Below are 112,317 nucleotides of genomic sequence, written 5' to 3'. Positions count from 1 at the left end.
GGCCAGGTAATCCCCAAACCCCTCGCGGGCGCGGCTATCGCGCCGGCTGCTGGTGGCCACACTATGCCTGGCGGTCCAGATGATCTGGGCACCGCTGGCCTGCAGGTCGCTGACCAGTTGCACATCTTCATGCGCCGCCAGGGGCTGGAAGCCACCCACACGCTCATAAGCATCGGCACATACCCCCAGGTTCGCGCCGTGCACATGCCGATGCCCTTCGCACGCCTGGTAGCGGCTCTGGTACAGCTTGCGCAGCGCGGCGGTCTGCCAGGGTTGCCAGTACTCGACATGCACGGTGCCGCAAACCACCTCGGCGCTACAGGCCAGCTGCGACAGCAGCCAGTGCGCCGGGACCCGGCTGTCCGCATCGGTGCATGCCAGCCACGTGGCGCCACGCTCGACCATGTGCGCCGCCCCCACACGACGTGCCATGCCGACATTACCGGCATCCACCTCCAGCATGTGTACAGCGAAACGCCGCGCCACGGCAGCGCTGCCGTCGCTGCAGCGGTCCAGTACCACCAGCACTTCCACGTGCAGCCCCGTTTGGCGCGCCTGCTGGGCAGCCACCAGCACCGCCCGCAGGCATCGCCCAAGGCGGCGGGCTTCGTTATGCGCAGGGATGACAACGGCGATCATGGGCACGTCTCATCGAGATCGACGACGCTTGGCTGGCATGACCAGCACTCCAGCAAAAAGTCCGCCTCCTCATGCCGGAACTGCTGATGCAACGGCAAATGCCGGGTCAATAGGCGGTGCACTTCGCGACCGTCCTGAGGGCAACCCGGGATAGGGTGCTTCCAGTGGCAGGCCAGTAGCGTGCCGTCGTAGCCAAGGCTGGCCACCGATTGTTCGATCACTTGCAGCCAGTCAGTGGGATCAAGGTAATAGCCCACCTCGCTGAGCACGATCAGGTCAAAGCGCCCGCCCGGCCAGTCCCCCGGTAGCCGGGCCCGCTCGACCGTAGCATTGTGCACGTGAGCCAGGCGTTCGCGGGCCAGGCCTACGGCTGTCGGGTCCAGGTCTTGGCACAGCAGTTCGGCGCAACGCTCGGCCAGCAGCGCACTGAGCTCACCATTCGCGCAGGCAGGCTCGAACACACGCTGATAGCACTGCCGTGGCAGGCTGGCCATCACCAGCTCGCGTTTGCGCTTCTCATACCAGCGGGTGCGGAAGGCCCAAGGGTCTTCATTGGTGGCGTATAGCTCGGCAAAATACTGTGGATCAAGGCTCATGACAGCTCCATTCAAAGGAACACCAGTTCGAAAGGTTGCAGAAGGCAATCCAGCAGGTGTGGCGGTAGCACCGGCGGCTGCTCGCCGTCCGGCTGCAACTGGCTGACGTGGGCGGCCAAAGCCTTGCGCTTGCGTGCCAGACGGCTTTCATCGAGCTGCATGCGGTGCGCACGGGGCCATGGCAGGCGCGGGTCGTCAGGCTCAGCCCAGTGCCAGGCCCAGACTGGTACCTCAGCCAATTGCACCCCACGGCTTGCCGCCGCATGCGCAGCGGCGCGGCCAACGGCCTCGTGATCGCAATGGCCGTCACTGCGCCAGGTGGCCATCAGCAGGTCATCGGGGCGCAGTAACTGCGTGAGGTGACTGACCAGAAACGCTTCTTCGCGCGGCAACTGGCCGTCCTTCAGATGGAGCCTGCGCCAGTCCAGGCGCTCAAGGTCCAGGTCGAGCTGTTGCAGGGCCTGTCTGCTTTCCTGGGGGCGCTGGCGGCGCAAGCGATGTTCGGTCCAATGGCTGGAGCCGGGGTGGCTGCCTTCGCCGTCGGTGGCGGAGATCAGCACCAGCTCATCCTCGCGCCCCTTGAAACCTGCCAGCAGGCCGCCGGCCATGAGAATTTCGTCATCCGGATGCGGCGCAATCAATACCAGCCGGCGCCCCGGCGGGCACAGTTGGCGTGAGTCGAGCCAGGTCGCACGCGCCAGGTGCGCGCTTTGCTGCCAGGCGGCCCACGGCGTGCCATCCGCGGACTGGATGAGGTTCTGGCTCATAGCTGCCACACCCCGGCTGGCAAACGGGCCAACTGCTGGCCGAGCATCGCCAGATCGCGCTCGGCATGGCTTTGGCGCAGGAACACCGGCAGGTCGGCGCTCAGCCGGGCAAAATGACTGCAGCGACAGAACGGCGAGGCCCCCAAGGCACGCCCGACGTGGCTGATGACCTGCTCTACGGCCTGTTCTACCTGGGCGCGGGTGCGGCGAACTTCGAAACTGGCATCCACGCCGGGCTGTTGATCGATCCAGGCAGCACATTCACGCAGTGATGCACGGGCGCCATGCAACGCAGCGTCCACAGCCCCCAGATGCGCATCGGCATGCGGGTCTGGGCGGGGTTTGCGGCAATGTTCACGCAGGTAATCCGCCAGCGCCTCGGCCGCGCCGTACCAGCAGGCGGCAATACCCGCACCGCCTTGCCAGAAACCAGGGCGCGAGAGGTATTGGCCTGGCGTGCCAATGAGCGTGCCTGGGGTATCGTTGAAAGCCACCTCGACACTGGCGGTGGTGGCCATGCCAACGGCCTGCCAGTGCTCGATGTTCAGGCCCTGGCTTGGCTGTGACAGCTCGATTGCCACCAATTGCGGCTGCTCGGCCTCCTCCCAGGCGGTAATCAGCGCGCGATCGATCTGCAAGGCACCGGAACACCAGGCTTTGGTGCCGTTCAGGCGCACCTGGTCGCCTTCACGCGCAGTGATGAGGACCCGTGCATCGGGCGGCTCTGCCGCCCACACGCCCCAGATGCCGTCGTTGGCGTGGTGCGCTGCGCCGCATTCCGCCAGGATCGCCAACGCATCGGTATGGCCCTCATAGAGCTTGGCCAACGCCAGGTCGCAACCGGCCACCCGTGCCAAGGTCTGCCAGCGCAGCAAAGTGTTGCCTTGCCCCGGCAGCGGTAGCAGGTCGAGGTGATCAGCTTGCAGCGCCTGGATCAGTTGCGGCAATTGGCTGTCGAGGTTGAGCGGTAACTGGCGTTCGCCAAAGGTGCGTAACAGGCGGTCAAGGGTGGTCAGGTTGAAGTCCTGAACGATGCTCATGGGCGGGCCTCCCGGTTCGTGTCCAATCGCTGTGGCGTCATCATTCGAGCCCTAGCTGCTTGCGCATGCGCGCGGTGATCGACTGGCGTACCTTGCCCATGTCGGCCCAAGGGTCGTCGACCTCCGCCAGGCGCTCGCGCAGGTTGGTGATGTTCCATTGATTGGCGCTTTTTATTTGCGCCAGTTCCTCACGCCAGACAGGTACCGATACAGGCAGCCCGTCACGGGCACGCAGTGAATAGGCGCACGCCGTGGTGGCGCCCTTGCCATTGCGCAGGTAGTCGATGAAGATGCGTCCCACGCGATTTTTCGGCCCCGACACCGCGCTCAGGCGCTCCGGGAACAGCTTGGCCAGGTAATTGACGATGGCGTGGCTGAAGTCCTTGACCTCGTCCCACCCGGTTCGCCGGGTCAAGGGCACGACCACGTGAATACCCTTGCCACCACTGGTTTTCAGAAACACCTTCAGGCCCAGCTCGTCCAGCAGGGTGAGGGTCAGTTGGGTCGCCTCCACCATTGCCTTCCAGGGCAGCGCGGGGTCAGGGTCCAGGTCGAGCACGAAACGGTCCGGTTTGTCGAAGTCCTTGTCCGTGGCGTTCCAGGTGTGCAGCTCCAGCATGTTCATCTGCACCGCGCCCAGCAGCGTGTCCGGGCGATTGATGACCATCGCCGCCTGGCCTGCCTCGGCCTTTTCATGGCTGATTAGGTTGGGTATGTGCAGCTGGCCCGCGTTTTTCTGGAAGAACAGCTCGCCGCCCAGGCCGTCCGGGGCGCGCACCAATGCCACCGGGCGGTGCTTGAGCTGGGGCAGGATCCACTGGCTGATGCCGGCGTAATACTCGGCGACCTCGCGCTTGGTCACCCCAGTGGTGGGATCAATGACCCGGTCGGGGTGGGTCAGGCGAAGTTCACCCAGGTTTTCAGACGCCTTGGCCTGCTTGTTGTGGTTGGATACAGTCGTTGCGGGCATGGCGCGCTCCAGGTCAATGGCGGTTGCCGCCTTGTCATCGCGCAGTCCGTGGAACACCGAGTGGCGCACGATGCCGTCACGGGTCATTTGGGCATAGGCGACTTCGGCCAACAGCTGGGGCCGCAGCCAGTGCACACCACGCGCCTGGGCACCGGCAGGCGGCGAGGGCAGGGCTGGCCTGGCGATTTCCAGGGGCTTGAGCCGCGCGTGGATGCTGGCCAGTGTCGTGGTATTGAAGCCGGTACCTACCTTCCCGGCATAGCGCAGCTCGCCACTTTCGTTGTCGTGCAGGGCCAGCAGCAGGGCACCAAAGCCGCTGCGGCTGCCTTTGGGGTCGGTGTAGCCGACGATCACGAATTCCTGGCGTTGCTTGCACTTGAGCTTGATCCAGTCTGGGCTGCGGCGGCCGCTGTAAACACTGTCAGCTCGCTTGCCGATCAGGCCTTCCAGCTTCAGCCGGCAGGCACTGTCGAGCAGTGACCCGACAGGTTGGTCGAAGTCGGCGGAATACTTGATGACGTCGGAATGGTTGTGTTCAAGCAGTTGGCGCAATGTATCGCGGCGGTTCTGCAGCGGTAGCTGTCGCAGGTCCTGACCGCCCAGAAATGGCAGGTCGAACAGGTAATAAGTGATGTGTTCGTCGTGCTCGGTATCGAAGGCGTTCTGCAACGCCTGGAAGTCAGCCATGCCATTCTCATCAGCCACCACCATTTCGCCGTCGAGCCAGGCCGAGTCGATACTGAGTGCGCGCAGGGCAGCAACCTGCCGGGGCATCTTGCTGCTCCAGTCATGGCCGTTGCGGGTGAACAGGCGGATGTCCTGGCCCTCGATACGGGCGAGGATACGGTAGCCATCGAACTTGACTTCGTAGCGCCAGTCGCCGCTGGGTGGAGAATCCACTAGCGTGGCCAGCTGCGGCGGCAGCTGCGCTGGCAACGGTGCAGTCTGAGCTTTGCCAGGGCGTTTACGGCTGCTGCGCGGTGTAGCGGCTTTTTTCGCAGCGGGTTTGCGTGGCACCAGCGTGCGCTCGCTGAGCACACTGTCGGGCAGGGCCTCGACAATGCTGTACTCCGCTTCGCTGCGCGCCTGGGCGTCGTGCGACTTGACCAGCATCCATTGCTCTTTCTTGCCGGCCAGGTGGGTGCGGAACAGGTTCCACACGCCGCCAAGCTTCTCACCTTGCAGGCGGAAACGCAGCTTGCCTTTGGCGTAGCCTTCATGGGCATCGCCTTCAGGCTCCCAAGTGCCACGGTCCCAGACGATCACGTCCCCTGCACCATAGTGGCCTTCCGGGATATGGCCCTCGAAATTGGCGTAGTCCAGCGGATGGTCCTCCACATGCACTGCCAGGCGGCGCACCTTGGGGTCCAGCGAAGGGCCTTTGGGGATTGCCCAGCTTTTCAAGGTGCCATCGAGTTCCAGGCGGAAGTCGTAGTGCAAGTGACTGGCGTCGTGTTTCTGGATGCAGAACTGCAGCGCATGAGCCCGCTTGCCACGGATGCGTTTGCCGGCGGGCTCGGGTGTGGCGTTGAAGTTGCGCTTGCGCGCGTATTCCTGCAGGGGCTTGGCCATGGCGGGCTCCGGGCAGATCACAGTCTCTAAGGTGGGAGGCGTCGGCCGAGGCGGTAGTTCAAAAAACTCTGAATCTTCCCTGAGCTGGCGCAGTCGACCGAATGAAGCCAACTGATGGAGAACGCACATGACCCGACCCGATGAACCTCAGCCGTACACCCCCAGCGAAATCGATGACACCGAAGACCGCATGGGCAGCGTGCATGAGCTGGATTTCGATGAACGCCTGGATGAGCGTGAAGGGCGTGTGGGCGACGAACGACCGGCCGCCGAGGTCGCCCGTGAGTTTCCCCCCCGACGCGTGGCGCAGAGTGGCATGACCGGCGGCGAGGCGCTGAGTGACAGCCTGCATGAGGACAATGTCACCTATGACGATTTGAGCCCGGACACGCTGCTTGACGAAACCGGTGCACGCGATCCCCACGAGCCGGGCGGCAGAGGCGGTCCGGCAGACCAACGCCTGCGGCAGGTGGATGCCGATGAGATTGGTGGCGGCATTGGCCTGGACGAGGCCGAACTGGCCCGCTCCGCGCCGCTGGATGGGGTGCCCTGGACCGATGATGTAATTGACGACGAGGAGAGCAAGCCATGAACGAACAACGCTGCGCGTGCACGCATTGTTCCTGCACGGTGGATGCCAATGCCCTGCAGCGCGACGGTAAGGCATATTGCTGCGAGGCCTGCGCCAGCGGCCACCGCAAGGGTGAGCCATGCCGGATGCAGGACTGCCATTGTGGTGAAAAGCCGGGCGAGAATGCGGTGGACAATGCGCTGGATGAAACCTATCCGGCGAGTGACCCCATTTCGCCCTGAGGCCGATAGGCGGGCTGCCCTTTCACCCGGGCGCCAGTCATTGGGGCCTCGGGTGTTGCGTTGCCTGCTTCGCGGGTAAACCCGCTCCTACATTTACGCCGCATGGCTTGCGCGGGGTTGGTTTCTTGGCGCGCGCCCCCGTAGGAGCGGGTTCACCCGCGAACACCGGCGCAGCCGGTGCCACGCAACGCGTCGCATTTGTCACCTCCAGCGCACATGGCCCCTTTCAGGTCTGGGCAGGCTTGTCGCGCCGGCGCATGGCCTTGGCGCGCTTTTCCAGGATCAGGTAGGTCACCACCGCCAACAGCAGCGGAATCAGGTAGTACAGCGTGCGGTAGCCGAGCAGGGCAGCCACCAGCGTGCCTTGGGCCATCTGCCCGTGCAGCAGGGCCAGAAACACCGCCTCCAGCACGCCCAGCCCCGCAGGGATGTGCGCAACCACCCCAGCCACACAACTGATCAGCAGGATGCCGAGAATCGACGGGTAGAAGGCTTCGCCCGGTAGCAACCAGAAGATCAGCAGCGCCATCAGCGCCCAGTTGCTGGCACCCAGCACCACCTGGCAAAGCGCCAGACGCAGCGAGGGCAGCGTCACTTCGTGGTCGCGCCAGCACCAGGTGCGCTTCTTGGCAAAACCACAGGCCAGCAGGTAGCCTCCAGCAATCGCCAGCAGCAGCAAGCCGATCAGGCGCAGGCCTGTAGTGCCTACCGCCCAGTTGCCGGGCATCTCGACCAGGCCCAGGGCGAAGACGGTGCCGGCCAGCAGCATGTAACCCATCCAGTTGGTCAACAGGCCCAAGGTGAGGATTCGCGTAATGGTCGCGGTATCCAGGCCCAGTCGGCCATAGAGCCGGTAGCGCAAGGCAACCCCGCCTACCCAGGTAGTGAAGTTGAGGTTGAAGGCATAACACACGAACGCGACTGGCAATACCTGACGGGCAGGTAGTGTATGGCCGGTGTAAGCCCGGGCGAGCAGGTCGTAACTGGCAAACGCGAAATAGCTGCACAACGCGATCGCCAAGCCGATGACAAGGGTGCCAGGTTTGTAGGCCAGCAAAGACTGGCGCACTTCATTCCAGTCCAGATTGCGCGCCAGCAGGTACAACAGCACAGGGATCAGGATCAGGAACGCAAGCGTAAACAAGCGTTTGCCCCAGGTTTGCCAGTTTTTGCCCGCCATCAGGAATTGCCCTCGTGCAGTTTGCCCTGGGGTTCGGCGTCCGGCTGCAGCGAGCGTAATCGCTGCCGGTGCGCAGGGAACCAACCCGCAATGCGCGGGAAGTGACGGATCACGTGGAAACACACGAAGATCAACGGTGCTCGCCACCAGTAGCCGCGAATCATCCGCTCCAAGGTAACCGGTTTGCATTGCTCGCTGGCCAGTGCTTGCAAATGCTGGTGCAGTTGCTGGTTGAAGGCTCGATCACGAATGAACAGGTTGGCCTCCAGGTTGAACGACAGGCTCAGAGGATCGAGGTTGCTGGAGCCAACGGTGGCCCACTGGTCGTCTACCAGTGCCACCTTGCCGTGCAACGGCCGCTGGCAGTACTCATGAATCATCACGCCGTCGCGCAGCAGGTAGTTGTATAGCAGGCGCGACAGCGCACGTACCCAGCGCATGTCAGGCTGGCCCTGCAAAATCAAGTGAACCTCCACGCCACGCCGGGCCGCGTTACGCAACTCTCGCATCAACCGATAGCCTGGAAAGAAGTACGCATTGGCGACCACGATGCGTTGCCTGGCCTTGCGAAAAGCCTGAAGGTAGTACGCTTCTATATCGTTACTGCGCATCCCGTTGTCGCGCTCGATCAACACCGCGTCGCTCCCCCCGGCAGGCTCGGTAACCGGGCGCACCGCACTGGGGGGCTGCAACACGGGGGACATCAGGCGCTTGCTGGAGGCATGTACCTGCGCCACCACCGGGCCGGTGACCTCCACGGCATAGTCCTGCTTGGCCATGGCACCAAAGTCACCCAAATGGTCGGCGCTGTAGTTGATACCGCCGATGAAGGCCCGCTCGCCATCGACCACCACGATCTTGCGGTGCAAACGGCGGAACAGGTTAGTGCGCATGCCTAACAACCGGGGTTGTGGATCGAACGCGTGAAAGCTTACGCCCGCATCGGTCATCGCTGAAATGAATGCAGCCGGCAGGTCGGCTGTGCCGTAGCCGTCCGCAGCCACTTCCACGCGCACACCACGCCGGGCAGCGTCGATCAACACCTGCTGCAATTGCTGGCCCACCTTGTCGTCGAAGATGATGAAGGTTTCCAGCAGTATTTCTTCCCGCGCCTTGGCCATGGCCTCGAACACGCGGGGGTAGTACTGCTCGCCATTGATCAGCAACTGCACGCTGTTGCCCTCTACCCAAGGTCGGTTCACAGGTTGATCTCCGCAGCCAGTGGTACGTGGTCGGACAGATGCGACCACGGGTATTTCGACAGCACCTGGGCAGCGCCCGGCATGGCGTTACGCACGTAGATGCGGTCCAGACGCAACAACGGCAGGCGCGCCGGGAAACTGCGCGCCGGGGTGCCGAAGGCCTCCGTCAGGTGTTCGCTCAGCACCGCGTCCGCCTTCAGCCGCCAGTCGTTGAAATCGCCGGCGATGATGACCGGCGCTGTGGGCGGCAGGCTGGCCAGCAGGTCCAGCATCAGCTTCACCTGGCTCTGCCGGTGGGCTTCCCGCAGGCCCAGGTGTACGCATACCGCATGCACCTCGTCATGGCCCGGCACCTCCAGCTGGCAATGCAGCAGGCCACGCTGTTCATTGCCCTGCACCGAGACATCCAGGTTGTCGAAGCGGCTGATGGGGAATTTCGACAGCAGTGCGTTGCCGTGATCGCCATGTGGATATACGGCATTGCGACCGTAGGCGAACTGCGGCCACATGCTGTCGGCCAGAAACTCGTACTGCGGCGTTTCTGGCCAGGCAGGGTGACGCAAGGCGTGCTGCTGATGACTGCCGTGCACCTCTTGCAGAAACACCAGGTCGGCGCCGGTGGCGCGCACCGCCTCGCGCAACTCGGGCAAGATGAAGCGCCGGTTGAAGAAGGTGAAGCCTTTGTGCACGTTCAGCGTCAACACATTGAGCCGGCGTACAGCGGTCACCTTGTCGATGATGCAGCGTGGGGTGGGCAGGGTCTTGTTCACAAGGCCACCTCCGGCACCATGCCAGGCTCAGTCATCAGCTCATGGTCCAACGACAGCTTTTGCAGCAAGCGCCTGGCGTCGTATGGCGCGTGAACCTTCTGGTCGTTGTCGAAGTAGCAGTATACATCCCGTGTCGCACGCCGAGGCGGCGGCCCCGGCACGATCAGACGGGCATCGTCCGCCTGGTTACCTTCACTCCATTGCTGGATACGTTGTTTCCAGCGCCGTAGCGCGCGTGCGGTATATCCGCTGCTGTGCAGCTCCACATCCCCGTGCAGGCGCATGTAGACGAAGTCGGCGGTCACATCTTCGACACAGGGCCACTTGCCGGCGCTGCCGGCAACCACCAGCGCCACGCGATGCTTGCGTAACAGCTTGATGAAGGCTTCGCAGAGAAAGCTCTCGTGGCGGATTTCCACGGCGTGACGCAAGCGTGCATTGCCCTTGATGGCAAGGCTGCCATTGCCCTTGAGGCGTTCAGCGCAGCCCTGGGCGCGTTCGCGGGCCGCTTTGCGGGTGTGTGGCAGCAGCTCGAAAAACCGGGCGAAACGGTCTTCATCGAACTTCATGTTAGGAGGGAACTGCCACAGGAACGGCCCGAGCTTTTCGCCCAACAGCAGCGGCCCGGAGGCAAAAAAGTTGGCCACTGGCTCTTCGATGTCCTTCAGCCGCCGCACATGGGTGATATAGCGAGGCCCCTTGACCGCGAACACGAAGCCGTCCGGTGTTTGTTCACGCCAGCCCAGATAACGCTCGGGCGTTTGCAGGCTGTAGAACGAGCCATTGATCTCGATGCTGTTCACCGCCCGTGAAGCGAATGCCAGTTCATCGTCCTGCTTCAGGCCTTTGGGGTAGAAATCCTTGCGCCAGGGGCCATAGCGCCACCCGGAGATACCGATGCGAATATCGCTCACGCTGCCGTCCTCACTGCCGGTTCCTTGTTCGGTCGCTCTGAAGGTGCGACCGGCAAAGGCCGGCGAGGGTTCACAACGCTTGACCAACGGAAATGCTGACGCCGAGTTGAACTTTGCAGCGGCTGGCGTCTCCACCGCATACCCGCCTCATGGCAGGGTGCCAGGATGAAATTCGACCGCCTCGCCCTCTGGCAGATTGCCGGGCAGGGTGACGATGTGCTGTAGAACAAGCAATGACCTGCCACCCGTGGAGGCAAGCATGGCCAGACATATCATCCACTTCACCGGACCGATCAATTCGTCTACCTGCGGCAACCTGATCAGTACCTGCTCGCGGGCATTGCAACAGGGTGCCGAAACGCTGCAACTGAACATCGCCACCATGGGCGGCGAGTGCAGCTATGGGTTTACCCTTTACAACTTTCTGCGGGCGTTACCCGTAGAGGTGCATACCCACAACCTGGGCACGGTGGAATCCATGGGCAATATCCTCTCCCTGGCCGGGGAGCGACGTACGGCTTGCAGTTTCAGCAAGTTTCTTTTCCACCCGTTTCATTGGACCTTGCATGGCTCGGTAGACCATTCGCGGATGTCCGAGTATGCAATGAGTCTGGATTACGACTTGCGTCTGTATGCGCAGATCGTGGCCGAGCGCACGAAAGGCGCGGCCGAGGTTCTGGATGTACCGCGCTATCTAATGGCCTATCCAAGGATACTGGCGCCGCGGGAGGCGCTGGAAAACGGAATGATCCATGCAATCGACGAGATGCCGATCGCGTCAGACGCCGTTCAGTGGAGTGTGCACGCCTAGCTTACCGAACGGACGCCGCAGTGCCGGGGGCACAAGCCAGCAAGGAGCGGATCAGGGACTTGATCTCGCCCTTTACCGTAGCCACCTGGTGAGGTGAGCAAAGTGGCAATCGGAAATTTCGTGCCACAGCGATAAAACAGGCTCTCGAAACCGAGGCAGGGGCACACATTCGGCCACTGGCACCAAAGGTTCGACAAAATTTTGAATCTTCCGGTCACGGCCAGATCAATCAAAATGTCATCCATGGAGAAGAGGAGGCCCCCTGCGATGCCTAGCCCACAGCTGTACATAATTGATTACAAACTGCATGACCAGCCGCGCAGCTTCATCATTCGCCTGGAACGTCTGGATAATGCCGAGGCCTGGCATTGGGCAAGTTGTGATGCGGGCATCGGCATCATTCCCAAGTTCGGTCGCGAGAAGATCAGGAAGGTCAGTCGGCCGATGGCCGAGCGTTACGGCATTACCGCCGTGAGCTGGCGGATTTCGGGGAGCAAGCCCAACCAGTCGGTGGGCGATCCGGCGGCGATGGTTTAATAGCTCGCTTGCAACCGGTAGAAGAAACTGCAGGAGCGGACGTGCCCGCTCCTGCAGGGTACGCTGATACTCATAGTGTCAGGCGCCAGACTCAGGGTCGCTGGCCGGGACGCCGGGCCGGTTTTCCTCATCATCAGTCAAATTGGGGTCGGTATCCGGGTCGTCTGCCCGATCATTGCGTCGATCCGGCTCCAGCTCCGGCCAGTCATCTTCAACATTGCCGCCACCCATTCGCAGTAGGGAATCCATGGTGCAGTCCTCGTTCATGATCCTCATAAACTAAGAGCGACAGATGCACGCCAGAGGTCCACTGAGCATTGGCAGTCGCTGACCAACGGTTTCAAATGCCTGAATACTTCACGACAGCCACGTAGGTGCATTGATCCCAAGTACCTTGAGCTGCTACCGGCCTCTTCGCGGGTGAACCCGCTCCTACAAGGGCGCTGTGCAGTACCGGGCAAAGGCGGCTTGCCCGGGAAGAGGCCAGTAGATTCAACCCATCATGCTGGCTTTTTCAGCACCAAGGTCAGAATGTCATAGCTGGCCACCAGTTCACCCAGCTGATTGGTCACCTCCACATCCCATGCCACCACCCCCTGCGGCTGCCCCAGCGGGCTGGTCTTGCCCTGGTCGATCTTGCGCTTGCAGGTCAGGCGCGCCTGGATGGTATCGCCAATGCCAACCGGGTTGATGAAGCGCAGGGTGTCCAGCCCATAGTTGGCCAGCACCGGGCCGGCACCGGGCGACACGAACAGCCCGGCCGCTGCCGACAGTACGAAGTAACCGTGGGCAATGCGTTTACCGAACTGCGACGCCTTGGCGGCGATTTCGTCGAAGTGCATATAGAAATGGTCGCCGGAGAGGCAGCCGAAATTGACCAGGTCAGCTTCCGTCACGGTGCGGCGATGGGTGAGCAGCGACTCGCCGATACGCAACTGCTCGAAGTAGCGACGGAACGGGTGCACTTCGGTTTCGATCACTTCGCCGCCGCGCACGTACTCGCCGGTGACCGCCGTGAGCATGCTCGGCGAGCCTTGTACTGCCGCGCGCTGCAGGTAGTGCTTGACCGCACGCAGGCCACCCAGTTCTTCACCACCACCGGCGCGGCCCGGGCCACCGTGCTTGAGCTGCGGCAGTGGCGAGCCGTGACCGGTGGACTCTTTGGCAGCCTGGCTATCGAGCACCAGCAATCGCCCATGCCAGGCAGCAGCCACCGGGATAGCCTTGGCGGCCACGCTGCGGTCGGCGGTGACCAGGGTCGCCACCAGGCTGCCTTTGCCACGGGCAGCCAGTGCCAAGGCTTCGTCGAGGTCGTCATAGGCCATCAGCGTACTGACCGGGCCGAACGCTTCGATGTCGTGGGCGCCGCCCTCGGCATGTGGGTCGCGGGCCTGCAACAAGGTCGGGGCAAAGAACGCGCCTTCAGCCACGCCTTCGCCACGCGGGGCAAAGCCATCGCTGGCGCCGAACAACTGATCACAACTCTGCAGCAGGCTGCGCACCCGCTCGCCAACGTCGCGCTGCTGGTCATGGGAGGCCAGGGCCCCCATGCGCACGCCTTCCAGCGACGGGTCGCCAACCACGACCTTGCTCAGGCGCTCGCGCAGGCGGGTGGCAACGGCATCCAGGTGCCTGGCCGGGACGATCGCGCGGCGGATGGCGGTGCATTTCTGCCCGGCTTTAGTGGTCATTTCACGCACCACTTCCTTGATGTACAGGTCGAACTCTTCGCTGTCCGGTGTCACGTCCGGGCCGAGGATGGCGCAGTTGAGCGAGTCGGCCTCGGCAGTGAACGGCACCGAGTTGCGAATCAGGTTGGGCGTCACGCGCAATTTGGCAGCGGTATCGGCAGAACCGGTGAAGGTCACCACGTCCTGGCCTTGCAGGCGGTCAAGCAGATCGCCGGTGCGGCCTATCACAAGCTGCAGGCTGCCTTCGGGCAGCAGGCCTGAGGCATTCATCAGGCGCACCACGGCCTCGGTCAAATAGCTGGTCGAGGTCGCCGGCTTGACGATGCAGGGCATACCGGCCAGGAACGTCGGGGCAAACTTTTCCAGCATGCCCCAGATGGGGAAGTTGAACGCGTTGATGTGCACCGCAACGCCTGCCCGTGGCACCAGGATGTGACTGCCGGCGAAATGGCCTTGTTTGCCCAACGGTATGGCTGGGCCTTCGTGCACCAGGTTACCCGACGGCAGCTCGCGGCTGCCGATGCCGGCATAGGAGAACAGCGTGGCGTTGCCGCCTTCGATGTCGATCCAGCTGTCAGCCCGGGTGGCGCCGCTGTGGTGCGACAGGGCGTAGAGCTGCTCCTTGCGTTCGGCCAGGTACAGGGCCAGGGCTTTGAGGCGTTGGGCACGCTGTTGGAAATCCATGCCCATCAGCGAGGCAAGGCCACGTGCACGCGCGTAGTCCACAGCTTCGGCGAAGTCTGGGCGCTCTTCATGGCTGTAGGCCAACACGTGGCCGTCGAGGGCGCTGCGCAGGGCCTGGGCGCCGTGCTGGCCGAGCCAACGGCCGGCGATGAAACTTTGCAGAGTAGGGGCGGCAGACATGCTGTTCTCCGTGCTGTTCAAAAAGAGGGGGCGCTGTTACCACAGCGCCAGGGTGTAGCCGATGATCAGGCGGTTTTCGTCCACGGCGTTGGTCAGGCCGTTGCCGGAGCGGAAGGTGACATTGCGCCAGCGCAGGCTGACGTCTTTAAGCGGGCCGCTCTGAATGACATAAGCGATGTCGGTGTCGCGCTCGCGCTCGCGGCCATTGGTCACGGTGGCAGTTTCGGCGTGGCGACCGTCGGTGTAGCGGGTCATGAAACTCAGGCCGGGGATACCCATGGCAACGAAGTCGTAGTCGTAGCGTACTTGCCAAGAGTCCAGCCCGGCGCGGGTGAAGGTGTTGTAGGTGACCAGGTTGACGGTGAACGGGTCGCCGCCGTTGACGAACGGGAAGGCGCTGTCACCGGACATCTGCTGCCAGGTGGCGGTGAACTTGTGCGCCCGCACGCCCAGGGTAAACATGGCGTTGAAGTTACGATTGTCGATGTTGCCGGCACGCTCGGCACCGTCGTTGCGGCTGTCGAAGTAGCGCAGGTCGCTGCGCAGGCTCACACCTTCTGCCAGTGGGCGGGTGTCGATCAGACCGACGAATTGCTGACGGTAGATGTCCTGGAGCTTGGCGTAGTAATAGCTGACCGTGGTTTGCGGCGTGATGGCGTAGCTGCCACCACCAAAGTCCAGGTGGTCACTGCTGGCTGCGCCATAGCCGATATCATCGCGGCCAGAGGAATCGCGTAGATTGGCCTTGGTCAGGCGCCCGGCATTGAAGGTGAGGCCATCGAGGTCCTGACTGGTGAGCAGCCCCCCCTGGAAGGTGGATGCCAGCAGGCGGGTGTCGTTGTACACCACCACCGGCAGGATCGGCTGCAAGGTGCCCAGGCGCAAGGTGCTCTTGGACACACGAACCTTGCCGGTCAGGCCCAGCTCACTGTAGTCGTCGACCGGTTCGTGGCTGTTCGGGCCAAACGGCAGCAGGCCGGTGTTGCGACGGTCGCGGCTGGAGTCGAGCTTGATGCCCAACTGCCCCAGCGCGTCCACGCCAAAGCCGACCGGGCCCTCGGTAAAACCCGATTCCAGCTTGGCGGTAAAGCCCTGGCCCCATTCCTCGGCCTTGGCCTGTGGGGCGTTGCTTTGGCGGAAATCGCGGTTGAGGTAGTGGTTGCGCAGCTCCAGGCGAGCATGGCTGTCGCCGATGAAGTCGGCCAGCGCGGGCATGGGCAGGGCGAGGGTGGCCAGCCAGGCGGCTGACAGGAAGTGTGTGCGGTTCATTGTTGTTGTTTTACCCGACATGTCTGTTCGTCCTTGAAGTCAGTGTTTGCTGGCGCCAGCCGCACCGATACCGGTCATGGAGCGGATGAACTGGCCCAGGTAGCGGCCACGCTCTTCAACGGCACGTTCGGAGCTGTCGGTAACCGAGAACACCCAGGCACTGAGGAAGGCCAGGCTCATGGAGAACAGTGCCGGGTTGCTGTAGGGGAACAGCGCCGTTTCGTTGTGCAGCACGTTGACCCACACTGCCGGGCCCAGCACCACCAACAGCACCGCCGAGACCAGCCCGGCCATGCTGCCGCACACCGCGCCGCGGGTGGTCAGGCCTTTCCAGAACATCGAAAGGAGCAGCACCGGGAAGTTGACCGAAGCGGCCACCGCCAGCACCAGGCCGGACAGGAAGGCAATGTTCTGCGACTCGAACATCAGGCCCAGGATCACTGCCAGCAGGCCTATGACCAGCGTGGCGATGCGCGACACGCGCATTTCCTCTTGCTCGGTGGCCTTGCCTTTGCGCATCACGCAGGCATACAGGTCGTGGGACACTGCCGAAGCCCCGGACAGCGCCAGGCCGGCAACCACCGCCAGAATGGTGGCGAAGGCCACGGCAGAGATGAAGCCGAGGAACAGGTTGCCACCCACGGCCTGGGCCAGGTGCACGGCGACCATGTTGCCACCACCGATGATTGCGCCGGAGGCGTCGCGGTAGGACGGCTCGGTGCCGACCATGACGATGGCGCCAAAGCCGACAATGATCAGCAGCAGGTAGAAGTAACCAATGAAACCGGTGGCATAGAACACGCTCTTGCGTGCTTCCTTGGCATCACTGACAGTGAAGAAGCGCATCAGGATATGCGGCAGGCCAGCGGTGCCGAACATCATGCCCAAACCGAGGGAAATGGCGTCCACCGGGTTGGACAACAAGCCGCCTGGGGCCATGATCGCCTGGCCCTTGGCATGCACGGCCACGGCGCTGGCAAACATGGCCTCGGTGCTGAAGCCGAAGTGCTTGAGCACCATGAAAGCCATGAAACTGGTGCCCGACAGCAGCAATACCGCCTTGATGATCTGCACCCAGGTGGTGGCGAGCATGCCGCCGAAGGTGACATAGGCAACCATCAGCACGCCGACCAGCATCACGGCGTACAGGTAGCTGATGCCGAACAGCAACTCGATCAGCTTGCCGGCACCGACCATTTGCGCCACCAGGTACATCAGCGCCACCACCAGGGTGCCGAAAGCCGAGGTCAAGCGCACCGGGGTTTGCGCCAGCCGGTAGCTGACCACGTCGGCGAAGGTGTACTTGCCCAGGTTGCGCAGCCGCTCGGCAATCAGGAACAGGATGATCGGCCAGCCTGCCAGGACACCGAGGGCATACAACAGGCCGTCATAGCCGTTCATGAACATCATCGCGGAAATGCCCAGGAACGAAGCGGCACTGATCATGTCCCCAGCGATCGCCAGGCCGTTCTGCATGCCGGTCAGGCCCCCGCCGGCGGTGTAGAAGTCGCTGGCCGAGCGGGTCCGCAGGGCAGCCCAGCGGGTGACCAGCAGGGTGAAGCAGACAAACACCATGAACATCGAAATGGCTGTCCAGTTCATTGTGCGCACTCCTGCTTGACCTTGTCGTTGAGCGGGTCGAGCACGTTGTTGGCGCGGTGCACGTAGATGCCGGTCAGGGCAAAGGACAGCAGCACCATCAGCACGCCTACCAGCATGCCGACAGTGGTTACGCCGCCGCTGAGGGACTGGCCGAGGGTGCTGGGCGAGAACGCGACCAGCAGGACGAAGCCGTAGTAGACCACCAGCATGGCCAGGGTCAGGCTGCCGTTCAGGCGGCGTTTGCGCCGCACCAGGTGCTGGAAGTCGGGGTGGTTGGCGATGCTTTCTATGCGTTCGGGTGTCATGGCAAGCGATCTCTTGGTTTTGTAATTGTTTTGTTGAGGTCACGCGGGGTATTGCGTTGTTGCGTAGGCCCTCTTCGCAGGTAGGATGACGCCCCAAGGCCTTGCGCAGGCCCCGTAGGAGCGGGTTTACCCGCGAAGCAGTCGACTCGGTCTACAGCTGGTCGAAGTCAAGCACCACCTTGTCGCTCACCGGGTAGGTCTGGCACGACAGCACATACCCGGCCGCCACTTCGTAATCTTCGAGGGCATGGTTGCTGTCCATTTCCACTTCGCCCTCGATCACCCGGCACTTGCAGGTGGAGCACACGCCGGCCTTGCACGAGTACGGCAGTTCGGCGCCAATGGCGTTGCCGGCGTCCAGCACGTTCTGGGTGTTGCGCGGCAGGTCGAAGCTCAGTGCCCGGCCGTCGCTGATTACGGTGATATGGCTAAGCGCCGAATCCGCCTGGCGTGCCGCCTCACGGGCTTCGCGGCGGGCCTCGCTGCCGGCGGCGGCGAACAGCTCGAAGTGAATGCGTTCCTTGGCCATGCCGTTGGCCTGCAGGCTGTCACGCACGGTTTCGGTCATCGCCTGCGGGCCGCAGATGAATGCCGCGTCCAGGCCGGCAACGTCCAGCCAGCGCGAAAACAGTTGGCCGCATTTGTCAGTGTCGATGCGGCCGTTGTACAGGTCGACGTCCTGCTGTTCGCGGCTGAACACGAAAATCAGGTTCAAACGGTCGAGGTAACGGTTTTTCAGGTCTTCGAGCTTGTCGCGGAACAGCGCCCCCGAACTGGAGCGGTTGCCGTACAGCAAGGTGAAACGGCTGTGCGGCTCGCTGGCCAGCGTAGTGGCGATGATCGACAGTATCGGGGTGATGCCGCTGCCGGCGGCCACCCCCAGATAGTTGCCCTGGCGAGCCGGGTCCAGAGGCACGAAGAAGCTCCCCGATGGCGGCATCACTTCCAGCTGCTGGCCGGCCTTGAGCACTTCATTGGCAAATGCCGAGAAGCGCCCGCCCGGCACGCGCTTGACGGCCACGCGCAGCTCGCCGTCCTGCACGGCGCTGCAGATGGAGTAGGAGCGGCGGACTTCTTCGTTGTCCAGCTGGGTACGCATGACCAGGTACTGGCCCTGAGTGAAGCGGAACTGGTCCTGCAGGTGCTCGGGCACATCGAAGGCAATCGATACCGCATCACGGGTCTCATTGCGCACTTGCTTGATGGTCAGGCTGTGAAACTGGCTCATGGTGGTCTCCACGGCTCAAATGCATTTGAAATAGTCGAATGGCTCCATGCACTCACGGCAGCGGTACAGCGCCTTGCAGGCCGTGGAGCCGAACTGGCTGAGCAATTCGGTAAGGGCGCTGCCGCATTGCGGGCAGCACACCTGGGGCGCTTCGCCGAGCAGGCTGCGCTTGCTGGCGCTGCCTTGCGGCGGCGCAATGCCATAAGCGCGCAGGCGCTCGCGGCCCAGTTCGCTGATCCAGTCGGTGCTCCAGGCCGGGGTGAGCCGGCGCTCCAGGTCTGGCGCGGTGAAACCGGCCTGTTCCAGCGCCTGACGGATATCCCCTTCGATGACTTCGGTGGCCGGGCAGCCAGAGTAGGTCGGGGTAACCACCAGGTGCAGGTGGCCGGCGCGCCAATCGACATCGCGCACGATCCCCAGGTCGACCACGCTGACTACCGGCACTTCAGGGTCCATGACCTGGCCCAATACCGCCCAGGCCCGGGCCAGGTCGTCACCTTGCTGTGCCCGCGCGCCGCGGTCACCGGCAATCAGTTCACCAGGTTGCATCGGGGTAGGCCCTTGGCAGGAACTGCATTTCGGCCAGCAGCAGGCCCAGATGCTCGGTGTGCAGGCCTTTGCGGCCGTCCAGGTAGAAGTGGCTCGCGGCCTTGGGCAGCGGCAGTTCGACCGAAGCAAAGGTCTCAGTGACCTGCTTCAGCCAGGTGGCCCCGACGGTCGCTGGGTCGGCGGCAATACCGCATTCGGCCAAACGCACTTCGTTGTCGCTGCCAGCGGCGAGTTCGACGGTGAAGCGCCACAGTGCCGGGATAGCGGCCAGCATGCGCTGGCGGCTGGCATCGGTACCACCACCCAGACGTTGTACCCACTCGCTGGACCGGCGCAGGTGGTAGGTGACTTCCTTCAGGGCCTTGGCGGCAATACCGGCGATTCGCGCGTCGCTGGACTCGACCAGCCCCCGCAGCACGGCGAAGTGCCAGGCGTCGTAGAGGAACTGTTTGGTCATGGTCACGGCAAAATCACCGTTGGGCTGCTCGACCAGCAACAGGTTGCGGTAGGCGCGTTCGTCACGGCGGAACGCCAGGGCATCGGCATCCCGGCCATCGTCGAGCAGCTCGGCGGCATACTCCAGCCAGTTGCGGGCCTGGCCGACCAGATCGAGGCCGACGTTCATCAGGGCCAGCTCTTCCTCGATGGCCGGGGCGCGGCCACACCATTCACAGAGGCGCTGGCCCTGGACCAGGGCGCTGTCACCGAGCAACAGCAGGTAGGGGATAAGGGCTTCTTTATGCATGGCCCACCTCACATGTGTCCGACTTCGTCGGGCAGCTCGTAGAAGCTGGCATGGCGATAGACCTTGTCGTCCGAAGGGGCGAACAACGGGTCTTTCTCGTCGGGAGAGGAGGCGGTGATCAGCGCCGAAGGCACCACCCACAGGCTCACACCTTCGCTACGGCGGGTGTAGAGCTCGCGGGCATTCTCGATGGCCATGGCGGCATCGGCGGCGTGCACGCTGCCGACATGCTTGTGGTTAAGGCCGTGCTTGCTGCGCACGAACACTTCGTAGAGGGTCCAGACAGACATATTCGATCTCCGCATCAATCGCCGCTCAGGCGGCGTTCTTGTTCTGTTGCTTGCGCGCATAGGCCACGGCAGCCTCGCGTACCCAGGCGCCGTCCTCGATGGCCTTGCGCCGGGTGGCGACACGTTCCAGGTTGCACGGGCCATTGCCCTTGATCACTTCGTAGAACTCGTCCCACTGGATTTCGCCGAAGTCGTAGTGGCCGCGCTCGGCGTTCCACTTCAGCTCAGGGTCAGGCGCAGTGCAGCCAAGCAGTTCCAGCTGCGGCACGGTCTGGTCGATGAAGCGCTGGCGCAGTTCGTCGTTGGTCTGGCGCTTGATCTTCCAGGCCATCGACTGGGCGCTGTTGGGCGAGTGTTCATCGCTCGGGCCGAACATCATCAGCGCCGGCCACCACAGGCGGTTGATGGCGTCCTGAACCATGTCGCGCTGGGCTTGGGTGCCCTGGCGCATCATGGTCAGGAGCATTTCGTAGCCCTGGCGCTGGTGGAAGCTCTCTTCCTTGCAGATCCGGATCATCGCGCGGGAGTAGGGGCCGTAAGAGGTGCGCTGCAGTACCACCTGGTTGACGATGGCGGCGCCGTCCACCAGCCAGCCCACAGCGCCCATGTCGGCCCAGCTGAGGGTGGGGTAGTTGAAGATGCTCGAGTACTTGGCCTTGCCGCTGTGCAGTTTGGCGATCTCTTCGTCGCGGTCCGCCCCCAGGGTTTCCATGGCGCTGTACAGGTACAGGCCATGGCCGGCTTCGTCCTGGATCTTGGCCATCAGCTGCAGTTTGCGCTTGAGGCTGGGGGCACGGGTGACCCAGTTGCCTTCGGGCAGCATGCCGACGATTTCAGAGTGGGCGTGCTGGGAGATCTGCCGGATCAGGGTCTGGCGGTAGGCCTCGGGCATCCAGTTCTTGGCTTCGATCTTGATTTCGGCGTCGATCTTTTCCTGGAAGTTGCGTTCTTCGGGGGACATCTCTTCCAGCGACTTGATGCGCTTGACTCCGGTTTCCACTAGCTGTGCGTACATGTGCTGCGACTCCTGCTAAGGCATGAGTCATTTGTAAGCGATACAAAACATAACGTCAAACACATTTATGTGTATCAAGTGAGATTTGTGTATCACGTTGACAGGCAAGAGGGCTGTCGGGCAGCAGCGTGTGCCCGGCAGCACGCAGGCAAAAAAAGGCCCCGGACAATGCCGGGGCCGAAATGGCAGCCGAATGGGTCAGCTGGCCAACCGTTTGTCGAACACGTGGCACGCCTTGCCTTCGGAGCGCTTGAGCGTGCCGCAGGGCTGCAGGTGCACGTGGGTGCTGATACCGATGTAAGTCTTGATCTGTTTGCTCAACTCCCCGACAACCAGCTTGCGCTGGCCTTCGTCAAGGTGCTGGCACTCTGCACGCAGCTCCACGTGCACCTGGACACTGTCCAGATTTCCATTGCGATACAGATGAATCTCATAAAGCTCAGAAAGCTGTTTTATTTTTAGCACCTGTTCCTCGATCTGAGTCGGGAACACATTGACCCCGCGAATGATCAGCATGTCGTCACTGCGACCGGTGATCTTGCCGATCCGCCGCATCGGCCGAGCGGTGCCGGGCAGCAGCCGGGTGAGGTCGCGGGTGCGATAACGCACCATCGGCAATGCCTCCTTGCTCAGCGAGGTGAATACCAGCTCGCCCAGTTGGCCATCCGGCAGCACCTCGCCGGTGGCAGGGTCGATGATCTCGGGATAGAAGTGGTCTTCCCAGATGGTCGGGCCGTCCTTGGTCTCTATGCACTCCATTGCCACCCCGGGCCCCATGATTTCCGAAAGGCCGTAGATATCGAGGGCATTGATGCCCAGACGCTGCTCGATCGAGCGGCGCAGCTCGTCGGTCCACGGCTCGGCACCAAAAATGCCCAGGCGCAGCTTGAGGTCGTGCGGGTCGATGCCCTGACGCTCGATTTCATCAGCCAGGTTGAGCATGTAGGACGGGGTGACCATGATGATGTCGGGCTGGAAGTCGCGAATCAGTTGCACCTGCTTTTCGGTCTGTCCACCGGACATGGGGATCACGGTGCAGCCCAGGCGTTCGGCACCGTAGTGCGCGCCGAGCCCACCGGTGAACAGCCCGTAGCCGTAGGACACATGCACCTTGTCACCTTTGCGCCCGCCGGCCGCACGAATCGAACGGGCAACCACATTGGCCCAGGTGTCGATATCGTTCTGGGTGTAGCCGACCACCGTCGGCTTGCCGGTGGTGCCACTGGAGGCATGCAGGCGCACCACTTCTTCCTGGGGCACGGCAAACATGCCGTAGGGGTAGTTGTCGCGCAGGTCGTTCTTGCCGGTGAAGGGGAACTTCGCCAGGTCCTCCAGGCACTTGAGGTCATCAGGGTGGATGCCGTACTCGGCAAAGCGCTGGCGGTACAACGGCACATTGTCGTAGGCGTGCTTCAGGCTCCAGCGCAGACGCTCCAGCTGGTGCTGGCGCAGGGCATCGACGCTGGCGGTTTCCATCGGGTCCAGCAGGGCACGATCGGCATCATGGTACATGTTCATGGCTTCACTCGAATTGTTCTTGTACGCCGCGCGGCAGCGGTTGCAGGCCACGCGGTGAGTGTCATGGAGGCAGCATATACGGCTGCGTTCAGTTCGGTAACAAGCGCAGGGTCTGAGCCGCTCAGAGGCGCTCGATGATCATGGCAATGCCTTGGCCTACGCCGATGCACATGGTGCACAGGGCGTAGCGGCCGGCCGTTTCTTCAAGCTCGTGCAAGGCAGTGGTCACCAATCGAGCACCGCTCATGCCCAGTGGATGGCCCAAGGCGATGGCGCCGCCGTTGCGGTTGACTCGTGGGTCGTCGTCGGCCAGGCCCAGCTCGCGCAACACGGCCAGCCCTTGGGCGGCAAAGGCCTCATTGAGTTCGATGACATCCATGTCAGCCAGTGCCAGGCCGCTGAGCGCCAGCACCTTGCGGGTCGCAGGCACCGGACCGATGCCCATCAGCCTGGGTTCGACCCCGGCCACAGCCATGCCGACGATGCGCCCGCGCGCTTTCAGGCCATGGCGGCGGGCCGCGGCGCTGCTGGCCAGCAGCAGGGCGCACGCGCCGTCATTCACGCCGGAGGCATTACCCGCCGTTACGCTGCCGCCTTCACGAAACGGCGTGCCGAGCCGAGCCAACTGCTCCAGGGTCGTGTCGCCGCGCGGGTGCTCGTCATGCTCGACCACTTTGGCAGGGCCTTTGCGTTGCGGGATTTCGACCGGCACGATTTCCCTCGCCAGGCGGCCGCGGGCCTGAGCTGCTGCGGCCTTGTGCTGGCTGCGCAGGGCAAAGGCATCCTGGTCGGCGCGCGAGATGCCGAACTGCTCAGCCACGTTTTCTGCGGTTTCCGGCATCGAATCGATGCCGTAGGCAGTCTTCATCAGTGGGTTGACGAAACGCCAGCCGATCGTGGTGTCGAACAGCTCGGCCGCACGCCCGAATGCCTGTTCCGACTTACCCATCACAAACGGCGCACGCGACATGGATTCCACACCGCCGGCCAGCATGAGCCCTGCTTCACCACAGCGCAGGGCACGTGCCGCATTGCCGATGGCATCCAGGCCGGAACCGCACAGGCGGTTGATCGTGGTCCCTGGTACTTCGACTGGCAGCCCGGCCAGCAGGCTCGCCATGTGAGCCACGTTGCGGTTGTCTTCGCCGGCCTGGTTGGCACAGCCGAAGATGACGTCATCAATGGCTTTCCAGTCCAGTTCGGGGTGGCGCTGGATCAAGGCTTTGAGCGGGATGGCCGCCAGGTCGTCGGCGCGCACGCTGCTCAGGGCCCCGGCATAGCGGCCAATGGGGGTGCGCACGGCGTCGATGATCAAGGCATCGGCGTGGGTCGGTTCATTCATCTTGCGTCTCCTGCGCCAGCACGGTGCCGCGCACTTTGTAGGATTTGCCATGGAACATCGCCACCAATTCACCGCGCTGGTTGTCGATGCGCACGTCATACAGGCCGGTGCGGCCTTTGCGGCTGACTTCACTGGCGTGGGCGGTGAGCACGTCATCGCGCAGCGCCGGGGCCAGGTAGTCGATGCTGCAGCCCAGCGCCACCGTGGCCTGGTCGTAGCTGTTGCAGGCGAAGGCAAACGCCGAATCGGCCAACGCGAACAGGAAACCGCCATGGCAGGTGCCATGCCCCTGGATCATGTCGGCACGCACCGGCATGCGCAGGCTGGCCCGACCTGGGCCGGCATCCAGCAGGGTAATGCCCAGGCCCTGAGTGGCCGGGTCACGGGCGTACAGGGCGTCGGCACAGGCTTGTGCCAGTTGCACTTCAGTCATGCAGGGTGCCTCCTTTGGCTTCGCAGCGGCGTAACAACAGGGAAGGGCGGTAGCGGCTCTCGCCGTAGCTGCGCTGCAGGTTGTCGAGCACGCGCAGGGTATGGGCAATACCTATGTTTGCCGCCCAGGCCAGCGGGCCGCAGGGGTAATTGACGCCGGCGCGCATGGCCAGGTCGATGTCGGCGGCGCTGCCGACGCCCTGCAGCACGGCATCGGCGGCCTCGTTGGCGAGCATTGCCACGGTACGCAGTACCACCAGGCCGGGCAGGTCGGCGATGCCGGTCACTTTCAAGCCTGCGCGCTGCAGCAGGGCTACAGCCTGGTCACGGGCGCTGTCAGTGGTATCGGCGGACCAGCTGATGGCAAGGCGGGTGGCGCTGCTGTAGTCCAGCGCAAGGTCGAGCAGCACCAGGTTGCGCAGCCCGTCCTCACGGGCACGTTGGCTGGCCAGCCGGCCGTCGGACAGGGCCAGGGTGGCGTCGCCCACCTGGATCAGGCCACTACCGGCGCGCTGGGTCACGGCAATGCCGCTTTGGCGCAGGCGCTCGACCAGCGGCTGCATCACCCCCAGGTTGCCCTCGACAACGCAGGCCTCTGCACCGGCGGAGCTGTGCAGTTCGGTCGGCTGCGGGCGCTCGACGCCTTCGGCATAGTGATAGAAGCCTTGGCCGGTCTTGCGACCCAGGCGACCGGCGTCCACCAGTTCCTTCTGCACCAGCGAAGGCTGGAAACGGAAATCGCCATAGAAAGCATCGAATACGGAACAGGTGACCGCGTAATTGACGTCATGGCCAATCAGGTCGGTCAGCTCGAACGCCCCCATGCGGAAGCCACCCGCGTCACGCATCAGCGCATCCAGGCTGGCGCAATCGGCGGCACCTTCCTGCATCAGGCGCAGGCTTTCGGCATAGAACGGCCGCGCTACCCGGTTGACGATGAAACCGGGTGTAGAGCGCGCATGGACCGGCTGCTTGCCCCAGGCCTGGGCAGTGGCGTAGATGCGTGCGGCCACTGTCGGGTCGGTTGCCAGGCCCGACACCACCTCGACCAGCGCCATCAGCGGTGCCGGGTTGAAGAAATGCATACCGACCACGTGCTGCGGGCGTTCAAGGCCCGCCGCAAGGCTGGTGATGGACAGTGACGAAGTATTGCTGGCAAGGATACAGTCGACTGCGCAAAGGGTTTCGAGCTGACTGAACAGCGCCTGCTTCACCTGCAAATTTTCGACGATGGCTTCAATCACCAGGCCGGCATCAGCCAAGGCCTCGAGTGTCTCGACCGGGCACAGGCGGGCATTGATCGCTTCGCGTTCAGCGGCCAGCAACTTTCCTTTCTCAACCAGCCGGGCCAGTTGGCGATCGATACCCTCCACTGCCTGGGCGGCAGCACCCGGGCGGTTATCGTAGAGCTTGACGGGGTGGCCGGCCTGGGCCGCGACCTGGGCAATACCGGCGCCCATGGCGCCGGCACCGATCACCGCCACCTGCGCATTGCTTGCGAGTGCGCCCATGTTCAGCGCCCCTTGAAGGCTGGCGAGCGTTTGTTCATGAAGGCGCTCACGCCTTCGCGGTAGTCCTCGCTGCGCCCGGCCAGGCGCTGCAGGTCGCGCTCCAGCTCCAGCTGCTCCTCAAAACCGTTGTCGAAACTGGCATTGAGGCTGCGCTTGATCAGTGCCAGGCCGTAGGTAGGCTGGGCAGCGAGCTGGCGGGCGAGGGTGAGGGCTTCGTCACGCAGCGCGGCATCATCCACCACGCGATGGATCAGCCCCCATTGCTCGGCCTGTTCGGCGCCAAGGCGCTCGCCCAGCATGGCCAGCGCCTTGGCCCGGGCCATGCCGACCAAGCGCGGCAGCAGCCAGGTACCGCCGGAATCCGGCACCAGGCCGATCTTGCAGAAGGCCTGGATGAAGCTGGCCGAGCGTGCGGCCAGCACCAGGTCGCAGGCCAAGGGAATGTTGGCACCGGCTCCGGCAGCCACGCCGTTGACCGCGCAGATCACCGGCAATGGCAGGTCGCGCAGGGTGCGCACCAGCGGGTTGTAGAACTTGTCGATCGATTGGCCCAGGTCTGGCATCTCGGCGCCTGGGGCAACGTTGCGGTCGGACAGGTCCTGGCCGGCGCAGAAGCCTCGGCCTTCAGCCGTCAGCAGCAGCACCCGTGCTTCACTGCTCTGGCGCACTTGCTTGAGCGCTTCGCGCACCTCCAGGTGCATGGCCGTATTGAAGCTGTTCAGCTGCTCGGGGCGGTTCAATGAAAGGAAGGCGACGCCGTCCTCGATGGAAAACAGGATGTGCTGGAAAGGCATGACAGGCTCGCTCCGTCAGTCGAGAGAATGAAGTTCAGCGCCCCTGGAAACGGGCCTGGCGCTTTTCCTGGAAGGCGCGGATGCCTTCATCGCGGTCGGCGGTGCCAGCCAGCAGAGTGAACGCATGACGCTCGAAGCGCAGACCGCTGGCCAGGTCGGTATCACCGGCCTTCAGTAGCGCCTCCTTGGCCAGGCGCACGGCCAGCGGCGCTTTGGCGGCGATGCTGCGGGCAACCTGCATGGCGCGTTCTACGGTGAGTTCGGGCTGGGTAATTTCGCTGACCAGGCCGGCCTGCTGGGCGCGATGGGCAGTGATGGGCTCCCCCGTCAGCACCATCTGCATGGCCAACGGCTTACCGACGGCGCGCAACAGGCGCTGGGTGCCGCCAGCACCGGGGATGATGCCCAGGTTGATTTCCGGCTGGCCGAAACGGGCGTCGGTACTGGCGATGAGGATGTCGGCGCACATTGCCAGTTCGCAGCCGCCACCCAGGGCATAGCCGTTGACTGCGGCAATCAGCGGCTTGGCGAATGCAGCGATGCTTTGCCAATGCGCTACGCGGGGGTCATTAAGGATGCCGACCAGGTCGCGATCGGCCATCTCGCCAATGTCGGCGCCTGCGGCGAAAGCCCTGGCACTGCCCGTAATCACTACAGTTCGGACACGCTCGTCGTCCCCGGCAGCCTGCAACGCAGCAGCCAGTTGTGCCAGTAACTCGGTGCTCAGGGCGTTCAAGGCCTCGGGCCGTTGCAGGGTAATGAGCTGAACGCCGTGTTCGGGCGCCTGCACATCGATATATCGCGGCATCTCGGGTTCCTCTGGCTGCACGCACGGCACATCGCGGGGCCGGCATTTCTTGGAATTGTTTGCAGGGGCGTAATGCGGGATCACGACCAGGTGAGGCCAGTATATGCTCTATATGATACATATATGCAACATCAAAAATACGTTTCCGTATCTTATTGCGTGTTCTCCAGCGATCACCGCTCCACCGCAATATCTGCAGATGAATCGTTTGTCCTGTGTATTTACGGGTATTTTCAGCTGATTTTTGTCTGACAGCATTAGATCAACACAAGCGATACACGATTGACGATCAAACAGCTTCTGATACAAGATCGACTGACATTTCAAATCATTTCAGGAGTGATGCGATGCCTTGCTATCGACTGGACGGCCTGACGCCCGTGGTTCACCCGACAGCCTACGTACACCCCAGCGCAGTCCTGATCGGCGACGTCATCGTCGGCCCCCGCTGCTACATTGGCCCACTGGCATCGCTCAGGGGCGATTTCGGCCGCATCGTGCTGGAGGAGGGCGCCAACTTGCAGGACACCTGCGTGATGCATGGTTTCCCGGGGGGCGATACCGTAGTGGAGCGTAACGGGCACGTCGGCCATGGCGCGGTGCTGCACGGCTGTCGCGTGGGCGAAGATTCATTGATCGGCATGAACGCCGTGGTGATGGATGGCGCCCATGTCGCACCACGCTGCATCGTCGCGGCCACCGCCTTCGTCAAAGCTGGCTTCGAATGCGCGGCGCAGAGCCTGGTGATGGGGTCACCAGCCCAGGTCAAACGCCCACTGAGCGAGCAGGAACTGGCCTGGAAACAGCGCGGGACGGCGGAGTACCAGCACCTGGCGCGGCGCTGCATGAACAGCATGGTCGAATGCCCGCCGCTGGCCGAGGCAGAGCCGGGGCGCCCGCGCATGGAAGACACTGGGGTCAGGCCCAAGGGCCAGGCGAGCGCATGAGCCTGGCAGTGACACGCAATGGCCAGGCGGCCCGCCGCACAGGTATAGTCGGTGCTTTATCCGCGCACAGTTCGCCCATGAGCAATCTCGCCCCACTGAACCACTTGATAACCCGCTTTCAGGAGCAGACGCCAATCCGCGCCAGTTCCCTGATCATCACGTTGTACGGCGATGCCATCGAGCCGCACGGCGGTACAGTCTGGCTCGGTAGCCTGATCAACCTGCTGGAGCCGATCGGCATCAATGAACGGTTGATCCGCACGTCGATCTTTCGCCTGACCAAAGAAGGTTGGCTCACTGCAGAAAAGGTGGGGCGACGCAGTTATTACAGCCTGACCGGCACTGGCCGTCGGCGTTTCGAAAAAGCCTTCAAGCGCGTCTACAGCCCGAGCCAGCCGGCCTGGGACGGGGCCTGGACGCTGGTGTTGCTGTCGCAACTCGAGACGGGTAAACGCAAGGCGGTGCGTGAAGAACTGGAGTGGCAGGGGTTTGGCGTCATGGCACCGAACCTGCTGGGCTGCCCACGGGCAGATCGTGCCGACCTGGCGGCCACGTTGCGTGATCTTGAAGCCAGCGACGACAGCATCGTCTTCGAAACCCACACCCAAGAGGTACTCGCGTCCAAGGCCATGCGCGCCCAGGTGCGGGAAAGCTGGCGTATCGACGAACTGGGGCAGCAATACAGCGAGTTCATCCAGCTGTTCAGGCCGCTGTGGCAAGGTTTGAAAGAGCAGCCGTTGCTCGATGCTCAAGATTGCTTCCTGGCACGCACGCTGCTGATTCACGAGTACCGCCGCCTGCTGCTGCGCGACCCGCAACTACCCGACGAGCTACTGCCAGGGGACTGGGAGGGAAGGGCCGCGCGACAGTTGTGCCGCAACCTCTATCGACTGGTGTTTGCCAAGGCCGAAGAATGGTTGAATGCAGCGCTGGAGACAGCAGATGGCCCATTGCCGGACGTGAGCGAGGGTTTCTACAAGCGTTTTGGCGGGTTGGTTTGAAAGGAATGCTCGCGTCACAGCGTCGTGGCCAACATCTACGGCGTCCGAGCAGGGTGCCTTCAGGGGCCCTTGACCTCACATTCACCGCCGCCCTGTTCCAGTGCCATGAGTGCAGGCATATCGAGAATTTCTACCAACCTGCCATGCAGGTCGACGAGACCCAGCGCCCGCAGGTGGGCGATGGATCGGCATACGGTTTCCAGGCGTAATCCCAGGTACGACGCCATGTCTTCTCGGGACATCCGCAGCATGAAGCCATGGGCAGAATAACCACGGCTGACGAAGCGCCTGGAGAGCCCTACCAGGAAGCTGGCCAGCCGCTGTTCTGCGGTGAGGTTGCACAGCATCAGCACACGCCCGTGCTCACGCACGATCTCCCGGCTCATCAAGCGATTGAGGCTTTGCTGCAGGACCGGAAAGTCACGCGCCAGGGTTTGCAAGCGGCGATAGGGGACGGGACAGACTTCGCTGTCTTCCAGAGCAATGGCGTCGCAGACATGGTGCTCTGTGGCAATGGCATCGAGGCCCAGTACATCGCCCGGCATCCAGAAGTTGATCACCACGCCTTGCCCCTCGGCGGTGTTCAGGCTGGTCTTGAAACTGCCGCAGCGGACGGCATAGAGCATGGTCAGCGGATCGTTGGCATTGAACAGCGCGGCGCCCTTGCGAATGCGAAGGCGTGGGCCTATCAACGCGCCCAGGCAGCTGTCGTCGTCAACCGGCAGGCCGGTGGGGAGGCACAGGCCGCTGACCCGGCAATCCCGGCAGTGGTTCGCCAGCGGTTTGAGGTGAATAGGGTTTGCCTTGGACGACTCGTTGGGCGAGTCGAGCCGTGTGACCTTCAGTTGGCCTGGCATCTTCAGGCCTCCTCAGCACTTCGGAGGCCGCTTTGAGCCTTCAAGCCAATGCGCGCACTGTGCGCATCGGCAATCCCAGCGTGGCGCGACCAATCGGCCAGCATGTCAAACGAGTGGGGCGCATTGAGGCGGGTTGTCAACCGTTCGACAAAATGCTCGGCTTCAGCTGCCGTACTGAAACTCACCCGCCAGTGATCCATGCGAACCCAACAGCGTCCCTGCACAGTGTTCTTCTCGACGTAAACGTTCATCAGAGCCTCCAAAGCATGTATCGGTAGACAATGCAGAATGAAGGCGTCCCTGCCGGCAGCGGAGGTGAAGCTCAGGGCGTTATCACCATGGCACGCCTGCGGCGCCTGAAGTGAATGTTGGTATGGGTACAGGGTGCGCCTGCGAAGTGTCGAGACATTGATCCGCGTCAAGTTGTTGCGCCATGGGCAATGCCGTTTGTCAGAAGGTGCCTCCAGTTGATAAACATCAAATTCGCAAGACCTGGGTGGCAGATGCTTGAGCTACGTATCGCAACCTCAGAGGTGTGCCATGGAAACTCCGCAAAGACTGCTGCTGATCGCCTCCCCCCTGATGCGCCGAACCCCGGTCTATGACCGGGCTGCTGCGTTGGCCAAGGCCAAGGGGATGGCGCTGCACATCGTGGCTTTCGACTACGTGGAAGGGCTTGCCACGGCGGGCCTGGTGAATGACCAGGCGCTGGCAGTCATGCGCGAGGGTTACGTGCAGCAGCACCGTGAATGGCTGGAAACCCAGGCGACATCGATGCGGCGCAGTGGTGTCATCGTCACAACCGAGGTGGTGTGGGTACAGCAACCCTTGAACGAGATCCTGGTGCACTTGCGTGAGCAGCCGTTCGCCATGCTGATCAAGGCGTTCGAGCATGAGCCCTGGTGGATGCGCGCAATGTTCACCTCGCTGGATATCCAGTTGCTGCGTGAAACGCGAACCCCCTTGCACTTGGTACACAAGGCCAGCCATGCGTTGCCACGCAGGATTCTTGCGGCGGTGGACCTGTCCAGGCCTGAGGATCAGTTCGAAGGTTTCAACGACCAGATCATCAGCGAAGCGCTGAAACTGACATTGCAGTGTAATGCACAGATCGAGTTGCTGTATGCCTACGACTTGGGTTCCATGTACCAGGATGCAGGCGGCAGCCGGGAACATTCGTTCCTGTTCGATTCGAACCACGCCCGGACCTTGCATGACGCTCAGAGTGCTGCCTTCCAGGAGCTTGCCGAACGCAACGGGATCGCCGTCGAACACCGCCACATGCGCATAGGCGACCCGGCAAAGGCCTTGGCGATATTCATGGATAACAATGATATCGACGTGCTGGTCATGGGCAGTTATCACCACCATGGCATCGGCTGGTTCATCGGCAGTACTGCCGAGCGGGTTTTGCATCGGTTGTCCAGCAGCGTGCTGGTGATTTCTCCAGAGCGCTCCCAAGGCTGAAGCACAAGGCCCGCAAGGGCCTTGTCTTTTCAAGGCTGCAGGTCAAGTTCGTGCAGGATCTCGCTCACATCCCCGCCAGGGTAGCGTGAGGTGAAGCCTAGTGCCTTGACCAGCCGGTGCATGCCATAGTTGCTGGCCAGATCCCGGGAAACCATGCACTGAAAGCCATTGCGTCGTGCGGCTGCAATCAGGTGCTGCATCAGGCGCTTGCCCAACCCTTTGCGCTGCCAGTCTTCGCTGACCGCCACTGCGCATTCGCAACATTGGCTGCCAGGTAGGCCTGCATAACGGCTGACGCCGATCTGTTGCAGTTTACCGTCCACATGAGCCAAGGCGACGTAGGCCATGCGCTGCTGATAGTCCACGGGCATGCATTGCGTGTCCAAGCTGGGCAAGCCGCCGCTGAGTCCGGCAATGAAACGAAAACGCCGTGATTCATAAGTGATTGTGCTCAGAAAACGCTTGTCCCGTTCGTGGTCCTCCTCGCGTAAGGGGCGGATCAGCACCGCCGAACCGTCCTCGAGGTTTTCGACCCAGTGTTCGCAGGTCTGTGGCTGTGCTGTTTGCTGCCCGTTCATGACGCCTCCCGTTACCCGATCATTGCCTGGTGCAGCCGTTTTAACGTGACGGGCCGGTTAGGTTCTGACAATCATCAAGTTCAGGCTGGGTAGCAGTTTTCTGATCTGCATCAAGCAACATCGATCCTGCGCGCGGAACATCGTCAGCATCACATCCACTGACGCAAGCGCGGAGGTTCACCATGGGGCAATATCGACAATTGCTGGTGCTGCTGAGCGAGGTCGATCCGCATTCCGCCGCTTTGCGCCGAGCCCTTGCCTTGGCGCAAGTCAGCGGCGCCAGCGTGCATGTGCTGGGCCTGTTCGAGCCGAGCGAGGAGCACCTTCTGCGCGAAGAGCGGCTGAACGAGGCCGATATCAAGCGCCAGTACCAGCATTATCGCGTTCAGTTGACGGGATTGGTCGAACGGCATCGGGGCAGCGGTACGACGCTGACGGTCGACAGCCTGAATGCGGAGGATATCCGCAGCCAGGCGATCGATTACATCAGTGAACTGCAGCCGGATATGGTCATCAAGGACAGCGAAGCCGCGTCGGCCCTGATGCGCATGTTCGGCACCCCACTGGATTGTGCGCTGATGCGAGGTTTCAAAGGCGTCAGCCATTTCGTGCCGGCGGCGGCCGTTTCATTGCCGCGGCGTGTGCTGGTCGCCGTGGATACTGCGTTCAGCGAGACGCCTGCCGTCCAGGCGTGCTTCAATCATGGACTGATTCGTGCTGGCCAGGCGCTGGCGTTGCAGTGTGACGCGCCCCTGCATCTGCTGTCGGCCTACAACCTGGCAGGGGTATTCGCCTCGGACATGAATGTCACCCAGGCGTGGATCGACGAGATGCGTGAGGCACTGCAGGAGCCTTTCGAGGCGCTGGCCGATGCCGAAGGCGTCGCGCCGGACCGCCGACATTTCATGGAAGGAGGCCCGGTACAGGTGATCCGGGAACAGGTCGCGGCCCTGGACATCGACGCGGTGGTGATGGGCGTGGTGCAGCCCAAAGGCCTGGACAAACTATTGGGAGACACCACCGAGCGTATCGTCAGCCGCCCACCGTGCAGCGTGCTCGCCGTTCATCCCCAAATAGCCGAAAGTTGGGAGCCTTGGCCATGCAACTGACATTTCTTGGCGGCACTGGCACCGTGACCGGCAGCAAGTTCTTGTTGACCCGTGACAGCACGCGGGTATTGGTCGACTGCGGACTCTTCCAGGGTTTCAAGCAACTGCGCCTGCGCAACTGGCAGCCACTGCCCCCGGCGCTGCGGGCGCTCGATGCGGTGGTGCTGACCCATGCCCACCTTGACCACAGTGGTTATCTACCGGTGCTGGTTCGGGAAGGCTACCGCGGGCCGATCTACGCCACGCCGGCGACTTGCGCCCTGGCGGAAATCCTCTTGCTCGACAGTGCGCGGCTGCAGGAAGAGCAGGCCGACCATGCCAATCGCCACGGTTACTCCAAGCATGCACCGGCGCAACCGCTCTATACCGAGCAGGATGCCAAAAGGGTCCTGGCACTGTTTCATCCCGTAGAGTTGCACCAGGTGACCCTGATTGCCGAGGGCATGGAGCTGCTATTGCGTACCGCCGGACATATTCTGGGGGCAGCCACGGTCCAGATCAGCGCCGAAGGGCAGACCGTGCTGTTTTCGGGTGACCTCGGCCGCCCTCAGGATCCGATCATGCGTGCGCCTGAACTGGTCAGGACGACGGACGTGCTGTTGATCGAGTCTACCTATGGGGATCGCCAGCATCCGGCCGAATCGACCGAACAGTACCTGGCCAAGGTCATCAACGAAACGCTCCTGCGCCACGGCATTACCCTCGTGCCCTCGTTCGCTGTCGGCCGTGCCCAACTGCTCATGTACTACCTGTACACGCTCAAGCGCGACCGGCTGATCCCTGATATCCCGGTCTACCTGAACAGCCCGATGGCCACCGATGCCACTGGCCTGTACCAGCAGTACCGCAGTGAACACCGGCTGACAGCAGCCGAGTGCGCCGCCATGTGCAGGGGCACGCACATCGTCCGCACGGTCGACGAGTCCAGGCACCTGGACCAGCTGCGCGAGCCCGCAGTGATCATCGCCGCCAGTGGTATGGCGACCGGTGGACGGGTGCTTCACCACCTCAAGGCGCTGGCCCCCAACCCACGCAACAGCATTCTGTTCTCGGGCTTTCAAGCCGGAGGGACGCGGGGTGCCGATATCGTCGCGGGCGCCCACAGCGTGCGGTTGCACGGCGAGGACGTGCCCATCCGTGCACAGGTGCATGCGATGGAGAATCTTTCTGCGCACGCCGATGCTGATGAAATCATGGAATGGTTACGCGGGTTCACCCGGCCACCGCGTCAGACCTATGTCATTCATGGCGAGCCACACGCAGCCGACACCTTGCGGCGGCGGATCAGCCTCGAACTCGGCTGGCAGGTGTGCGTGCCTGAGTATCAGGAAACGGTTGCCATCGACCCTGTGCGCTAGGGGCTGTTTCCAACGCAGCATCAACGAGTATCAAGGCTTTTCATACAGAGCCTGGGGTGGCGCGGGAGGTATTCATGAACACACAAGCAAGGGCAAGACTCAGAGCCTGGATGCATCGCCCCAAGGGCAGCCTGGGTTGGATCGTGGCGATTCTGGTCTTGCTACTCGCCGCATCGGCCTACCACGGGCTGAGCCCGACCTGGCGCCTGCCCCTGCACGGTCCGGCCGTGATACTGGCCTTGCTGGCCCTGAGTGTGGCGCTAGGCTGGGCGGTGCAGCGAGGCGTGAAGCGCACTGTCGGCAGGGCCATTTTCAACGGCCAGGAGACAGGCTGGCAGGCCAGGTTGGCGTTTCTTCGCTCAGTGGCCCGGGAATCGAACATCCTGCTGATGGTGCTGTTGTGCCTGGGGCTACTCGGCACAGGCGCCTTGTGGTTGGCAGGACGCTCGGTGACGCAGATCGTGGCGAACTGCGAGGCCAACCTGCAGGCTCAAGTGGACGTACCCGAAGATGAAAAACTCACCGCACTGGTCGGCAAACCGGTGTGCACGTGCCTGGCGCAGACCTTCATGGAGCGCAACGGGGTGCTGCGCATGGCTTTGCTCGAAACGCCCATGCAGGAGGTGAGCGGCTTGAAGGTACTCACACCCGATGATGAGCAGCGCTGCCTCAAACAGTTCGACCTGCTGCCCGAGGAGCCTCAGGCAACCATGCCTTGAATAAGATGCTGGCCGCCGCGTCAGGACCGGTCATGGCGCGGCGGCTTCGGTTCAGCTCAGTACAAGCCGATGGATTACCTGGCTCGGATCATCAGGGTCGGTGGTCGTGGTAAATCCTGCTGCCTTGGCCATGTCACGCATTGCCTGGTTGGCGGCGAAATCGATCGAATACATCTGCCGAAAACCTTTTGCCCGCGCATGATCAGTCAGGTGCTTGAGCAGCAAACGGCCGAGACCATGGTGTTGCCAGCTGTCGAGAACCGTGACCGCGCATTCGCATTCATCCTTGGCATCACAAGCGGCGTAACGGGAAATGCCCACTTCTTGCAGTTCGCCGTCGACATGCGCGAGGGCGACGAAGGCGGCTTGTCGGTCCTGATCGACCGCCATCAACTGGTCGAGCATGGCTTCACCGGGCTCCCTGATCTGACACAGGAAGCGAAAGTGCCGTGATTCAGGTGACAACCGTTCGATGAAGGCCCTTTCGCGCTGCCTGTCCTTGGCTTGCAACGGCCTGATCAGTACATGGGTGCCATTGTCCAGAGCATCGATCCAATGCTCGCCGGATGGCACCGGAAACGCGGTGGGGGCAGGTTGAGGGGAGGGGTTGACTGGAGCCATGGCGGTATCCTCACACGTCTGGAATGAACAGTGGAGATACAGTGTCGTCGCATGGCCTTGCACCGACTTGATAGTTGTCAATTGCACGGCTACCAGCCCATTAGGCGGCAGTCTCACCGGCCGTTGATCAGGAGCAAAAGGGGCAGGCAAAGGTTGCCGCATGCAGGTTGATAAAGGTCAAGCGTGGGGTTAGCTGCAGGCTCAAGATCAAGGCGTCTCCCAGCGAGGCATAACTCATTCGAGGAGGTCGCCATGTCCGAAGCAGCCAAGAAAGTACCTGATACTCCCACTGCCGCCCAGCCTGCCAAGGCTTCGCCGCCCAGCGCCGAAACATCGGATCAGTGGCGGCCATTCCAGCAGTTACGGCGCCAGATCGACAGCCTGTTCGAGGATTTCGGGCGCCGGCCTTTACGCACACCGTTCAGCCACACGCCGTTTGACGTAGAGCCGTTCTGGCGTCGCGACCTTTTCAGCCATGGCATGCCGGCGATGGATATCAGCGAACTGGCCGATGAATTTCGCATCAGTGCCGAATTGCCAGGCGTGGACGACAAGGACATCGAAATCAAGCTGGTCAATGGGAATGTGGTGATTCGCGGAGAGAAGCAGGAAGAACGCGACGAAAAGCGCAAGGAGTATCACCTGTCAGAACGGCACTACGGCAGCTTCGAGCGGGTTTTCCAATTGCCCCGCGAAGTCGATGCTGAAAAAATCAATGCAGAGTTCGCCAACGGTGTACTGCGGGTACATCTGCCAAAGCGTGCCGAAGCCATTCACCCGGAAAAAGTGATTCCGATCAAGAGTAGCGAGTGAACGACGTTCGGGAACGCTTCAGGAGCAAGGACGCTCCGGCTTCTATTTGGCTTTCCAGTACTTCTGCATTTCCAGGAAGAGAAACGAAGCGGTCCAGGTGATCAGCACCAGGCCAGTCAATGCCTGCAGGCCAGTAAGGTATTTGAGGTGCCCGTCAGGGGTGATGTCGCCGAAACCAATGGTGGTATAGGTGGTGAAGGAAAAGTACACGCAGTCCAGGAAACTCCCGTCGAAATTGCCGCTGAGCGTGCCCCAGCCGTCGGCATGGGCCATCAGGTAATACACCAGGGCAAAGCACCAGACCTCAAGCGCATGGGCCAGCAGTGCGCCGAACACGCCCGCTACGATGCGAAACCGGCTCCAGAGCTTGAGGCGGGGTAGCCAGTCATTCAGGCGCAGCAGGCATTCGTAGTGAATGATCACCACCAGTATCACGACCAGCATGTTGATCAGCGTGACAGTGAGCATCGCGAAGGTACTCTTGCCCTGTGTGGCGGTTCATTTCAAGTTGTCGACCAACGCATGGATGGTAGCTCATTGGCCTGCGGCAGTAACGGCGGGAACGCTTCGAGCCAGATCGCGCGCATCAATCCTTGGCAAACTTGAGCCACGATGCGCGCCTGGAGTCGGTAGAGGACAGTGATGGCCGCCCCGATGACGGCGCATCGGTTCAGCCGTAAAGTGGCGCTATGGCGCCTGGGGGCCTTGATATTTATCAAGAACGAACCAGCGCCGGCTTCGATAATGACAATCGCATACACCCCAAACGCCGCGCTGGGAGGTGCCCATGACGCCGTATCGCCGGATCCTGCTCATCATGACCGAGGCCCAAGCCAATACAGCGCTGTCCTGGGCCATGGCATTGTCTGCGGCGTCGGGTGCAAGTTTACAAGTACTGGGCATCCATGAGTCGGGTGAACTGCGCCTGCGTCATGAATTGCAGGAGGACCCGGTACCTTCGGTCTCATTCGTGCACTTCAGCACCGAACTCAAAGCGCTGCTCGATGAGCAGCAGTTCGTGGGGGCTCGGCCAGGTTTCGAGGCCGTAGAAGCCTCCAATCCGCGTGATCAACTGCCAGCCTGCATTGCCCGCTACGCACCTGACCTGGTGATCAAGGACTGCCCGGGCCACTCCCTGCTCGAGCAGATCGCCCGGACCTCGCTAGACCAAGCGTTGCTGCATGGGTGCGAGACGCCGTTGTTGTTCGTGCCGGCGAATGCCCCAGCCACCCCCCGCAACATTCTGGTCGCAGTGGATGTCGCCAACCCGTCGCCACACAAGGATGCCCTCAACCATGCCCTGATCGCGGCAGGTCAGCAACTGGCTGCTCAATGCAAGGGCCAGTTGCACCTGCTCTCGGCTTACGACCTGCCCATCGCCATGCTGGCCAACCGTGACCTTGCCGGCCCCTGGGCGAACCAGTTACGTGAGTCACTGCAGTTGCCTTTCGATGCGTTGGCCGATGCACATGGCGTTGCCCACACGCACCGGTATTTCAGCGAAGGCGCGCCCCTGCGGGTGATCAAGACCTACATCGCCACGCTGAAGATCGATGCAGTGGTTGTCGGCGTCGTGCAGGCCAGGCATTGGGCCAAGGTGATCGGCGATACCACCGAGCGGCTTCTCAGCCATGCGCCGTGCAGCATCCTGACGATCAGGTCTGCGCCGGTCAGCTGACTTTATTGTTTCGCTTCTATCGTTTCTGCAGCAGGCTTGGACGCGGGCACCGCATGCTGGGAAGTGTCATGAGGTCGCTCTCTAGCGTTAAGATGGAATCTGTTTTTGTCTCTAATACGACAATGGAGCGCTGAGATGTTTGTTGATATGGCTGCCTTCACGCCGTGGTCGGCGTTGGCAGGCGGGGCACTGATCGGTTTGGCCGCTGGGCTGTTCGCCGTTGCGAACGGGCGCATCGCGGGCATCAGCGGTTTGCTCGGTTCTCTGCTGCAAAGTGGCGGGGAAGGGCGGGGCGAAAAAGTGTGCTTCTTGTTGGGACTCATTGCCGCGCCACTTTTATGGCAACTGTTCTCGGCAATGCCTCCGGTTCATTTCGGTATGGCGCCTTGGCTGCTTATGGTCGCGGGAGTTCTGGTAGGCCTCGGTACTCGCTATGGCGGTGGCTGCACCAGTGGCCATGGCGTTTGTGGCCTGTCACGCCTGTCGCCCCGTTCGGCAGTGGCGACACTGTGCTTCATGGCCGCCGGCTTTGCCACGGTCTTCGTGGTCAGGCATCTTTTTTCAGGAGCGTGAAATGAAGCGGATCAGTGGCTTCATTGCAGGGTTGCTATTCGGCATGGGGATATTGCTATCCGGCATGGCAAACCCCGCCAAGGTGTTAGGGTTTCTCGACATTGCCGGGCAGTGGGACCCGTCGCTGGCACTGGTCATGGTGGGTGCGATAGGTGCCGCACTGTTGCCTATGACCTGGGCGCGGCGTCACACCACGGCTGCGCTGGGAGGTAAGATACAGCTGCCTGCCAGGCGTGACATCGACCGTCGACTTGTCGGTGGGAGCCTGGTCTTTGGCATAGGCTGGGGGTTGGCCGGCGTTTGTCCGGGGCCGGCGTTGGTGTTGCTCGCCGGGGGGTACTGGCAAGCCTGGCTGTTCGTGATCGCGATGCTCGTCGGTATGGGATTGTTCAATGTTGCGGAAAACTTTCGCAGTCGTCAGGGCAGGGTTTGACGATACACAACGAAGTTTTGATCGAACTGATCACCCGGCACTTACTGAGTGTAACTCTACTAAATGAATATTTAGCATAGTTATAATTGAACACCATCATTTAAAGGGCAGGGTACTTTATCTTTTCCAAGGTTTGAAGCCTCTTACGTATGCCTCATTTCAGGAGAAATCACAGAGTGCCGCCCCCTCAGAGAGCCCGTAATGCTCGTACGACGCTGCGACACAGTGCAGAAAGGCGTGATCTGGTCATCTTGATGTGTAGCCCTGGGGAGCTTCGTACCAGTGCTCGATATTTGGAAAATGCGTGGGCTGAGTACGATTTACGTCGTACAGCAACGAGCTCGTGATGCTTTGCATATCACCAGATAATGAAGGGTATTGGCGTGAGGATAAGGCTATGAATGATGCTCCTTGCAATGAGGCACTGAGCCAGAAAATAGCTCTAGCAAGGGATCTTCGCCGCCAGCATTCAAGGAACCTGAGCGCGGCCAAGGCGGTGCTCGTTACGGCCTCATAAATGCTATCGGCATGTGTCGCTGATCTGCCATGACGGCGGCAGTTCTGTCAGCTATGGATGACAGACCGATAAATCTACAAGCACGGCGATCACACTGGGCCGCAGCATGACGTCATTGCGCCTCTAAACCAGATGCTTCGATTTCCTCCCAACACTGAAGGTTTGAACAGCGATATTTGGCCGCTCGATCAGCAAGTTCACTCGAGCAGAACGATAACCTGATTTCACAACGCCATAGCAGGATTTGATCTTGGGTATATTTCACCTGTCGCCGATCCGGCGTAGTCACTGGAAGTCAAATCCCGAAGACATCCCGAGCGTTCAGAGCTGAGTTTGTTGTAACGTAGCTCATCGTAGTCGCTGTCCGATTGCATGACGCTGTGATCGTTTATGATCAGGGTGACCATGCTGAGGTCGCTGTCCTGGCTTCAAATCTGTCCATCCACGGCCCAGATAGCCCTGCATGAAGTTGCCCATAATGCATATTATGTTAAATTATGGTCTTTGATGAATCCGCCTTGTTTATTTGTCTTCGGGAATGTCCCCTGTGACTGGAGTACGCTGAAGTGAATCTTTGTACAAAAAGGTCTCTCCCTAGCGTTTACGCCCTAAATACGCGATGTCTAGCGATCACTTCAGCTGTCCGCTGCTCCCGCCTTTTCAGAAGGCTAAGACTCATCTTAAGTTCCAAAACGCTCATTAGCCCCCCTCATTGCTTGTGATAAAGCTTATGATCATCTTCAAACGGCCCGATGTAGATCTCGGCAGCTCAAATTATAGCCTCACCAGCTTGGGGTCGCATCAATCTATGCGCTGAACGATCTTTACTTCCCGGTCTCATACCAAGCCTAACCTTTACTTCACCTACGAACTCTTAGTGCTAATGATTACTTCAACTGATCGTTTCATAGCGTCAGGCTGGCTGCCCCGTCTTTGAGGTAAGGCGCCTCAGACCCTCTAATAGCGCAGTAAAATCCACGATCTGAATTTGACTTACAGTTCCCTTGTATCTCTCAAGGGCCGTCAGTGGAGCTTTGTTTTTTGGCAGAGTTCCCGCGATCACCACATATCTGGTCTTGCCTCCGCTAAACGCCCGTGAAAACTCCAGGGTTTCATTCACAGCGGACTGGAGCTGCTCGGGCTGGAAACCCCTAGCCAAGGGCTGGTGACCTTCGCCGGACAGCCCGTCAATCAGCTGCGCGGCGAACAGGCACGGGCCTTCCAGCGTACCGTGCAGTTGGTGTTCCAGGACGCGCCGGGCGCATTCAACCCGCAGCGCAGCATCGGCTGAAGTATCGCCAAGCCCCTGCGTCACCTGAGCGCCTTTAATGAGACAGCCCGCCACGCACGGGTAGTGGAGCTGCTGAAGCAGATGGGGCTGGGCGCCGAGCATGCCGCAACAGCTCAGCGGTGGTCAGTTGCAACGTGCCAACATCGCCCGAGCACTGGCGATCTCGCCAAAGCTGGTGGTACTCGACGAAGCGCTTTCGAATCTGGATCGTGTGCTGCAACTGCAACTGCAACTGCAACTGCAACTGTTACAACGGCTCCAAGCGCTGCGTCGCGACAAGGGGACCGCCTTCGTGCTGATCAACCACGATCTGAGCCTGGTGCACTACTTCTGCCAGCGGGTTGTGGTGCTGGACGCAGGAAGCATTGTCGAGGACTGCACCGTGCGCGGCGATTTGTCGTTCGAGCATCCGGCCGGGAAGCAATTGCAAGCCGCTGTGCTGCCTGAACGCCCGACAAAGATCTGCGCTCGGGTCAGTACATCTCTCGCATGAACAATTGAGCGCACTAGCACTCATCACCAATGGGGCCAGGCTGTGTGCCCCCCGCTGCTTTTCGATGATCGCGCTGTATGTGAAATCTGGAAAGAGATGGCGGCTCAGCCAGACCCAGATTTTGCGTAGACGCGCGATTTCTAGGATGTTTTTGAACAGCCACATCGGTCCGGAGGTTTTCACACAGCCTGGGTCGATAGCTGCCATCGCTGCCCTTCACGATTGAATATCGTCATGCCGACCTCTTCGCTATATTAGGTCTGATAAGCACAGGTTATCCGAACCTAGTGCAGCGTTGAGCGAGATGAAATTGACAGAGCCGGTACAAATGCCCTCCTCCCAGCCGTTGGTGCTGGCGGATCTAGCCGACAGCACCCGCGCCGCGGCCGAGGCATTCATTGCGGCCGCCACCGCAGCCAACACCGTGCCCAGTTTCCAGACTGCCCTCACCTACTGGCCCGCGTGGCTGCAGTTGCGTTATCGTCGACTCCTCGGCGACGGCGCGCTACCGCCGAGGTTGCCGTGCAGTTTATTGTCGATCCCGTGTCAATTGCTGAGATGACTTCTTGATACTAGCCCCTGCCCTACCCGCCTTGCTCACGAGAGTAGATCGCCGACCTAGCTGAACACCAGCATGTGAGGTCATGGGGAACCTGATTTTCGATAGTGACAAGTTTAATAAGTCAAAAAAATAGGCTGTCACCCAGCTCGGCTGGTGCCCAGCCCGTGGCTTTTCACTTACCCTGAGATTTTTTTCACTTTGCCTAGACTCTCGCACCAAACTGCACCGCTCCCCGCTTCCAGCAGAATTCGAGAGAGAGGATGACGTGTCATCGGGAAACCACGTGTGCCCTGTTCCCCCAGTCTGGTATGGCATCCATTAGGCAGCCCCGTTCTAATGCCACAGGTCCGGTTCGTCTGGGCTTCTTCTTCGCTCTGGCGGGTCAGCAGAGCAATATGCCACTATAGTCCCTTGTTAAGCAGTTCATTTATCTCGCCTCGATAAGGATTCGAAAGTGATGCCTATGCCGGTATAGAGGCGTGATCCGAAGGTAGATCCGTGAAGTTCCGATTGACCATGCCCCGGGCAGGTCGCCCAGAAATCACACTGGTAACCTGGGTGTGATAGGCGCGATGGCTTTTCATTGCTTCCCGGTAGGCAGCGTTTGCGGATGTCTCAGGGCAGAGGATAAAGGCTGTGCCAAGCTGCGCACCGCAGGCGCCGAGCGCCATTGCAGCTTTGATCCCTGCCCCAGTGATCTACTGCGCCGCTGGCACCCATACCAGTCTGCACGCTCGAGCCAGGTAAGCAGGCCGACCTGCTGGTGCTCGACGGCCCCCCCATGGCGGCATATGTCGTTCATGGTGAGATCCACCATTTGCAGGGCCGGGGCTAATCAGCACGCACCTGACTGGAACACGCGCTGTCAATTGGGCAAACCATTGAAAATGGGTGCTAACGAAGCTTCCGCCGCAGACACGCAGGTCATGCTACACGGCATGTACGTGAACAGCAGTGGTGCCATCCTTTCGACTCACGAAACGGGGGAAGGCCTGGGCAAGTATCCGCCTCTTGCAGATTCCAAGCTTTCTCCTGCTGACAGCAAAGTTGTGGATAGCCACTTGTCACTCTTGGAGGGCTTGCGCCTGGAGGGCATTTAATGCGTCTGTTCGAGGGCATATGATTGAGAGCGAGCCTACATGCCAGCCACATCGCCGCCACAGCGCCACCACGCCGAGTACGGCCAGCAGAACGGGAGGTATTACTTGAAATGCACAATTGATATGCCCGATAGCGTTCTCACGAAACTCACCTACCTGGTCAGGCAAAATGCAAAGCCCTATATACATACCGAGGCTTTGACCGGTGACAGTGAGGCTCACTACTTTGCCGAGCAGGAGGAGCGCGAAGTCAAGATACAAAACGGACGTCCGTTAGCCGACAGCCTTTCACTGGACAAGCAGGGGTTTGAACTCCACCGGCGAGAGACGGTGGTAGACGATCTCTACGACGATACCTCGGTAGTAAAGGTCTACTATGACGAGATAAAGGCCTTGATCAAGCAATTGACGGGCGCGAGCCGGGTCGTGATCTTCGACCACACCAGGCGCAGTGACGCCGAACGGCGGGATTTTCGCGGCCCAGCCAGCCGTGTGCACAATGACTACACCGAACACTCGGGGCCTGAGCGTATCCGGGAAGTACTGGGCGCGGAACAAGCCGCCGCAATGGCAGCGATGTCAGTCGCTCAGATCAACGTCTGGCGCCCGATAAGCGGCCCTGTCAAGCGCTCGCCGTTGGCGGTGCTGGACGCCTCGACGCTCGACCCCAATGATCTGCTGGCTACCGACTTGGTCTATCCGGATCGCATCGGGGAAATTTATCACCTCGCCTACAATACTCACCAGCGCTGGTACTATTTTCCGGAGATGCGCCGTGACGAAGTCTTGCTGATCAAGGGTTATGACTCGCGTCACGACGGCCGTGCCCGCTTCACCCCCCATGCCGCCTTCCAGCTCCCCCATACGCCGCCGGGAGCCCCGCCACGCGAAAGTATCGAAGTTCGTACCCTGGCCTTCTTTCACTAGGTATTGGTCACCGGGTGTGGCGGCGGCCATATCGCCGTCTCGCGCCCGGCGCGGTGACCGGATAGAAAGCTCGGGGCGTAGCATTCGTGCCCCGTGCCGCCTCACGTAGACAGGATGAAGTCAGGCAGAACGAACTGACCGAGCTCCTCGAGTACCTCGCCAGCGGGGCGTTGCCCGTACTTCAAGTTGATGATCACATGGTTGACGCCGATCTCCTGTAAGTGTTGCAGCAGTGAGATCAGATGATATCGCCCTAATTGATAGCCGAGGTGGATCGGTCGAGGGGGTATCTGCGAGTTGTCCGTCAGGTCGATGTATAGCGACTGGGTGAAGGGTTTGAACAGCTCACCACATTCGGTACGCACTGCAGTGCGCCAGTTCTCGACAATCAGTTGCTGAGTCTTCGGCGCACGCGGATAACTGATCCAGCCATGACTGCAGCGGGCAATCCAATCCAGCGTCTGGCGGCTATGACCGGTGACGAAGAATGGAATTTCCGCTGTGGTCGGCTTGGGAATCAGATCGCAGCCCTCAAGCGTGCCGCCGGACCAGGTCAAAGGCACGAAACTGCTGCGCTGAACCTGGCGAAATACCTCTAGGTATTCGCGGAACATTCTGTCACGCTGCTCCGGATCTACACCGAATGCGGGAAACTCTACAGGTCGGTCCCCGGAAGCCACGCCTAATAACAGGCGGCCACCACTGAGTTGATCTACACTGGTGGCCGCCTTCGCGGTGTGAAGAGGGTTGCGGATTGGCAGGATGACCGAGGCGGTACCCAGCGCAATCGAATGCGTGTGTGCCGCCATGAAACCCAGGTAGACCCAAGGATCGAAGACCTGACCGGTATCACCGAAACTAGGGTCACGTAACGGTACATCGCGAAACCAAAGGGCAGCGAAACCTAGCTTTTCGGCTCTTTGGGCCAGGCTCACCTGGCCAGCCATACTCGGCATATCACCGCTAAAGGCTTCGAGGGGGAGGAAAAGGCCCAGGCTCAACCGACCTTGACGGTAAGTGCGCTGAAAGCCCGGTTGTCGCTGATAGGGAATGGAACTCGGAGTGAACATGCGCCCTCCTACTTACATCAGAACCTGGATGAGGGTGCTGAAAGAAACCTGGGTTTGTCCTATGACAACGGACACCTTCGCCACTTCGTTAGGTATCGCGTATGCGCACCGCGTCGGTTTCGACCCCCAACGCGCCCAGCGTCAGCACGGCTTGACGGTCGAGCTACAGTGCGGATTAAAGGTTTCCCGCCCTAGGTAGTCGGCATCGTGTATGAACCGCTCAATGTGTCAGAGCGGTCACCATCACCGTGATGGACCTTGAGACCAGAGGGCTCCACGGTGCGAATCAGTTGCGGATTTACATCGATATTCTAAAGTTTAGCTCCCTGTGCGAGCGGCGCCTGACAAGCAATCCGACCTGTACGGCCAACAGCTATGATGAGTTCAGGGCCTTGAAGACCGAGCTTCGGTAAAGAGCACAAAAGCACTTTCGCCACTCCAGGCCCTGCCTCGCGCCTTCCCTCGCTTGATCAGTCGAATTGCGTGCCTTTTTGTATCAGCTCGACCTTGTACCCGTTGGGATCTTCAATGAACGCGATTATTGTGCGTCCATGTTTCATGACACCTGCTGGTCGAGGAACACGATATCCCATGATAGCAGCACGGCTGCACACAGCTTCTGCATCCTCAACCTCGATAGCTACATGCCCGTAAGCATCGCCAATCTCATAGCTATCTTGTCCCCAATTTCGCGTCAGCTCCAGAACAGCAGTTTCTGCCTCCAGGCCATATCCGAGGAAAGCAAGGGTGAATTTGCCCTCCGGATAGTCTTTGCGTCTCAAGAGGCTCATGCCGAGCACTTTAGTGTAGAAGTGAATGGTTTTATCCAGATCCACCACACGTAGCATGGTATGTAGTATGCGCATCGATTCTCCGCTGCAGCTTCAGCCCTTCGCAAGGCCAACATTTCCTAGAAGGCTTTCCCCGACGACGACGAAAGTTCGTGCATCCAGGCCCTACCACCGCAAGCCCATGAGGCCAGGCTGTCGAGGTGATTGGATGCGTTTTCCCAGGCAATGTTAAGCTGACACACACATCACTAAAAGTGATCAGATGTGAGCTATGCCATCACAAAAGGAGAGCATCTTGAAGCTTTCACAGCTTGGTTTTTTTTGCGCTGTCGTAGAGCACGGTACGATAGCCGCAGCAGCTGCACAGCTGCATTGCGTGCCCTCGAACATCACAGCAAGACTGCGAGAACTAGAAACTCAGCTCGGCGTCGTCTTGTTCAACCGCGAAAATAACCGGTTACTTGTCACCCCCGAAGGTAGGCTGGTCTACCGCAAAGCCAAACAGCTCCTCGACCTGGCAGCTGAAACACGCTCGCTGTTTTCAACCGATTCCATGCATGGCGTGCTTCGCGTTGGGGCGCTTGACGTAGCGCTTGCCAATCATCTCCCTCCGCTTCTGGTACGGTACCGCCTTGAGGCGCCTGGGGTAGAACTGCACATCCGTCCGGAGCACTCGCTACTCCTGGAGCGGCTGTTGATGGATGGCGAGCTTGATTTGATCCTCACTGATGGCCCCATCGAGCATCCTTTGCTTGAAAGCCGCTTAGCGTTCCGTGAGCGCTTGTTGAGAGTTGTACCGAAGGCCTTTTCCTCGCCCACCCCGGAAGACCTGGCTGGGCTCGAACTGTATGTATTCGGTCGCACGTGTCACTACAGGCAACAGGTCGATAACTGGCTAGAACGCAGCGGCATCCAGCCTCGGGCGATACTGGAAATCGAATCGTATCCCAGTATTTTTGCCTGCATCGCACAGGAAATTGGCTTTGCTTGCGTGCCAGAGAGTTATATCGACCGTTTCGCGAGCCAGGCAGATACCTTTCAGGCCGATCATGTGCCGCGCCTGGATTCAAGCGATATCTATTTCGTCTGGCGAAAAAATCAGCAGTCGCCGTTGATCAAGAATTTCATCGAGGCCATTGATAATCACCAGGGCAAGGGCAATGTTTAATGTGCAATCCCCGCATCCCATGAAGATTTAATCTGTCTCGCCATCCAGGAAACTACACATCGCCCACGAAGCGGCAGAAAATAACCGCCCGCAGTTGTGTGCGTGCCTGCGATAGCGTGAGTGTGCGTATTGCCGTCAGGTTTTCATGCTCAATGAGCATCCCGTGCTTCAGGCTTCGGCGGATCAATGCGCTCGATATTTCCCAGGACCAACGCTCGCCCGGCAAATAGACCCCCGGATGTTTCCAGGGCAAAACGTTCAGCATCGCGGGTGCGCACCTCGTCGGTCACCGCGTCGGCTTCGTGCGCTGAGGCCCCCAGGGTCAGCACGGCCTGGTGGCCAAGCAGCAAGGCGGATTCAAAGGTTTCCCGCACGATGTAGTCGGCGTCGTGCTTGACCAGCTCCAACGCATGCTCGCGGTCAAAGGCGCGCACCAGCACCTTTACCTGCGGGCAATAGTGCCGCGTGCTTTCGACGATGCGTGTCGCGGCCTTCTTGTCATTCACGCACACAATGATGGTACGGGCGTGATGGGCCCCGGCAGCATGCAACAGGTCGTGCCGGGCACCATCACCGTAATAGACCTTGAAACCATAAGGCTCGACGGCGCGGATCACCTCCGGGTCCATATCGATGATCGAAAGCTTGGCGCCATGAGCGAGTGGTGCCTGGCAAGCGATCTGGCCGACACGACCAAACCCTATGATCAGGATATGGCCTTGGAGATTCTGTGCCGGCTCCACACCGTCCATGGAAACCGCCCGGTGCCGCGCGAAGCGCTTGTACAACAGAAGGTTGACCGGCGTAACGGCCATGGACAACACCACGATAGCCGTCATGTTGGCGTTGATTTCGGGACTGACGACCTTGAGTTTCAGCGCTTCGGCAAACAGCACGAACGCAAATTCACCACCCTGCGCCATCAGCACGGCGCGGTCCAGCGCATCACCATGCTGGCTTTTCGCGAGGCGCGCGACCCCATAGATACACAGCGCCTTGACCATCATCAGCGCCAGCACGCCAGAGGTGATCAGCAGCCAGTTCGCGGCCACCACGTGCAGATCCAGCGCCATGCCGACGCCGAGGAAAAACAGTCCCAGCAACAACCCGCGAAACGGTTCTATGTCAGCCTCAAGCTGGTGGCGGAAGGTGGACTCCGACAGCAGCACACCGGCAACGAACGCGCCCATCGCCATTGACAGGCCGCCGATTTCCATCAGCAGCGCTGCTCCCAGCACCACCAGCAGCGCGGCAGCAGTCATCACCTCGCGCGCCCTGGCTTGGGCCAATACCCGAAACAGAGGGTTGAGCAACCACAACCCGATGACCACCAGTGCGCTCAGGGACAGCGCTGCGGTCGCCATGCGCTGCCACAGGGGGGAGCTGGGTTCGGGCACCGATGCAGTAGGTGCCAGAAATGCCACCGCCGCCAGCAACGGCACTATCAACAGGTCTTCAAACAGCAGAATGGAGACGATGCGTTGGCCCCTCGGCTCGGTCAAGTCACCCCGCTCTGAGAGAATCTGCATGACAATCGCCGTGGATGTGAGCACAAAACCGGCCGCGCAGACGAATGACACCTGCCAAGGGAAACCAAAGGCCTTGCCGACGACGGTGAGCAGAACGGCACAGATCACCACCTGCAGGCTGCCCAGCCCAAAGATCTGCCCGCGCAGGTCCCATAGATGCGAGGGTTTGAGCTCCAGGCCAATCACGAAAAGAAACATCACCACACCCAACTCGCCCACATCAATGATGGTGTGGGGGTCATTGATCAGTTGCAGCCCGAAGGGTCCGATCAGCATCCCTGCCAACAGGTAGCCCATCACTGAGCCGAACCCAATGCGCTTGAGCAGCGGCACGGCCACCACGGCGGCGGTGAGCAAAGTGATAACACCCAACAAAAGTCCTGCGTTGCCTTCAGCGGACATAGTCTCGACCTTCAGTCCTTGGCAGGACCGGTTTTGGGAAAAAATCCGGATGAGTTATCGCTGGGCGTCTCAGCTCGACAGAGAAGTGCAATGTCCATTGCAGGGGGGCGGCTACCGTTCTTCCCGTTGATCAACCGAAGAACTGGCCGCCCGCGAGGCTTTCGCGGGCAGGTAGTTCAGGTGACGAGGGTTGTACCTTGTCTGCGCAAAGAACATGCAGTGGTAGTATCAACCCGAGCGAACCTCGATGCGCCGGCCACGCGCACGCTCTTCCTTGGGCAGTTCGACACGCAGCACACCGTTACTGCATATGGCTCTGGCCTTCTCGGCAATGACCGGAGCGGGAAGCTGGAAGGCGCGGCGGAAACTGCCGAAGGTGCACTGCCGGACGCGATAACGCCCATTGCCCTGCTCCTGCTCGATGCGTTTTTCACCGCGAATGATCAAGGCATCGCCCCGCACTTCCAGATTCAGGTCCTCCTTCACCATTCCGGGCACCTCGAGGCGAATGACGACCTGGTCGCCATCCTCGTAAAGATCGCCGGCCAGCAATCCCCAGTTCGAGGCAAGTGCCGGTGCTGAAGTAGCATCCTCCGAGACGTTCCTGCTCCGGTTGACTGGCGTGAAGCGCGTCAGGGCCTCGCTGGTGCGATCGCGAAGTTGACGCCAGCCCTCGCCCAGCGAATGCCAGGTTTCCTCCAGGCCATGTTTGAGTTCAGCTAGTTTGTCCATGGGTCGTCCTCCACACGCTCAAGGCCCTACTCGCTTTTCACGACGATCTTGCGCGGCTGGGCATGTGCATGTTTGGGAACGCGCACGTTCAGCACGCCGTCCCGTAGCTCAGCGTCGATCCTGGTCGTGTCCAGCTCGGAGCTCAAGGTGAAGGCTCGCCTGAATCGCGACAGCTGGACCTCAGCGTAGACGGCCTCCAACTGTTCGCTCAACTGCGGCATGATCTCCCCTTCCAGCACAAGCGTGTCACCGTCCACATTGACCACGAGATGGTCCTTGGGCACGCCCGGTAGGTCCGCAAACAGTTGGATTCCGTTTTCGTCTTCAAATACATCGACACGCGGCAGCAGTGTTTGGGTTTCAGTTTCGCCGCGCACGACCGCTTGCTTGTCGTTCATGGTGATTCCTCCTTCAAACCGTTGCTGTTACTGAATGGCTATGCGCTTGGGCTGCAGCGCTTCGCGCCGCGGTAGCGAAATGCGCAGAACACCGTCGCAACAGTGAGCTTCGACCTTGTCGGTATCGACCTGATCATTGAGGCTCACGGTACGCTTGAACCGCCCGGAAAAACGCTCGTTGGCGTACACCGAGCAATTGCCCTCCTGTGCGCTGCGCGCCGGCCGGCGCTCACCGGAAATCGACAGTAACCCTCGGTGAATCTGCAGATCGAGGTCGCTCGGGTCGACGCCGGGAACGAAAGCATAGACCTCCAGGCTGGACGGCGTGCTCGCGACATTGATGGCAGGAAAAGCACCACTGGCCAAGGCACGAATACTGCCTGGGCGCCCCAGACCCGTTCCCAGCACATGTTGCAGTTCGCGCTGCAGCCTCTCGAACTCGGCAATGGGATCGCTCGACAGATTAAGAAGGGACTCGTACATGACAATCCTCCTTCAAGCTGACTGAAATGATCTCGAACAGGAGGCACGAAGCACCGGGCTCCGGCCCCTGACGACGAAATTATGTGAGCGATTTCGAGGTTTTCAAGCCCCGGTTTGAACGGATATGGAATTACACATCCGCGCTCTTTTTCTCGTTCTATCTTTGCCTTAGCGCCATTCACACAGAGCCTAGGCAGCTCGATCATCGCGCTCACGCAACAGCCAATAGGTCAGCCCCAGGGCCAGGGTGGCGCCAGCGAGCGCCGCGACTTTGGCCGGGCTGACATCGGGATCAAGGATCACGATCTTGCGGGACAGCGCGATCAACCCGATCAACAGGACCGTCTTGACCTGAATGATGCTGTCACGGCGCAAGACAACGCGCACGATGGAATGCTTGAATTCCATCGCGATCAGCAGCGTCATGACCATACCGAACACATGCTGGAAGATCCGGTGATCCAGCGGATTGAACGCTTCGATGATGAGCAGGCTGAAGACTATCTGGATCAGCTGCACCAGCGACACCACGATAACCACCGCGATCACCAGCGAAAGAATGTGGGCGACGATCTGCTCGAAACGCTCGTAAAACGTCAACACCGCCCACTCGCGACGCAGTCGCATGCGTGTGGTCTCGGGCTCATTGCTGTCCTTCATGCCTCACCTCTTCAGCGGCAAGATCATTGCAACGAGAAACCGCAGCCTTCGGCCAGCGCTTCACGCATTTTCATTGTCGGACTCTTTGGCCGGCGCGAGTTGCCGCCGGTCGAACCCGACCCGCTCCGCCTTGTCGTCCCAGTGCGCATGGGCGTGATCACCCTTGCCAATGCCGCCGCCGAGCATTTCACGTGCCAGTGCTGTCTCCAGCTCGCTGCGGATCAGTCTCTTGAGCTCGCGGGCACCGAATTCTGGTTTGTAGCCCTCTTGCGCAAAGTGATCGACCAGCGTCTCGTCGAACGTCAGCGTCACGCCCTGGCTCGCGGCATTGCGGGCCACGCGCTGGAGTTGCAGGCCGACGATGTGGCGGATCTCCTGCTTGCCCAGGGCATGGAAGACGATGATCTCGTCGATACGGTTGAGGAACTCGGGGCGGAAGTGTCCGCGCAGCACGTCCATCACCTCGGCCTTGGTCTTCTCGTACTCCTCACCCGCCGCTCCGGGCGCCTTCAGCTGCCGCTGAATGATGTCGGAGCCCAGGTTGGACGTGGCGATGATGATGGTGTTGGTGAAGTCCACCACACGCCCCTTGCCGTCGGTAAGTCGCCCGTCGTCGAACACCTGCAGCAGGATGTTGTAGACGTCGGGGTGGGCCTTCTCGATCTCGTCGAGCAGCAGTACGCTATAGGGCTTGCGACGGACCTTTTCGGTAAGCTGGCCACCCTCGTCATAACCGACGTAGCCGGGGGGCGCGCCCACCAGCCGAGCCACGGAATGGCGCTCGCCATACTCCGACATGTCGATGCGCAACAGGGCCCCCTCGTCGCCGTAGATGGATTCCGCCAGCGCCTTGGCGAGCTCAGTCTTGCCGACGCCAGTGGAACCCAGGAACAGAAACGTGGCCACGGGCTTACTGCCTTCGCGCAGACCCGCGCGCGACAGCCGCACCGCATCCGCCACAGCGCGTACCGCCTCGTCCTGCCCCACCAGGCGCTCATGCAGCCGCTGCTCCAGGTGCAGCAGTTTCTCGCGCTCCTCCACCGTCAGCTCATTCACCGGGATACCGGTCAGCCGCGAGACGATCTGCGCAACGTGCTCCGCCTTGACTTCGGCGCTGCCCGAACCGCGCTCGCGCTCCCAGTCCGCGACGCGCTCCTTGAGTTCGGCCTCCTTGGCTTCGATGCGCTTGCTGATCTGCGCCGCATTGTCATATTGCTTGCGGGAAGCCGCGTAGTTCTGCTCCCGGCGCAACTGGTGCAGTTCGGATTCCATTTCCTGCACCGCAACCGGGCGGGCCGTCGCCGATAGCTTCACGCGGGCGGCAGCCTGATCGAGCAAGTCGATGGCCTTGTCCGGCAGGAAGCGCGCGGTGACGTAGCGGTCGGACAGTTCGGCGGCAGCAATGATCGCGTCTTCGGTGATGCTGACCTTGTGGTGCGCTTCAAAGGTATCGCGCAGGCCGCGCAGGATCATGATGGTCTGCGCCACCGTTGGCTCGGGCACCATGACCGGCTGGAAGCGCCGCTCCAGCGCAGCGTCCTGCTCGATGTACTTCTGGTACTCGTTGAGCGTGGTCGCGCCGATCAGGTTCAGCTCGCCGCGCGCCATCATCGGTTTGAAGACGTTGGCGACGTCCAGACCGCCTTCTCCACCGCCTTGGCCTGCACCCACAATGGTGTGCACCTCGTCGATGAAGAGAATCAGCTCGCCTTGGTGCTCGGAGATTTCCTTGAGCACCTTGTGCACCCGTTCCTCAAACTCGCCCCGGTACTTCGCCCCGGCCACCATGGAATTGATGTTCAGCTCTACCAGGCGCTTGTCACGCAGCGTCTCGGGCACCTCGCCGGCCACCATACGCTGTGCCAATCCCTCGACGATGGCCGTCTTGCCCACGCCAGGCTCGCCGATCAATACGGGGTTGTTCTTCTTGCGCCGTGCCAGCACCTCGATGGTGGTTTCGATTTCCTGCGCGCGTCCGATTACCGGGTCCAGCTTGCCCTCGCGCGCCATCTTGGTGAGATCGCGCGAATACTTGTCGAGCTCCGGCGTATTCGTCGGCGCCTCGGCGCGGCCATCCTCCGCGCCTTTGCCAACCACCTTGTTTACCCGCTGGCGCAGGGCCTGCGGCGTGAGGCCATAGCGGCGCAGCAAGTTGGCGGCCAGCCCTTCGCCCTCTTCTGCTAGCCCGATCAGGAGGTGCTCGGGCCCGACGTAAGCGTGGCCTAATTCATTCGAGGCGACGAAGGCGCGACTGAGCGCATCCTTCACACGAGGCGACACGCCGATTTCTCCTTCAAACGGTTTGTCGCCGCGCTTGGCTTCGGCCTCGATCTGGCGTTTGAGGTCCTCGACGTTGATCTTGAACTGGCTGAGGATGGTCTTCACCACGTCGCTGTCGGCGAGGGCCAGCAGCAGGTGTTCGGTATCGACTTCGGACCGACCGAACTCCGTGGCACGCTTGGCCGCTTCCTGCAACAGGGCCTCAGAGTGTTCGCTGATGCGGCTGGCCAGTCCGCTGCCGCGACGCCGCGGCGTGCCACCCCCTGCGGGGGCAGGTTCGCCAGACGACGCTTCGGCCACATCATCGGCACCCGCGGCAACGGATACTGAGTCTTCTCCGTTGCGGAAGAAATCGCTGCCCATGAAATCTTCAAACAAACCGCTGCGCGAGCCGAAAAGGGCCTCCAGTGGGGAAAGGGTGCGCTTTTGCTGGCGCACCAATTGGCGATAGTGATCATCACACAACAGCATTGTGCTGTGGCGACCATTGACCTTGGCTTCCACCCGTGTCGTGGCGGGTTGGCCACAGACTTGGCACTGTTTGCTGGCCATGCGGGCGCTCCTTGAATCATTGAGGCGACGAAGTGGAGCCTGCCGCAGCTCCTCGTCTGCTGGTGGCCTTCGTGACGACGGCTATGGAATCTCCGAGTCAGCTTCAATTCGGAATCGAACGGCTGTGATTCAATGCACGCGTTTCGCGCTCGTCGAGGATGATCGTCAGCAGCCCATTGTCGAATGGGCGCTTGACCAAAATCTGATCGGCATCGTCAGGCCGGTTCAAGCGTCACGGGCAAAAGCCGTTGTAGCGTTTGGCACGAGGGAAGGCGCACTTCTGCTGCTCTCGTAGCAGTCGGGCGTGATCGGGATGTTCTTTCCTTGAGACCGGGCAATTCGAAGGAAAGCCAGCATTGCATCCGTGATGTCCAGCGCCGGCTTCAGCATGCCTGGCAAGTAAGCGCGGGAGGGCGAGCGCCGCAAACAAATGCGGCCAGCCCAGGGGAACTTTTGCAATACTCGCTAGAGTCTGCGCCTGGTAGCCCGGAAGTCAAGAAGTATCTGCGGTTTGCTCAGAGAATCAGCGGGCCGCGGTCAGGCCGCTGCAAGCCGAATTAAGCCGCATGCGCCCCATCTGATACGTTCTTTTATCGGTCACCTGAGTCTTTTTCGTGGCAGGCCCACTGCTTTATAAGATGTCGCTATAGGGGTGCGATCGGACTGCGCCCAGGCACTCACTTCTGCAGACGCTCAGGGAACCGGAAGGCCTCGCAAGTACTCAGGAATCCCCATGAATACCTTCTGCACGAGCTATCCCAGCATTGCGCTTCCCGAGTCTCAGCGCGACATACTCGGTATGATCGCGACCAATCATCAACTGCACGACATCCTCACCGCCATCTGCTTGATGATCGACGCTCAGGATCCCGGGACGTTGTGTTCGATACTGCTCACCGATGCGCAAGGCAAGCATTTGCTCAAAGGTGCCGCGCCTGGCCTGCCGCCGGCATACAGCGAGGCGGTCCATGGCATGCCCATCGGCCCTCAGGAAGGCACGTGTGGCACAGCGGCATACCGGCGCGAGCTGGTGGTGACGGCAGACATAGCCAGGGATCCGAGCTGGGAGCGTTTTCGCAGTCTGGCGCTAGGCTACAATCTGCGCTCTTGCTGGTCGTTGCCATTACTCTCCCATCAGGGCTCCGTTCTCGGGACATTTGCGCTGTACCAAGACCAGGCGATTGCGCCAAGCGAGATGCAGATCCAAAGGTTGACCTGCGCGGCGCAACTGGCTGCCATTGCGATCCGGAATGAGCGTGACGGCCAACGCCTGGAGGAAAGTGAACAACGGTTTCGCTCATTGTTTACCTATAACCCCAACCCGGTTTTTGCCCTTGACATGGCGGGCAACATCCAGAGTGTGAACCCGGCTGGCCTGAAGCTTAAAGCTGGCGCGGCAACTGATCTTGTCGGTCATCATTTCTCTCACCTCGTGTTCGAAGAAGACCTGCCGCGAGTGAATCAGCATTTTTCCGCAGCCCGCGCCGGTGAACCGCAGCGATTCGAGGCGAGGGTGCGCGACGAGAGCGACGACAAGCAGTTGATCATGGATATCGCCAACCTGCCAATCATGGTAAATGGCGAGATCGTCGGGGTATTTGGCATCGCCCGGGATATCAGCGAGCAGAAGCATTACGAGCGCCAGCTGAGTATCAGTGCCAGCCATGACGGGCTGACCGGTTTGCTTAACCGCCTGTCTCTGGAAGACCGGCTTGTCCTGGAGTGTCGCAGCAGCCGTCAACGTAAGCGTCAACTGGCGGTCATGTACATCGACCTGGATGGATTCAAATCCATCAACGACTCCATCGGGCACTGCTTCGGCGATCAGGTGCTGATCGAGGTGGCACAGCGCATGACCCAGCAGGTCCGTCCGGCTGATGCCGTCGTGCGCATGGGCGGCGATGAGTTTGTCGTTCTGCTGACGGACCTGCTTCGTGACGAAGACGTTGTGCCGGTGGCCGAGCGACTGCTGGCAAGCATTGGCAAACCCTACTGTATCCAGGGCATTGACCTGCACGTGAGTGCAAGTATCGGTATTACGCCAAGCGATGGTCACATCGAACAGCCGATGCAGCTGATCCAGCAGGCTGACATGGCCATGTACAAAGCCAAGCAACAAGGCAGAAACAACTTTCAGTGGTACACCAGCGATCTTAACCATCGAGTCTGCGAGCACAGAAGCCTACGCAATGACCTACAGAAGGCTATCGAAACTCAATCGTTCAGTCTGCATTATCAACCGCAAATAGAAGCCTGCACGAGTCGGGTTGTCGGGATCGAAGCGTTGTTGCGTTGGACACATCCGATCAAAGGATTCATTTCTCCAGCGGTGTTTGTACCGGTGGCAGAGGACAGTGGACAAATTATCCCTCTGAGCCTTTGGGTGCTTGATACGGCGTGCGCGCAGTTGCGCAACCTATGTGATCAGGGCTTCGACGGACTCTCGATGGCCGTAAATATTTCGCCGATGCATTTCCAGCGCGGTCAGTTCGTTGAATGTATCCAGGCAGTGCTGAGCAAGCACGAGCTTGGCGCAGGGCAATTGGAGTTGGAGATAACTGAGTCGCTCCTGCTGCATAACGTTGAACTCGCGATTGAAACCTTGCACCGCCTTAAAGACTTGGGTGTACGCATTGCGCTGGATGATTTCGGCACGGGTTTTTCCAGCCTCAGTTATCTCAAGTGCTTGCCCATCGAAAAAATCAAGATTGATCGCTCCTTCATCCAGGATATCTCGACGAACCCAAACGATGCAGCAATCACTCAAGGCATTATTTCCATGGCCCATCACCTCAGCCTGTCAGTGGTCGCGGAAGGCGTGGAAACTGCGGCTCAGGTGGACTTCCTGAAACGTGGTCGATGCGATATTTTCCAGGGATATCACTTTGCTAGACCCATGTCGCATGAGGCGCTCAGGGTTTTCTTGGCCGATCAGAGAACCTATAGTTAACAGATTTACTTAAAAACCAAAAGACCGACTCCACTCATACACCGTTTTCAGCCTTCGGCGACGAACGTCGAGCAGATCTGGTCTACCGGGCGACCAACAGCAAAAACCTGCTGAATCTGCGGTCAAGGACGTACCAGCACCAAGCGGCCGTCCATTCCATGCTGTCATTAGTCCACGGCCACGTCTGTTATAACGGTCAATACAGAATCCAGCGTGCCATCGAGCCGATAGCAAAATTGCACATGAACGGATCTTAACGGGCAACTGGGCTGCTGTTCCGCCAACCATTCATTCAGCGCCTCGACCAGAATACGGGCTTCGACGACGGAGTCTTCCGAACCGTCAAAAACCAACATTGCCATGGTTATTTCCTCAGCCCGCCGGGTTGATATCTTCGTGCTGCTTTGTGAGCGATGCCCATCATTGGCAGCACCATGGGGCCTCGGCTTCCTGTATCGAACACCACCGATTGCACGATGATTCACACCGGGCTTATTGCCACTACACCGCCGCCCTCCGTAGCAACCAGTCTGCAACTTTAGGTGGCTTCATTCGCAACAGGGTCCGATATGATCAGTTGGGTACATTAGGCGGGCAGAGCCGTCTGCCGAACCCCAGAATCAGGAACGACTCGCCTTTGGAAGCTCAATCAATCAGCTCGGACATGGTGGTGTTGGCGCGCTGGATATTGACGTTCGGTATGCCGAGAGTTTCAGCCTGGATAGGCTGAGTTAACCATTTCTTAGCGCCAGAGCCTGATCGCTTGGGTCCATGCCTGTGGATCAGGCGCAGACGGCACAGGACAAATGTCAGAAGTCTTGCGCAGTCGGACGCAGAACAATCTCGTTGATGTCGACATCTGCAGGTTGCTCGATCGCATAAGCGATGGCCCGTGCAACCGAGTCAGCCGGGATGGCCTTCTTGTAAAATTCGCCAACGACCTCGGCGCTCGGCTGGTGCCCGCTGCCGAACTTCAGTTCGGAATCCACTGCGCCCGGTTCGATAGTCGTCGTGCGAATATTCGCGCCGACTTCATGACGCAGGCCATCGGAAATGGCGCGCACCGCGTACTTGGTGCCGCTGTAAACCGATCCACCGGGGCTGAATACTTTGATGCCGGCGACCGAAGAAATGTTGATGAAGTGACCGCTTGCCTGTTGTTCGAAAAACGGCAATGCGGCCGCGATGCCATACAATACGCCCTTGATGTTGATATCGATCATACGATCCCACTCGTCGGTGCGCAGTTGCGAAATCGGAGAGATCGCCATCAACCCTGCGTTGTTGATCATTACATCGATGCGACCGAATACCTCGACTGCCTTGGCAACCAGCGCAGACAAGTCCTCCTTGCGTGTCACATCGGTCGGATGGGCAATCGCCTTGCCGCCTGCAGTGGCGATCTCCGCGACAATCGCGTCCAGACGGTCCTGGCGCCTGGCGCCAAGCACCACAAGGGCGCCGAGCGCCGCCAGATGACGCGCCGTTGCTTCGCCTAGACCGCTACTCGCACCCGTGATGACGACCACCTTATCCTGGATGTTCTTACTCATATTCAGCGCTCCTGTTGAGACCTGTCGGGATGGAGACTGCAGTCTGCGCTGGTTTTATTCGTCAGAGAATGGAAGTGTTAGGATTTGAGAATTCCATTTTCTGGAACGGGAGTTGAGGGCTATGCCTAATCGCATGGAACTGATTCGGATATTCACAGTGGCCGCACAATCGACCACGTTCCGCGATGCAGCCACCCGCCTCGGCACCTCACCGCAGACGGTGACACGTGCCATCAAGGAACTGGAGAGTACGCTGGGTGAGCTGTTGTTCCACCGCAGCACACGGCAGGTTCATGTCACCGCTTTTGGTGCCAAACTCGCCTTGCAGGCCCAGGAAACCTTGGACCGGGTGGATCAGTTGTTTATCACCCACAGCAAACAGGAGGCTAAAGGCGTTGTCGGCATCACGGCCCCACACGCCATTGGCAAGCTGTATCTGGTCGAATTTCTGAAACCGCTGATACGGGAAAACCCGGGCCTGAGCATCGACCTGAGCCTGGATGACCAACTCACCGACGCGGTGGCCAACAAGATCGACATCGGTATTCGTGTCGGCGCGGTGCGTGATAGGCGCTATATCGCTAGAACAGTGGCCCATGTCAGCCTGAAAATCGTTGCGGCCCCGTCACTCCTCGCCACCGTGCACCGCCCTGGCAGCATCGAAGAACTGAAACGCTTGCCGCTGTCCATGCTGATTGATCGAAAAAACGGTCGCCCCTGGCCGTGGGTGCTTGCCGAGGGGCGAACGTTTCTGCCTACCTCCCCTGCCTTCAGCTGCGATGACCCGGAAACCGAGCGAGAGATCGTTATGGCCGGAATCGCCTTTGGGCAAATGCCCGATTACTTGGCAGAACCCTACCTGTCTGAAGGGCGCCTGGTCGAGGTCATGCAACAGGAAGCGCCGCCGCCTTCCGAACTGATCATGTACCGTCCTCAATCAGGGCCAGTGGCACCGCGAGTGAGGCTGATATACGACCACCTGGTTAACTGTTTCTCTGATCCGCGTGCTTTTGCGCGGACCAATCGCTGAGTTCGAAGGGACGCTCGAGTTTGCACTACGCTTATATTTCGAATATTATCGAATTTTCGAATTATAAGCCCTCGGAGAAAATTGACTGTCGACCGGACACGTCGTTTCAAGGATGGTGGATTGGACTTGCTCAGCGTCAGTTTCGGGCTCAACATCGTTGTATAGAAAGCCCTCAAGGCCTAGGTTTCACGACGCGAAGCTACCGATGGTATGGGTTGAATAGCCTCGGCTAGGGACCTACGCACGCTGAGCGTCAGCGAAGACGCGCTTAAGGACTGCAACCGGACCTGGAGATTATTGGCCGGGCATATCTCGGCAATCCTGATTGGTCCAATTTCGCCGCTCATGAGTTGGGGGCAGGGAGCGTGTGACCTGGACTTGCCCGATCTACTGGTTTTAACGCTACAAGTGCTCTCGCCGGGTGAGGACGCTCGCACGGCCTTCGAGATCAATATTGATTGTCAGGCCGTCACCTGGAGAGCAGTTTCGGGCCGCACGGCCTCTATTCAGACGTGTCGGTTAGCGAGGTCCCATTTTTTTTATGCATATCGGCCGGAGGTTTGATGAACACCCCTTTAACACTGATTGCCACTTTGGTCGCAAAGGCAGGCTTCGAAGCCGAGCTCGAGCAGACGCTGCGGGCCCTGCAGGGTTCAAGCCGGGGCGAAGTGGACTGTATCCAGTATGACTTGCACCGTGATGCCGAGCAGGCGCGCACTTTCCACATGATCGAGCAGTGGCGGGACGAGGCGGCGCTAACGGCTCACGAAGCGACAACACATTTTCGAGCAGCGCTCCCGCTCATCGAACGTGCTGCTGAAAAATTTTCGATCACGAAAATGCATCGCATGTCCTGAGGAGCTTCGAATGAAAGCCATTGCACACTTTAAATGTCTGCCTATTGAACATCCCGACGCCTTGGTGGAGATCGATATACCCGAGCCAGTGCCAGGGCCGCGCGACTTGCTAGTAGAGGTAAAGGCCGTGTCGGTCAATCCTGTCGATACCAAGGTACGGCAGGGCTATGTGCCGCATGCGGACGAAAGCCAGCCGCGGATCCTCGGCTGGGACGCTGCCGGGGTGGTCAAGTCGGTCGGCAGCGACGTGACGTTTTTTAAACCCGGTGACAGAGTCTGGTACGCGGGATCACTGATCCGCCCGGGGAGCAACAGTGAGCTGCAACTGGTGGATGAGCGTATCGTCGGTTCAATGCCACAGTCGCTGGAATTCGGCCAAGCTGCGGCATTGCCACTCACTTCCCTGACCGCTTGGGAATTACTCTTTGATCGCCTAGGTATTGCACGGGATCCCACCGACCGAGGAGAAACACTGCTGATCATTGGCGCTGCAGGCGGGGTAGGTTCAATTCTAATTCAACTGGCGCGTCAGCTAACAGGGTTGACGATCATTAGTACGGCTTCGCGCCCTGAAACCCAGGCCTGGGTTACCGAGCTTGGTGCGCATCATGTCATCGACCATACCAAGCCACTTAGTGAAGAACTAAAGCGCATCGGTATAGCGCAGGTCAGCCATGTCGCAAGCCTGACCCAGACCGATAGGCACTACGAACAAATCATCGAGTCACTGAAACCTCAAGGCAAGCTGGGCCTGATAGATGATCCGGCCACCCTTGACGCCGTGCCGCTGAAGCGCAAGAGCCTGTCGTTGCACTGGGAGCTTATGTACACCCGCTCGCTCTACGAAACAGAGGACATGCAGGAGCAGCGCAACATCCTTAACGAAGTTGCGCGGCGGATTGATGCGGGTAACTTGCGCACCACAGTTGGCGAAAACTATGGGCCCATCAGCGCAGAAAATCTTCGTCGTGCCCATGCTCTGCTGGAAAGCGGAAAGGCGAAGGGGAAAGTCGTGCTGGAAGGCTTTTGAGGGAGTTGATTAAAACAGCTTATACCCCTGTCCAGTTACCTTGAACTCGTCCCTCGAACCTCAGGCATCTGTACGATACCTACGCCTTGGACTGCGGCTCGGTTTAGGGCGTCTAGGTCAGCAGTGACAAAACGTGGAGAGTGAGGAACCTCCACTCGATCCCCAGAGGGACCGATAAAGGCCCAGCGGTGGTCGCGGTTGGCTGGAGCCAGGTCCATGCTCGGCAATCCGATTAGATCAACTGGGACTTCCAAATCAATGCCTTCGACCAATGAAGGCTTCGCCACAAGCTTCTGGTAGCTCTCGCCAAAAACTTTGAGGAACGTAAGCGTCCGCCCAACTCACCTTGCGTGAGCTGGGCCGGAGTCCACTGACGGGGTATCAGCCCCTCCTTAGTGGCCTCTTTGTCAGCACCGGTACCCTAGCGAGACTGCGCTGCTTGTTGACCGGAATACGTTGCAGCACACTAAGCGTCCATCGTAAGGAGACGCCCCCACATGAAGGACACGCCTAGCATCCCCCTGATTATCCTCGATGTTCAGGATGCTATCGATCAGCCTGTTTGGAATGGTAAAAGCCACCCTGGCTATTTGTCCGTAATCCAGCGCCTTCTGCGGCACTGGCGATCAAATGGCTGGCCTGTCCTTCATGTGAAGCATGATGAATAGAATCCCACCTCCAGCTATCACGTTCAGCTGACTTTTGTTCGCCGTGTGCAGTTCGAAAAACTTGCGACGGGCATGAGCCATGCAGCCGATTTCAGTGATGCCTTGTTCAAAACCAGCTTTGTAGCCAGCGAAATCATCGCAAACCAGCTTGCCGTTCCAGTCGCCCAGGAAGTTACTTGCATGTTCGCCGGCACGGCTTGGGCTGAAGTCGTAAACCACCGCATTAAGCGCCGAAAACGGCGTCGTGCTGTAGGCCCAGACATAGGCCCGGTGGGTTTTCTTCTCGCCCGGCGCAAGCATTTGCACCGGTGTTTCATCGGCGTGGATTACGCCCTTGCTCAGCACCGCTTCACGCAGTGCATCGACCAGTGGCTGGAGTCGCACGCCAGTTTGCCCAACCCACTGGGCCAAGGTCGAGCGAGCGATGGCCAGTCCGGCGCGACCAAAGATTTTCTCCTGCCGGTACGCCCTCGCCTACCCGCGCTCCGTGCACGACATTAGGCCATCTCTCACCGTCCAGACTTCCTTCTGCAGGCATACTTTGTATCGTCGGCATAATAGCCCAGCGCGTGCAGTAACGAGGACCTCGAAAGCAGCCGACGTTTCTGCTGATCAAGGTGAGTAAACAAAACATCACCAGCGGTACCGACGTCCATCGTTTGGACTTAATGCATCATACAGTGAGTGAAGAACAGCAGTTGCTGTGGATGATCAATGCACTTGATTACCTTGACCAAAGACCTTCTCCGCGGAAGCAGCGAGGCATACAACCAACTTTCACCAACAGGAAGTGAGACAAGGCAACGTCAGCCAAACGGCGGCCATCTGATACCGTTTTTCATGTTGAAACTGAGCCTTTTTTTGATTCAGTGCTCTACAGAGTGCGCGTCCGCAGCACGGTTGGACAGTGATCGGCCGCCCACTATTGCTGACTCTCTGAAGAACGAACGATCTCGAGAGTCTTCAGGAATCACCTTGAATACCGGGCTGGGCAAAGTCAGGCCAGCAGCTTGCAGGCGCGATTCAGGTGTGTCGAGCATGATCATGGTGAGGTCCTTGTGCTGTTGTTATTGTCAAGCACGCGCAGGGCGCGCCTGGACGCTATACCGAGGAAAACTCAAGCAGGAGGCAGGTAGGCCGCAGATCCTTGTCGCACCAACGGTGGTCAATCCGGGCTGACGGTGTGAGGCGTTTCTATCTCAAGGTGCGACATGCTCTGGCCAACGATTCGACGACCCGGCACGTAGTCGAAGATCATCTCGATGGTTATGCCGTTAGGGTCCTCGAGAAACAGTTGGTGTTCGCCTATTTGTGGAATGACGCGTTCACGAAACGCAATACCCATGGATTGCAATCGTGACTGGACTTGCTCCAATCCATCGCAACGCAGCGACACATGATCGAGCGAACCCGATCCATAGGGGGTAATGCCAATAAGCGAGCCGTCGGAAAACGCGGCTCATCGCGCCAGAACATCGAGTTGTAAACCGACAAGGCGCTTATCGAGTCTGGCGTGCCCGGCGCCCGAGATTGATCGACCCTGGTCATGAATACTTCCATGGCCAGGGTGAAAATGAGCCGCCTCGTCGCCCCGGGCACCTTGGTTCAGCCGTTCACGTTATTGATATTCCGGATAGTCGCTGTAACCCACCTCGTCACCGCCGAACAGTCGGCTGCCCTCGAACTCGGCCAGGGGCCAGTCATGCTGCAGCCGCGCGGGAAAGTCCGGGTTGGCGACGAAGGGACGGCCGAAGGCAACCAGGTCCACCAGGCCGGCGTCGAGCAGCGCCTGGCCGCGCGCCAAGGTATAGCGCCCGGCCACGATGATCGCGCCGCTGAACTCACGGCGCAGTTGATACCGGAAGGGTTCGGGAATCTGCGGTGCATCGTCCCAATCCGCCTCGGCCAGGTGCAGATAGGCAACACCCAGGGCGTCGAGCGACTGGGCGGCCTGGAGGATGGTCGGGATCACGTCCGGGCAGTTCATGCCACGGGCGGTGATATAGGGGGCCAGGCGTACACCAGTGCGTTGCGCGCCGATCTCCCCCGCGACCGCGCGCGTGACGTCGATCAGGAATCGGATACGGTTTTCGCGGCTGCCGCCGTACTCGTCATCGCGCAGGTTCGAGGTGGTGCGCAGGAACTGGTCGATCAGGTAGCCGTTGCCTGCGTGGATCTCGACCCCATCGAACCCCGCTTCGCGCGCATACCGGGCGGCCAGGCGGTAATCCTCAATCACCGCCAGGATATCCTCCTTGCTCAGGACGCGTGGCTCGCTGACATCGACCATCCGCCCTACCCCATCTTCACCGACCACCCATACCTGCGCGTCGGCACGCAGCGCCGAAGGCGCCACCGGCTGGCGATCGGCGTGGAAGCTGGCGTGGGACATCCGGCCTACATGCCACAACTGCAGGAACATACGCCCACCCTTGGCATGCACGGCGTCGGTAACCTGCCGCCAGCCTGCCACTTGCTCGGCGCTGTAGATGCCCGGTGTGAAGCTATAGCCCTTGCCCTGAGGGCTGATCTGCGTCGCCTCGCTGATTATGAGCCCGGCGCTAGCGCGTTGGGCGTAATAATGCGCCATCATCGCATTGGCCACGTCTCCGGGCTGTGTGCTGCGTGAGCGGGTCATTGGTGCCATGACGATGCGGTTGGCCAGCGTGAGGGGGCCGAGTTCGTATGGAGTGAAGAGTTTCAGCGGGCTGGACATGGGTGGCTCCTGGTTAGACGGGGGCTTGACTGTTGTGCTGGTAGTCATGGGTAAAATCGATCGGGTCTTCACCGAGAGGGCAATCGAGTTCGAGGATGAACTCATCGGTCAGGCTGATGAATATCTGGCAGGTCCGCTGCTCGGGCATGATGGCGACCTGGTGAGGCAGCTCGCTGGCCTTGACCTGCTTCATCACCACCGCTGCCGGTTGACACGTGCTCAAGGCCAGGTGACTGAAGCGGGTCGCCTCGAGCCCGTCGCATTGCAGCAGGTGCGCCAGGGCATGGTCGTCCTGATACAGCCATTGGCCTGGAAACGGGAACGGTGGCCGCGGGCCGGATTGCACCCCAAGCAAGGTCTGCAGCGACGCGGGCAAGTGGTCATCGGCGCCGATGTTGAAGGCTATGTGGTCGAATTTGAAATCGAGAGACATGGGCGATACCTAGTCGTGCTCTATCGGTGCCTACATGATCATTTATTGGAAATGTGCGATAAATACCGCCGTTGGCACATGACTTATAAGGAAAACTTACAAATGCAGGGTCTGGCTGAGTTGAAAGTGCTGGTTAAAGCCGCCGAAGTTGGCAGCCTCTCGGCCGCAGCGCGTGAACTGGATATCAGCCCCGCGGCAGCCAGCCTCGCGCTCAAGCGCCTGGAGTCGCGCCTTGGGGTTCGCCTGTTCGCCCGCTCGACGCGACAGCAACGCCTGACGCCGGAGGGTGAGCGCTATCTGGAGGCGGCGAGGAATGCCCTGGCCGTATTGGACGAGGGTGAACGGGCGGTTCGCGGGGCCGGGCATGGACTGGCCGGCGTGTTGCAGCTGGCGGCACCTTCGGACTTTGGCCGTAGTGTGCTGCTGGGTTGGCTGGATGAATTGCGCGCCTCGCACCCACACCTGCAATTGCATCTGTTGCTCAACGACCGCCCCAACAACCTGTTCGGCGAGCCGGTGGATGTCGCACTGCGCTTCGGCGTACCGGTCGACTCCACCCTGGTGGCTCTGCCGGTGCTGGAGGCGCATTATCGGGTCGCCTGCGCCAGCCCCGCCTACCTTGCCCGCCAGGGTGAACCAACCTCGCCCCAGGCACTGGCCGAGCACTCTGCAATTGTCTACCAACGCCAGGGGCGTCCCTACGATAACTGGCGTTTCAGGCGTGGTGACGAGGTCTGCGAGGTCAAGGTCCGCGGTGACTATCGCAGCGACGACGGCGAAGTTGCCAGGCGCTGGGCGCTCGCCGGGCACGGGGTCGTGTACAAGGCATGGCTCGATGTCGCTACGGATGTGCGCGCCGGCCGGTTACGTGCCTTGTTCGCCGACTGGCAGGGAGAGCCTGCGCCGGTCTACCTGATGTGCCCGCACAGGGTTCAGGTCAGTGAGCGGGTCAGGGTCCTCCAGGTCTTTCTACGCGAACGCTGCGCGTCGTTGGCCGGTACGCAGGACATCTGCGTCATCTGAATGGTTGGCTGCATGTCGATCAAGTCTGAACAGGTGTCGTCACGATGCCCCACTAAGCCATACACCCTGCTGGCATTCGATGACGATCCGCAATCGCTGGTAATTCTGCCGAAGATCCTCACGGCCGAGTACGAGGTCCTTCTGGCCAAGAGCGTGGCCGATGTAACGGAGGTCGCTCAGCTGTTGCATGATGCGCAACGAATGCCGCGCGACTCATGAGATGGAAAATCTACGCTTTGCTTCTTCGCACGGGCTGCGCCACACCCAGCCACCTTTGATGCCATGCTTGCGGTGCTTGTCCTTGATCTGCCGTTCAGCTGTCCGAATTATTCAATGAGCGTTAGCCGACGCTCGGGTTTTCCAAAGCGAAAGCAACACGCCACCAATCAGCAGGCCGATTGTAACGCTCAACGATATTTCGGCTGGCACTTTACCCACAACGTCATGAAGGAAGATTTTTGCGCCAATAAAGACAAGCACCAGAGCCAGCGCATACTTAAGGTAAACAAAGCGACTGATCATGGCAGCCAGTGCAAAATAGAGCGCTCGCAAGCCGAGAATAGCAAAGATGTTCGACGTATAAACGATGAACGGATCCTGTGTAATGGCAAAAATCGCAGGCACGCTATCAACAGCAAACACCAAATCTGCACACTCAATCAAAATAAGTGCAAGGAAGAGCGGTGTCACCCATAGAATTCTTTTCCCTGACGCGTCAGGTACGCGAACCATAAAACGTTGACCGTGCAATTCTTTGGTGATGCGTAGGTGGGTGCGCAGGTAGTTGACGAAACGGTTGTTTTCCAAGTCAGGCGCATGATCGACACGAGCGAAGAGCATTTTTACCCCGGTGAACACCAGGAAAGCGCCGAAACAGTAAAGTATCCAACTGAACTGGGCGATGAGCGCAGCCCCAAGGCCGATCATGATAGCCCTCAAGACGATGACCCCCATGATCCCCCAAAACAACACTCGGTGCTGGAACTCCCGAGGAATGGCCAGGAAACTGAATATCAGGGCAATCACGAAAACGTTATCCATTGACAGGGATTTTTCAATCAAGAAACCCGTCACATAGTCCATGCTGGCATCGCTGCCTTTCTGGAAGTACACCCAGACCGCGAACAGAAGGCCCATACTGATGTAGCCCGCAGACAGCAACAAGCTCTCTTTGACTCCAATCTCCCGATTCCCGCGATGCAGCACACCTAAATCAAGCGCCAATAGTGTTAGCACAACAGCGAAAAAGGAAAGCCAAAGCCAGAGGTCAGTACCAAGAACGTCTTGGTAGAGATACGCACTAAGGGCAGACATGAGCCCCTCCTTTATAGTCGTAGTTGAACAACTATGACTCCGACATGGCGGTATAACCGTCAGAGGGGCCCGGCGTCACGAAGAAAGAATTTATCGGGCGCGAGTAGGCTGCAAGTAGAAAACATTTACAAATTTTGTCCATGACAAGCTAAAACGCTTGCATTGGAAAACTGACTTCGCACACCTGATTGCACCAGCCTCATGGGTGCCCCGCACGTTATCAACGCCTTCATTGGAGCAATGCGCCGCTCGCTCGCGTCGACCTGATGCAGCGCCTTCCGTCGGTCAGAAGGCACCCTCCCACGCACGCCAGGCCGAACATAAGGTGAACAATCCATGGGTACGGGTGATGGCGGTACTGACGACAATGGGACGGACAATACCGGAGGTGACGGTACCGACAGCGGCTCGGGAACCGGCAGTCATGGCTCTGGTAGTAGCGACACAGACGCGGGTGGTGGCAGTGGCTCAGCCGGAAACGGATCACCCTTCCATCACCGGGTGCGTCAGTTCTGCCCTGGTCTTCAACCGTTCATGCCACCCACGCAGGAGGAAATACCATGCCACGCGGGGACAAAGACAAGTACACGGACAGGCAGAAACGCAAGGCCGAACACATCGAGCAATCTTACGAGGACAAGGGCGTGGGCAAGGATGAAGCCGAAGCACGCGCCTGGGCCACCGTCAACAAACAATCCGGTGGTGGTGAAAAACACGCAGGCTCGGGAAGCAGGACACCGTCGCACGTGAAGAAGACCGCACGCTCGGATTCGGCCAAGCGCGCCGCTGAAACTCGCCAGGGGCATTCGCGGACATCTCACGCGTCGCTGGAATCGCAGAGCAAAGAGAGCCTCATGAAAGAGGCACGCAGCAAAGACATCAAGGGCCGCTCGACCATGACCAAGGCCCAGTTGATTGAAGCCCTGCAAAAACACGGGTGACCGGCGGTATCGGCGTCGTCGGGGTGGCAGCCGCGGTGGCCAACGCGGTCTACCATGCCACGGGCAAGCGTGTGAGGGAGTTTCCGGTCACGCTCGACAAGGTGCTGTGACTGGGCGGGGGCAAGCCCCCACCCACATGCCAGGGACGCTGGAGTCGCGAGCGGCAGCACATCTCGGCGTGGCTGATAACAGCTGGGCTAGCGATTGGCCCCCTCAATCGTCGCGCATATGCCGCTCATTGCGTTCCTGGCGTTCTTTCGCCTCCACGCACAGGGTGGCGGTTGGCCTGAGCAGCAACCGCTTGAGACCAATCGGTTCGCCAGTTTCCTTGCACCAGCCATACTCGCCACGGGCAACGCGTTCCAGGGCCTCGTCGATCTTGTCCAGCAGTTTTTTCTCCCGCTCCAGCAGCCTCAATTGCCATTGACGATGCTCCTCCGCCGTGCCGATATCGGAGGGATCACTGGTGGGCTCGAAGTCGCGGATCGCTTCGAATTCTTCAGCGATGCGTTGCTGAAGCTCATTGCGCTGGGCAAGCAGCAGCTCACGGAAGAACCTTTGCTGGGCAGCGTCCATGTAGGCGTCTTCCGGTTGGGATAGTAGCTCTTGTTCGGTCATTGCAGGTGCGCTCAGGTCAATGAGAAGAAATGGCGGTCAACCGCGTCGTGCGTTGAACGCCAGCGGCAAGCCTTGGCAGCCCTCGACCAGCCGGCCTTCATGCCAGGCCAGTTGCCCGGAGACCAGTGTCGTGGCCACTCGGTGATGAAAACGATGGTGCACGAACGGCGTCCACTGACAGTGCGCCAGAACCGGATCGAGGCTGACAGCGCGGGGCTCGGGCAGACGCTCGATCAGCGTCATGTCCGCCCAGTAGCCCTCACGCAGGTAACCACGTTCCGAAATGGCGAACAGATCCGCGACGGCGTGGCTGGTCTTGCGCACCAGTTGGGCAACTGTCAGCACGCCCTCCTCCACCAGTTCGAAGAGCGCCGGAAGTGCGTGCTGTACCAACGGCAAACCTGATGGCGCCGAGGCATAAGGGCGTTGTTTTTCCGCCAAGGTGTGGGGTGCGTGATCGGTACCGATGACGTCGATGCGGTCGCACAGCAGGGCCTGACGCAGCGCGTCCCGGTCTTCCCGGGTTTTGATGGCAGGGTTGCATTTGATCAGGTGGCCCAAGCTGGCATAGTCACGGTCATCGAACAGCAGATGGTGCGCGCACACTTCAGCGGTGATCTGCTTGCCCTGCACCGGCCCAGGCTGGAACAACTTCAGCTCTTGGGCGGTGGTCAGGTGCAGCACATGCAACCGTGTGCCGAACTGCTTGGCAAGCTTCACCGCCAGGCTCGAAGAGCGCAGGCAGGCATCGGCATCCCGAATGATCGGGTGCATGGCCGGCGGAATGAAATCGCCGTAGCGCTCACGTATGCGCGCTTCGTTGGCCAGGATCGACGGGGAATGCTCGCAGTGTGCCAGGAGGATGGTCGGCACGCTGGCGAACAGCCGTTCCAGCACCCTGGGGTCGTCCACCAGCATGTCGCCGGTGGAGGCACCCATGAACACTTTCACTCCCGCCACCTCACGTGGGTCGAGGGCCGCCACGGTATCGAGGTTGTCCTTGCTCACGCCAAAATGAAAACCGTAGTTGGCAACCGAGGTGGCGGCGGCGCGGGCTTTCTTGTCGTGCAGGGCGGCAAGATCCAGCGTGGCCGGGTTGGTGTTGGGCATGTCCATGAAGCTGGTGATACCGCCCGCCACTGCTGCGCGCGACTCACTGGCCATGGTGCCCTTGTGCGCAGCGCCAGGCTCACGAAAATGCACCTGGTCGTCGATCATGCCGGGGAGCAACCATTGGCCACGGGCGTCGATTTCGATCGGCGCATTGACGCCCGTGATGCTGCGGGCGATTTTTTCGATACGGCCATGGGCGACCAGGACATCGGCCTCCTGTAGGGCACCTTCGTTGACCAGGCGGGCATTGCGAATGATGATCCGGCTCATGCGCCCACCTCGGCCGGGTTACCCGTCACCACTACCTGATCACCCTGGATCGCGTTGTAGAAACAGCTGCGACGCCCCGTGTGACAGGCGGCCCCCTGCTGATCTACCAACACCAACAGCGCGTCGCCATCGCAGTCCAGCCGCACGTCATGGACATGCTGAACATGCCCTGAGGTTTCGCCTTTGCGCCACAAGCGCGCACGGCTACGCGACCAGTAGCAGGCCCGCCGGGTCTCGAGGGTTTCCAGCAACGCCTCTTCATTCATCCAGGCCAGCATCAGCACCTCGCCGCTGTCATGCTGCTGAGTGATGGCGGGGATCAGCCCCTGGGGGCTCCAGGGTATGTGGCGAAGCACATCGGTCAAGGCAAAGCGGCTATCCGCTGCTGCCTGCTCAAGGGTAAGGAACATGATTTGCGACCTGCCGTAAATGTTATGTTATAACGCTGTTAACTTAGCAGATTACGCCCCTACTGTTCATCTTTTCGACTCGCGCAGGTACAACGCCATGACTGAAACACGCCCCGCCCCTTCCACCGAAACCTACGCCGACACCGAACTGGCATGCCTGGCAGGTGCCAAAGCAGCGCTCTACCATTGGGCCGCTACCGTGGCTACCCGTGATGTGGATCAGGTACTGGCGCTGTATGCGCCGGATGCGATCCTGGTACCGACCCTGTCCAACCAAGTGCGTGACTGCGATGACAGCCGTCGCAACTATTTCGAAAATTTCCTCGCCAACGACGGGCTGGTCTGTGACATCCAGTTGTTCAAAAAACGCGTCAGCCGCAAGCTGGGCACCGTGGTGGTCGGCGGCCAGTACACCTTTGTCTACCGCGAAGACGGCGAGCAACGGGTAGTGCCAGCGCGCTTTTTGTTCACCTTCGAACGAATCGAGCAGCAGTGGCTGATCACCGGCCACCATTCCTCCATCGAGGCATGAAAGCCGTGGCCCACTTCCCGAACTCAACGGGCTCTTTCCCGGCCACGCGCCTGCGCCGTAACCGCGCTGACGAATGGACGCGGCGTCTGGTAGCTGAAAACAGCCTGTCTTGCGATGACCTGATCTGGCCGGTCTTTCTCAAGGAAGGCTCAGGTACACGCGAGGCGATCACTGCCATGCCGGGGCAGGTACGGGTGAGCCTGAGCGAATTGCCGGATCACGTAGGTCGGGCGGTCGAGCTGGGCATTCCGGCCATTGCCCTGTTTCCCGCTACCCCGGCGCAGCGCAAGGACAGTGAGGGCAGCCATGCCCTCGACGCGGACAACCTGATCTGCCGCGCCGCCAGGTTGCTCAAGGCCACATTCCCCAACCTTGGCTTGATCGGCGACGTCGCACTGGACCCCTACACCGACCATGGCCACGACGGCGTGCTGCGCCAAGGCCGCGTGGCCAATGACGAGACCTTGCAGGTACTGGCAGCCCAAGCCGTGGTCCAGGCCCAGGCCGGCATCGACACCATGGCACCTTCGGACATGATGGACGGGCGCATCGGCGCGCTCAGGTCCGCGCTGGACCTGGCCGGGTTCAGCGATGTGCGTCTGATGTCCTACGCCGCCAAGTACGCGTCCGGCTTCTACGGCCCGTTCCGCGACGCGCTGGGCTCGGCGGCCACGCTCAAAGGCGACAAGCGCACGTACCAGATGGACCCGGCCAACAGCGACGAAGCCCTGCGCGAAGTAGCACTGGACCTGCAAGAAGGCGCCGACATGGTGATGGTCAAGCCCGGCATGCCCTATCTGGACATCATTCAAAGGGTCAAGGCAACCTTTGCCGTGCCAACATTCGCCTACCAGGTCAGCGGTGAATATTCGATGCTCAAGGCAGCGATCAATCAGGGCTGGCTGGATCCGGACACGGTCATCCTGGAGGCATTGATGGCGTTCAAACGTGCGGGGTGCAACGGCATCCTGACTTACTTCGCTCTGGAGGCCGCCACGCGGTTGAAGCGGGGTTGAACGGCCTTGGCGGACGCATTCACATCGATGGTGTGAATGCGTCCGCCCTTTCAGAGTTTCATGTCAAAAGGTTGGGCGCCGAGCGCTCGGGTGCTGGCTTGGCAATCACACGCCCGGCACGGTCAAGAATCACGCCAGGCAAGTCATGACTGAGGGTCTCGCGCTCCCGATAATGAATGACTGAGCGAATCGCTTCGCCGCGCTTGAGTAGATCGAACGCATGATTCAACGATTCGTGATCCATGTTATGAGTGATGTAGGGGTCGACATTTATTTCCCCACGCAGCCACTCGTCCACCATCCCCGGCAGCTCGGAACGCCCCAGCACCCCGCCGAACGCGCTGCCTTTCCAGACGCGACCGGTAACCAGCTGGAAAGGCCGCGTGGCGATCTCCTCCCCGCCCCCTGCCACGCCGATGATGATGCTTTCGCCCCACCCTTTGTGGCAGCACTCAAGGGCTGCACGCATCAATTCCACATTACCGACGCATTCGAACGAGAAATCCACACCGCCGTTGGTCATATCGATGATCACGTTCTGCAGCGGCTCGCGAAAATCCCTTGGGTTGACGCACTCGGTCGCCCCCAGGGAAAGGGCCAACGGAAACTTATTCGGGTTGACGTCGATCCCGATGATCCGCCCCGCCCCCTGTAACACCGCGCCCTGAATGACCGCCATGCCGACGGCGCCCAGGCCGAATACCGCGACCGTGTCACCGGGCCGCACCTTGGCGGTATTGCGCACCGCACCGATCCCGGTAGGAATCGCACAGCCCATGATCGAGGCCTTGGCCAGTGGTGCCGCAGGGTCGATCTTGGCCACGGCGATTTCCGGCAGGACCGTGTATTCGCTGAATGTGGAAGTGCCCATGTAATGAAAGATCGTGCGGCCCTTGTAGGAGAAACGGCTGGTGCCATCGGGCATCAGCCCTTCCCCCTGGGTTTTGCGGATGGTCTGGCAAAGGTTGGTCTTGCCGGACTTGATGAACGGGCAGTTCGGATCCTCCGGCGTATACAGCGGGATCACGTGATCGCCTGGCTTGACAGTGGTGACACCCCGCCCCACGTCCTCGACGATTCCGACGCCTTCATGCCCCAGAATGCACGGGAACTTCCCTTCCGGGTCCCGACCGGACAGGGTGAATACATCGGTGTGGCAAAGGCTCGTGGTGACGATGCGAACCAGCACCTCTCCCTCTTTCGGTCCCTGCAAGTCGATCTCTTCGAACTCAAGAGGTTGATTGGGCCCCCAGGCGATAGCTGCGCGTGTTTTCATGTGCCTCTCCATGTAATGTTATAACGCTCAAAACATTAACCTGCGCGATTCCGTGCGCCAGACCACGCGGCCGAAAGTGGCCTGATCCGTACGAAATCTGTCCGCAAGCGCCCAAGGAGTTCGATTGCGAATGTTTGACGAAGCCACTTCTGAACGCAGGGTGCACATAGTCATCTACCCCGGTTTCAAATCAATCGAGGCGGTAGGTGCACTCACCGTTTTCGACTACGCCAACAAACGTCAGGCGGCCGAAGGGTTGCCTCCGACCTACAGCCTGCATCTGGTGGCACCACAACCCGGCTTGGTAGGTTCGGACACCTTGATCTCCCTGGAAGCCGAAGATCTTCGTACGAGTCCACGCCCTCATACCGCATTGATTGTCGGCGCGCGTGACATTGGCACGGCGATTGCCGAGCAGCGGCTGATCGTCGACTGGTGCAGGCAGGCCGCATCTCGCATCAATCGGCTGGTAGGTGTTTGCTCGGGGGCATTTTTTCTTGCCCAAGCAGGGGTCGTAGACGGCCTGGATGTCACCACCCACTGGAGCGTCGCCAGTAAGCTGGCCAATGATTACCCCGCGGTCAATGTCAATTCCGATGCCATCTTCATCGAGCAAGGGCGCATATGGACGTGTGCTGGCGTTTCAGCTGCCATCGACCTGAGCCTGGCCTTGGTCGAACAAGACCTCGGCCAGGAAGTGGCCCTGCAAATTGCCCGCGAGCTGGTGGTATTCCTGAAGCGCCCGGGTGGCCAGTCGCAGTTCAGCCAGCACCTGGACAGCCAGATGACCCCGCACTCCGCGATCAGGCGCCTACGCTTATGGATCCTGCAAAATCTTGATCGCCCGCTGAGCCTGGAGGTGCTCGCCGAACGCGCGAACATGAGCAGTCGGAACTTGCGCCGATTGTTCCACAAGGAATCGGGCTGCTCTCCCTTGGCATTCATCGAGCGCGCGCGGATGGAGAAGGCAAGGCGGTTACTGGTGGATGAGGACACTGCACTCAAGCGCATTGCCGACCAATGCGGTTTCGGCTCGGAAGAGCAGATGCGCCGGGTGTTCCAGCGCAACCTCAAGCTCACCCCACGGCGCTACCGGGAGCGATCCCGCGCACAATGATGCCTGTGCCATTGCAGGACACGCAGCGTGGATCACGCCTGCCCCCTGGCCGCGATCAGGCTGCCAGCCGGTGGTTTCTGGCGGAAGTAGCTGTCCAGCCCGGCGAATATCGCCTCCGCGACCTTGCGCTGATGACGGGCATCATGCAACCGCCGGCAATCTCCGGCATTGGAAATGAAACCGGTCTCGACCAGGATCGAGGGTACTGCCGCCGACTTGAGCACGGCGAAACCTGCCTGTTCCACCCGCGCTTGATGCAGGCCCGACACCTGCCCAAGCTGCGAGAGCACCTGATGCCCGAGATCCAGGCTTGTGGCGATCGTCGAGTTCATCGACATGTCCAGCAGCACGCTGGCGACCATGGGGTCGCGCTCGCGCAGCTTGATCGGCAATCCCCCGGCGACCCTGTCGGCATCGTTTTCCCGCTGCGCCATCCAGCGCGCCATCGACGACGTCGCGCCCCCTTGCGACAAGGCGAACACCGATGCCCCAGACGCCGTGAGTCGCGGTGCAGCATCGGCATGCACCGAAACGAACAAGTCCGCGTTCAGCCGCTGAGCGAGTTCGGCGCGCTTGCGCAGCGGAATGAAGACATCGTCACTGCGTACCAAGCGTGCCTTGTAGCCTTTCTGTGCATCGATGCGCTTGGCCAGCAACTTGGCGATCTGTAACGCAACGCGCTTTTCCTGCTCGCCCTTGGCCCCTACTGCACCGGGATCTTTGCCACCATGCCCGGCATCTACCACGATCAACAGGTCGCGCTGTCGCGCCAAGGGCTTGGCAGCTACCGGCGCAACGCCCACCGGTGGCCCAGTGAGTACCCACTCCAGGCCATGCCTCCCGGTGCTGAGCGAGCGGACTTCGCCGCGCACTGCCGAGTCGGCCAGGTCCAGCACGATACGCAAGTCACCGGACGCGGTGATGCCACTGCGCACGGCTGTGACGGCAGTGCCGTCCAGGGCGAGATCGTTCAGTGACGCCTGCAGGCTGGCCTGAGGAAGATCAAGAACCAACCGCGGTGGCGCCGCGAGGCTGAAATGCTTCGCCGCCACCGGCCCGGTCAGCTCCAGCGACACCTTGGTGACGCTGCCCGACCGGCTCACCCAAACCCGTTTAACCGCCTGCCCGGCTTGCGCCGCAAGAGGCAGCGGCAATGCCAGGCATGCAAGCAGTAATTTCAGCACTCGGCGACGATCCATATGCACTCCCATTGACCTGCGAACCAGCGAAGCCTCGGGCAATTTTGCTAGCCATTTTATTATTGTTACTTTATAACATCCCACATCCAGAACAAAATAAAGACTGCCCGCCAACGGAAGGAGACCTGCATGCAACTGACCAGCAATCAGCAACGTGTCCTGACGGCGCTTCAGCAAGCCGACAAGCCGCTCAGTGCCTACGCCATTCTGGACAGCCTGCGCAATGAAGGTGTCAGGGCGCCGACGCAGATCTACCGCGCGCTGGGCCACCTGGCCGAGCAAGGGTTGATTCATCGGCTGGAGTCTTTGAACGCTTATGTCAGCTGCACCTGCCCAAGCCAGTGCGAAGCAGGTTTCAGAGCGTTCGCCATCTGCGACAGCTGCGGCCATGTCGATGAGTTCAACGTACCGCACCTGAACCAGGCCCTGGGGCACTGGATGAAACAGAACGTGTTTTCGCTGTGCAGCTCGGTCATCGAGCTGCACGGTAAATGCGCCGCCTGTACTCGCCGTGATGCAGGCGAGGACTGAGCAGAGCCGCACGCATGCGCACCACCCTTTATCATGAGGCCTCCCGATGAGCACCCCTGTCCCCCCTACCAACGAAGCCGCGCGGCTGCCCGTCACTGTACTTTCCGGCTTCCTCGGAGCGGGCAAGACTACCCTGCTCAACCATATTCTGAACAACCGCGAAGGCCGGCGAGTCGCGGTGATCGTCAACGACATGAGCGACGTGAACATCGATGCCGCGCTGATACGCGAGGGTGGCGCCGAGCTGTGACGCACCGACGAACAGCTGGTGGAGATGAGTAATGGCTGCATTTGCTGCACCTTGCGCGAAGACCTCCTGCTCGGCTACAGGAAATGCGCGGCACCCACACACCCGAAACGGAAGATACGGCATCGCCAGCTTCGTCTACCGCGCACGCCGACCTTTCCAGCCTGACCGCTTCTATGCGCTAGTCGAAAGCGAATGGCCTGGGGTGGTGCGCTCCAAAGGTTACTACTGATTCATACGCCTTGCTGCCACGTGCAAGGCTCCCACCACTGGATATACATGATGAGCTCAGCATTACCCGATGTTTCCGTCACCGACCTGGCCCCCAGCCTCAGCCCACTGCAATGGGTCGGCATGCAGGGTATCGACCTGCCGGTAAGGATCCAGGAACCGACCTACCAGCGTGAACTGCACGCGCGGGCGGATGTCCAGGTCGACCTGCCGGCACCGCATGTCAAAGGCATTCACATGTCCAGGCTGTATCGCCTGCTGGACGCCTGGGGGCAGGCTGCGGCGGTGTCGCCGGCAAGCCTCTTTGCGCTGTTGCAGGAGATGATCGACAGCCATCAGGATTGCGAAAGCCGCAATGCCAGGTTGCGCCTGGATTTCGACTTGCTGGTTCGCCGCCCTGCACTGGTGACCGAGGGCCTCTCTGGATGGAAGTCGTACCCGGTTCACGTGTTCGCGACGAAGGTCGGCGGGGCGCTGAACCTGAGTATCGAGGTCAGGATAGGCTACTCCTCGACCTGCCCGTGCTCGGCCGCTCTCTCCCGGCAGTTGATTGAGGACGGCTTCCTGCGAACCTTCAAGGACCAGCCACTGCTGGAAGCCAGCGCCGTCGCGCAGTGGCTGCGCAGCAACGCGTCGCTGGCGACGCCGCATAGCCAGCGCAGCGAAGCTCGAGTGCGCGTCACGGTGCCTGCCGATGCTCCGGATCTCGGGTTGCTGGCCTTGATCGACCAAGTCGAAGGCGCTTTGCGCACGCCGGTTCAGACCGCCGTGAAACGGGCTGACGAACAGGCTTTCGCAGCGCTCAACGGGCAGAACCTGATGTTCGTCGAGGACGCTGCGCGGCGCATACAGGTATGCCTTAGCGCTTATCGCGACACCCAGGTGCACGTCCGCCACCTGGAAAGCCTGCATCCGCACGACGCCTCGGCCTGGTCTACCCCGCAGGCCCCTGGCTAAGCCGGTTTGTCGACGGTTTCGACGAAAACGCCCGCAGCAACCGTCGTCGCCTGCGAACGCTCCTCGGCAGCTACCATCGGGGCAGCAGGCATCCGGTATTGGTTCTCCCACTTCGCCACAACCAGAGGCGCCAGTGCGTTGCCCAAGACATTCAGCGCCGTGATAGGCATGTCCATCAAGCGATAGACTCCGGCGATGAACGCAATACCTTCCACAGGCAGGCCGGCACTGGTCAGCGTAGCGGTCAAGATCACGAACATGGCCCCCGGAACGCCGGCTGCGCCCTTGGAGGTCAGCACCATGATGATGATCAGCATCGCCTGGTCAGCCAGGCTCAGGGGAATTTCATAGAGCTGCGCGATGAACAGCGTGCCGATGCCCACGAAAAGCGATGCGCCATCCAGATTGAAGGAATAACCCGTAGGGATAACCAACGTAGCAATCGAACGCGGCGCACCGTAGGCCTCGACCTTTTCAATCAGCTGGGGCATGACAGTCGCCGAGGCGGCAGTACTGAACGCCAGAATCAACTCATCCTTGATCGCCTTGATCAGGTCGAAGATGTTGATCCCTGCAACCTTCGCGATGCCGCCCAGCACGACCACGCCGAACAGAATGACCGCGATGTAGGTGACGGCAATCAGTTTTGCCAGAGGCAGCAATGCGGAAAGCCCGAAGTTGGCGACCGTCACGCCGATCAGGCCAAAAATCCCGATGGGTGAGTAATGCATCACGATATGCGTCACTTTGAACATCGTCGCGGAAATGGCATTGACTACCGCGATCAGCGGCATTTTTTTCTCTTTGTCCAGAGCACTTAGCCCAAAGCCGAACATGACCGAGAAGAACAGGACAGGCAGCAGCTTCCCTTGCGCCATTGCACCGACGATATTGTCCGGGATGATATTGAGGATGACTTGACCAAATCCTGTGTTCTCCGAGGTAGACGGAAGCAAGAGCGTTTGGGTGTTTGCAAGGGTCGTCAAGTTGGCCCCTACGCCCGGCTGTGCAAGGTTGCCAACCAACAGGCCACAAACAATTGCGATGCTGGTCACGACAAAGAAGTAGAACAGGGCTTTCACCCCTACCCGCCCTATCGCCTTGTTATCACCATTGCCTGCGATCGCGCCGACCATGCACGCGAATACGAGGGGTACGACAATCATCTTCATCATCTTGATGAAAATATCGCCGACGGGTTGCAAAAGGTTGCTGGTTATCCAGGCTTTGTACTCTGGAAAGAAATTGAGAAATGCCCCCACTACAACTCCGAGCACAAGACCTGCAATAATTCTAGTCACCAGACTAGTCTTCGCCATACGTCCTCCAGTTATTATAATTTGGACTGTACATTGGCCGGCAAAAATGCCAAACACATCGTTGGAACCTTTTATTTTTATTGAGTGGCCACTCACCGATACACGCCTCTTACCTCACGCAGACAAAGCGGGAGGCGCGTGCCGGACGTTTTTGCCAATCAGGTGGCAAATACACCTTCAAAGTCCTTGAACCCTTTGATCTCGATCGGGTTGCCACTGGGGTCCAGGAAAAACATCGTTCGCTGCTCCCCAGGTTGGCCAGGGAATCGTACAACCGGCGGTATGTCGAACTGCACACCATGAAACGCCAGGCGGTCTGCCATCGCGAACCAGTCATCCAGATGCAGCACCAAGCCGATATGCGGCATCAACACTTCATGGTCGCCGACTTTGCCGGTGCGGGTCGTTGGAAAAGGAACACCTTTGTGAAGCGAAATCTGGTGACCGAAGAAATCGTAATCCACATAAGTTTCACTTGTGCGGCCTTCTTTGCAGCCGAGAATGTTACCGTAGAAGTTACGAGATGCTTCGAGATCTGTAACATGGTATGAAACATGAAATAACGATTTCATAACTAACCTCTTGGGTTTCTGATAGAACTTTTGGGGAGGTTAGCGTAGCCTCGCGCACGTGCTAAAGCGCATTTTTCCATCTCTCAGCGAAAGGAAATGTTTTGGACACTCGATTTCTCGAAAGCCTGATGGCAGTAATAGAAACTGGCTCGATTGCAGCGGCGGCTCGACGGGAAAACCTGACAGCACCTGCAGTCAGCCAACGTATACAAGCACTCGAGAAATCGCTGGCGTGCGAACTCCTGAACCGCAGCGCACATGCTGTCGAACCGACCGAGAAATGCCTGTCGTTGTTGCCGAAGATTCGAGATCTGATCCAGGGGGCAGCAGAGCTGAAAGAAGATCTGGACACCAGTTGCCTATCCGGTTATCTCAAGATCGGCGCGATTTCTACGGCGTTGACAGGCATATTGCCGGAGGCCATGAATCAGCTATCAAGCATTGCCCCGCAATTAAGGCTGCGCATCACGCCAGGGGACTCGCGCAGTCTTTACGAACACGTGGCTTCCGGAGCGCTTGATGCGGGAATCATGGTATGTCCGCCCTTCACTGTCCCTAAAACCTTGCGTATGCAGGTGCTTCGAGAAGAACCCCTGATGCTTTTGACCAAAGACCCCATTGACAAAAGCGACGTCCGCTCGACGATTCTTGGGCGAAACCTGATTCGATATGACTCAAATGCCTGGGGTGGGCAGATTGCACAGCAATACCTGGATGACAATAACCTGCAGCCCGACGTGCTGTGTAATCTGGATGCGCTAGATGCAATCCACATCATGGTCGCAAAAGGCATGGGGGCTTCTGTTGTCCCGTACTGGGCGGGATTGAAGACTGACGACGTACATGCAACACCCGTGTCGGAGGCTGACAGCTACATGCGCCAGGTCGTCCTGCTTTACAAGTCCACCCCCAGAAGGCCTAAAGCTGTGGAGGTATTGAAGGAACAGCTTATGAATAACTGCAACTTCCCATAAGGGCCTACACTCTCGGCAACAGGAGGTCTTCATGATAGCTCGCTGGCGTTGGTTGGCTACGAGAATTGCCAAGCGTCTCTGGTTCAGAGCAACGCTTTTCTCCCTGTTGGGGGTGGTTACAGCGTTGGTGGCCGTGGTGCTCAAGGATGCGGTCCCCGTCACCTTGCCTGCCCGTATCGGTGCAGATGCGGTTGACAAGATATTGGGCATCATCGCCTCGAGCATGCTTGCCGTCACGACGTTTTCGCTGAGCACAATGGTCTCGGCCTACAGTGCCGCCAGCAGTGGTGTAACCCCGCGCGCCACTTCGTTGGTCATGGAGGACGCCACGACCCAGAACGCTCTGGCCACTTTTATCGGGTCCTTTCTCTTCAGCCTCGTCGGTATCATTGCACTGAGCACCGGAGCCTACGGTACACAAGGTCGTGTAGTGCTTTTCACCGTGACGATTGCGGTTGTGGTTCTGATCATCTACACCTTGCTGCGCTGGATTGATCACCTCTCCAAACTAGGGCGCGTGGGCGAGACGATCGACCGTGTCGAAAAAGCTGTGATCAAAGCCATCGAGCAGCGTGTTGAACACCCTTGCCTGGGCGGTGCAGCCTACCCGCCTGACTTCAAGTTTCCTGGGGTAGCCCATGAAGTGAAAAGCAGCCAAACCGGCTATGTACAGCACATCGATGTCCTTACGCTAAACAGGATTGCGACGGACACCAAGATTCGAATTTATCTCGAAGTCCTGCCTGGCACCTTTGTCCATGAGGGTATGGTGGTGGCACGGGCCGTGGCCGTGAATGGCGAGCCGCTCAATGACAATGGCGCGCTGGACCTCGAGATTTTCGCTGCCGTGACCATCGGCCTCAGGAGAACGTTCGAGCATGACCCGCGCTTCGGGCTTTCGGTGTTGTCAGAGATCGCCTCGCGAGCGCTGTCCCCTGCGGTAAATGATCCCGGTACAGCCATCGACATCATTGGGCGCGGCATTCGCTGCCTGACGTGTTGGGGGAAACTGCATCCCGTAGCGCAAAGCACGGATAACGAATGCCCGCAGGTCTATGTTCATGCACTGCTGGCGGATGACCTGTTTGACGATTTTTTTGCACCGATCAGCCGGGACGGCGCGGCTTTACAGGAGGTCAATCTGCGCTTGATCAAAGCCCTTGTCAGCCTGGCGCACATCAACCCCCGTGCATTTCAACCCGCCTGCAGCCGGCATGCCGCGCGATTGCTTGCGCACGCGGGCAATGGGCTTGTGCTGCAACAGGACAAGGACGAACTCCGCGCTCTCGCTGCCGAACTCATAGGTGTTCAATAAGTCTCGTGCGCCTGTACCCGATTGAATATTCGCGCTTGAAAAGTCCCCCTGTTCAGATGCTTCAGAAGATGTAGAATCCGTCGCCAACTCCAAACCTGATCATTCCGTTGTCACGCCGAGTCCCGTCATGAAGCTGGCCCACCACACACGATCACAGGTCGCCTGGGTGCTGTATTTCAGCATCCTGTTCGGCTCGTTGTTGTGCGCCATGGGCCATGGGCAAATGGCCGGGTTGCGCCTGGCTGGCATGGATGATGCCGCTTGGTGCACGGCTGACAGCAGCGGCATGTACCAAGGTGAGCAAGACTTAAGCGATCCGGCCCTGCCTGCTGGCGGTGACTGCGTGATCGCCAGCCTGTTCAGCGCCACGCTGCTGGCCGTATTTTTCGGCCTGCTGACCCTGCTCGCCGGCGAGCCGGGCAGCCCCTTACCCAACCAACCTCCGCCACGCCTGCCCAAGCAGCGTTGGCCACTGGTCAATCCCCGCGCCTCTCCTGCTTCGCTTCTCGCGTTCTGACATCGCCACGTCCCCGTGCCGCCTGATCGGCAGCGGACGTGTGCTCACCGATTTCAGCCAGGAAGCCTTGCATGTTCCGCATGACCACTTTGGCGCTGCTCGTTGGCAGCGCAACCTGTGCCTGGGCGCAGGATGACACCCTGACCCTGCCGGCCAGCAATGTCACGGCCACAGCCAATCAACCCAAGGAGGCAACCAGCCTTGACCTTGATCGCCCCATCGAAAGCGGCTCACGGCTGAACCTCAGCGCCAGGGAGAACCCCGCTTCCATCAGCGTTGCCGACCGCAAGACCATGGAGCGCATCGGCGCACGTAACTTCCAGGACGCCGCCAATGCACTGCCCGGGGTTAACGCCTCGGCTCCGCCCGGCTGGGGCGGATATGTGTCGTACCGAGGGTTCAACGGTGCCCAGATCAGCCAGTTGTTCAATGGCATCAATTTGCAGTATGGCGGCGCGGCGCGCCCGGTGGGCGCCTGGATCTACGACCGCGTCGAATTGCTCGGCGGGCCATCCTCCTTCCTCAACGGCAGCGGCGCTGTCGGTGGCAGCCTCAATTTCATCACCCGGCTGGCAAGCCGTGACGAAGACACCTTCGAAGGGCGCGTCAGTTATGCACGCTACGACACCATGGAAACGTCGGTCGCCTTCAACAAGGCGCTTAACACGGGCGACGGCCCGCGCCACTATGCCCGCCTCGACTACAGCCGCACCAGTACCAACGGCTATATCGATCGCCAGGAGAATGGGGCCGGCAACCTGGCTTTCTCGCTGCTTAGCGACATCAACGATCAGCTCTCGCACACGCTGGCCATCGAATACCTGGAAGAGCAAGAGGACAGCCCCTACTGGGGCACACCGGTATTGCAGCCACTGGTCGGTACCTTGCACATCGACAAGCACAACCGTTTCAACAACTACAATGTCGAAGACGGTCGCTACGAGCAGCGCACCCGGTGGCTGCGCTCGATCACCGACTACCGCTTCGACGACAACACCCAACTGCGTAATACCTTCTACCACTACAACGGCCAGCGCGATTACCGCAATCTCGAGGTGTATCGCTACAACGCCGACAACAGCGCCATCGCTCGCTCAGGCGGCTATCGCCAGCGGCACGGCCAGGAGGTCAACGGCGACAGGCTCGAGCTGACCCATCAGGGCCAGTTATTCGGCCTGGCCAGCGACTGGGCGATCGGCATGGACTACAGCACCAACCAGCAAACCAACTACCCGCTGTCCAAGGGGGCGTTCGACACGGTTGACCCGAACGGCTTCGAACCCGGGCACTTCCTCGATATCCCCGGTATGGACGCGCCCATGACCAAGGGCAGAACCACCACCACCGACACCACCTCGGCCTTCGTCGAGAACCGTACCCGCCTGACCGATCAACTGTCGTTGATCACCGCGTTGCGCTACGACCATATCGACTTCGACGTGGTCGACCATGTGGCGCGAGCCAGGCTAGACCGACGCTGGGACGCCATCACCGGTCGCCTGGGCCTGGTCTATGACCTGACCTCCAACGTCAGCCTGTACACCCAATACAGCACCTCGGCAGAACCGCCAGGCGGTACCCTGACCAGCGCCTCGATCAGCCAGGTCGGCGACTTCGACCTGAGCACCGGCCGTCAGGTCGAGGTAGGCAGCAAGTTCGACTTCCTCGACGGCCGCGGCTCGGCCACGGCAGCGGCGTATCGCATCGTGCGCAAGGATATCTCCGTGCCCTCCTCGACCGTGCCCAACACCACCGAGCAGGCGGGCCAGCAGACCTCCACCGGCATCGAGCTGACAGCCTCGTTCAAGGTCACGCCCAAGCTGCTGGCGGCAGGCAACTTCAGTTGGGTGAATGCCGAATACGATGAATTCAACGAGACCATCGGCGGCGTGGTGTACTCGCGCAAGGGCAAGAACCCGGTCAACATCCCCGACCGCGTGGCCAACCTCTGGTTGACCTACGACCTGGCGCCCGGCTGGCAGGTCGGGGCCGATGCCCGCTATGTCTCATCGGTGTACGCCAACACCGCCAACACCGCATGGGTACCGTCGTACACCGTCTACGGGCTGTCCATGACCCACGACCTGGACAAGCACGTGCAAGTCAGCGCGCGGCTGCGCAACCTCACCGACGAGGTGTATGCCCGCTTCATCCACCAGACCAACACCCAGTACTACCTGGGTGAACCGCGCAGCCTCGAAGTCGTTGTGCAGTGGCGCTACTGATGACACCGACCGGGCGCCTTTCGTGTTTGGCTGCGACCGAAGCGATTGCCGCTGTTCTCTGAAAAACAAAAGCCGGGACGGTAATACGCCCCGGCTTTTGTTTGGCCCGATGAGAACCCTGCCAAGCATAAAACACCGGAAGGGATAGCCACTCTCTTGGACTCTGCATTCCAATAAAAAACCTGAGCCGAACGTTCATGATGGCCGCCTGCATGCGCAGTCGTTGAGCCCTCAGCGTGGTACGCCCGCGACAAAATGGCGCACCACGGAACTTGTACAGCCCGCAACGGATGCGGCTTAATGCGCGCCACGTTCGTTCGGGTGACTCATGCTTTCACGTGCTCGTGCACATCTTTGTCTGTTCGCCTGCTTCGCCCTGCTGTTCAACCTGCTGGCGATGCCGCTTGACCGTGCCTTGCAATCACCTCGCCTCGACAGCCAGTCGTTGATTCTCGGCAGTTTCTGCAGCCTGCACGGTGCCCAGAGCCTGCCCAAGTCACTGTTGGCCCAGCTCAAGGCAGACCTGCCGCAACTCGACCATTCCCCTGAACCCAAGCACCAGAGTGGTGACTGCTGTTGTGGCCATGCCGGCCATGCCTTGGCAGGCGGTGATTACTACCGCCATCTGTTCCCCCGCTACTGGCCGGCCGACCTTCTACTGGGAAATCGTCATGCCTTGCCGCTGCCGCGAGAACAGTGGCCTCGGCTGAATCCCCGCGCCTCACCCCTGGCCTGAACCGTCGCTGCTGTCTTGTGGTCATGGCGTGCGCTGCACGACGCCTGACCTTGCCCGACCGTTTTTGCCAGGAAACCACACATGCCTGCGTTCCGTTGTACCGCACGCGCCGTACTGCCCGTGCTCGCCTTGTTCGGCCTCAACCCGCTGTCACTTGCCATCGCTGAAACACTGCCTGCCGAAAACTCGGTACTCACCCTCGGCGCGGTCAATGTGACCGGCACCAATAGCGGCCCCTTGGCGACGACCAGCGTGCTCAGTTCGGTGGATATTCTGGGCGGTGACATCCTCGAGGAGATGCCGGTTGCCTACAGCTGGGAGCTGTTCCGCCGGGCACCGGGGGTGATGCTCACCGAGTTCAACCAAGGCACCACCTCCGGCAAGCTGTCGTTTCGCGGCTTCAATGGCGAAGGCGAAGTGAACGCGGTCAAGTTGCTGATCGATGGCATCCCCAGCAACACCAACGACGGCAACATGCCCTTCATCGACTCGGTGTTCCCCATGGACATCGACAGCATCGAAGTGGTGCGCGGCACCAGCGACCCGCGCTATGGCCTGAACAACATCGCCGGCAACGTCAACATCAACACGCGCACCGGCGGCAACTACAACAAGGCGCGCCTGCGCTACGGCAGCTTCAACACCCGCGAGGTGCAACTGGCCAAGGGCATCGAGACCAGCAACTGGACGCAGAACTACTTCTTCGCCCGCCAGCAGGTCGACGGTTACCGCGACCATGCCGACACCGAACGCTACAGTTTCGGCGGCAAGTGGTTCTATACCCCTGACGATGGCAGCTACCGCCTTGGCCTGATCGCCCGCCACTACGAGTCCGAAGCCCAGGAGGCCGGCTACCTGACCGAGGATGACGCCCGCCACCACCCGCGCATGAGCAATGACTACAACGCCACGGACAAAGGCACGCGGCGAATGAACCAGGTCAGCGTGCACTTCGACACCGACCTGGCCGAGACCCTGTCCTGGTCGGCCAAGACCTACCTCAACACCTATGACGACCGTCGCTGGACGCAGTACTGGCGCACCAGTTCACAGCAGGAACGCGACACCTACGAAGATCAGTACGGCGCCATCACCTCGCTGACCTGGCGGCCACAGGTGGACTGGCTGCACGCCTTCGCGCTGGAGGGTGGCAGCGATGTGCAGAAGCAACAGAACCGTAGCGAGCGCTACCGCACCGTGGAGCGTGTACGCCAGGCGCAGACACGCGACCAGGACTTCGACTTCAACACGGTCGGTGCCTATGTACAGGCGGAGATCGAGCCGTTCGAATCGCTGAAGATCGTTCCGGCCTATCGGGTGGACAAGATCAGTGGCGACTTCACCAACAAGATGACCGGGCAGGACTACGACATCAACGACTACGGGCTGATCAAGCAGCCCAAGCTCAGCATTGTCTATTCGCCGTGGAAGTTCGCCAGCGTTTACGCCAACTGGGGCCGCACCTTCCAGGTCGGGACGGGCGCCGCAGCCTACAAGGTGCCGCCGCGCAACGAGGACCTGGCCCCGTCGATCAACGAAGGCTGGGAAACCGGCGTCAAGTTCACCCCGGCCAGCTGGGTCGATGGCCGCGTGGCCTATTGGCGTCAGGACGCCTCTGGCGAAGTGAGCCGTCGCCTGAACGACCCGAGCGGCGAGTCGGACAACGTCGGCGAAACACGCCGCTGGGGCTATGACCTGCAGGTCAACCTGCACCCGGACGAACGCACCGAGGTGTGGATGTCCTACTCCTGGCAATACTCCAAGATCCTTGAGCCCAGCAGCGCGTTACCAGGCAGCAAAGGCCAGGAAATCGATCACGTGCCACATCACCTGTGGAACACCGGCATCAGCTACCAGGCCACCCCTGCCCTGCAATTGACGGCCTGGATGAATGGCCAGACCAACTACTACCTGGAACGCGAGAATACCCAGGGCCGGTATGGCGGTTACGTGCTCACGAACCTTGGCGCGACCTACAAGGTCAACGAAACGGTGAGTGTCGACCTGCAGTTGAAGAACCTCACCAACCGCTACTACGAGTACGTGTGGTACGACCCGGACGGTGCGGATGCTTCCCTGCACTCCCCGGGTGACGGTCGTGCACTGTATGCCGGCGTGACGTTCGATTTCTGAAAGCCTGCACGTTGGTCGGCGCCAGTGGTTCGGGCAACGCCCTAAGCTGCCTTGGCTTGCTCGACCACTTGTTGGCCGTCGCGATCGATTGGCTTTCGAATTGCCGGAAAACAGGCTATGTTCGTGATACGGAACTTGCGAGGGAAACCTGGCCTTCGGCCAAGGAAGGGATCCGCGCAACGACATGAAATGCGGAAAACGTCGCAGGTGCCGTAGCCGTGGTGATAGCCAGTTCTGCACTGCCACTACCTACCGCAACGCTTTCTGAATCCAGCAATCAAACATGGCGAAGGGCATCACATGTGAACGCCAGGAGGCTTTTCCAAGGCGCCATCAAAGTGCAGGTATCCGCTACCGGTCACGAGTGGCGTCACCAGCCATGACAAACCTTGATCCCCGCGATGAAATAGCGCACTCCGTACGGACGGATCGGCTCGAGCAACTGTTCGTCCAGTCAGCGCCTGCGGTGCTTGGCAGCTTCCTGGCCGCCGTAATGCTGTGCTGGTTGGGCTGGGAGCGTTTCGACCAGCAAAGGGTCATCGTCTGGATGACGTTGTTGGGCCTGTCGACCGGCGTGCGTGCCGCCATGTTCTTCGCCTATCTGCGAGCACCGGCCAACCAGCGCACAGCCGAACGCTGGGAGTGGCGTTACTGGGTCACGCTGATGCTGTCGGCGGCCATCTGGGGCTGGGGCGCCTTTGCCGTAATGCCCGCCGACGACGCGCTGGGGCAGACGCTGATCATGCTGTTTGCCGTGGGCATGTCTGTCAGCGCGGTGTCGTGCTACTCCTCCTACCGCAACATGACCCTGGTGTCGATGGGCCTGGTCCTGCTGCCTTCTACGGGCTGGCTACTGTTGCAACCTTCCACGCTGCAACAAGGGATAGCCTTGGCGGTATTGGTGTTTGCCTGGTTCGTGGTCAGCGCGACGCGAAGCCTGTCCTCGGCATTGACGACGGCCTGGCGCCTGAAACACGAAATGCAACGCGCGCATCGGCTGGCCATGGTGGCCTCGTGCACGGACGAACTGACTGGCCTGAACAACCGACGTGCTTTTTTCGACAACGCGTCGACGCAGCACGCCCGGTGCAAGGACGCAGGTGCATTCATGGCCGTGTTGATGCTGGACGTCGACTATTTCAAACAGATCAACGACACGTTCGGGCATGCCGCAGGCGACCAGGTGCTGCAGCGCATCGGTGCAGCGATCAGTGCCAGCCTGCGTGACAACGACATTGCCGGCAGGCTGGGCGGCGAGGAGTTCGCCATCCTGCTGCCCAATACGCCGCCAGACACGGCGATTGAGGTTGCCGAGCGCCTGCGGGCCCTGATAGCCAAACTGCGTGTAAATGAGCAACACCCGGTCACCGCAAGCATAGGTTTAGCGTTCGCGAAGGCCCCTGCCACCGAGCTCAGCGCCTTGCTCAGCAGCGCAGACAGCGCCATGTACCTTTCCAAAGTATCGGGCCGTAACCGGGTCACGGTCGCCGAACCGGAGCAGGAGGCATTGCGCAAGCAGCACTAGCCCATCCAGGGAGTTGCTATGCAGGGTCCTGGGCCGCAGTCTCACCCGCCTCCGGGCGTTGCGTGCGGGTTCGGTGTTTCAGCAGCGCACGTGCCGCCCACGCCGCGAGCACCAGCCCCGGAGCCGCGGCCATCAGCAGCCCCCCCGCACCTGCGCCTGCTGCAAGGATCTGCCCAGCCGCCAGAGGGCCGGCCATGGAACCCAGGCGCCCCACCGCCACCGAGGCGCCCAAGCCCGTCGCGCGCACCTGGGTCGAATACAGCGTCGGCGCCAGCGCGTACAGCACCAACTGGCCACCAATGGCGCAATACCCCGCAGTGAACCCGGCCAGCAACATCAGACCAAAACTGCTCGACAGCCCCAGCCCTGCCAACGACGCCAGCATGCCGGCGTAGGCGATCAATACCGCCCGCCCGGCAAACCCACGGTCCATCATCCGACCGGTCAGGAACGATCCAGCCGCCCCACCCAGGTTGAACAGGATCTGCACGGCGCCCGCCTGCGGCCGGCTGAAGCCTTGGCCGATCAACAGCGACGGCAGCCAGTTGAGCAGCATGTACAACACCGTCAAGGTGAAGAAACATGCCACCCACAGCAACAGCGTGCGGCTTGCCTGCTGCGGCCCGAACAATTGCGCAAGCACACCCTCACTGCCCGCCTTGGCAACGCCTTGGGCACGGAATGCCTGGGACTCTTTCAGCCAGATCATCAACACAAAGGCGATCACGATCGGTGCGACGCCGCCGACGTAGAACACCGTACGCCAGCCGTCGCCCACGCCGGCCATGCCGATCAGCGACGCAACCGCCCCGCCTAGCGGCACACCACAGTAAGTCAGGCTGACCGCTGTGCTGCGCAGACGCTCGGGCGCCGCCTCGCTGGCCAGGGCGATCAGGATTGGCAACGCCGCCCCCAGCCCGAGCCCTGTCATCAGCCGCGCGATCAACAGCGAATCGTAGCTTTGGGCATGGGCGGTCCCTAGCGAGAAGCCGCCAAACAACAGCACCGCCACGATCAGGATCGCTTTGCGGCCCAAGCGGTCTGCCAGCCAACCGCCGATCAGCGCGCCGGGCAGCAACCCCAGCAACCCGGCACTGAATACCCAACCGAGCATGGCCGGGGTCAGGTTGAATGCCTTGGCCATGTGCGGCGCGGCGATGCCGGTGGCCTGCAGGTCCAGCCCTTCCAGCAAGGCAACGAGAAAACACAAGCCGATGGTGAGTACGGCCTTGCCCGATGATGCAGATGAATGATGCATGTGTGGCCCTCTGTTGTTGTTGTTGTCGGTCGGGTGTTCAAAGGCGGAACGTGGCACGTACGGTGACGAACGACGAGTTTTCGCCGCCGGCATCCTTGATCGCCGAGCCAACGTCGTAATACTTCAGGTCAAGGTCCAGCGTCAGGTTGGGAGTGGCAAGCCAGCGTGTGCTGGCGCGGTAGATGGTACCGACATGGCGCCCCGTGCCACGGGTGTTGGCCAGCATGCTCATGCCGGGCATGTACACGCCGTCTTCCTCACGCTGTTTCCACACTTGGAAGATGCCCGGCTCGATGCGCAGCGTGCGCCAGGGCGAGAAGCCGAAGGTCGGCCCCACCACGATGATGTTGCTCAGGGTGGTGAGGCTGGCTTCGCCATAGACACCATTGCGTGGGTAAAGCGGGTCGAAAGTGCCGACTTTTCCGTCGCCCAGGTCACTGTCGCCACTCGCGGCATCGATGCGCATGCCCAGGCGCGGTTGCCAGGGATGGATGAAGGTGAAGCCGCTGTCGCTCGACAGCGCCCAGGCGCGGATCGACGCGTTACCCAGGTGGCCGGTCTGCCCAACGAGGTTCCAGCTCCAGTCCAGTGCCTGATGGCGGCCGAACAGCCGCGTGCCGAAGGTGTAGCGCTGCTCGTCACCCGACTCGCCGGCCAGGCTACGGTCGTCGGTTTCCAGGCCAAAGGCCAACAGGTCCATGTTCCAGGACGCCGACAGCGGCAAGGTACCGTAGAGCCCGTAGAATTTGATGTTGTTGTTGCTGCCGTCGTCCCAACTGTCTTCACCGATTTTCAGCGGGCGCATAGCGAATGCATCCAGCTTGCGTCCGTCCTTGAGGTTGAGGCTGGCGCGCACGCCGTCGAAGCTCAGGCGGATGTTCGGCGAATCGCGGTAGGTGACCAGCATCTGGTCGCCAAAGCCCATCTCCTGGCGACCTACGCGTGTGGTATGGCGCCCTGCGGCGAAGTCGTAGTTGAAATCGACGAAGGCCTGTCGTACTTCATTACGGCTTTCATCATTGGGCGAGTACAAGTCCTTGCCGAAGGCGCGGGTATTCTCGACCTGGACGAAGGTACGCACGGCATCGTCGAACAGGTGCAAGTCGGCATGGGCCTGCAGCCGTTGCAGCAGATAGGAATCGTCGTTCAGCCCGCGCAGGCCAAAGAAGGGTTTGTCCGAAGCATCGGCTCGGTAGCGGGCCTCAGCCCCGAGTTGCAGCCAGGCCGACTCTGACAGCCGATGGTAGCGCAGGCCATCGAAGGGGGCCGTGGCCTTGGCGGGGTCGTCGAGAAAGCGGTAGTCCTCGATCCAGCGAGGGGCCCCTGGCCTCCCCGGCCGGCTCTCTTCGAGCGGGCTGGCCGCGTGGGCGGACTGGCACAGCGAAAGCACTATGAGGGGCAGGCAGACCCCGTTCAACGGCTTGATCATCAGAATTTCCCTTCACTTGTTTTTATAATTGTTCTTACAAACTGGATAACTCTGTTAACGATTATTTTTGTTAACCATATGCGCCGTCAATAGCGTTCTACACGTGTACGAGGAATGATCAACATCAAGCGTTCGCTAATCGCACACTTCTGCAGCGCACGGCTGCGGCATTCATTCATCCGTCGCTAGAATCCAGGGCGCACGGTCTATTCATAGGCCATGCGCTACTTTGAGCCCATTACAAAAACAAGAGTCCCCCCATGAATTGCCTCCGCCCCCTTGCCGCCCTCGGCGTGCTCATGCTCGGTGCCAGCCACGCCATGGCCGCACCAACCGTTAAACAACCAAACATTTTGTTGGTGGTCGCTGATGACCTCGGCTTTTCCGATTTGTCGGCCCTAGGCAGCGAAATCCAGACGCCCAACCTGGACAAACTGCTGGCTGACGGCCGCCTGATGCTCGACTTCCACGCGGCGCCCAGTTGCTCGCCGACCCGCGCGATGCTGATGTCCGGCAACGACCCGCACCTGGTCGGGCTGGGCATGATGTCGGAGACGCGCAAGCGCCTGCCGGCCGGTGCAGAGGTTCGCGCCGGCTACGAAGGCGTGCTCGGTGCCAATGTCGCGACCCTCGCCGAACTGCTGCATGACGCCGGCTACCGCACCTACATCGCCGGCAAGTGGCACCTGGGCATGCAACCGGCCCAGCAGCCACACAACCGCGGCTTCGACCAGGCCTATGTGCTGCTCGAAGGCGGCGCGGCGCACTTCAAGCAGGCCAATATGGACCTGCAGTCGAACTACAGCGCCACCTATCGCCACAATGGCGAGCCGATCGCGCTGCCCGACGACTTCTATTCCACCACCTGGTACACCGACCGCCTGATCGACGCGATCGACCAAGGCAAGGCCAGCAACAAACCGTTCTTCGCCTTTGCCGCCTATACCGCGCCGCACTGGCCGCTGCAGGCGCCGGATGCGTACCTGGCGCAGTACCGAGGCCGTTACGACCAAGGCTACGAAGTCATCGCCCACGAACGCCTGAAGCGCCAGCGTGAAGCCGGCCTGGTGCCCGCCGACTTCCCCCTGCAAGCACAATTGGAAGGCGTGCCGAGCTGGGCATCGCTGAGCGATGAACAAAAACGCCAGTCCGCACGCACCATGGAGGTATACGCCGCCATGGTCACAGCGCTGGACACCGAGGTGGGGCGCCTGGTGGAACACCTGCGCAAGACCGGCGAGCTGGAAAACACGATGATCCTGTTCATGTCCGACAACGGTCCGGAGAACGCCACCCGTGTCGATCCCGAGTGGATCAAGGCAAACTTCGATAACCGTCTGGACAACTATGGCCGCCGCGATTCGTTCCTGATGATCGGCTCGGCCTGGGCCCAGGTCAGTGCCCTGCCCAGCCGTCGCTACAAGATGACCACCTACCAGGGGGGCATCCGCGTACCGGCCTTTGTCTACTACCCGGCCACCATCAAGGCCGGCCGCAGCGAAGAGCTGGCCAGCGTCCGCGACATCATGCCGACCCTGCTGCAACTGGCCGGTGCGCCGATGCCCGGCGTCAACTACCGCAACCGCGATATCGTGCCGCCGCAAGGCACATCGGCGCTGAACTACCTGCAAGGCAAGGACAGCCAGATCCACGCCCATGACGAAGCCCTGGGCTGGGAAATCAACGGCAGCGCCTCGTTGCGCAAGGGCCCACTGAAGCTGGTGTGGGATGCCACCGACAGCAAGCCGAGCTGGCACTTGTATGACCTGCACAAGGACCCTGGCGAGCACCACGACATCGGCGCAGGGCACCCCGAGCAGGTGGCGCTGATGCTGCGCGACTGGAAGGCTTATGCCCAGCGCGGCAACATCGCGATCGATGCCGACGGCCGTCCGGCCAGCCCAATCCTGGTCAAGCAGCAATGATCGCTCGGGCAGCCGGCTGCGCAGCACTCGCCGCCGGCCTGCTCGCCGCCTATGCACTGTGGCCACAGGCCCCGGCGCCGGCGCTGCTGTGTGCGGGCTACAGCGGCCTGCCCGCGCAGCGCCAAGGCCCTTGGCGAGACGGCATGGTGCATGTCCCAGGCGGCGAGTTCAGCTTTGGTTCAAGCCGCTTTTACGACGAAGAAGGCCCGCCTCACCCTGCCAAGGTGTCTGGCTTCTGGATTGACGTGCATCCGGTCACCAACGCCCAGTTCGCGCGCTTCGTCAAGGCCACCGGGTATGTCACCCATGCCGAGCGCGGTACCCGTATCGAGGACGACCCTGCCCTGCCCGACGCGCTGCGGGTTCCGGGTGCGATGGTGTTTCATCAGGGTGCGGACGTGCTAAGCCCCGGCTGGCAGTTCGTGCCCGGCGCCAACTGGCGACACCCGCAAGGGCCGGGCAGCAGCCTGGTCGGGCTGGACAATCATCCGGTGGTGCAGGTCGCCCTGGAAGATGCCCAGGCCTATGCCCGCTGGGCAGGCCGCGAACTGCCCAGCGAGGCGCAGCTGGAGTACGCCATGCGCGGTGGCCTGACCGATGCCGACTTCAGCTGGGGTAGCACCGAGCAGCCCAAGGGCAAGCTCATGGCCAATACCTGGCAGGGCCAGTTCCCCTATCGCAATGCGGCAAAGGATGGCTTTACCGGTACATCGCCCGTGGGTTGCTTCCCGGCCAATGGCTTTGGCCTGTTCGATGCCGGCGGCAATGTCTGGGAGCTGACTCGCACGGGCTATCGGCCAGGCCATGACGCACAGCGCGACGCCTGGCTCGACCCCTCAGGCCCGGCCCTGAGTGACAGCTTCGACCCGGCAGACCCCGGCGTGCCGGTGGCGGTGATCAAAGGCGGCTCGCACCTGTGTTCGGCGGACCGCTGCATGCGCTACCGCCCCTCGGCACGCCAGCCGCAGCCGGTGTTCATGACGACCTCGCACGTGGGTTTCAGAACGATTCGGCAATGAATGGCAACGGCGTGGCGGCCGCGTCGATGGCCGCCACCTGCCGGTCGAGGTCGGGCAGCAGGTAGCTGAGAAAGAACCCAACGCTTTCCTGCTTTTCCCGGCGCTGCGCCGACCCCTCTGGCAACACCTGGATGCAACGGGCGCTGCGGGCCCAGGCGAAGGCCTGCAGCGCCGTTGCGCACAACTGCAGGAAGTCGCCTGCGGCGCGGAACGGAAATTCGGGATCGCCCGCGGTCATCGACAGCACCTTGGCCAGCGCTGCCTCCAGCGTATCGCACGCACTGCCCAACGCGGTGGCAGCTGCGCCAGCGTCCGCAGCGGCCTCGGTACGCAACTCACACAACAGCAGGGCGAAACCGTCCCCCCCATCGCCCAATACCTTGCGCAGCATCAGGTCATTGGCCTGTATCTCGTTGGTGCCTTCGTAGATCATCGCGATGCGGCTGTCGCGCAAGGTCTGCTCGATGGCAAACTCCTGGGTGTAGCCATAGCCACCGAACACCTGCAGGGCCTGGCTTGCCAGGCTGAACCCCTGCTCGGTGAAGGCCGCCTTGATGATGGGCGTCAGCAGCGCCGCCAATGTCGCGGCCTTCGCCCGTTGTGCAGGCTCGACGGCGGCTTCGGCGATATCCAGCCACTGGGCCGTCCAGTAGGCCAGCGCGCGCATCCCCTCGGTACGCACCCGCAACTCCAGCAGGACCCGCCGCATGGCCGGGTGCAGGTGGATCGGGTCGGCGCCTTGGGCGCCTCCCTTGGCCCGCCCCGGGGCAGTCATCTGACGCCGCTCCAGGGCATAGTCGCGGGCCTGTTGCCAGGCTGCCTCGGCATGCCCCAACCCTTGCAAGCCAACATGCAGCCGCGCGGAATTCATCATCACGAACATCGCCGCCAGGCCACCATGGGGCTGACCCACCAGCCAGCCGCGGGCGCCCTCCAGGCGTAGTGCGCAGGTGGCGCTGCCACGGATGCCCAGCTTGTGTTCCAGGCCGTCGCAGTACAGCGAATTGCGCTGGCCATCCTCCAGCCATTTGGGCACCAGCAACAGCGAAAGCCCGCGGCTGCCGGACGGCGCATCCGGCAACCGGGCCAACACCAGGTGGAGTATGTCGCGGGTCAGGTCGTGTTCGCCGCCAGAGATGAACAGCTTGTTGCCACTGACCGCGTAGCTACCGTCGCCCAAGGGCACGGCGCGGCAGCGCAACAGGCTGAGATCGCTGCCGGCCTGGGGTTCGGTCAGGCACATGGTAGGCAAGGTGCCACCGCTGACGATGCCCGGCAGATAGCGCGCCTGCAGCGCGGCGGATGCATGGGTTTTCAGGCACAGGTAGGCGCCGTGGGCAATACCGGTGTACATGGCCCAGCCATGGTTGCTGCCGAACAGCATCTCTTGCAAGGCCGCCTCCAGCACTAGCGGCAGCCCTTGGCCGCCAAGCGCCGGGGCGCATGCCAGGGACGGCCAGCCACCGTCGACATAGGCGCGATAAGCCGCCGGAAATCCGTCCGGGGTGCGTACCTCCCCGCCCGCCATCTGGCAGCCCTGACGATCGCCCGAACTGTTCAAAGGGGCCAGCACCTGCTCGCAGAAACGGGCCGCCTCTTCCAGTACCTGGGCCGCCAGGTCGAGGTCGACGTCGGCGTACGCCGGTAATTGCGCCCAGGCCTGATCGGCCCGCAGCCAGTGTTGCAAGACGAACTGCATGTCGCGCAGGGGCGCCTTCCAGGTCATCGGATACCTCCGGGTCAGGCAATGAAATGGGGGTTTTCGATCAGCAGCGCCATGCCTTGGCCACCGCCGATGCACGCCGCCGCGATGCCATAGCGCAAGTTGCCGTCGCGCAATTGACGGGCCAAGGTGTGGACCAGGCGCAGGCCTGTAGCGGCCAGTGGGTGGCCGAGGGCGATAGCGCCGCCATGGACATTGAGCTTGTCTACATCGAGTTCAAGCGCCTGGGCCACCGCCAGCACTTGGGCGGCCTGCGCCTCGTTGATTTCCAGGCGGTCGATCTGCTCCAGGCGCAGGCCGCTGCGTTCGAGCAGCAAGGTGATGGCCGGCGCCGGCCCGATGCCCATGAGGCTGGGCGGTACGCCAACGGCCGTGGCCATCAGCAAACGCGCCAAAGGCGGATGAGTGCAATCGGAGTAGCGCGTGACCAAGGCTGCTGCCGCACCATCGACCACCGCGCAACTGTTGCCTGCCGTCTGTACGCCACCGGCGTGCACCGGGCGCAGCCTAGACAGTGCGGCCGCATCGGTAGGCCGTGGGTGGCTGTCCTGGCTGACCTCACTCACGCCACGCGGCAATGCGATGCCGCGTGGCTGGCAGCCTTCTGCCTCTAATGCCTGCGCGGTGACGCTGACGATTTCCTCGTCGAACCAGCCCTGCGCCTGGGCTTGCAGGGCCCGCTGATGGCTGCGCAGGGCCCATGCGTCCACCGTTTCACGCGCCAGGCCATGGGCACGGGCCAGGTTTTCCGCAGTACCGATCATGTCCACACCGGCAGCCGGGTCGTACAGGGCTTCCCAGAGAAAGTCCTTGAACCCGACCGGCGCACCCAGGCGAAAACCGCCCCGGTGTTCATAGGCCGCGATCGGATTGCGCGACATCGACTCCGCGCCCACGCACAGCACCTGGCGGGCGCCACTGCGCAGCTGCTCACCGGCCTGACGCAACAGTTCAAGGCCCGTGCCGCAGATACGCTGCACCGCCAGTGCCGGTACCGCCTGCGGCACGCCACAGTAGAGGCCGACATGGCGTGGCAGCATATAGGCATCGAAGCTGGCCTGGGCCATGCTGCCAGCGAGCACGCTGTCTACCGCCTGAGGGGTGGCAGCTGCACGTGCCAGCACCGCACGGCCGGCCTGAATGCCCAGGTCGATGGGCGAGATCGCAGCCAATGCGCCACCCAGGTCGATCCAGGGCGTACGCACCATCTGGACGATGGCCGTGTCCTCGAAGACGGTGCACAGCCCGGCCGCACTCAAGGCCGCACCTTGGCGTGCAATGCGTCGGGGTCTTCGCCACGGTACAGCGCCTCGACCTGAGCGGCGCGCCGCTGCAGCACGGCGCGCTGATTGATCGAGCCCTTGTCGGTGATTTCACCAGCGTCGATCGACGGCGGCTCGGCCAGCAGCGACAGCCATTCGATACGGCTGGCGTTGCCCTGGGCATCGCGGTTCAATCGCTCCAGCCAGCCAGCGAACCAACTGCGCACCGTGTCGTTGGCCAGCACTTGGGCATCGCTGGCATCCTCTGCCAGCCCGGCCAGCCGCCGGCACTCGGGCAGGCGTGGGAACACCAGCAGGCCCAGGCATTCGCGGTCCGGCGCGGTGACCACGATGTCCTGTACGTAAGGCGAGCCCTCCAGCACTGCGCGGTTGCGCAGCGGCCCGACACTGACGAATACCCCGGACGAAAGTTTGAAGTCCTCAGCGATACGGCCATCGAACATCAGGCCAAGCTCGGGCTGCCTGGCATCGGCCAGCTTCAACGCGTCACCCGAACAGTAGAACCCCTCCTCGTCGAACGCCTCGGCGGTCTGCTGCGGCGAGCGCCAGTAGCCTGGCATGATATGCGGGCCACGGAAGCGCGCCTCGAGCTTGTCACCCACCGGCACCAGCTTCACTTCGCAGCCAGGTGCCGGCAGCCCGACATAGCCGGCCATCGACAAAGGCCCGGTGGTGAAGGTGCACGATGGCGAAGCTTCGGTCATGCCAAGGCCGGCCATCATGCGGATGCGTTCGCCGCAGTGTTGCTCGGCAATGCGGTCCAACCGGTCCCAGACGCTTTGCGACAGGCCTGCGGCGGCAAAGAAGAACAGCTTGATGCGGGCAAAGAACACCTCGCGCAGCGCGGGGTCCTGCTCCAGTGCCTTGACCAGCTCCTCCCAGCCCTTGGGTACGGTGAGGTAGGCCGTGGGGGAAATCTCGCGCAGATTGCGCAGGGTCTCGGCGAAGCCTTGTGGGGTTGGCTTGCCGGCGTCGAGGTAGAAGCTGCCACCGTTGTACAGCACGATGCCGAGGTTGTGGCTACCGCCGAACGTGTGGTTCCACGGCAGCCAGTCCACCAGCACCGGCGGCTCCTCGGCGAACGTCGGAAAAGTCTGCAGAAGCATCTGCTGATTGGCGCACAGCATGCGCTGGGTGGTGATCACCGCCTTGGGCAGCTTGGTCGAGCCCGAGGTGAAGAGGAATTTGGCGATGGTGTCCGGCCCGGTGGCGGCGAAAGCCGCATCGGCCGCCGCCAGGTCACCCGGTTGCAACAGGCTGTCGAAGCTTATATGGGGGCGACCTGCGACCTGGCCACGCACGCTGATCACGCCGACCGAATCGTTCAGCACCGCCTCGAAGGCGCGCTGGAACGGCTGGCTGTCGCTGACGAAGACCACTCCGGGGGTGAGCACCTCGCAGACATGGCGCAACTTGGCGAAGTCTTGCGACAACAGCGCGTAGGCCGGCGACACCGGGCAATAGGCAATACCGGCATACATGGCGCCGAGGGCGATTTGCAGGTGTTCGATGTCGTTGCCGGAAAGCAGCGCCAGCGGGCGCTCGGCACTGAGGCCCAGTCCTAGCAAGTTGGCGGCGATGGTGCGCACATCGGCGAGCATCTGCACGTAGCTGATCGAACGCCAGGCACCGTCTGCCTGACGTGCCGCGATGAAGGTGGTGTCCGGACGCACCTGGGCCCAGTGCACCAGGCGTTCAAGCAGACGCGCCGGCAGCGGCGCCAGTGGCTCGACAGGGTGCATGCGCAGCACGTCGTCGACGTGGCTGACCTGCACCCGGGGATGCCCGATGGCCACCTGGCGGTAGCGCGGACGTTGGCCAGGGTCGGTCGACCCTGAGCGGGCTTCGTTATTCACGCAGGTTGCTCCTCGTTCTTGTTGTACATCCTGCCGCCGCCCGGTATTACGGGCGGCGGTCATCTTGCCGGTGGCCTGGGCCTGCAGCGGCTAGATGGGATAGTGACGCGGGCCGTGCTGGAGGGTGACCCAGCGCAACTGGGTGAACTGATCGATGGCCGTGCGGCTGCCGAAGCTGCCGTAGCCGCTGGACTTGACCCCACCAAACGGCATCTGTGCTTCGTCGTGAACGGTCGGGCCGTTGATATGGCAGATACCTGACTCCACCCGTTGGGCCAAGGCCAGGGCGCGGCTGGTGTCGCGGCTGAAAATGGCCGATGACAGACCAAACTCCGAGTCGTTGGCCAACTGCAGCAAGGCTTCGTCGCCTTCGGCGCGCAGGACCACCGCCACCGGGCCGAAGGACTCCTCGCGGTACAAGCGCATGCTGGCATCGACGTTGTCGAGCAAGGTCGGTTGCAGGATGCTGCCCTCCAGCTGGCCGCCACAAACCAAGCGCGCGCCCTTGGCCACGGCATCGTCGATCAGTGCCTTGATGCGCTCGCCGGCCGCTGCGCTGACCAGCGAGCCGAGCACTGACGTGCTGGCCTGCGGATCACCTGCAGGCAGCCCGGCGATCTTCACCGCCAGCTTGTCGACGAAGGCGTCGGCAATACGGCTGTCCACCACAAGGCGCTCGGTGGACATGCAGATCTGCCCCTGGTTGAAGTAGGCACCGAAGGCCGCCGCTTCGACCGTGGCGTCCAGGTCGGCATCGTCGAGCACCAACAGAGGCGCCTTGCCGCCCAGTTCGAGCAGCGCTGGCTTGAGGTGGCGGGCCGCCAGTTCGCCGACAATGCGCCCGACGTGCGTCGAGCCGGTGAAGTTGACCCGGCGGACCGCAGGGTTGGCGATCAGCCGCTCGACGATGGCCGGTGCATCCTGCGGCGCATTGCTGATGACATTGACCACGCCGTCGCCGATGCCTGCATCGTGCAGCACCTGGCCGATCAGCCGATGGACCGCCGGGCTCAGCTCCGAAGCCTTGAGCACCACGGTGTTGCCGCAGGCCAGCGGCATGGCAATGGCACGCGTGGCCAATATCACCGGAGCGTTCCACGGCGCGATGCCCAACACCACGCCGCAAGGCGCGCGCAGGGCCATCGCAAAGCTGCCCGGGACGTCCGAGGGGATCACTTCACCGGTGATCTGCGTGGTCATGGCTGCTGCCTCGCGCAGCATGTTGGCGGCCAACTTCACGTTGAAGCCATACCAGTTGGCCATGGCCCCGGTTTCACCGGCAGCGGCGATGAACTCGCCAGCCCTCGCCTGCAACAGATCAGCACCTGCCAGCAAGCGGCTGCGCCGCTCGCCCGGCGCCAGGGCGGCCCAGGCCGGAAACGCCGCGCTGGCAGCAGCCACGGCGGCATCAGCATCAGCCAGTGTGGCGGCAGCAGCTTGCGACACCACCTCGCCGGTCACCGGGTTACAGCGCTCGAAGGTTCGTCCATCACTGGCGGGGCGCGACTGCCCGCCAATCAGCAAAGGCACCTGCAACATGCTCATTCCTCTTTGTTGTCGTTATAGAGAAATACCCGCGGGCTTTGGCGCGGCGCACCACCGCCCGCGGTGCGACTCAGCGCTTGTAGGCCTGCAGGCCTGGCTTGATGCTCTTGTCGTCGAGGAACTGCTTCATGCCCTGCTCGCGGCCACCTGTCGTGTCCAGCAGGCGAGACTGGTCGAGCTTGGCGTAGAGGTAGTCTTCGTTCTGTTCCCAGGTCAGCTCGCGGCAGCGCTTGAAACCATTCTTCGCGGCGCGCAGCACCACCGGGTTTTTTTCCAGCAGGTTCAGCGCCAACTCGCGGGTGGTCTCACGCAGCTCGGCCAGCGGCACGCTGTCGTTCACCAGGCCCATCTCGGCAGCCTTGCGGCCATCGAAGGTCTTGCCGGTCATGATGTAGTACAGCGACTGACGATGGCCAACGGTATCGGCCATGGCCTTGCTGACCAGGTTGCCAGGCGGGATGCCCCAGTTGATTTCCGACAGGCCGAAGGTCGCTTCATTGGCGCAGATCGCCAGGTCGCATGCCACCAGTGGGCTGAAGCCACCGCCGAAGCACCAGCCGTTGACCATGGCGATGGTCGGCTTGGCATACAGACGCAGCAACTTCCATTGCCATTGCGAGGCTTCGCGACGGATTTTTTCCTGGAGGATTTCCGGGCCGGCGTCCACCTCGCGGAAGTACTCCTTCAGGTCCATGCCCGCGGTCCAGGACTCGCCAGCACCGGTCAGTACCAGCACGCCAGCGTCGGCGTCCTGCTCGAGGGTTTCCAGCACGTCGACCATTTCCCGGTTCAGGGTGGGGCTCATGGCATTGCGTTTTTCCGGGCGATTGAGGGTCACCCAGGCGATGCCCGACTCCAGTTCGACCTTCACGGTGGTCCAGCGGCCTTCGTATTTGCTCATGGTTCTGCACTCTTGTTGTTCGGGGTGATGGGCTCACGCTAACGGGTCAAATTAGTTATGTCAATTAACCATTAACAAAATTATCTTTGTGCCAAGATTAGCGCGCTGCCTTTTTGCCCGACCTGCACTAGCCGGATCGCAGAAGGATAGGCAAAATAGGTAACTTTCTTACCCATGATCGAGGAGCATGAACCCTGATGGCTAGGTCTGCCCGTACTACCGACGACGCTTGCGTGGCTGCTCCTGTGGGAGAAGGGGTGCTTGAAGACTTGATCGGCTACGCCTTGCGACGCGCGCAATTGAAGCTGTTTCAGAACCTTATCGCTCGGCTCTCGGCCCATGACCTGCGCCCGGCACAATTTTCCGCCCTGGCGATCATCGACCAGAATCCCGGGCTGATGCAGGCCGACCTGGCGCGTGCGCTGGCTATCGAACCGCCGCAAGTCGTGCCAATGCTGAACAAACTGGAAGAGCGCGCGCTGGCCGTGCGCGTGCGGTGCAAACCGGACAAGCGCTCGTACGGGATTTTCCTGAGCAAATCGGGCGAAGCCCTGTTGAAGGAGTTAAAGCACATCGCCGCTGACAGCGATCACCAGGCGACATCCAACCTGTCGGATGACGAGAGGACTGAACTGTTGCGGTTATTGAAAAAAATCTACAGAGACTGACTCCGTCTGCCCAGCGTGGTGAAATCCGATCGACCTGTAGCGCCTCTTTGACGTCCCAAGAAAGCACCTTGGCAAATCAACCCAGAGGCGAGGTACTCATGAACGACCGCATCATCGCGTTTTTCAGCGACACCACCGTATTTGGCATCTCCATTCTCAATCTGCTGGTGGCGCTGACAGTCGCCATCGTGACCTTCCTGGTCGCCCGTGCCGCAATCAGCTTCCTGATACGCCGGATACGGCGGTGGTCCGAACACGAAGGCCCATTGAGCCAGGTAATGGCCAAGGTGCTTTCCGGCACCAGCAACTTTCTGTTGTTACTGGCCTCATTGCTGGTGGGGCTGAGCATGCTCGACCTGCCCGAGCGCTGGCTGAGCAGGGTCAGCAGCCTGTGGTTCGTGGTCGCGGCCCTGCAGATTGGCCTGTGGGCCAACCGCGCCATCGGCCTGGGTCTGAGCCGCTACTTCGCCCGCCACCGCACCGACGGCCTGAACCAGGGCAGCGCGCTGGCTACCCTTTCGGCCTGGGGCGCGCGGGTACTGCTGTGGTCTGTGGTGGTGCTGGCGATGCTGTCGAACCTGGGGGTGAACATCACCGCCTTCGTCGCCAGCCTTGGCGTGGGCGGCATCGCAGTGGCGCTGGCTGTGCAGAATATCCTTGGCGACCTGTTCGCTTCGTTGTCGATCGCCGTGGACAAGCCGTTCGAGATCGGTGACTTCATCGTCATCGGGCCCCTGGCGGGCACCGTTGAGCACGTCGGCCTCAAAACCACACGCATCCGCAGCCTCGGCGGCGAACAGATCGTCATGGCCAACGCCAGCATGATCAGCAGCACCATCCAGAATTACAAGCGCCTGCAGGAACGTCGCATCGTGTTCGAGTTCGGGCTTTCCTACGACACGCCCACCGAGGCTGTGAAGAAAGCGCCAGGCATCGTAGAAGACGCCATCAAGACCCAGGAGCAGGCGCGTTTCGATCGCGCTCACCTGCGCGGCTTCGGCAAAGAGGCGCTGGAGTTCGAGTGTGTCTACATCGTCCAGGATCCAGGCTACAACCTGTACATGGACATTCAGCAGGCGATCAACTTCAGGCTGCTGGAGCGGTTTTCGAAAATCGGCGCCAAGTTCGCCGTGCCGGTGCGTGCGATCAAGGTCACGGCATTGCCAGAAGCCTCCGGCCTGCATGGCCAGGCCCGCGAAGGCCTGGGCCTCAGAGGGGCTTGAATCTGTCAACTTGCCCAGAGCGCCAGACAGGCGCGACGCAGGGCGTGCTCATGGACGCGCCCTGCCCGCCCTGAACGCTATTTCAGCGCCGCGATGAAGCTGTCTTTCAGCACTTCGAGAAGGAAGTCCGCATTGGCCCGGCTGAAAATCATCGAGGGCCGCATTTTCAGCACGTTGTCATGCGGGCCTTCGGTGCCGATCAACACGCCGCGCTCCCGGGCGCCATCCGCCACTTTTCTGGCCAGAGCCGTGGCTGGCGCCTTCGACTGGCGGTCGGTGACCAGCACGACGCCGAGAAACAGGCCCAACCCGCGCACATCACCAATCACGTCGAATTGCTGCTGAAGCTTGCGCAAGCCATCGAGCAGGTAATGGCCGACATTCAAGGCGTTTTCTTTCAACTGGTCGCGCTCGATTGCATTGAGCACCGCCAGGCCTACCGCACATGACACCGGGTTACCGGCGAAGGTGTTGAAATACTCCATGCCGTTGTTGAAAGCATCGGCAACCTCGCGCGTGGTCACTACCGCCGACATCGGGTGGCCGTTACCCATGGGTTTGCCCATGCTGACGGCATCCGGGACCACGCCCTGGGTCTCGAATGCCCACCAGTGGCTGCCGACCCGGCCAAACCCCACCTGAACCTCATCGGCCAGGCACAGCCCACCTTCGGCTCGCACCATGGCGTACACCTCCTTGAGGTAGTGTTCGGGCAAAAACACCTGCCCCGCCACGCTCGGGATCGACTCGGCCATGAAAAAACCGGGGCGCTTGCCTGCCTTGCGCATGGCGTCCAGCTGCTCTGCCACCGACTCGGCAAAGCGCTTGCCGTGCGCTTCCACGGGCCAGTGCTCGGGGGCGTAGTAGCTGTCCGGGACTACGGCCTCGTAAACATGCGCCGCCCTGCCCTTGCCCGCCTTGCGCTTGTACTTGTAAGGGCTCAGATCGATCAGTTCCTGCGTGGTGCCGTGGTAGGCCCAGTCCAGCACGATCGCCTGATCACTGCCTGTGTAGTTGCGCGCCATACGCAGCATCAGGCTGTTGGCCTCACTCCCCGAGCAGCCAAAGGACGCTACGCAAAGGCCCTTTGGCAAAGTGCCGGTCAGGCGTTCGGCGTATTCGACGATGTTGTCGTGCAGGTAGCGGGTATTGGTGTTGAGCAGCGCAGCCTGGCGGGTCAAGGCTTCGACCACGTCGGGATGACCATGGCCCAGGTGGCAGACGTTGTTGAAGCAGTCCAGGTAGGCCCGCCCGAAGTTGTCGATCAGCCATACGCCATCCCCGCGCACGAACTTGATCGGGTCGGTGTACGAAATGGACAGGTTGGGTAGCAGCAGTTCCTTGCGCCTGGCAATGATCTGGGCCTTGGTCATCCCCTGCTGGCTGTAGGTCTCTGGCGGGATACCGGCCAGGGCCGAAGCATCGGGGAACAGGTCGGCCCACGTGTCGCGGTACGCTGGCTCACCCACGCCAATGACCTCGCACGCGCTCAGCCGGGTATCGGTGACCACCTGCAGATGCAGGTGGGGAATCCAGCCGCCATTCTCGTGATCGCTGCCCATGTAGCCGACCAGGTCGCCAGCTTCAAGCTTGTCACCGGCCTGCAAACGGCTGAGCGCCTCGTGGGCCATGTGCCCCCAGAGTGTCAGAAAGGGCGGGCAACCGGGTGGGGTATGCTCAAGCATCACCAGGCCGCCATAACCCAGCGGGCCTGGCTCGACCTCGACGCTTCTGACGGTTCCGGCGATGGGTGCGTACAGCGGCGTACCCGCTGGCATCACCAGGTCTACCCCGATATGCAGGGTACGGTGCTGCCCCTTGATGAAGCGAGACTCGAAGGCACTGTCGGTATAGATGGCACGTAACTCGCCCCATGGCCCGATGGCCAGCGGCACCTTGTGCGCGACAGAGAATTCATTCCACCACCGCGTCGCATCTGCAGGGCGCTGCTGGGCCGAGGCGATGGTCATCTCATGGCTGGCATCGCCAAACGGCGCGATGACCTTGTCGAGAATGGCGGCTGACGGGCGCACCAGGTCGGCAAACGACTTGTGGTTGTCGGCGATCCAGCGGCGGACTTCCCCCGCACCTTCGATGGCATCGAAACCACAGGCCTTGCGCAAAATGCCGGTGGCCAACCGTGGGTTCATCGAATCAAGCTGCTCCAGTAGACGCCAGGCAGGCGCTTCACTGATCGCCAGGTAAGGGTTGTCGTCGGTCTGGTCCTGCCGGGAAGCGGAGAACGTGACGCTGATGACCAAGCGCATGGCAATCAGGTTGAACAGCACATCAAGCTCTTGCGCTTGCAACGGGTACTTCTCATGGAAGCCGGCCACCAGCGCAGCTGCAGCGCCGATCGGGTCGTCCATGTCGAGAATGGCGTAGGCGCTGGCGATCGCGACCTCGGCAATCAGAACGGTGTGCACGGCATCGCCAAAATCGATGAAGCCAGTCACGTTACCGGCCGTTTCGGCATCGACCAGGATGTTCCAGTCGTTGGCGTCGTTGTGGATCACCTGGGCCCGAAGGGACGCCAGCTTCGGCTGTACAGTCTGTTCGAACCGGGCGATGAAGCGCTCGGCAATGGCCCGGCGATCAGGGGCCTTGATGCAGTGCAGCCGCGAGCGGGAACGCGCAGCGTGGCGTAAGTCCCAGTCCAGGTCACGGACTGCGCCCGGGTGCATGAAGCCCTGCAGGGCACGGTCAAGTTCACCGAGTGCCTGGCCGAAGTTTCTCATCAGCGCCATGGAACGACTGGCCTTGGCAAGTGGCGTGCCAGCCAGCCAGCTGACCAGGCGCACAGCGTGCTTTTCACCGGTGCTGCTGGCCACAGACGGCAGGTAGTCGCCAGTCACGCTGGCCCGCAGGTGTGGCACGCCCAAATGCGCGCCATGCACGGCCAGGTGATCGAGTAGCGCGGTTTGAAACTCGCTTTCTACCCTGGGCTCGCTGGCATTGACGATTTTCAGTATCCAGCCTGCATCTACGCCCGTATCCAGCCGGTAATTGCGATCACGTTCCCCATCCAGGGGCGTTGCAGTGCCGGTGACATCGAAGAAATCTTTTGCAAGGCCCTCTGCATCGCTTGCCGAAAACCGAGGTGCCGGGTGGGAAAGGTCTGTCATATCATCAGGTTCCGAGCGCGCGAATTGTTTTTGCAATAGCTTGTCATGCGCCGCCGAAACGGACACCCTGCATACGGTCGGGCGCAACAGGCATTATGCCGGTACCGGCCGGCATAATGACGGCAAGCTTATCAAGGGGGTGGAATGCGTGATCTGGACGCTAAAGATCGTGAAATTCTTGAGGTACTGTCAAAGGACGCGCGCATTGCGCTCAAGGCATTAGCCGGCCGCATAGGCCTTTCCAGAAGCGCCACCACCGAGCGGGTAGCCAACCTTGAACGCAGCGGGATCATTCGCGGTTATCGCGCTGACATCGGCGAAATAGACGCCAACGTCATACGCGCCATCTTGCTGGTGACGTTGCAGCGCACGCCTGCCATGGGGTTGCTCGACCAGTTGGCAACGGACGCGCGCGTACGGCGGGTTTCGTCGGTGAGCGGTCAGCTTGACCTGGTGGTTGAAGTGGAGACCCGGACGATCGACGACCTCAACCAGGTACGCGACAACGTGGCACGTCACGAATCGGTGGATGACATCACCACGTCGGTAGTCCTGCGCCGTGACATCGACCGGCAGGGCGCCTGATACCTGCAAAGGCAGTATTCAGGCCGTACTCGCCCCTGCCTCACAGGTGTCGAAGCACGCCCTGAATCTCGCGAACGACCTGCCGCGTTGCCTCGTCGACAGTCCCTTCATTGCGGCACAGCACCCAGCCTTGCTCCGCAACCGCACGCTCGAACGCCTCGGTACAGGCAATTTGTTCATCCAGGTTATGGATCACCGTACTGCCCAGCCCACGTGTGCGCGCCGCGGCCCTTGCCCATGAGGTTTCAGGCGTTGTGACCACCCCAACATGCAGATCGGGTACTTGCACGTTCCGTTCGAGGTTCAGGCGCAGGATCTTGTCAAACGGCACTGTGCGGCGAAACGCAGCGTCAGAGGGGTACCAGCGATCAATCAGGATGATGCTGTCAGCGGGCTGCCTGGGCAGTACATGCCGGGAAATCCAGGCGCGGCTTTCAGCGAAGCGCTCGCAAACCTTGAACTCAAGGTCCTGGCAAGGGCTTCTGGAAAGCTGGTTGACCAGGGCCATGGTCTCGCCACGGTGAGGGTCATTCTTTCTTTCGCAGAGGCGGATCACCTTGTTCCCGTCCAGCCGCAACGCTTGAGTGACGGCCTCCAGCAGCGTGGTCTTGCCGGTACCCTTGGGCCCATCGATGGAAATAAACAGTGGGCGGTTCATCTTGCAATACCAGTTGGCTCAAGCGCGGGATGAGACCATTGATCACAGCTGCCTTCAAGCGATTCTCGACAAGAGCACATCTGTACTCCAAAGCTGACTGATCAGCAGCAGCGCACCGCCCTGGGAATGGAGCGGCCCACCATCCCCAAGGCGTTCAATGCCTGCTAGGCTGACGGACGATGGCGGACCTGCTGCCCGCCTCCCCTTACCCACAGGCACGGGCCGATGACCTACAACCCCCAAGTTAACCTGACCAACTGCGACCGGGAGCCCATCCAGATTCCCGGGAGCATCCAGCCCCATGGCTGCCTGCTGGCCTGTGATGCCTCGGCGACCGTGGTGCTGCGCCATTCGGTCAACGCCCCACAAGTGCTGGGTGTAGCAAACGATATCAATGGTCAGAAACTGCACGCGGTGCTTGGTGATGAAGTGACACATACGCTTCGCAATGCACTTGCCCGCACCCGGGACGCCTCGCGGCCCGCGCTCAGTTTTGGCGTGACGCTGCCCAACGGCGAGGCCGTCGACATCGCCGCCCACTTGTACAAAGGCACGGCAATCCTCGAATTCGAACCCGCCGGCGCGAGCATCGCCGAGCCGATCGAGCTGGCCCGCACGCTGATTGCCCAACTGCGCGAAATCGACCAGACCAGCAAACTGTTCCGCGACGCCGCCCGTTTTGTCCGGGCGGTGCTCGGTTACGACCGGGTGATGATCTACCAGCTGGGAGCAGACGGTGCCGGCAAGGTGGTTGCCGAGGCCAAGCGTGGTGACCTCGAAAGCTTCATGGGCCAGTATTTTCCTGCCTCCGATATCCCCCAGCAGGCCCGCGCGCTCTACCTGCGCAACCCGATCCGGGTAATCTCCGACGCCCAGTTCAAAACGGTCGCCATCAACCCGGTGCTCGACCCCTCGGGCGAACCACTCGACCTGTCCTACGCGCACCTGCGCAGCGTCTCGCAGATCCATTGCGAATACCTGTGCAACATGGGCGTGGGCGCCTCGATGTCGATTTCAGTCATCGTCAACGGCGAGCTGTGGGGAATGATTGCCTGCCATCACTACGCACCGCGCACGCTGGCCATGGGGCAACGTGTGGCCGCCGAAATGTTCGGTGAGTTCTTCTCCCTGCATATCGAGACCCTGCGTAGCCGGCAAAAACTCGAAGCCGCCGTGCGCATCCACAAAGCGCTGGACAGCCTGCTGCGCGACGCCAATCAGACGGCGGACATTGATGGGTTCTTCCATGCACGCCTGCCCCGGTTGATGTCGCTGATTCCCTGCGACGGCATCGGCATGTCGCTGCTAGGCCGCTGGTCGTGCGCAGGGCTGGCGCCGCCCCAAACGGCCGTGCCTGATCTGCTGCGCCTGGCAGACATGGTCAGCGAAGGCCGAATCTGGGCGTCCAATCGCCTGTCGACAGTGCTCCCGTCGGCCCAGGCGTATTTTAATGATGTGTCGGGTGTGCTGATCATCCCGATGTCGCAACACCCAAGGGATTACTTGATCTTCTTCCGCAAGGAGGTGGTCGAGACACTCGACTGGGCCGGGGACCCGAACAAGACCTATGACAGCGGCGCGTTGGGCGACCGCCTGACGCCCCGCAAAAGCTTCGCCATCTGGAAAGAAACCGTTCACCAGCAGTCGCTACCCTGGACCGAGCAGGACCGCCAGTTTGGCGATGCCATCCGTACCGCTATCGTAGAAGTGGTGCTGCACAACAGCGAGCTGCTCGCCAGTGAACGCGCCAAGGCTGAAGTACGCCAGCGCATGCTCAACGAAGAGCTCAACCACAGGGTCAAGAACATCCTGTCGCTGATTGGTGCGCTGGTTGCCCATCCGACCCCGGAGAGCCAGACCCTGCAGGACTATGTGGCAACGCTGAAAGGGCGTATCCAGGCATTGTCGTTGGCCCACGACCAGGTGGTGCGCGGTGACGGTGGCGGGCGCCTGACGAACCTGCTGGAGGCCGAGCTTTCGCCCTATCGCACGGCTGCCAGCGTGATCGAATTGCAGGGCCCGAACGTCATCCTCGATGCGCGCGCGTACTCGGTCATGGCGCTGGTGCTGCACGAACTGGCCACCAACGCGGCCAAGTATGGTGCGCTATCGCGGGCCGGCGGCAAGCTTTCGGTGAGCTGGGCAATCGACGCCACCCACGCCTGTGCCATCAGTTGGCGTGAAAGTGGTGGGCCAACGGTACGCCCGCCCAGCCGCAGCGGCTTCGGCACGGTGCTGATCGACCGCAGCATCCCGTTCGATCTGGGTGGCACCAGCACGGTGGAATATCACCCCGAAGGCCTGCAAGGCTTTTTCAGAATCCCGGCCAAGCACCTTTCCGTAGCCGAAGCGGCAGAAACCGCTCTCCCGGCCACGCCCTTGGCGCGTGAACGCGGCGCCTTTGCAGCACGCTCGGGCTTGCGTGTGCTGATACTCGAGGATCAACTGGTGATTGCAGTAGGCTTGGAGCAAATCCTCAATGATGCGCAAATCAAGGACGTGATCACCGCCAGCTCCGAGGACCAAGCCATGCAACTGCTTGGCAGCCACACACCGGACGCGGCAATACTGGATGTCAACCTGGGCACCGGAACCTCCATTTCCGTAGCGGATGAGCTGGTTCGCCGGCAGGTTCCGTTCCTCTTTGCCACCGGCTACGGCGAAGGCATCAGCATTCCCGAGCACTTGCAGCATGTGCCCGTCGCGCGCAAGCCTTATGACGCCAATGCCATTCTGGCCAGCCTGCAAGGCCTGCTTGATCTGGGGTGAGTGGGATTCAGAGGCAGTCTTGTGTCATGAAAAGGCCCGTAACGCCGACATATCACTGTCAGCTATACGGGCCTTTTCGCAGCGCAATGCCGCCCCTGAAAAAGGACGGCGCCGGCCTG

General features: G+C 61.0%; 102 protein-coding genes and 9 pseudogenes (1 of these 111 only partly in view). 47 read left to right on the top strand and 64 right to left on the bottom strand.

All coding sequences use genetic code 11. The annotated features are described in order from the left end of the window. The 5 genes in view from ACF8EF_RS06540 to ligD are tightly spaced (at most 40 nt apart) and all read right to left on the bottom strand, a layout consistent with a single transcriptional unit that may run on beyond the window. Positions 1–639, bottom strand: the 5' portion of a protein-coding gene (locus ACF8EF_RS06540; protein ID WP_392461338.1) for a glycosyltransferase. Its footprint begins 21 nt before the window's first position; 639 of the gene's 660 nt are visible here — the first part of the coding sequence; its start codon is at positions 637–639; its stop codon lies beyond the left edge, outside the window. Next, a complete protein-coding gene (locus tag ACF8EF_RS06535) occupies positions 636–1,235 on the bottom strand; it encodes a class I SAM-dependent methyltransferase (RefSeq protein WP_392461340.1) in 600 nt (199 codons plus the stop codon). Before ACF8EF_RS06535 ends, ACF8EF_RS06540 begins: the two co-directional genes overlap by 4 nt. Positions 1,236–1,246: 11 nt before the next feature. Further along, a complete protein-coding gene (locus ACF8EF_RS06530) occupies positions 1,247–2,002 on the bottom strand; it encodes a PIG-L deacetylase family protein (RefSeq protein WP_392461341.1) in 756 nt (251 codons plus the stop codon). Further along, on the bottom strand, positions 1,999–3,042 hold the full coding sequence (locus tag ACF8EF_RS06525; RefSeq protein WP_392461343.1) for an acyl-CoA dehydrogenase: 1,044 nt from the start codon (positions 3,040–3,042) through the stop codon (positions 1,999–2,001). The genes ACF8EF_RS06530 and ACF8EF_RS06525 overlap by 4 nt, the downstream gene beginning before the upstream one ends. Positions 3,043–3,082: 40 nt before the next feature. Further along, complete coding sequence (gene ligD / locus ACF8EF_RS06520; RefSeq protein ID WP_392461345.1) at positions 3,083–5,584, bottom strand: DNA ligase D; 2,502 nt, start codon at positions 5,582–5,584, stop codon at positions 3,083–3,085. Positions 5,585–5,711: 127 nt separating this feature from the next. On the opposite strand from ligD, the gene ACF8EF_RS06515 reads away from it, so the two are divergent. Both ACF8EF_RS06515 and ACF8EF_RS06510 read left to right on the top strand, forming a co-directional pair. Beyond that, complete coding sequence (locus tag ACF8EF_RS06515; protein ID WP_392461347.1) at positions 5,712–6,176, top strand: phosphotransferase system, HPr-related protein; 465 nt, start codon at positions 5,712–5,714, stop codon at positions 6,174–6,176. After that, on the top strand, positions 6,173–6,397 hold the full coding sequence (locus tag ACF8EF_RS06510; protein WP_209966117.1) for a metallothionein: 225 nt from the start codon (positions 6,173–6,175) through the stop codon (positions 6,395–6,397). Before ACF8EF_RS06515 ends, ACF8EF_RS06510 begins: the two co-directional genes overlap by 4 nt. Positions 6,398–6,623: 226 nt before the next feature. Here ACF8EF_RS06510 and ACF8EF_RS06505 read toward each other — a convergent pair whose 3' ends face one another. Genes ACF8EF_RS06505 through ACF8EF_RS06490 form a run of 4 tightly spaced genes read right to left on the bottom strand, consistent with a single transcriptional unit; the run spans position 6,624 to position 10,598 of the window. Continuing rightward, positions 6,624–7,577 (bottom strand): lysylphosphatidylglycerol synthase domain-containing protein, encoded by a 954-nt coding sequence (locus ACF8EF_RS06505; protein WP_176684230.1) that lies wholly within the window; start codon positions 7,575–7,577, stop codon positions 6,624–6,626. Then, positions 7,577–8,779 carry a cardiolipin synthase ClsB gene (clsB, locus tag ACF8EF_RS06500; protein WP_176684229.1) on the bottom strand — a complete coding sequence of 401 codons (1,203 nt, stop codon included), beginning with the start codon at positions 8,777–8,779 and terminating at the stop codon, positions 7,577–7,579. Before clsB ends, ACF8EF_RS06505 begins: the two co-directional genes overlap by 1 nt. Continuing rightward, positions 8,776–9,549, bottom strand: a complete 774-nt coding sequence (locus ACF8EF_RS06495; RefSeq protein ID WP_176684228.1) for an endonuclease/exonuclease/phosphatase family protein — start codon at positions 9,547–9,549, stop codon at positions 8,776–8,778. Before ACF8EF_RS06495 ends, clsB begins: the two co-directional genes overlap by 4 nt. Further along, complete coding sequence (locus ACF8EF_RS06490; protein WP_392460706.1) at positions 9,546–10,598, bottom strand: DUF72 domain-containing protein; 1,053 nt, start codon at positions 10,596–10,598, stop codon at positions 9,546–9,548. Before ACF8EF_RS06490 ends, ACF8EF_RS06495 begins: the two co-directional genes overlap by 4 nt. 124 nt (positions 10,599–10,722) lie before the next feature. Here ACF8EF_RS06490 and ACF8EF_RS06485 point away from each other — a divergent pair, with 124 nt between their 5' ends. After that, positions 10,723–11,274, top strand: a complete 552-nt coding sequence (locus tag ACF8EF_RS06485; protein WP_392460704.1) for an ATP-dependent Clp protease proteolytic subunit — start codon at positions 10,723–10,725, stop codon at positions 11,272–11,274. A gap of 1 nt (position 11,275) precedes the next feature. Here ACF8EF_RS06485 and ACF8EF_RS06480 read toward each other — a convergent pair. Next, positions 11,276–11,397 (bottom strand): annotated as a pseudogene (locus ACF8EF_RS06480) (DNA mismatch repair protein MutT); the annotation flags it as partial. 144 nt (positions 11,398–11,541) lie between these two features. Between ACF8EF_RS06480 and ACF8EF_RS06475 the strand changes: the two are divergent. After that, a complete protein-coding gene (locus ACF8EF_RS06475; RefSeq protein WP_004374494.1) occupies positions 11,542–11,811 on the top strand; it encodes a DUF6555 family protein in 270 nt (89 codons plus the stop codon). A 78-nt stretch (positions 11,812–11,889) separates the two neighbouring features. Here ACF8EF_RS06475 and ACF8EF_RS06470 read toward each other — a convergent pair whose 3' ends face one another. From ACF8EF_RS06470 to paaF, 16 genes and pseudogenes are all read right to left on the bottom strand, one after another. Further along, the gene (locus ACF8EF_RS06470) at positions 11,890–12,060 is read right to left on the bottom strand and encodes a hypothetical protein (protein WP_176684163.1); all 171 of its coding nucleotides are present in this window, start codon (positions 12,058–12,060) and stop codon (positions 11,890–11,892) included. Positions 12,061–12,311: 251 nt separating this feature from the next. Next, positions 12,312–14,366: a phenylacetic acid degradation bifunctional protein PaaZ gene (gene paaZ, locus ACF8EF_RS06465; protein ID WP_392460703.1), complete on the bottom strand. Its 2,055-nt coding sequence runs from the start codon at positions 14,364–14,366 to the stop codon at positions 12,312–12,314. 36 nt (positions 14,367–14,402) lie between these two features. Continuing rightward, a complete protein-coding gene (locus ACF8EF_RS06460; RefSeq protein WP_209966109.1) occupies positions 14,403–15,635 on the bottom strand; it encodes an OprD family porin in 1,233 nt (410 codons plus the stop codon). A 39-nt stretch (positions 15,636–15,674) separates the two neighbouring features. Beyond that, positions 15,675–17,243: pseudogene (locus tag ACF8EF_RS06455) on the bottom strand (cation acetate symporter); the annotation flags it as partial. Then, a complete protein-coding gene (locus ACF8EF_RS06450) occupies positions 17,234–17,542 on the bottom strand; it encodes a DUF485 domain-containing protein (protein WP_004374508.1) in 309 nt (102 codons plus the stop codon). The gene ACF8EF_RS06450 and the pseudogene ACF8EF_RS06455, both read right to left, overlap by 10 nt. A 151-nt stretch (positions 17,543–17,693) precedes the next feature. Continuing rightward, positions 17,694–18,770, bottom strand: coding sequence for a 1,2-phenylacetyl-CoA epoxidase subunit PaaE (gene paaE, locus ACF8EF_RS06445; protein WP_392460702.1), 1,077 nt, complete (start codon positions 18,768–18,770; stop codon positions 17,694–17,696). Between the two features lie 15 nt (positions 18,771–18,785). Continuing rightward, the gene (gene paaD / locus ACF8EF_RS06440) at positions 18,786–19,319 is read right to left on the bottom strand and encodes a 1,2-phenylacetyl-CoA epoxidase subunit PaaD (RefSeq protein ID WP_392529029.1); all 534 of its coding nucleotides are present in this window, start codon (positions 19,317–19,319) and stop codon (positions 18,786–18,788) included. Beyond that, on the bottom strand, positions 19,306–20,064 hold the full coding sequence (paaC, locus tag ACF8EF_RS06435) for a 1,2-phenylacetyl-CoA epoxidase subunit PaaC (protein WP_176684220.1): 759 nt from the start codon (positions 20,062–20,064) through the stop codon (positions 19,306–19,308). The genes paaD and paaC overlap by 14 nt, the downstream gene beginning before the upstream one ends. Before the next feature lie 8 nt (positions 20,065–20,072). Beyond that, entirely contained in the window at positions 20,073–20,354 is a 282-nt protein-coding gene (gene paaB / locus ACF8EF_RS06430; protein ID WP_004374528.1) for a 1,2-phenylacetyl-CoA epoxidase subunit PaaB, read from the bottom strand. Positions 20,355–20,379: 25 nt separating this feature from the next. Next, positions 20,380–21,369: a 1,2-phenylacetyl-CoA epoxidase subunit PaaA gene (gene paaA, locus ACF8EF_RS06425; RefSeq protein ID WP_010954157.1), complete on the bottom strand. Its 990-nt coding sequence runs from the start codon at positions 21,367–21,369 to the stop codon at positions 20,380–20,382. 198 nt (positions 21,370–21,567) lie between these two features. Then, positions 21,568–22,887, bottom strand: coding sequence for a phenylacetate--CoA ligase PaaK (gene paaK / locus ACF8EF_RS06420; protein ID WP_176684219.1), 1,320 nt, complete (start codon positions 22,885–22,887; stop codon positions 21,568–21,570). Positions 22,888–23,008: 121 nt separating this feature from the next. Further along, entirely contained in the window at positions 23,009–24,229 is a 1,221-nt protein-coding gene (gene pcaF / locus ACF8EF_RS06415; RefSeq protein WP_176684218.1) for a 3-oxoadipyl-CoA thiolase, read from the bottom strand. After that, a complete protein-coding gene (paaI, locus tag ACF8EF_RS06410) occupies positions 24,222–24,662 on the bottom strand; it encodes a hydroxyphenylacetyl-CoA thioesterase PaaI (RefSeq protein WP_176684217.1) in 441 nt (146 codons plus the stop codon). The genes pcaF and paaI overlap by 8 nt, the downstream gene beginning before the upstream one ends. Then, entirely contained in the window at positions 24,655–26,172 is a 1,518-nt protein-coding gene (gene paaH, locus ACF8EF_RS06405; protein ID WP_392460701.1) for a 3-hydroxyacyl-CoA dehydrogenase PaaH, read from the bottom strand. Before paaH ends, paaI begins: the two co-directional genes overlap by 8 nt. A 2-nt stretch (positions 26,173–26,174) precedes the next feature. After that, complete coding sequence (gene paaG, locus ACF8EF_RS06400; RefSeq protein ID WP_176684215.1) at positions 26,175–26,966, bottom strand: 2-(1,2-epoxy-1,2-dihydrophenyl)acetyl-CoA isomerase PaaG; 792 nt, start codon at positions 26,964–26,966, stop codon at positions 26,175–26,177. A gap of 34 nt (positions 26,967–27,000) precedes the next feature. Further along, a complete protein-coding gene (gene paaF, locus ACF8EF_RS06395) occupies positions 27,001–27,774 on the bottom strand; it encodes a 2,3-dehydroadipyl-CoA hydratase PaaF (RefSeq protein ID WP_209966092.1) in 774 nt (257 codons plus the stop codon). A 347-nt stretch (positions 27,775–28,121) separates the two neighbouring features. Here paaF and paaY point away from each other — a divergent pair, with 347 nt between their 5' ends. Together paaY and paaX are read left to right on the top strand one after the other, a co-directional pair. Then, a complete protein-coding gene (gene paaY / locus ACF8EF_RS06390) occupies positions 28,122–28,721 on the top strand; it encodes a phenylacetic acid degradation protein PaaY (RefSeq protein WP_176684213.1) in 600 nt (199 codons plus the stop codon). A 77-nt stretch (positions 28,722–28,798) separates the two neighbouring features. Beyond that, entirely contained in the window at positions 28,799–29,722 is a 924-nt protein-coding gene (paaX, locus tag ACF8EF_RS06385) for a phenylacetic acid degradation operon negative regulatory protein PaaX (protein ID WP_209966089.1), read from the top strand. Positions 29,723–29,781: 59 nt separating this feature from the next. Here the strand turns inward: paaX and ACF8EF_RS06380 are convergent, their stop codons facing one another. Both ACF8EF_RS06380 and ACF8EF_RS06375 read right to left on the bottom strand, forming a co-directional pair. Continuing rightward, on the bottom strand, positions 29,782–30,579 hold the full coding sequence (locus tag ACF8EF_RS06380; protein WP_176684211.1) for a helix-turn-helix domain-containing protein: 798 nt from the start codon (positions 30,577–30,579) through the stop codon (positions 29,782–29,784). Between the two features lie 2 nt (positions 30,580–30,581). Next, complete coding sequence (locus tag ACF8EF_RS06375) at positions 30,582–30,830, bottom strand: hypothetical protein (protein WP_176684210.1); 249 nt, start codon at positions 30,828–30,830, stop codon at positions 30,582–30,584. A 289-nt stretch (positions 30,831–31,119) separates the two neighbouring features. On the opposite strand from ACF8EF_RS06375, the gene ACF8EF_RS06370 reads away from it, so the two are divergent. Next, positions 31,120–32,046 (top strand): universal stress protein, encoded by a 927-nt coding sequence (locus ACF8EF_RS06370; protein WP_392460700.1) that lies wholly within the window; start codon positions 31,120–31,122, stop codon positions 32,044–32,046. Between the two features lie 29 nt (positions 32,047–32,075). Here the strand turns inward: ACF8EF_RS06370 and ACF8EF_RS06365 are convergent, their stop codons facing one another. Beyond that, complete coding sequence (locus ACF8EF_RS06365) at positions 32,076–32,624, bottom strand: GNAT family N-acetyltransferase (protein WP_176684208.1); 549 nt, start codon at positions 32,622–32,624, stop codon at positions 32,076–32,078. 182 nt (positions 32,625–32,806) lie between these two features. On the opposite strand from ACF8EF_RS06365, the gene ACF8EF_RS06360 reads away from it, so the two are divergent. The 3 genes from ACF8EF_RS06360 to ACF8EF_RS06350 all read left to right on the top strand — a co-directional run bounded on the left by ACF8EF_RS06360 (position 32,807) and on the right by ACF8EF_RS06350 (position 35,810). Then, on the top strand, positions 32,807–33,733 hold the full coding sequence (locus ACF8EF_RS06360; protein WP_392460699.1) for a universal stress protein: 927 nt from the start codon (positions 32,807–32,809) through the stop codon (positions 33,731–33,733). Beyond that, positions 33,724–35,091 (top strand): MBL fold metallo-hydrolase RNA specificity domain-containing protein, encoded by a 1,368-nt coding sequence (locus ACF8EF_RS06355; RefSeq protein WP_392460698.1) that lies wholly within the window; start codon positions 33,724–33,726, stop codon positions 35,089–35,091. The genes ACF8EF_RS06360 and ACF8EF_RS06355 overlap by 10 nt, the downstream gene beginning before the upstream one ends. Positions 35,092–35,165: 74 nt before the next feature. Beyond that, positions 35,166–35,810, top strand: coding sequence for a hypothetical protein (locus ACF8EF_RS06350; protein WP_392460697.1), 645 nt, complete (start codon positions 35,166–35,168; stop codon positions 35,808–35,810). A 51-nt stretch (positions 35,811–35,861) separates the two neighbouring features. Here the strand turns inward: ACF8EF_RS06350 and ACF8EF_RS06345 are convergent, their stop codons facing one another. Continuing rightward, the gene (locus ACF8EF_RS06345) at positions 35,862–36,431 is read right to left on the bottom strand and encodes a GNAT family N-acetyltransferase (protein WP_339443252.1); all 570 of its coding nucleotides are present in this window, start codon (positions 36,429–36,431) and stop codon (positions 35,862–35,864) included. Between the two features lie 252 nt (positions 36,432–36,683). Between ACF8EF_RS06345 and ACF8EF_RS06340 the strand changes: the two genes are divergently transcribed. Continuing rightward, positions 36,684–37,244, top strand: a complete 561-nt coding sequence (locus tag ACF8EF_RS06340; protein WP_176684203.1) for an Hsp20/alpha crystallin family protein — start codon at positions 36,684–36,686, stop codon at positions 37,242–37,244. 42 nt (positions 37,245–37,286) lie between these two features. On the opposite strand, the gene ACF8EF_RS06335 is transcribed toward ACF8EF_RS06340, so the two are convergent. Then, positions 37,287–37,712 carry a potassium channel family protein gene (locus ACF8EF_RS06335; protein WP_209966075.1) on the bottom strand — a complete coding sequence of 142 codons (426 nt, stop codon included), beginning with the start codon at positions 37,710–37,712 and terminating at the stop codon, positions 37,287–37,289. A 319-nt stretch (positions 37,713–38,031) separates the two neighbouring features. Between ACF8EF_RS06335 and ACF8EF_RS06330 the strand changes: the two genes are divergently transcribed. The 5 genes and pseudogenes from ACF8EF_RS06330 to ACF8EF_RS06310 form a co-directional block, all read left to right on the top strand. Beyond that, positions 38,032–38,922, top strand: a complete 891-nt coding sequence (locus ACF8EF_RS06330; RefSeq protein WP_392460696.1) for a universal stress protein — start codon at positions 38,032–38,034, stop codon at positions 38,920–38,922. A 135-nt stretch (positions 38,923–39,057) separates the two neighbouring features. Then, positions 39,058–39,495 carry a YeeE/YedE family protein gene (locus ACF8EF_RS06325; RefSeq protein ID WP_392460695.1) on the top strand — a complete coding sequence of 146 codons (438 nt, stop codon included), beginning with the start codon at positions 39,058–39,060 and terminating at the stop codon, positions 39,493–39,495. A 1-nt stretch (position 39,496) separates the two neighbouring features. Further along, positions 39,497–39,928 carry a DUF6691 family protein gene (locus tag ACF8EF_RS06320; protein WP_176684199.1) on the top strand — a complete coding sequence of 144 codons (432 nt, stop codon included), beginning with the start codon at positions 39,497–39,499 and terminating at the stop codon, positions 39,926–39,928. Between the two features lie 1,649 nt (positions 39,929–41,577). After that, positions 41,578–42,229: pseudogene (locus ACF8EF_RS06315) on the top strand (ATP-binding cassette domain-containing protein); the annotation flags it as partial. 328 nt (positions 42,230–42,557) lie between these two features. Then, a pseudogene (locus ACF8EF_RS06310) lies at positions 42,558–42,769 on the top strand (integrase); the annotation flags it as partial. A 489-nt stretch (positions 42,770–43,258) separates the two neighbouring features. Here ACF8EF_RS06310 and ACF8EF_RS06305 read toward each other — a convergent pair. After that, positions 43,259–43,483: pseudogene (locus ACF8EF_RS06305) on the bottom strand (nitronate monooxygenase); the annotation flags it as partial. Positions 43,484–43,996: 513 nt separating this feature from the next. Here ACF8EF_RS06305 and ACF8EF_RS06300 point away from each other — a divergent pair. After that, on the top strand, positions 43,997–44,818 hold the full coding sequence (locus ACF8EF_RS06300; RefSeq protein WP_241804392.1) for a CmcJ/NvfI family oxidoreductase: 822 nt from the start codon (positions 43,997–43,999) through the stop codon (positions 44,816–44,818). 101 nt (positions 44,819–44,919) lie between these two features. On the opposite strand, the gene ACF8EF_RS06295 is transcribed toward ACF8EF_RS06300, so the two are convergent. Beyond that, positions 44,920–45,888 carry an LLM class oxidoreductase gene (locus ACF8EF_RS06295; protein ID WP_274138617.1) on the bottom strand — a complete coding sequence of 323 codons (969 nt, stop codon included), beginning with the start codon at positions 45,886–45,888 and terminating at the stop codon, positions 44,920–44,922. Between the two features lie 470 nt (positions 45,889–46,358). After that, the gene (gloA, locus tag ACF8EF_RS06290) at positions 46,359–46,754 is read right to left on the bottom strand and encodes a lactoylglutathione lyase (protein ID WP_119687225.1); all 396 of its coding nucleotides are present in this window, start codon (positions 46,752–46,754) and stop codon (positions 46,359–46,361) included. A 220-nt stretch (positions 46,755–46,974) separates the two neighbouring features. Here gloA and ACF8EF_RS06285 point away from each other — a divergent pair, with 220 nt between their 5' ends. Beyond that, positions 46,975–47,847 (top strand): LysR family transcriptional regulator, encoded by an 873-nt coding sequence (locus ACF8EF_RS06285; RefSeq protein WP_274138620.1) that lies wholly within the window; start codon positions 46,975–46,977, stop codon positions 47,845–47,847. A gap of 149 nt (positions 47,848–47,996) precedes the next feature. Here ACF8EF_RS06285 and ACF8EF_RS06280 read toward each other — a convergent pair whose 3' ends face one another. The 6 genes from ACF8EF_RS06280 to clpK form a co-directional block, all read right to left on the bottom strand. After that, a complete protein-coding gene (locus tag ACF8EF_RS06280) occupies positions 47,997–49,778 on the bottom strand; it encodes a monovalent cation:proton antiporter-2 (CPA2) family protein (RefSeq protein WP_274138622.1) in 1,782 nt (593 codons plus the stop codon). 228 nt (positions 49,779–50,006) lie between these two features. Then, entirely contained in the window at positions 50,007–50,510 is a 504-nt protein-coding gene (locus ACF8EF_RS06275; protein ID WP_103444534.1) for an Hsp20/alpha crystallin family protein, read from the bottom strand. A gap of 26 nt (positions 50,511–50,536) precedes the next feature. Next, complete coding sequence (locus ACF8EF_RS06270; protein ID WP_021782315.1) at positions 50,537–50,908, bottom strand: Hsp20/alpha crystallin family protein; 372 nt, start codon at positions 50,906–50,908, stop codon at positions 50,537–50,539. A 27-nt stretch (positions 50,909–50,935) separates the two neighbouring features. Next, positions 50,936–51,391 (bottom strand): Hsp20/alpha crystallin family protein, encoded by a 456-nt coding sequence (locus ACF8EF_RS06265; protein WP_021782314.1) that lies wholly within the window; start codon positions 51,389–51,391, stop codon positions 50,936–50,938. A 189-nt stretch (positions 51,392–51,580) separates the two neighbouring features. Then, positions 51,581–52,051: a phosphate-starvation-inducible PsiE family protein gene (locus tag ACF8EF_RS06260; protein ID WP_119687229.1), complete on the bottom strand. Its 471-nt coding sequence runs from the start codon at positions 52,049–52,051 to the stop codon at positions 51,581–51,583. Positions 52,052–52,111: 60 nt separating this feature from the next. Then, complete coding sequence (gene clpK, locus ACF8EF_RS06255) at positions 52,112–54,883, bottom strand: heat shock survival AAA family ATPase ClpK (protein ID WP_392460694.1); 2,772 nt, start codon at positions 54,881–54,883, stop codon at positions 52,112–52,114. Between the two features lie 733 nt (positions 54,884–55,616). On the opposite strand from clpK, the gene ACF8EF_RS06250 reads away from it, so the two are divergent. Beyond that, positions 55,617–57,833 (top strand): putative bifunctional diguanylate cyclase/phosphodiesterase, encoded by a 2,217-nt coding sequence (locus ACF8EF_RS06250; protein WP_392460693.1) that lies wholly within the window; start codon positions 55,617–55,619, stop codon positions 57,831–57,833. Between the two features lie 167 nt (positions 57,834–58,000). On the opposite strand, the gene ACF8EF_RS06245 is transcribed toward ACF8EF_RS06250, so the two are convergent. Together ACF8EF_RS06245 and ACF8EF_RS06240 are read right to left on the bottom strand one after the other, a co-directional pair. Continuing rightward, positions 58,001–58,195, bottom strand: coding sequence for a hypothetical protein (locus ACF8EF_RS06245; RefSeq protein ID WP_119687232.1), 195 nt, complete (start codon positions 58,193–58,195; stop codon positions 58,001–58,003). Positions 58,196–58,642: 447 nt separating this feature from the next. Next, positions 58,643–59,386 carry an SDR family oxidoreductase gene (locus ACF8EF_RS06240; protein WP_284384097.1) on the bottom strand — a complete coding sequence of 248 codons (744 nt, stop codon included), beginning with the start codon at positions 59,384–59,386 and terminating at the stop codon, positions 58,643–58,645. Between the two features lie 121 nt (positions 59,387–59,507). Between ACF8EF_RS06240 and ACF8EF_RS06235 the strand changes: the two genes are divergently transcribed. The 4 genes and pseudogenes from ACF8EF_RS06235 to ACF8EF_RS06220 form a co-directional block, all read left to right on the top strand. After that, positions 59,508–60,416: a LysR family transcriptional regulator gene (locus tag ACF8EF_RS06235; protein ID WP_392460692.1), complete on the top strand. Its 909-nt coding sequence runs from the start codon at positions 59,508–59,510 to the stop codon at positions 60,414–60,416. Positions 60,417–60,979: 563 nt separating this feature from the next. Then, positions 60,980–61,273 (top strand): putative quinol monooxygenase, encoded by a 294-nt coding sequence (locus ACF8EF_RS06230; protein ID WP_021782307.1) that lies wholly within the window; start codon positions 60,980–60,982, stop codon positions 61,271–61,273. Between the two features lie 10 nt (positions 61,274–61,283). Further along, positions 61,284–62,303: a zinc-binding alcohol dehydrogenase family protein gene (locus ACF8EF_RS06225; protein WP_021782306.1), complete on the top strand. Its 1,020-nt coding sequence runs from the start codon at positions 61,284–61,286 to the stop codon at positions 62,301–62,303. 497 nt (positions 62,304–62,800) lie between these two features. After that, a pseudogene (locus tag ACF8EF_RS06220) lies at positions 62,801–62,968 on the top strand (cysteine hydrolase); the annotation flags it as partial. Positions 62,969–62,995: 27 nt separating this feature from the next. Here the strand turns inward: ACF8EF_RS06220 and ACF8EF_RS06215 are convergent. The 5 genes and pseudogenes from ACF8EF_RS06215 to ACF8EF_RS06195 form a co-directional block, all read right to left on the bottom strand. Beyond that, positions 62,996–63,436 (bottom strand): annotated as a pseudogene (locus tag ACF8EF_RS06215) (IS66 family transposase); the annotation flags it as partial. A gap of 401 nt (positions 63,437–63,837) precedes the next feature. Further along, positions 63,838–64,017 carry a hypothetical protein gene (locus ACF8EF_RS06210; protein WP_392460691.1) on the bottom strand — a complete coding sequence of 60 codons (180 nt, stop codon included), beginning with the start codon at positions 64,015–64,017 and terminating at the stop codon, positions 63,838–63,840. 119 nt (positions 64,018–64,136) lie between these two features. Then, the gene (locus tag ACF8EF_RS06205; protein WP_392529027.1) at positions 64,137–64,316 is read right to left on the bottom strand and encodes a hypothetical protein; all 180 of its coding nucleotides are present in this window, start codon (positions 64,314–64,316) and stop codon (positions 64,137–64,139) included. 273 nt (positions 64,317–64,589) lie between these two features. Continuing rightward, complete coding sequence (locus tag ACF8EF_RS06200; RefSeq protein ID WP_392460690.1) at positions 64,590–65,687, bottom strand: alkene reductase; 1,098 nt, start codon at positions 65,685–65,687, stop codon at positions 64,590–64,592. A 13-nt stretch (positions 65,688–65,700) separates the two neighbouring features. Continuing rightward, complete coding sequence (locus tag ACF8EF_RS06195) at positions 65,701–66,120, bottom strand: hypothetical protein (RefSeq protein WP_176684195.1); 420 nt, start codon at positions 66,118–66,120, stop codon at positions 65,701–65,703. Positions 66,121–66,222: 102 nt separating this feature from the next. On the opposite strand from ACF8EF_RS06195, the gene ACF8EF_RS06190 reads away from it, so the two are divergent. Further along, a complete protein-coding gene (locus tag ACF8EF_RS06190) occupies positions 66,223–67,143 on the top strand; it encodes a LysR family transcriptional regulator (protein WP_176684194.1) in 921 nt (306 codons plus the stop codon). Positions 67,144–67,155: 12 nt separating this feature from the next. Next, a complete protein-coding gene (locus ACF8EF_RS06185) occupies positions 67,156–67,362 on the top strand; it encodes a hypothetical protein (RefSeq protein ID WP_176684162.1) in 207 nt (68 codons plus the stop codon). A gap of 111 nt (positions 67,363–67,473) precedes the next feature. On the opposite strand, the gene ACF8EF_RS06180 is transcribed toward ACF8EF_RS06185, so the two are convergent. Continuing rightward, positions 67,474–68,457: a TerC family protein gene (locus ACF8EF_RS06180; RefSeq protein WP_392460689.1), complete on the bottom strand. Its 984-nt coding sequence runs from the start codon at positions 68,455–68,457 to the stop codon at positions 67,474–67,476. Positions 68,458–69,017: 560 nt separating this feature from the next. Between ACF8EF_RS06180 and ACF8EF_RS06175 the strand changes: the two genes are divergently transcribed. Both ACF8EF_RS06175 and ACF8EF_RS06170 read left to right on the top strand, forming a co-directional pair. Continuing rightward, positions 69,018–69,398, top strand: a complete 381-nt coding sequence (locus tag ACF8EF_RS06175; RefSeq protein ID WP_392460688.1) for a termination factor Rho — start codon at positions 69,018–69,020, stop codon at positions 69,396–69,398. Between the two features lie 2 nt (positions 69,399–69,400). Beyond that, positions 69,401–69,508: pseudogene (locus ACF8EF_RS06170) on the top strand (hypothetical protein); the annotation flags it as partial. Positions 69,509–69,611: 103 nt separating this feature from the next. Here ACF8EF_RS06170 and dksA read toward each other — a convergent pair. From dksA to hisI, 3 genes are read right to left on the bottom strand one after another with little or no spacing between them, the layout of a single operon-like run. Then, a complete protein-coding gene (gene dksA, locus ACF8EF_RS06165) occupies positions 69,612–70,016 on the bottom strand; it encodes an RNA polymerase-binding protein DksA (RefSeq protein WP_064493495.1) in 405 nt (134 codons plus the stop codon). Between the two features lie 36 nt (positions 70,017–70,052). Next, entirely contained in the window at positions 70,053–71,399 is a 1,347-nt protein-coding gene (locus tag ACF8EF_RS06160; RefSeq protein ID WP_392460686.1) for a dihydroorotase, read from the bottom strand. Then, positions 71,396–71,809: a phosphoribosyl-AMP cyclohydrolase gene (gene hisI, locus ACF8EF_RS06155; protein ID WP_339444262.1), complete on the bottom strand. Its 414-nt coding sequence runs from the start codon at positions 71,807–71,809 to the stop codon at positions 71,396–71,398. Before hisI ends, ACF8EF_RS06160 begins: the two co-directional genes overlap by 4 nt. 97 nt (positions 71,810–71,906) lie before the next feature. Here hisI and ACF8EF_RS06150 point away from each other — a divergent pair, with 97 nt between their 5' ends. Beyond that, positions 71,907–72,341, top strand: a complete 435-nt coding sequence (locus ACF8EF_RS06150) for a DUF4440 domain-containing protein (RefSeq protein WP_176684189.1) — start codon at positions 71,907–71,909, stop codon at positions 72,339–72,341. Further along, the gene (hemB, locus tag ACF8EF_RS06145) at positions 72,338–73,357 is read left to right on the top strand and encodes a porphobilinogen synthase (protein ID WP_392460685.1); all 1,020 of its coding nucleotides are present in this window, start codon (positions 72,338–72,340) and stop codon (positions 73,355–73,357) included. The genes ACF8EF_RS06150 and hemB overlap by 4 nt, the downstream gene beginning before the upstream one ends. Positions 73,358–73,415: 58 nt before the next feature. On the opposite strand, the gene ACF8EF_RS06140 is transcribed toward hemB, so the two are convergent. Continuing rightward, positions 73,416–74,633 carry an S-(hydroxymethyl)glutathione dehydrogenase/class III alcohol dehydrogenase gene (locus tag ACF8EF_RS06140; RefSeq protein ID WP_392460684.1) on the bottom strand — a complete coding sequence of 406 codons (1,218 nt, stop codon included), beginning with the start codon at positions 74,631–74,633 and terminating at the stop codon, positions 73,416–73,418. A 130-nt stretch (positions 74,634–74,763) separates the two neighbouring features. Here ACF8EF_RS06140 and ACF8EF_RS06135 point away from each other — a divergent pair, with 130 nt between their 5' ends. After that, positions 74,764–75,750, top strand: a complete 987-nt coding sequence (locus tag ACF8EF_RS06135) for a GlxA family transcriptional regulator (protein ID WP_176684186.1) — start codon at positions 74,764–74,766, stop codon at positions 75,748–75,750. A 32-nt stretch (positions 75,751–75,782) separates the two neighbouring features. On the opposite strand, the gene ACF8EF_RS06130 is transcribed toward ACF8EF_RS06135, so the two are convergent. Next, complete coding sequence (locus ACF8EF_RS06130) at positions 75,783–76,949, bottom strand: N-acetylmuramoyl-L-alanine amidase (RefSeq protein WP_339444258.1); 1,167 nt, start codon at positions 76,947–76,949, stop codon at positions 75,783–75,785. Positions 76,950–77,078: 129 nt separating this feature from the next. On the opposite strand from ACF8EF_RS06130, the gene ACF8EF_RS06125 reads away from it, so the two are divergent. From ACF8EF_RS06125 to folE2, 4 genes and pseudogenes are all read left to right on the top strand, one after another. Continuing rightward, positions 77,079–77,480 carry a Fur family transcriptional regulator gene (locus ACF8EF_RS06125; RefSeq protein ID WP_020190656.1) on the top strand — a complete coding sequence of 134 codons (402 nt, stop codon included), beginning with the start codon at positions 77,079–77,081 and terminating at the stop codon, positions 77,478–77,480. 46 nt (positions 77,481–77,526) lie between these two features. Beyond that, positions 77,527–77,799: pseudogene (locus tag ACF8EF_RS06120) on the top strand (GTP-binding protein); the annotation flags it as partial. Continuing rightward, the gene (locus ACF8EF_RS06115; RefSeq protein ID WP_256122356.1) at positions 77,762–77,959 is read left to right on the top strand and encodes a GTP-binding protein; all 198 of its coding nucleotides are present in this window, start codon (positions 77,762–77,764) and stop codon (positions 77,957–77,959) included. The pseudogene ACF8EF_RS06120 and the gene ACF8EF_RS06115, both read left to right, overlap by 38 nt. A 50-nt stretch (positions 77,960–78,009) precedes the next feature. Continuing rightward, on the top strand, positions 78,010–78,915 hold the full coding sequence (gene folE2 / locus ACF8EF_RS06110) for a GTP cyclohydrolase FolE2 (RefSeq protein ID WP_392460683.1): 906 nt from the start codon (positions 78,010–78,012) through the stop codon (positions 78,913–78,915). On the opposite strand, the gene ACF8EF_RS06105 is transcribed toward folE2, so the two are convergent. Beyond that, positions 78,912–80,234, bottom strand: coding sequence for a cation:dicarboxylate symporter family transporter (locus ACF8EF_RS06105; protein WP_176684182.1), 1,323 nt, complete (start codon positions 80,232–80,234; stop codon positions 78,912–78,914). The genes folE2 and ACF8EF_RS06105 overlap by 4 nt on opposite strands. A 158-nt stretch (positions 80,235–80,392) precedes the next feature. Beyond that, positions 80,393–80,806 carry a VOC family protein gene (locus ACF8EF_RS06100; protein WP_103444420.1) on the bottom strand — a complete coding sequence of 138 codons (414 nt, stop codon included), beginning with the start codon at positions 80,804–80,806 and terminating at the stop codon, positions 80,393–80,395. 101 nt (positions 80,807–80,907) lie between these two features. Here ACF8EF_RS06100 and ACF8EF_RS06095 point away from each other — a divergent pair, with 101 nt between their 5' ends. From ACF8EF_RS06095 to ACF8EF_RS06065, 7 genes are all read left to right on the top strand, one after another. Further along, positions 80,908–81,780 (top strand): LysR family transcriptional regulator, encoded by an 873-nt coding sequence (locus ACF8EF_RS06095; protein WP_176684181.1) that lies wholly within the window; start codon positions 80,908–80,910, stop codon positions 81,778–81,780. 31 nt (positions 81,781–81,811) lie between these two features. Beyond that, complete coding sequence (locus ACF8EF_RS06090; RefSeq protein WP_392460682.1) at positions 81,812–83,095, top strand: DUF2254 domain-containing protein; 1,284 nt, start codon at positions 81,812–81,814, stop codon at positions 83,093–83,095. 127 nt (positions 83,096–83,222) lie between these two features. Then, on the top strand, positions 83,223–83,612 hold the full coding sequence (locus ACF8EF_RS06085) for a DUF2946 family protein (RefSeq protein WP_176684179.1): 390 nt from the start codon (positions 83,223–83,225) through the stop codon (positions 83,610–83,612). A gap of 71 nt (positions 83,613–83,683) precedes the next feature. Then, on the top strand, positions 83,684–85,837 hold the full coding sequence (locus tag ACF8EF_RS06080; protein ID WP_392460681.1) for a TonB-dependent receptor: 2,154 nt from the start codon (positions 83,684–83,686) through the stop codon (positions 85,835–85,837). Between the two features lie 328 nt (positions 85,838–86,165). Then, positions 86,166–86,573, top strand: coding sequence for a DUF2946 family protein (locus tag ACF8EF_RS06075; RefSeq protein ID WP_176684177.1), 408 nt, complete (start codon positions 86,166–86,168; stop codon positions 86,571–86,573). A gap of 81 nt (positions 86,574–86,654) precedes the next feature. Further along, positions 86,655–88,706 (top strand): TonB-dependent receptor, encoded by a 2,052-nt coding sequence (locus ACF8EF_RS06070; RefSeq protein WP_176684176.1) that lies wholly within the window; start codon positions 86,655–86,657, stop codon positions 88,704–88,706. Positions 88,707–89,172: 466 nt separating this feature from the next. Then, positions 89,173–90,231, top strand: a complete 1,059-nt coding sequence (locus tag ACF8EF_RS06065) for a GGDEF domain-containing protein (RefSeq protein ID WP_176684315.1) — start codon at positions 89,173–89,175, stop codon at positions 90,229–90,231. A gap of 16 nt (positions 90,232–90,247) precedes the next feature. Here ACF8EF_RS06065 and mhpT read toward each other — a convergent pair whose 3' ends face one another. Then, positions 90,248–91,489 carry a 3-(3-hydroxy-phenyl)propionate transporter MhpT gene (mhpT, locus tag ACF8EF_RS06060; protein ID WP_392529024.1) on the bottom strand — a complete coding sequence of 414 codons (1,242 nt, stop codon included), beginning with the start codon at positions 91,487–91,489 and terminating at the stop codon, positions 90,248–90,250. Positions 91,490–91,526: 37 nt separating this feature from the next. After that, positions 91,527–92,918: an alginate export family protein gene (locus tag ACF8EF_RS06055; protein ID WP_176684174.1), complete on the bottom strand. Its 1,392-nt coding sequence runs from the start codon at positions 92,916–92,918 to the stop codon at positions 91,527–91,529. A 260-nt stretch (positions 92,919–93,178) separates the two neighbouring features. Here ACF8EF_RS06055 and ACF8EF_RS06050 point away from each other — a divergent pair, with 260 nt between their 5' ends. Together ACF8EF_RS06050 and ACF8EF_RS06045 are read left to right on the top strand one after the other, a co-directional pair. Next, a complete protein-coding gene (locus ACF8EF_RS06050) occupies positions 93,179–94,843 on the top strand; it encodes an arylsulfatase (protein ID WP_392460679.1) in 1,665 nt (554 codons plus the stop codon). Next, complete coding sequence (locus tag ACF8EF_RS06045; protein ID WP_176684172.1) at positions 94,840–95,862, top strand: formylglycine-generating enzyme family protein; 1,023 nt, start codon at positions 94,840–94,842, stop codon at positions 95,860–95,862. The genes ACF8EF_RS06050 and ACF8EF_RS06045 overlap by 4 nt, the downstream gene beginning before the upstream one ends. Here the strand turns inward: ACF8EF_RS06045 and ACF8EF_RS06040 are convergent. The 5 genes from ACF8EF_RS06040 to ACF8EF_RS06020 form a co-directional block, all read right to left on the bottom strand. Then, on the bottom strand, positions 95,843–97,588 hold the full coding sequence (locus tag ACF8EF_RS06040; RefSeq protein WP_392460678.1) for an acyl-CoA dehydrogenase family protein: 1,746 nt from the start codon (positions 97,586–97,588) through the stop codon (positions 95,843–95,845). The two genes, ACF8EF_RS06045 and ACF8EF_RS06040, sit on opposite strands and share 20 nt — an antisense overlap. 14 nt (positions 97,589–97,602) lie before the next feature. Further along, the gene (locus ACF8EF_RS06035) at positions 97,603–98,844 is read right to left on the bottom strand and encodes a thiolase family protein (RefSeq protein ID WP_392460677.1); all 1,242 of its coding nucleotides are present in this window, start codon (positions 98,842–98,844) and stop codon (positions 97,603–97,605) included. Next, entirely contained in the window at positions 98,841–100,724 is a 1,884-nt protein-coding gene (locus tag ACF8EF_RS06030; protein ID WP_392460675.1) for a feruloyl-CoA synthase, read from the bottom strand. The genes ACF8EF_RS06035 and ACF8EF_RS06030 overlap by 4 nt, the downstream gene beginning before the upstream one ends. Positions 100,725–100,814: 90 nt before the next feature. Beyond that, positions 100,815–102,263: an aldehyde dehydrogenase gene (locus ACF8EF_RS06025; RefSeq protein WP_103444432.1), complete on the bottom strand. Its 1,449-nt coding sequence runs from the start codon at positions 102,261–102,263 to the stop codon at positions 100,815–100,817. Positions 102,264–102,339: 76 nt separating this feature from the next. Next, positions 102,340–103,170 (bottom strand): p-hydroxycinnamoyl CoA hydratase/lyase, encoded by an 831-nt coding sequence (locus ACF8EF_RS06020; protein WP_103444433.1) that lies wholly within the window; start codon positions 103,168–103,170, stop codon positions 102,340–102,342. 197 nt (positions 103,171–103,367) lie between these two features. Here ACF8EF_RS06020 and ACF8EF_RS06015 point away from each other — a divergent pair, with 197 nt between their 5' ends. Both ACF8EF_RS06015 and ACF8EF_RS06010 read left to right on the top strand, forming a co-directional pair. Beyond that, the gene (locus tag ACF8EF_RS06015) at positions 103,368–103,838 is read left to right on the top strand and encodes a MarR family winged helix-turn-helix transcriptional regulator (protein WP_103444434.1); all 471 of its coding nucleotides are present in this window, start codon (positions 103,368–103,370) and stop codon (positions 103,836–103,838) included. Between the two features lie 98 nt (positions 103,839–103,936). Next, entirely contained in the window at positions 103,937–105,061 is a 1,125-nt protein-coding gene (locus ACF8EF_RS06010) for a mechanosensitive ion channel family protein (protein WP_176684167.1), read from the top strand. Between the two features lie 77 nt (positions 105,062–105,138). On the opposite strand, the gene ACF8EF_RS06005 is transcribed toward ACF8EF_RS06010, so the two are convergent. Then, on the bottom strand, positions 105,139–108,186 hold the full coding sequence (locus ACF8EF_RS06005; RefSeq protein WP_392460674.1) for an aminotransferase class III-fold pyridoxal phosphate-dependent enzyme: 3,048 nt from the start codon (positions 108,184–108,186) through the stop codon (positions 105,139–105,141). A 144-nt stretch (positions 108,187–108,330) separates the two neighbouring features. Between ACF8EF_RS06005 and ACF8EF_RS06000 the strand changes: the two genes are divergently transcribed. Then, complete coding sequence (locus ACF8EF_RS06000; RefSeq protein WP_021784634.1) at positions 108,331–108,771, top strand: Lrp/AsnC family transcriptional regulator; 441 nt, start codon at positions 108,331–108,333, stop codon at positions 108,769–108,771. Between the two features lie 40 nt (positions 108,772–108,811). Here the strand turns inward: ACF8EF_RS06000 and ACF8EF_RS05995 are convergent, their stop codons facing one another. Continuing rightward, complete coding sequence (locus tag ACF8EF_RS05995) at positions 108,812–109,429, bottom strand: dTMP kinase (RefSeq protein ID WP_176684165.1); 618 nt, start codon at positions 109,427–109,429, stop codon at positions 108,812–108,814. Between the two features lie 225 nt (positions 109,430–109,654). On the opposite strand from ACF8EF_RS05995, the gene ACF8EF_RS05990 reads away from it, so the two are divergent. Continuing rightward, a complete protein-coding gene (locus ACF8EF_RS05990) occupies positions 109,655–112,198 on the top strand; it encodes an HWE histidine kinase domain-containing protein (RefSeq protein WP_392460673.1) in 2,544 nt (847 codons plus the stop codon). Positions 112,199–112,317: the final 119 nt, after the last annotated feature.

Origin of the sequence: Pseudomonas sp. zjy_15, from assembly GCF_043101865.1 — a bacterium.
GTDB lineage: Bacteria > Pseudomonadota > Gammaproteobacteria > Pseudomonadales > Pseudomonadaceae > Aquipseudomonas > Aquipseudomonas putida_Y.
This window is presented reverse-complemented; position numbering and strand designations above follow the sequence as displayed.

Excerpts from the sequence above, each read along its gene's own strand:
- ACF8EF_RS06320 (WP_176684199.1), top strand. The coding sequence starts at position 39,497 with ATGAAGCGGATCAGTGGCTTCATTGCAGGGTTGCTATTCGGCATGGGG.
- paaG (WP_176684215.1), bottom strand. The coding sequence starts at position 26,966 with ATGCCTTTCCAGCACATCCTGTTTTCCATCGAGGACGGCGTCGCCTTC.
- paaI (WP_176684217.1), bottom strand. The coding sequence starts at position 24,662 with ATGACTGAAGTGCAACTGGCACAAGCCTGTGCCGACGCCCTGTACGCC.
- ACF8EF_RS06140 (WP_392460684.1), bottom strand. The coding sequence starts at position 74,633 with ATGAAAACACGCGCAGCTATCGCCTGGGGGCCCAATCAACCTCTTGAG.
- ACF8EF_RS06235 (WP_392460692.1), top strand. The coding sequence starts at position 59,508 with ATGCCTAATCGCATGGAACTGATTCGGATATTCACAGTGGCCGCACAA.
- paaF (WP_209966092.1), bottom strand. The coding sequence starts at position 27,774 with ATGCCGCGATATATCGATGTGCAGGCGCCCGAACACGGCGTTCAGCTC.
- ACF8EF_RS06530 (WP_392461341.1), bottom strand. The coding sequence starts at position 2,002 with ATGAGCCAGAACCTCATCCAGTCCGCGGATGGCACGCCGTGGGCCGCC.
- paaY (WP_176684213.1), top strand. The coding sequence starts at position 28,122 with ATGCCTTGCTATCGACTGGACGGCCTGACGCCCGTGGTTCACCCGACA.
- ACF8EF_RS06115 (WP_256122356.1), top strand. The coding sequence starts at position 77,762 with ATGGCTGCATTTGCTGCACCTTGCGCGAAGACCTCCTGCTCGGCTACA.
- ACF8EF_RS06090 (WP_392460682.1), top strand. The coding sequence starts at position 81,812 with ATGATAGCTCGCTGGCGTTGGTTGGCTACGAGAATTGCCAAGCGTCTC.
- ACF8EF_RS06275 (WP_103444534.1), bottom strand. The coding sequence starts at position 50,510 with ATGGACAAACTAGCTGAACTCAAACATGGCCTGGAGGAAACCTGGCAT.
- ACF8EF_RS06195 (WP_176684195.1), bottom strand. The coding sequence starts at position 66,120 with ATGTCTCTCGATTTCAAATTCGACCACATAGCCTTCAACATCGGCGCC.
- ACF8EF_RS06070 (WP_176684176.1), top strand. The coding sequence starts at position 86,655 with ATGCCTGCGTTCCGTTGTACCGCACGCGCCGTACTGCCCGTGCTCGCC.
- ACF8EF_RS06515 (WP_392461347.1), top strand. The coding sequence starts at position 5,712 with ATGACCCGACCCGATGAACCTCAGCCGTACACCCCCAGCGAAATCGAT.
- ACF8EF_RS06080 (WP_392460681.1), top strand. The coding sequence starts at position 83,684 with ATGTTCCGCATGACCACTTTGGCGCTGCTCGTTGGCAGCGCAACCTGT.
- paaK (WP_176684219.1), bottom strand. The coding sequence starts at position 22,887 with ATGAACATGTACCATGATGCCGATCGTGCCCTGCTGGACCCGATGGAA.
- ACF8EF_RS05990 (WP_392460673.1), top strand. The coding sequence starts at position 109,655 with ATGACCTACAACCCCCAAGTTAACCTGACCAACTGCGACCGGGAGCCC.
- ACF8EF_RS06295 (WP_274138617.1), bottom strand. The coding sequence starts at position 45,888 with ATGTTCACTCCGAGTTCCATTCCCTATCAGCGACAACCGGGCTTTCAG.
- ACF8EF_RS06000 (WP_021784634.1), top strand. The coding sequence starts at position 108,331 with ATGCGTGATCTGGACGCTAAAGATCGTGAAATTCTTGAGGTACTGTCA.
- pcaF (WP_176684218.1), bottom strand. The coding sequence starts at position 24,229 with ATGAATGAACCGACCCACGCCGATGCCTTGATCATCGACGCCGTGCGC.
- ACF8EF_RS06380 (WP_176684211.1), bottom strand. The coding sequence starts at position 30,579 with ATGCCAGGCCAACTGAAGGTCACACGGCTCGACTCGCCCAACGAGTCG.
- ACF8EF_RS06025 (WP_103444432.1), bottom strand. The coding sequence starts at position 102,263 with ATGTTGCAGGTGCCTTTGCTGATTGGCGGGCAGTCGCGCCCCGCCAGT.
- ACF8EF_RS06040 (WP_392460678.1), bottom strand. The coding sequence starts at position 97,588 with ATGACCTGGAAGGCGCCCCTGCGCGACATGCAGTTCGTCTTGCAACAC.
- ACF8EF_RS06355 (WP_392460698.1), top strand. The coding sequence starts at position 33,724 with ATGCAACTGACATTTCTTGGCGGCACTGGCACCGTGACCGGCAGCAAG.
- ACF8EF_RS06010 (WP_176684167.1), top strand. The coding sequence starts at position 103,937 with ATGAACGACCGCATCATCGCGTTTTTCAGCGACACCACCGTATTTGGC.
- ACF8EF_RS06075 (WP_176684177.1), top strand. The coding sequence starts at position 86,166 with ATGCTTTCACGTGCTCGTGCACATCTTTGTCTGTTCGCCTGCTTCGCC.
- ACF8EF_RS06135 (WP_176684186.1), top strand. The coding sequence starts at position 74,764 with ATGTTTGACGAAGCCACTTCTGAACGCAGGGTGCACATAGTCATCTAC.
- ACF8EF_RS05995 (WP_176684165.1), bottom strand. The coding sequence starts at position 109,429 with ATGAACCGCCCACTGTTTATTTCCATCGATGGGCCCAAGGGTACCGGC.
- ACF8EF_RS06015 (WP_103444434.1), top strand. The coding sequence starts at position 103,368 with ATGGCTAGGTCTGCCCGTACTACCGACGACGCTTGCGTGGCTGCTCCT.
- ACF8EF_RS06505 (WP_176684230.1), bottom strand. The coding sequence starts at position 7,577 with ATGGCGGGCAAAAACTGGCAAACCTGGGGCAAACGCTTGTTTACGCTT.
- ACF8EF_RS06230 (WP_021782307.1), top strand. The coding sequence starts at position 60,980 with ATGAACACCCCTTTAACACTGATTGCCACTTTGGTCGCAAAGGCAGGC.
- ACF8EF_RS06045 (WP_176684172.1), top strand. The coding sequence starts at position 94,840 with ATGATCGCTCGGGCAGCCGGCTGCGCAGCACTCGCCGCCGGCCTGCTC.
- ACF8EF_RS06260 (WP_119687229.1), bottom strand. The coding sequence starts at position 52,051 with ATGAAGGACAGCAATGAGCCCGAGACCACACGCATGCGACTGCGTCGC.
- ligD (WP_392461345.1), bottom strand. The coding sequence starts at position 5,584 with ATGGCCAAGCCCCTGCAGGAATACGCGCGCAAGCGCAACTTCAACGCC.
- paaD (WP_392529029.1), bottom strand. The coding sequence starts at position 19,319 with ATGCAACCTGGTGAACTGATTGCCGGTGACCGCGGCGCGCGGGCACAG.
- ACF8EF_RS06250 (WP_392460693.1), top strand. The coding sequence starts at position 55,617 with ATGAATACCTTCTGCACGAGCTATCCCAGCATTGCGCTTCCCGAGTCT.
- ACF8EF_RS06185 (WP_176684162.1), top strand. The coding sequence starts at position 67,156 with ATGTCGATCAAGTCTGAACAGGTGTCGTCACGATGCCCCACTAAGCCA.
- ACF8EF_RS06085 (WP_176684179.1), top strand. The coding sequence starts at position 83,223 with ATGAAGCTGGCCCACCACACACGATCACAGGTCGCCTGGGTGCTGTAT.
- ACF8EF_RS06325 (WP_392460695.1), top strand. The coding sequence starts at position 39,058 with ATGTTTGTTGATATGGCTGCCTTCACGCCGTGGTCGGCGTTGGCAGGC.
- paaH (WP_392460701.1), bottom strand. The coding sequence starts at position 26,172 with ATGGGCGCACTCGCAAGCAATGCGCAGGTGGCGGTGATCGGTGCCGGC.
- ACF8EF_RS06020 (WP_103444433.1), bottom strand. The coding sequence starts at position 103,170 with ATGAGCAAATACGAAGGCCGCTGGACCACCGTGAAGGTCGAACTGGAG.
- ACF8EF_RS06055 (WP_176684174.1), bottom strand. The coding sequence starts at position 92,918 with ATGATCAAGCCGTTGAACGGGGTCTGCCTGCCCCTCATAGTGCTTTCG.
- ACF8EF_RS06360 (WP_392460699.1), top strand. The coding sequence starts at position 32,807 with ATGGGGCAATATCGACAATTGCTGGTGCTGCTGAGCGAGGTCGATCCG.
- ACF8EF_RS06210 (WP_392460691.1), bottom strand. The coding sequence starts at position 64,017 with ATGATCATGCTCGACACACCTGAATCGCGCCTGCAAGCTGCTGGCCTG.
- ACF8EF_RS06535 (WP_392461340.1), bottom strand. The coding sequence starts at position 1,235 with ATGAGCCTTGATCCACAGTATTTTGCCGAGCTATACGCCACCAATGAA.
- ACF8EF_RS06160 (WP_392460686.1), bottom strand. The coding sequence starts at position 71,399 with ATGAGCCGGATCATCATTCGCAATGCCCGCCTGGTCAACGAAGGTGCC.
- folE2 (WP_392460683.1), top strand. The coding sequence starts at position 78,010 with ATGAGCTCAGCATTACCCGATGTTTCCGTCACCGACCTGGCCCCCAGC.
- ACF8EF_RS06175 (WP_392460688.1), top strand. The coding sequence starts at position 69,018 with ATGCCACGCGGGGACAAAGACAAGTACACGGACAGGCAGAAACGCAAG.
- ACF8EF_RS06345 (WP_339443252.1), bottom strand. The coding sequence starts at position 36,431 with ATGGCTCCAGTCAACCCCTCCCCTCAACCTGCCCCCACCGCGTTTCCG.
- ACF8EF_RS06180 (WP_392460689.1), bottom strand. The coding sequence starts at position 68,457 with ATGTCTGCCCTTAGTGCGTATCTCTACCAAGACGTTCTTGGTACTGAC.
- ACF8EF_RS06005 (WP_392460674.1), bottom strand. The coding sequence starts at position 108,186 with ATGACAGACCTTTCCCACCCGGCACCTCGGTTTTCGGCAAGCGATGCA.
- paaA (WP_010954157.1), bottom strand. The coding sequence starts at position 21,369 with ATGTACGCACAGCTAGTGGAAACCGGAGTCAAGCGCATCAAGTCGCTG.
- ACF8EF_RS06475 (WP_004374494.1), top strand. The coding sequence starts at position 11,542 with ATGCCTAGCCCACAGCTGTACATAATTGATTACAAACTGCATGACCAG.
- paaB (WP_004374528.1), bottom strand. The coding sequence starts at position 20,354 with ATGTCTGTCTGGACCCTCTACGAAGTGTTCGTGCGCAGCAAGCACGGC.
- ACF8EF_RS06470 (WP_176684163.1), bottom strand. The coding sequence starts at position 12,060 with ATGGATTCCCTACTGCGAATGGGTGGCGGCAATGTTGAAGATGACTGG.
- ACF8EF_RS06330 (WP_392460696.1), top strand. The coding sequence starts at position 38,032 with ATGACGCCGTATCGCCGGATCCTGCTCATCATGACCGAGGCCCAAGCC.
- gloA (WP_119687225.1), bottom strand. The coding sequence starts at position 46,754 with ATGCGCATACTACATACCATGCTACGTGTGGTGGATCTGGATAAAACC.
- paaC (WP_176684220.1), bottom strand. The coding sequence starts at position 20,064 with ATGCATAAAGAAGCCCTTATCCCCTACCTGCTGTTGCTCGGTGACAGC.
- ACF8EF_RS06450 (WP_004374508.1), bottom strand. The coding sequence starts at position 17,542 with ATGACACCCGAACGCATAGAAAGCATCGCCAACCACCCCGACTTCCAG.
- ACF8EF_RS06200 (WP_392460690.1), bottom strand. The coding sequence starts at position 65,687 with ATGTCCAGCCCGCTGAAACTCTTCACTCCATACGAACTCGGCCCCCTC.
- hemB (WP_392460685.1), top strand. The coding sequence starts at position 72,338 with ATGAAAGCCGTGGCCCACTTCCCGAACTCAACGGGCTCTTTCCCGGCC.
- hisI (WP_339444262.1), bottom strand. The coding sequence starts at position 71,809 with ATGTTCCTTACCCTTGAGCAGGCAGCAGCGGATAGCCGCTTTGCCTTG.
- ACF8EF_RS06240 (WP_284384097.1), bottom strand. The coding sequence starts at position 59,386 with ATGAGTAAGAACATCCAGGATAAGGTGGTCGTCATCACGGGTGCGAGT.
- paaX (WP_209966089.1), top strand. The coding sequence starts at position 28,799 with ATGAGCAATCTCGCCCCACTGAACCACTTGATAACCCGCTTTCAGGAG.
- ACF8EF_RS06190 (WP_176684194.1), top strand. The coding sequence starts at position 66,223 with ATGCAGGGTCTGGCTGAGTTGAAAGTGCTGGTTAAAGCCGCCGAAGTT.
- ACF8EF_RS06130 (WP_339444258.1), bottom strand. The coding sequence starts at position 76,949 with ATGGATCGTCGCCGAGTGCTGAAATTACTGCTTGCATGCCTGGCATTG.
- ACF8EF_RS06205 (WP_392529027.1), bottom strand. The coding sequence starts at position 64,316 with ATGGGTATTGCGTTTCGTGAACGCGTCATTCCACAAATAGGCGAACAC.
- ACF8EF_RS06510 (WP_209966117.1), top strand. The coding sequence starts at position 6,173 with ATGAACGAACAACGCTGCGCGTGCACGCATTGTTCCTGCACGGTGGAT.
- ACF8EF_RS06125 (WP_020190656.1), top strand. The coding sequence starts at position 77,079 with ATGCAACTGACCAGCAATCAGCAACGTGTCCTGACGGCGCTTCAGCAA.
- ACF8EF_RS06485 (WP_392460704.1), top strand. The coding sequence starts at position 10,723 with ATGGCCAGACATATCATCCACTTCACCGGACCGATCAATTCGTCTACC.
- ACF8EF_RS06525 (WP_392461343.1), bottom strand. The coding sequence starts at position 3,042 with ATGAGCATCGTTCAGGACTTCAACCTGACCACCCTTGACCGCCTGTTA.
- dksA (WP_064493495.1), bottom strand. The coding sequence starts at position 70,016 with ATGACCGAACAAGAGCTACTATCCCAACCGGAAGACGCCTACATGGAC.
- paaZ (WP_392460703.1), bottom strand. The coding sequence starts at position 14,366 with ATGTCTGCCGCCCCTACTCTGCAAAGTTTCATCGCCGGCCGTTGGCTC.
- paaE (WP_392460702.1), bottom strand. The coding sequence starts at position 18,770 with ATGAGCCAGTTTCACAGCCTGACCATCAAGCAAGTGCGCAATGAGACC.
- ACF8EF_RS06100 (WP_103444420.1), bottom strand. The coding sequence starts at position 80,806 with ATGAAATCGTTATTTCATGTTTCATACCATGTTACAGATCTCGAAGCA.
- ACF8EF_RS06225 (WP_021782306.1), top strand. The coding sequence starts at position 61,284 with ATGAAAGCCATTGCACACTTTAAATGTCTGCCTATTGAACATCCCGAC.
- ACF8EF_RS06265 (WP_021782314.1), bottom strand. The coding sequence starts at position 51,391 with ATGTACGAGTCCCTTCTTAATCTGTCGAGCGATCCCATTGCCGAGTTC.
- ACF8EF_RS06050 (WP_392460679.1), top strand. The coding sequence starts at position 93,179 with ATGAATTGCCTCCGCCCCCTTGCCGCCCTCGGCGTGCTCATGCTCGGT.
- ACF8EF_RS06335 (WP_209966075.1), bottom strand. The coding sequence starts at position 37,712 with ATGCTCACTGTCACGCTGATCAACATGCTGGTCGTGATACTGGTGGTG.
- ACF8EF_RS06270 (WP_021782315.1), bottom strand. The coding sequence starts at position 50,908 with ATGAACGACAAGCAAGCGGTCGTGCGCGGCGAAACTGAAACCCAAACA.
- ACF8EF_RS06375 (WP_176684210.1), bottom strand. The coding sequence starts at position 30,830 with ATGAACGTTTACGTCGAGAAGAACACTGTGCAGGGACGCTGTTGGGTT.
- ACF8EF_RS06370 (WP_392460700.1), top strand. The coding sequence starts at position 31,120 with ATGGAAACTCCGCAAAGACTGCTGCTGATCGCCTCCCCCCTGATGCGC.
- clpK (WP_392460694.1), bottom strand. The coding sequence starts at position 54,883 with ATGGCCAGCAAACAGTGCCAAGTCTGTGGCCAACCCGCCACGACACGG.
- ACF8EF_RS06350 (WP_392460697.1), top strand. The coding sequence starts at position 35,166 with ATGAACACACAAGCAAGGGCAAGACTCAGAGCCTGGATGCATCGCCCC.
- ACF8EF_RS06105 (WP_176684182.1), bottom strand. The coding sequence starts at position 80,234 with ATGGCGAAGACTAGTCTGGTGACTAGAATTATTGCAGGTCTTGTGCTC.
- ACF8EF_RS06365 (WP_176684208.1), bottom strand. The coding sequence starts at position 32,624 with ATGAACGGGCAGCAAACAGCACAGCCACAGACCTGCGAACACTGGGTC.
- ACF8EF_RS06340 (WP_176684203.1), top strand. The coding sequence starts at position 36,684 with ATGTCCGAAGCAGCCAAGAAAGTACCTGATACTCCCACTGCCGCCCAG.
- ACF8EF_RS06150 (WP_176684189.1), top strand. The coding sequence starts at position 71,907 with ATGACTGAAACACGCCCCGCCCCTTCCACCGAAACCTACGCCGACACC.
- ACF8EF_RS06280 (WP_274138622.1), bottom strand. The coding sequence starts at position 49,778 with ATGTCCGCTGAAGGCAACGCAGGACTTTTGTTGGGTGTTATCACTTTG.
- ACF8EF_RS06460 (WP_209966109.1), bottom strand. The coding sequence starts at position 15,635 with ATGAACCGCACACACTTCCTGTCAGCCGCCTGGCTGGCCACCCTCGCC.
- mhpT (WP_392529024.1), bottom strand. The coding sequence starts at position 91,489 with ATGCATCATTCATCTGCATCATCGGGCAAGGCCGTACTCACCATCGGC.
- ACF8EF_RS06245 (WP_119687232.1), bottom strand. The coding sequence starts at position 58,195 with ATGGCAATGTTGGTTTTTGACGGTTCGGAAGACTCCGTCGTCGAAGCC.